The organism is Agarivorans sp. 1_MG-2023 (assembly GCF_030548385.1).
Taxonomy (GTDB): Bacteria; Pseudomonadota; Gammaproteobacteria; order Enterobacterales; family Celerinatantimonadaceae; genus Agarivorans.
Genome location: NZ_JAUOSJ010000009.1, coordinates 57,672 through 173,014, shown reverse-complemented (window position 1 = coordinate 173,014; position 115,343 = coordinate 57,672). Strand labels below are relative to the sequence as shown.

Annotated in this window: 101 protein-coding genes (2 of these 101 cut by a window edge); 25 read left to right on the top strand and 76 right to left on the bottom strand. The window is 43.7% G+C overall.

Features of this window, described 5'->3' with window-relative positions; translation table 11 throughout:
• The 58 genes from Q4592_RS14570 to gyrA all read right to left on the bottom strand — a co-directional run.
• A protein-coding gene (locus Q4592_RS14570; protein ID WP_303514369.1) for a phosphomannomutase crosses the window boundary here: on the bottom strand, positions 1 to 503 show its 5' end (the start). Its footprint begins 925 nt before the window's first position; only the first 503 of its 1,428 coding nucleotides appear in the window; it begins with the start codon at positions 501 to 503; its stop codon lies beyond the left edge, outside the window.
• A gap of 15 nt (positions 504 to 518) precedes the next feature.
• Positions 519 to 1,922 carry a mannose-1-phosphate guanylyltransferase/mannose-6-phosphate isomerase gene (locus Q4592_RS14565; RefSeq protein ID WP_303514366.1) on the bottom strand — a complete coding sequence of 468 codons (1,404 nt, stop codon included), beginning with the start codon at positions 1,920 to 1,922 and terminating at the stop codon, positions 519 to 521.
• Positions 1,923 to 1,979: 57 nt separating this feature from the next.
• Complete coding sequence (locus tag Q4592_RS14560; RefSeq protein WP_303514363.1) at positions 1,980 to 2,450, bottom strand: GDP-mannose mannosyl hydrolase; 471 nt, start codon at positions 2,448 to 2,450, stop codon at positions 1,980 to 1,982.
• 325 nt (positions 2,451 to 2,775) lie between these two features.
• On the bottom strand, positions 2,776 to 3,897 hold the full coding sequence (wecA, locus tag Q4592_RS14555) for a UDP-N-acetylglucosamine--undecaprenyl-phosphate N-acetylglucosaminephosphotransferase (protein ID WP_303514361.1): 1,122 nt from the start codon (positions 3,895 to 3,897) through the stop codon (positions 2,776 to 2,778).
• 39 nt (positions 3,898 to 3,936) lie between these two features.
• Positions 3,937 to 4,911, bottom strand: a complete 975-nt coding sequence (locus tag Q4592_RS14550; RefSeq protein ID WP_303514359.1) for a Wzz/FepE/Etk N-terminal domain-containing protein — start codon at positions 4,909 to 4,911, stop codon at positions 3,937 to 3,939.
• Positions 4,912 to 4,971: 60 nt separating this feature from the next.
• Positions 4,972 to 7,779, bottom strand: coding sequence for an SLBB domain-containing protein (locus Q4592_RS14545; RefSeq protein WP_303514356.1), 2,808 nt, complete (start codon positions 7,777 to 7,779; stop codon positions 4,972 to 4,974).
• A gap of 188 nt (positions 7,780 to 7,967) precedes the next feature.
• The gene (locus Q4592_RS14540; RefSeq protein ID WP_303514353.1) at positions 7,968 to 8,483 is read right to left on the bottom strand and encodes an outer membrane beta-barrel protein; all 516 of its coding nucleotides are present in this window, start codon (positions 8,481 to 8,483) and stop codon (positions 7,968 to 7,970) included.
• Between the two features lie 252 nt (positions 8,484 to 8,735).
• A complete protein-coding gene (locus Q4592_RS14535; protein ID WP_303514351.1) occupies positions 8,736 to 9,701 on the bottom strand; it encodes a DHH family phosphoesterase in 966 nt (321 codons plus the stop codon).
• 28 nt (positions 9,702 to 9,729) lie between these two features.
• Positions 9,730 to 10,338, bottom strand: a complete 609-nt coding sequence (gene cysC, locus Q4592_RS14530) for an adenylyl-sulfate kinase (protein ID WP_303514349.1) — start codon at positions 10,336 to 10,338, stop codon at positions 9,730 to 9,732.
• 33 nt (positions 10,339 to 10,371) lie between these two features.
• A complete protein-coding gene (locus tag Q4592_RS14525) occupies positions 10,372 to 12,099 on the bottom strand; it encodes an SLC13 family permease (RefSeq protein WP_303514347.1) in 1,728 nt (575 codons plus the stop codon).
• Positions 12,099 to 13,520: a sulfate adenylyltransferase subunit CysN gene (cysN, locus tag Q4592_RS14520; RefSeq protein ID WP_303514345.1), complete on the bottom strand. Its 1,422-nt coding sequence runs from the start codon at positions 13,518 to 13,520 to the stop codon at positions 12,099 to 12,101. The genes Q4592_RS14525 and cysN overlap by 1 nt, the downstream gene beginning before the upstream one ends.
• A gap of 109 nt (positions 13,521 to 13,629) precedes the next feature.
• Positions 13,630 to 14,535, bottom strand: coding sequence for a sulfate adenylyltransferase subunit CysD (gene cysD / locus Q4592_RS14515; protein WP_137671372.1), 906 nt, complete (start codon positions 14,533 to 14,535; stop codon positions 13,630 to 13,632).
• A gap of 236 nt (positions 14,536 to 14,771) precedes the next feature.
• Complete coding sequence (locus tag Q4592_RS14510; RefSeq protein ID WP_303514342.1) at positions 14,772 to 15,773, bottom strand: response regulator; 1,002 nt, start codon at positions 15,771 to 15,773, stop codon at positions 14,772 to 14,774.
• A 216-nt stretch (positions 15,774 to 15,989) separates the two neighbouring features.
• Positions 15,990 to 16,763, bottom strand: coding sequence for a VacJ family lipoprotein (locus tag Q4592_RS14505; RefSeq protein ID WP_303514339.1), 774 nt, complete (start codon positions 16,761 to 16,763; stop codon positions 15,990 to 15,992).
• Positions 16,764 to 16,925: 162 nt separating this feature from the next.
• Positions 16,926 to 18,182: a c-type cytochrome biogenesis protein CcmI gene (ccmI, locus tag Q4592_RS14500; protein ID WP_303514337.1), complete on the bottom strand. Its 1,257-nt coding sequence runs from the start codon at positions 18,180 to 18,182 to the stop codon at positions 16,926 to 16,928.
• The gene (locus Q4592_RS14495; RefSeq protein ID WP_303514334.1) at positions 18,182 to 18,652 is read right to left on the bottom strand and encodes a cytochrome c-type biogenesis protein; all 471 of its coding nucleotides are present in this window, start codon (positions 18,650 to 18,652) and stop codon (positions 18,182 to 18,184) included. The genes ccmI and Q4592_RS14495 overlap by 1 nt, the downstream gene beginning before the upstream one ends.
• Positions 18,653 to 18,654: 2 nt before the next feature.
• A complete protein-coding gene (locus Q4592_RS14490) occupies positions 18,655 to 19,185 on the bottom strand; it encodes a DsbE family thiol:disulfide interchange protein (protein WP_303514332.1) in 531 nt (176 codons plus the stop codon).
• Positions 19,186 to 21,192 carry a heme lyase CcmF/NrfE family subunit gene (locus Q4592_RS14485; protein ID WP_303514330.1) on the bottom strand — a complete coding sequence of 669 codons (2,007 nt, stop codon included), beginning with the start codon at positions 21,190 to 21,192 and terminating at the stop codon, positions 19,186 to 19,188.
• Positions 21,193 to 21,202: 10 nt separating this feature from the next.
• Positions 21,203 to 21,697, bottom strand: a complete 495-nt coding sequence (gene ccmE, locus Q4592_RS14480) for a cytochrome c maturation protein CcmE (protein ID WP_137671379.1) — start codon at positions 21,695 to 21,697, stop codon at positions 21,203 to 21,205.
• Complete coding sequence (gene ccmD / locus Q4592_RS14475) at positions 21,694 to 21,900, bottom strand: heme exporter protein CcmD (protein ID WP_303514323.1); 207 nt, start codon at positions 21,898 to 21,900, stop codon at positions 21,694 to 21,696. Before ccmD ends, ccmE begins: the two co-directional genes overlap by 4 nt.
• Before the next feature lie 5 nt (positions 21,901 to 21,905).
• The gene (locus Q4592_RS14470; RefSeq protein WP_303514321.1) at positions 21,906 to 22,658 is read right to left on the bottom strand and encodes a heme ABC transporter permease; all 753 of its coding nucleotides are present in this window, start codon (positions 22,656 to 22,658) and stop codon (positions 21,906 to 21,908) included.
• Between the two features lie 34 nt (positions 22,659 to 22,692).
• On the bottom strand, positions 22,693 to 23,358 hold the full coding sequence (ccmB, locus tag Q4592_RS14465; protein WP_303514318.1) for a heme exporter protein CcmB: 666 nt from the start codon (positions 23,356 to 23,358) through the stop codon (positions 22,693 to 22,695).
• Positions 23,358 to 23,993 (bottom strand): cytochrome c biogenesis heme-transporting ATPase CcmA, encoded by a 636-nt coding sequence (gene ccmA / locus Q4592_RS14460; protein WP_303514316.1) that lies wholly within the window; start codon positions 23,991 to 23,993, stop codon positions 23,358 to 23,360. Before ccmA ends, ccmB begins: the two co-directional genes overlap by 1 nt.
• Positions 23,994 to 24,403: 410 nt before the next feature.
• Positions 24,404 to 24,829: a DUF2802 domain-containing protein gene (locus Q4592_RS14455; RefSeq protein ID WP_303514314.1), complete on the bottom strand. Its 426-nt coding sequence runs from the start codon at positions 24,827 to 24,829 to the stop codon at positions 24,404 to 24,406.
• A complete protein-coding gene (locus Q4592_RS14450) occupies positions 24,830 to 25,318 on the bottom strand; it encodes a chemotaxis protein CheW (protein ID WP_016401689.1) in 489 nt (162 codons plus the stop codon).
• 137 nt (positions 25,319 to 25,455) lie between these two features.
• Positions 25,456 to 26,259 (bottom strand): chemotaxis protein CheW, encoded by an 804-nt coding sequence (locus Q4592_RS14445; protein ID WP_303514309.1) that lies wholly within the window; start codon positions 26,257 to 26,259, stop codon positions 25,456 to 25,458.
• A complete protein-coding gene (locus Q4592_RS14440; protein WP_137671386.1) occupies positions 26,256 to 27,041 on the bottom strand; it encodes a ParA family protein in 786 nt (261 codons plus the stop codon). Before Q4592_RS14440 ends, Q4592_RS14445 begins: the two co-directional genes overlap by 4 nt.
• Positions 27,042 to 27,965, bottom strand: coding sequence for a flagellar motor protein MotB (locus Q4592_RS14435; RefSeq protein ID WP_303514305.1), 924 nt, complete (start codon positions 27,963 to 27,965; stop codon positions 27,042 to 27,044). It lies immediately after the preceding gene.
• 1 nt (position 27,966) lies between these two features.
• Positions 27,967 to 28,710, bottom strand: coding sequence for a flagellar motor protein (locus Q4592_RS14430; protein WP_303514303.1), 744 nt, complete (start codon positions 28,708 to 28,710; stop codon positions 27,967 to 27,969).
• Positions 28,703 to 29,836, bottom strand: a complete 1,134-nt coding sequence (locus Q4592_RS14425) for a chemotaxis response regulator protein-glutamate methylesterase (protein ID WP_303514301.1) — start codon at positions 29,834 to 29,836, stop codon at positions 28,703 to 28,705. Before Q4592_RS14425 ends, Q4592_RS14430 begins: the two co-directional genes overlap by 8 nt.
• 25 nt (positions 29,837 to 29,861) lie before the next feature.
• On the bottom strand, positions 29,862 to 31,955 hold the full coding sequence (locus Q4592_RS14420; protein WP_303514299.1) for a chemotaxis protein CheA: 2,094 nt from the start codon (positions 31,953 to 31,955) through the stop codon (positions 29,862 to 29,864).
• Between the two features lie 11 nt (positions 31,956 to 31,966).
• Positions 31,967 to 32,707 (bottom strand): protein phosphatase CheZ, encoded by a 741-nt coding sequence (locus tag Q4592_RS14415; protein ID WP_137671391.1) that lies wholly within the window; start codon positions 32,705 to 32,707, stop codon positions 31,967 to 31,969.
• 13 nt (positions 32,708 to 32,720) lie between these two features.
• A complete protein-coding gene (cheY, locus tag Q4592_RS14410) occupies positions 32,721 to 33,104 on the bottom strand; it encodes a chemotaxis response regulator CheY (protein WP_084681816.1) in 384 nt (127 codons plus the stop codon).
• Positions 33,105 to 33,231: 127 nt separating this feature from the next.
• The gene (locus tag Q4592_RS14405) at positions 33,232 to 33,951 is read right to left on the bottom strand and encodes an RNA polymerase sigma factor FliA (RefSeq protein ID WP_303514292.1); all 720 of its coding nucleotides are present in this window, start codon (positions 33,949 to 33,951) and stop codon (positions 33,232 to 33,234) included.
• A complete protein-coding gene (locus Q4592_RS14400; protein WP_137671393.1) occupies positions 33,944 to 34,837 on the bottom strand; it encodes a MinD/ParA family protein in 894 nt (297 codons plus the stop codon). The genes Q4592_RS14405 and Q4592_RS14400 overlap by 8 nt, the downstream gene beginning before the upstream one ends.
• Entirely contained in the window at positions 34,827 to 36,251 is a 1,425-nt protein-coding gene (flhF, locus tag Q4592_RS14395) for a flagellar biosynthesis protein FlhF (protein ID WP_303514286.1), read from the bottom strand. Before flhF ends, Q4592_RS14400 begins: the two co-directional genes overlap by 11 nt.
• A gap of 37 nt (positions 36,252 to 36,288) precedes the next feature.
• Entirely contained in the window at positions 36,289 to 38,400 is a 2,112-nt protein-coding gene (flhA, locus tag Q4592_RS14390) for a flagellar biosynthesis protein FlhA (RefSeq protein WP_303514285.1), read from the bottom strand.
• Between the two features lie 98 nt (positions 38,401 to 38,498).
• Entirely contained in the window at positions 38,499 to 39,626 is a 1,128-nt protein-coding gene (gene flhB, locus Q4592_RS14385) for a flagellar biosynthesis protein FlhB (RefSeq protein ID WP_303514282.1), read from the bottom strand.
• A gap of 17 nt (positions 39,627 to 39,643) precedes the next feature.
• Entirely contained in the window at positions 39,644 to 40,399 is a 756-nt protein-coding gene (gene fliR, locus Q4592_RS14380) for a flagellar biosynthetic protein FliR (protein ID WP_303514473.1), read from the bottom strand.
• Positions 40,400 to 40,422: 23 nt separating this feature from the next.
• Entirely contained in the window at positions 40,423 to 40,692 is a 270-nt protein-coding gene (locus tag Q4592_RS14375) for a flagellar biosynthetic protein FliQ (RefSeq protein ID WP_303514280.1), read from the bottom strand.
• Positions 40,693 to 40,708: 16 nt separating this feature from the next.
• Positions 40,709 to 41,452, bottom strand: coding sequence for a flagellar type III secretion system pore protein FliP (gene fliP / locus Q4592_RS14370; protein WP_137671398.1), 744 nt, complete (start codon positions 41,450 to 41,452; stop codon positions 40,709 to 40,711).
• Complete coding sequence (gene fliO, locus Q4592_RS14365; protein ID WP_303514275.1) at positions 41,442 to 41,846, bottom strand: flagellar biosynthetic protein FliO; 405 nt, start codon at positions 41,844 to 41,846, stop codon at positions 41,442 to 41,444. Before fliO ends, fliP begins: the two co-directional genes overlap by 11 nt.
• Positions 41,846 to 42,217, bottom strand: a complete 372-nt coding sequence (gene fliN, locus Q4592_RS14360; protein ID WP_137671400.1) for a flagellar motor switch protein FliN — start codon at positions 42,215 to 42,217, stop codon at positions 41,846 to 41,848. The genes fliO and fliN overlap by 1 nt, the downstream gene beginning before the upstream one ends.
• A gap of 18 nt (positions 42,218 to 42,235) precedes the next feature.
• The gene (gene fliM / locus Q4592_RS14355; protein ID WP_137671401.1) at positions 42,236 to 43,264 is read right to left on the bottom strand and encodes a flagellar motor switch protein FliM; all 1,029 of its coding nucleotides are present in this window, start codon (positions 43,262 to 43,264) and stop codon (positions 42,236 to 42,238) included.
• A gap of 9 nt (positions 43,265 to 43,273) precedes the next feature.
• Complete coding sequence (fliL, locus tag Q4592_RS14350) at positions 43,274 to 43,780, bottom strand: flagellar basal body-associated protein FliL (protein WP_137671402.1); 507 nt, start codon at positions 43,778 to 43,780, stop codon at positions 43,274 to 43,276.
• 83 nt (positions 43,781 to 43,863) lie between these two features.
• Positions 43,864 to 45,888, bottom strand: a complete 2,025-nt coding sequence (locus Q4592_RS14345) for a flagellar hook-length control protein FliK (protein WP_303514271.1) — start codon at positions 45,886 to 45,888, stop codon at positions 43,864 to 43,866.
• Positions 45,889 to 46,001: 113 nt separating this feature from the next.
• Positions 46,002 to 46,442: a flagellar export protein FliJ gene (gene fliJ / locus Q4592_RS14340; protein ID WP_303514269.1), complete on the bottom strand. Its 441-nt coding sequence runs from the start codon at positions 46,440 to 46,442 to the stop codon at positions 46,002 to 46,004.
• A 33-nt stretch (positions 46,443 to 46,475) separates the two neighbouring features.
• A complete protein-coding gene (gene fliI, locus Q4592_RS14335; protein WP_137671405.1) occupies positions 46,476 to 47,822 on the bottom strand; it encodes a flagellar protein export ATPase FliI in 1,347 nt (448 codons plus the stop codon).
• On the bottom strand, positions 47,800 to 49,095 hold the full coding sequence (locus tag Q4592_RS14330) for a flagellar assembly protein FliH (RefSeq protein WP_303514266.1): 1,296 nt from the start codon (positions 49,093 to 49,095) through the stop codon (positions 47,800 to 47,802). The genes fliI and Q4592_RS14330 overlap by 23 nt, the downstream gene beginning before the upstream one ends.
• A gap of 2 nt (positions 49,096 to 49,097) precedes the next feature.
• Positions 49,098 to 50,132, bottom strand: a complete 1,035-nt coding sequence (gene fliG, locus Q4592_RS14325; RefSeq protein WP_137671407.1) for a flagellar motor switch protein FliG — start codon at positions 50,130 to 50,132, stop codon at positions 49,098 to 49,100.
• Positions 50,122 to 51,816 (bottom strand): flagellar basal-body MS-ring/collar protein FliF, encoded by a 1,695-nt coding sequence (fliF, locus tag Q4592_RS14320; RefSeq protein WP_303514263.1) that lies wholly within the window; start codon positions 51,814 to 51,816, stop codon positions 50,122 to 50,124. The genes fliG and fliF overlap by 11 nt, the downstream gene beginning before the upstream one ends.
• Before the next feature lie 42 nt (positions 51,817 to 51,858).
• Positions 51,859 to 52,203: a flagellar hook-basal body complex protein FliE gene (gene fliE / locus Q4592_RS14315; protein WP_303514260.1), complete on the bottom strand. Its 345-nt coding sequence runs from the start codon at positions 52,201 to 52,203 to the stop codon at positions 51,859 to 51,861.
• Between the two features lie 71 nt (positions 52,204 to 52,274).
• The gene (locus Q4592_RS14310; protein ID WP_303514257.1) at positions 52,275 to 54,473 is read right to left on the bottom strand and encodes a bifunctional diguanylate cyclase/phosphodiesterase; all 2,199 of its coding nucleotides are present in this window, start codon (positions 54,471 to 54,473) and stop codon (positions 52,275 to 52,277) included.
• A 253-nt stretch (positions 54,474 to 54,726) separates the two neighbouring features.
• The gene (locus Q4592_RS14305; protein WP_137671411.1) at positions 54,727 to 55,953 is read right to left on the bottom strand and encodes an EAL and HDOD domain-containing protein; all 1,227 of its coding nucleotides are present in this window, start codon (positions 55,951 to 55,953) and stop codon (positions 54,727 to 54,729) included.
• A 154-nt stretch (positions 55,954 to 56,107) separates the two neighbouring features.
• The gene (aroA, locus tag Q4592_RS14300) at positions 56,108 to 57,388 is read right to left on the bottom strand and encodes a 3-phosphoshikimate 1-carboxyvinyltransferase (protein WP_303514251.1); all 1,281 of its coding nucleotides are present in this window, start codon (positions 57,386 to 57,388) and stop codon (positions 56,108 to 56,110) included.
• A 16-nt stretch (positions 57,389 to 57,404) separates the two neighbouring features.
• Positions 57,405 to 58,514 carry a histidinol-phosphate transaminase gene (gene hisC, locus Q4592_RS14295; RefSeq protein WP_303514248.1) on the bottom strand — a complete coding sequence of 370 codons (1,110 nt, stop codon included), beginning with the start codon at positions 58,512 to 58,514 and terminating at the stop codon, positions 57,405 to 57,407.
• A gap of 9 nt (positions 58,515 to 58,523) precedes the next feature.
• Positions 58,524 to 59,612 carry a 3-phosphoserine/phosphohydroxythreonine transaminase gene (gene serC, locus Q4592_RS14290; RefSeq protein ID WP_303514245.1) on the bottom strand — a complete coding sequence of 363 codons (1,089 nt, stop codon included), beginning with the start codon at positions 59,610 to 59,612 and terminating at the stop codon, positions 58,524 to 58,526.
• A gap of 108 nt (positions 59,613 to 59,720) precedes the next feature.
• Positions 59,721 to 62,432: a DNA topoisomerase (ATP-hydrolyzing) subunit A gene (gene gyrA / locus Q4592_RS14285; protein WP_303514240.1), complete on the bottom strand. Its 2,712-nt coding sequence runs from the start codon at positions 62,430 to 62,432 to the stop codon at positions 59,721 to 59,723.
• A 205-nt stretch (positions 62,433 to 62,637) separates the two neighbouring features.
• On the opposite strand from gyrA, the gene ubiG reads away from it, so the two are divergent.
• The 7 genes from ubiG (at position 62,638) to Q4592_RS14250 (ending at position 69,524) form a co-directional block, all read left to right on the top strand.
• Positions 62,638 to 63,369, top strand: coding sequence for a bifunctional 2-polyprenyl-6-hydroxyphenol methylase/3-demethylubiquinol 3-O-methyltransferase UbiG (ubiG, locus tag Q4592_RS14280; protein ID WP_137671415.1), 732 nt, complete (start codon positions 62,638 to 62,640; stop codon positions 63,367 to 63,369).
• Positions 63,362 to 64,039, top strand: coding sequence for an HAD family hydrolase (locus Q4592_RS14275; protein ID WP_303514238.1), 678 nt, complete (start codon positions 63,362 to 63,364; stop codon positions 64,037 to 64,039). Before ubiG ends, Q4592_RS14275 begins: the two co-directional genes overlap by 8 nt.
• Positions 64,040 to 64,328: 289 nt before the next feature.
• Positions 64,329 to 66,614: a class 1a ribonucleoside-diphosphate reductase subunit alpha gene (nrdA, locus tag Q4592_RS14270; protein ID WP_303514237.1), complete on the top strand. Its 2,286-nt coding sequence runs from the start codon at positions 64,329 to 64,331 to the stop codon at positions 66,612 to 66,614.
• Positions 66,615 to 66,664: 50 nt separating this feature from the next.
• A complete protein-coding gene (nrdB, locus tag Q4592_RS14265) occupies positions 66,665 to 67,795 on the top strand; it encodes a class Ia ribonucleoside-diphosphate reductase subunit beta (RefSeq protein ID WP_137671418.1) in 1,131 nt (376 codons plus the stop codon).
• Positions 67,795 to 68,082: a class I ribonucleotide reductase maintenance protein YfaE gene (yfaE, locus tag Q4592_RS14260; RefSeq protein ID WP_303514235.1), complete on the top strand. Its 288-nt coding sequence runs from the start codon at positions 67,795 to 67,797 to the stop codon at positions 68,080 to 68,082. The genes nrdB and yfaE overlap by 1 nt, the downstream gene beginning before the upstream one ends.
• Before the next feature lie 127 nt (positions 68,083 to 68,209).
• Entirely contained in the window at positions 68,210 to 69,082 is an 873-nt protein-coding gene (locus Q4592_RS14255) for a hypothetical protein (RefSeq protein WP_303514232.1), read from the top strand.
• A gap of 91 nt (positions 69,083 to 69,173) precedes the next feature.
• The gene (locus Q4592_RS14250) at positions 69,174 to 69,524 is read left to right on the top strand and encodes a DUF3802 family protein (protein ID WP_137671426.1); all 351 of its coding nucleotides are present in this window, start codon (positions 69,174 to 69,176) and stop codon (positions 69,522 to 69,524) included.
• On the opposite strand, the gene Q4592_RS14245 is transcribed toward Q4592_RS14250, so the two are convergent.
• Complete coding sequence (locus Q4592_RS14245) at positions 69,525 to 70,448, bottom strand: LysR substrate-binding domain-containing protein (protein ID WP_303514230.1); 924 nt, start codon at positions 70,446 to 70,448, stop codon at positions 69,525 to 69,527.
• A gap of 169 nt (positions 70,449 to 70,617) precedes the next feature.
• Here Q4592_RS14245 and Q4592_RS14240 point away from each other — a divergent pair, with 169 nt between their 5' ends.
• The 5 genes from Q4592_RS14240 (at position 70,618) to Q4592_RS14220 (ending at position 75,958) form a co-directional block, all read left to right on the top strand.
• Positions 70,618 to 71,838: a pyridoxal phosphate-dependent aminotransferase gene (locus Q4592_RS14240; RefSeq protein ID WP_137671428.1), complete on the top strand. Its 1,221-nt coding sequence runs from the start codon at positions 70,618 to 70,620 to the stop codon at positions 71,836 to 71,838.
• A 135-nt stretch (positions 71,839 to 71,973) separates the two neighbouring features.
• Positions 71,974 to 73,275 carry an anti-phage deoxyguanosine triphosphatase gene (locus tag Q4592_RS14235; RefSeq protein ID WP_303514226.1) on the top strand — a complete coding sequence of 434 codons (1,302 nt, stop codon included), beginning with the start codon at positions 71,974 to 71,976 and terminating at the stop codon, positions 73,273 to 73,275.
• 275 nt (positions 73,276 to 73,550) lie between these two features.
• The gene (locus Q4592_RS14230) at positions 73,551 to 74,000 is read left to right on the top strand and encodes a CBS domain-containing protein (protein ID WP_303514223.1); all 450 of its coding nucleotides are present in this window, start codon (positions 73,551 to 73,553) and stop codon (positions 73,998 to 74,000) included.
• Positions 74,001 to 74,466: 466 nt separating this feature from the next.
• On the top strand, positions 74,467 to 75,306 hold the full coding sequence (locus Q4592_RS14225; RefSeq protein ID WP_303514220.1) for a S9 family peptidase: 840 nt from the start codon (positions 74,467 to 74,469) through the stop codon (positions 75,304 to 75,306).
• Between the two features lie 52 nt (positions 75,307 to 75,358).
• Positions 75,359 to 75,958, top strand: coding sequence for an ACP phosphodiesterase (locus Q4592_RS14220; protein ID WP_303514218.1), 600 nt, complete (start codon positions 75,359 to 75,361; stop codon positions 75,956 to 75,958).
• A gap of 38 nt (positions 75,959 to 75,996) precedes the next feature.
• Here Q4592_RS14220 and Q4592_RS14215 read toward each other — a convergent pair whose 3' ends face one another.
• The 6 genes from Q4592_RS14215 to Q4592_RS14190 form a co-directional block, all read right to left on the bottom strand.
• Entirely contained in the window at positions 75,997 to 76,827 is an 831-nt protein-coding gene (locus Q4592_RS14215) for a hypothetical protein (RefSeq protein WP_303514216.1), read from the bottom strand.
• Between the two features lie 220 nt (positions 76,828 to 77,047).
• Positions 77,048 to 78,358, bottom strand: a complete 1,311-nt coding sequence (aceA, locus tag Q4592_RS14210) for an isocitrate lyase (RefSeq protein ID WP_303514213.1) — start codon at positions 78,356 to 78,358, stop codon at positions 77,048 to 77,050.
• Between the two features lie 940 nt (positions 78,359 to 79,298).
• The gene (phoU, locus tag Q4592_RS14205; RefSeq protein ID WP_137671435.1) at positions 79,299 to 80,003 is read right to left on the bottom strand and encodes a phosphate signaling complex protein PhoU; all 705 of its coding nucleotides are present in this window, start codon (positions 80,001 to 80,003) and stop codon (positions 79,299 to 79,301) included.
• A gap of 24 nt (positions 80,004 to 80,027) precedes the next feature.
• Positions 80,028 to 80,846 (bottom strand): phosphate ABC transporter ATP-binding protein PstB, encoded by an 819-nt coding sequence (gene pstB, locus Q4592_RS14200; RefSeq protein WP_137671436.1) that lies wholly within the window; start codon positions 80,844 to 80,846, stop codon positions 80,028 to 80,030.
• 27 nt (positions 80,847 to 80,873) lie between these two features.
• Positions 80,874 to 82,529 (bottom strand): phosphate ABC transporter permease PstA, encoded by a 1,656-nt coding sequence (pstA, locus tag Q4592_RS14195; protein WP_303514207.1) that lies wholly within the window; start codon positions 82,527 to 82,529, stop codon positions 80,874 to 80,876.
• Between the two features lie 21 nt (positions 82,530 to 82,550).
• Positions 82,551 to 84,761 (bottom strand): ABC transporter permease subunit, encoded by a 2,211-nt coding sequence (locus tag Q4592_RS14190; RefSeq protein ID WP_161985059.1) that lies wholly within the window; start codon positions 84,759 to 84,761, stop codon positions 82,551 to 82,553.
• 322 nt (positions 84,762 to 85,083) lie between these two features.
• Here Q4592_RS14190 and Q4592_RS14185 point away from each other — a divergent pair, with 322 nt between their 5' ends.
• The 4 genes from Q4592_RS14185 to Q4592_RS14170 all read left to right on the top strand — a co-directional run bounded on the left by Q4592_RS14185 (position 85,084) and on the right by Q4592_RS14170 (position 89,785).
• Positions 85,084 to 85,587: a glycine cleavage system protein R gene (locus Q4592_RS14185; RefSeq protein WP_303514203.1), complete on the top strand. Its 504-nt coding sequence runs from the start codon at positions 85,084 to 85,086 to the stop codon at positions 85,585 to 85,587.
• 36 nt (positions 85,588 to 85,623) lie between these two features.
• The gene (ppk1, locus tag Q4592_RS14180; RefSeq protein WP_137671439.1) at positions 85,624 to 87,705 is read left to right on the top strand and encodes a polyphosphate kinase 1; all 2,082 of its coding nucleotides are present in this window, start codon (positions 85,624 to 85,626) and stop codon (positions 87,703 to 87,705) included.
• Between the two features lie 211 nt (positions 87,706 to 87,916).
• Positions 87,917 to 88,849 (top strand): LysR family transcriptional regulator, encoded by a 933-nt coding sequence (locus tag Q4592_RS14175; protein WP_303514199.1) that lies wholly within the window; start codon positions 87,917 to 87,919, stop codon positions 88,847 to 88,849.
• Positions 88,850 to 88,930: 81 nt separating this feature from the next.
• Positions 88,931 to 89,785, top strand: coding sequence for a hypothetical protein (locus tag Q4592_RS14170; protein ID WP_137671441.1), 855 nt, complete (start codon positions 88,931 to 88,933; stop codon positions 89,783 to 89,785).
• 94 nt (positions 89,786 to 89,879) lie between these two features.
• Here the strand turns inward: Q4592_RS14170 and Q4592_RS14165 are convergent, their stop codons facing one another.
• On the bottom strand, positions 89,880 to 90,512 hold the full coding sequence (locus Q4592_RS14165; protein ID WP_303514198.1) for an HD domain-containing protein: 633 nt from the start codon (positions 90,510 to 90,512) through the stop codon (positions 89,880 to 89,882).
• A gap of 229 nt (positions 90,513 to 90,741) precedes the next feature.
• On the opposite strand from Q4592_RS14165, the gene Q4592_RS14160 reads away from it, so the two are divergent.
• The 5 genes from Q4592_RS14160 (at position 90,742) to Q4592_RS14140 (ending at position 94,880) form a co-directional block, all read left to right on the top strand.
• Complete coding sequence (locus tag Q4592_RS14160; RefSeq protein WP_303514196.1) at positions 90,742 to 91,419, top strand: DUF2975 domain-containing protein; 678 nt, start codon at positions 90,742 to 90,744, stop codon at positions 91,417 to 91,419.
• Between the two features lie 12 nt (positions 91,420 to 91,431).
• Complete coding sequence (locus Q4592_RS14155; RefSeq protein WP_137671444.1) at positions 91,432 to 91,650, top strand: helix-turn-helix transcriptional regulator; 219 nt, start codon at positions 91,432 to 91,434, stop codon at positions 91,648 to 91,650.
• A 51-nt stretch (positions 91,651 to 91,701) separates the two neighbouring features.
• Positions 91,702 to 92,202, top strand: coding sequence for a hypothetical protein (locus tag Q4592_RS14150; RefSeq protein ID WP_303514193.1), 501 nt, complete (start codon positions 91,702 to 91,704; stop codon positions 92,200 to 92,202).
• A 754-nt stretch (positions 92,203 to 92,956) separates the two neighbouring features.
• Positions 92,957 to 93,766 (top strand): glycoside hydrolase family 11 protein, encoded by an 810-nt coding sequence (locus Q4592_RS14145; protein WP_303514190.1) that lies wholly within the window; start codon positions 92,957 to 92,959, stop codon positions 93,764 to 93,766.
• 115 nt (positions 93,767 to 93,881) lie between these two features.
• The gene (locus tag Q4592_RS14140) at positions 93,882 to 94,880 is read left to right on the top strand and encodes a hypothetical protein (RefSeq protein WP_303514188.1); all 999 of its coding nucleotides are present in this window, start codon (positions 93,882 to 93,884) and stop codon (positions 94,878 to 94,880) included.
• Between the two features lie 13 nt (positions 94,881 to 94,893).
• Here Q4592_RS14140 and Q4592_RS14135 read toward each other — a convergent pair whose 3' ends face one another.
• From Q4592_RS14135 to Q4592_RS14125, 3 genes are all read right to left on the bottom strand, one after another.
• Complete coding sequence (locus Q4592_RS14135; RefSeq protein WP_303514187.1) at positions 94,894 to 97,011, bottom strand: alpha-galactosidase; 2,118 nt, start codon at positions 97,009 to 97,011, stop codon at positions 94,894 to 94,896.
• Entirely contained in the window at positions 97,008 to 100,136 is a 3,129-nt protein-coding gene (locus tag Q4592_RS14130; RefSeq protein WP_303514185.1) for a beta-galactosidase, read from the bottom strand. The genes Q4592_RS14135 and Q4592_RS14130 overlap by 4 nt, the downstream gene beginning before the upstream one ends.
• Before the next feature lie 291 nt (positions 100,137 to 100,427).
• On the bottom strand, positions 100,428 to 101,354 hold the full coding sequence (locus tag Q4592_RS14125; RefSeq protein ID WP_303514183.1) for a hypothetical protein: 927 nt from the start codon (positions 101,352 to 101,354) through the stop codon (positions 100,428 to 100,430).
• A 295-nt stretch (positions 101,355 to 101,649) separates the two neighbouring features.
• On the opposite strand from Q4592_RS14125, the gene Q4592_RS14120 reads away from it, so the two are divergent.
• Complete coding sequence (locus Q4592_RS14120) at positions 101,650 to 102,138, top strand: GNAT family N-acetyltransferase (protein ID WP_303514180.1); 489 nt, start codon at positions 101,650 to 101,652, stop codon at positions 102,136 to 102,138.
• Here the strand turns inward: Q4592_RS14120 and Q4592_RS14115 are convergent.
• The 7 genes from Q4592_RS14115 to phoB all read right to left on the bottom strand — a co-directional run bounded on the left by Q4592_RS14115 (position 102,135) and on the right by phoB (position 111,016).
• Complete coding sequence (locus tag Q4592_RS14115; RefSeq protein ID WP_303514178.1) at positions 102,135 to 103,010, bottom strand: Dyp-type peroxidase; 876 nt, start codon at positions 103,008 to 103,010, stop codon at positions 102,135 to 102,137. The genes Q4592_RS14120 and Q4592_RS14115 overlap by 4 nt on opposite strands.
• Before the next feature lie 974 nt (positions 103,011 to 103,984).
• Positions 103,985 to 104,434: a tetratricopeptide repeat protein gene (locus Q4592_RS14110; RefSeq protein WP_303514177.1), complete on the bottom strand. Its 450-nt coding sequence runs from the start codon at positions 104,432 to 104,434 to the stop codon at positions 103,985 to 103,987.
• 123 nt (positions 104,435 to 104,557) lie between these two features.
• Entirely contained in the window at positions 104,558 to 105,532 is a 975-nt protein-coding gene (locus tag Q4592_RS14105) for a PstS family phosphate ABC transporter substrate-binding protein (protein ID WP_137671455.1), read from the bottom strand.
• Between the two features lie 243 nt (positions 105,533 to 105,775).
• A complete protein-coding gene (locus tag Q4592_RS14100; RefSeq protein ID WP_303514174.1) occupies positions 105,776 to 107,230 on the bottom strand; it encodes a polysaccharide lyase family 7 protein in 1,455 nt (484 codons plus the stop codon).
• Positions 107,231 to 107,432: 202 nt separating this feature from the next.
• Entirely contained in the window at positions 107,433 to 108,836 is a 1,404-nt protein-coding gene (locus Q4592_RS14095) for a transporter substrate-binding domain-containing protein (RefSeq protein WP_303514173.1), read from the bottom strand.
• A 179-nt stretch (positions 108,837 to 109,015) separates the two neighbouring features.
• Entirely contained in the window at positions 109,016 to 110,317 is a 1,302-nt protein-coding gene (gene phoR, locus Q4592_RS14090; protein WP_303514171.1) for a phosphate regulon sensor histidine kinase PhoR, read from the bottom strand.
• Positions 110,318 to 110,323: 6 nt separating this feature from the next.
• Entirely contained in the window at positions 110,324 to 111,016 is a 693-nt protein-coding gene (gene phoB / locus Q4592_RS14085) for a phosphate regulon transcriptional regulator PhoB (RefSeq protein ID WP_137671459.1), read from the bottom strand.
• Positions 111,017 to 111,335: 319 nt separating this feature from the next.
• Between phoB and Q4592_RS14080 the strand changes: the two genes are divergently transcribed.
• The 3 genes from Q4592_RS14080 to Q4592_RS14070 form a co-directional block, all read left to right on the top strand.
• The gene (locus tag Q4592_RS14080; protein ID WP_303514169.1) at positions 111,336 to 112,217 is read left to right on the top strand and encodes a mannosyl-3-phosphoglycerate phosphatase; all 882 of its coding nucleotides are present in this window, start codon (positions 111,336 to 111,338) and stop codon (positions 112,215 to 112,217) included.
• Positions 112,218 to 112,219: 2 nt separating this feature from the next.
• Positions 112,220 to 113,431 carry a glycosyl transferase gene (locus Q4592_RS14075; protein ID WP_137671461.1) on the top strand — a complete coding sequence of 404 codons (1,212 nt, stop codon included), beginning with the start codon at positions 112,220 to 112,222 and terminating at the stop codon, positions 113,429 to 113,431.
• Between the two features lie 237 nt (positions 113,432 to 113,668).
• Positions 113,669 to 115,343 carry the 5' portion of a bifunctional UDP-sugar hydrolase/5'-nucleotidase gene (locus Q4592_RS14070; RefSeq protein ID WP_303514165.1) on the top strand. 254 nt of this gene lie beyond the right edge of the window, so only the first 1,675 of its 1,929 coding nucleotides appear in the window; its start codon is at positions 113,669 to 113,671; its stop codon lies beyond the right edge, outside the window.

The window sequence follows — 115,343 nt, the reverse complement described above, 5'->3', positions numbered from 1 at the left end:
GTATAACGGTCGATGTATTCTTCTGCAGCGCGGTTATTTATTTCAAGCTTAGGCAGACTTTCAAGCGTTTTAAACCCAACGCTTGCGTTAATAATGGCCTGTTCATCACTTTTGGATATTTCACCGTCTGGCCGATAAAACTTAAGGCCATTTCTATCAAAAGGAATGTGACTGCCAGTAACCATAATTGCTGGCATTTGGTCTTCTTGGGCTACATAAGCCAAGGCAGGCGTAGGCACCACACCGTAGTAAACTACTTGGTAACCTTGTTGTTTAATCGCTGCGACGCAGGCTTGTGCCATTGCATAACTACTAGGACGGTTATCAATCGCAATTGCAACAGTATCAAAAGTAAAATTAACGAGCATACTTTCAATAAAGGCATGACTGAAGGCCGCACATACATCCGGCACAAACTGGGTTACCAACCCTCTGGCGCCACTGGTACCAAAGGCAACGCCGCTGTCTTTAATAACTTTACTCGTGGTTAGATTAACTACCATTGGCGTGTTTACTCCTTATACTCGGCCGTATTTATCTTCAAAGCGAACAATATCGTCTTCGCCAAGGTAACTACCGGTTTGTACTTCAATCATTTCTAAAGGAATTTTTCCGGGATTTTCTAAGGCGTGTACTGTACCTAGCGGAATATAAATAGATTGATTTTCAGTCACCAATTGGGTTTCTTCACCTCGCAACACACTCGCTGTACCAGATACAACAATCCAATGCTCGGCGCGATGATAATGCTTTTGAATCGACAACTTGCCACCGGGCTTTACAGTGATCCGTTTAACCTGATCGCGGGCACCAGTGCCTATGGAGTCATACTTACCCCAGGGACGATACACTTCACGATGATTTTCATATTCGCCGCGTTTATCCGCTTTAAGTTGTTCAACGATTTTTTTCACGTCTTGCACTCGAGCCTTATCAGCAACGAGCAAAGCATCTTTGGTATCGATTACCACTACATCACTGAGGCCAACCGTGGCGATCAGGCGCTCCCCGCCATGCACTAAGCAATTACTTGTATCATGGAGCATGGTGTCACCAACACTGACATTGCCATCTTCGTCTTTGGCGTTGACTTCCCATAAAGACGACCATGAGCCAATATCATTCCAACCAGCATCAAGCGGCACCACCACGGCGTCTTTGGTATGTTCCATTACGGCATAGTCAATGGACTCGTCGGGACACTGCGCAAACACCTCCGCATCCAAACGAATAAAATCTTGATCGATAGTGGTGTTGGCCATGGCTTGAGTGCACACCTGTGCGATGTCGCTCCGACACCGAGTCAACTCTTCTAGGTAGCGACTAGCCTTGAATAAAAACATGCCACTATTCCAGTAGAACTCTCCACTATTTACATATCCAGCGGCTGTGTCTGAATCAGGCTTTTCAACGAACTGCTCTACTACATAACCACTACCATCAGCCATGGGTTCACCGCGCTGAATATAGCCATAACCGGTGTGAGCTTTATCTGGCACAATGCCAAAAGTCACTAACTTACCTGCTTTGGCTAAGGGGATAGCGTTGTTTAGTGCTTCTTGGAAAACACTGGCGTCTTGAATAACATGATCAGCAGCTAATACTAATAATAAGGGATCGTCTTCGCCCTTCGCTGCCTCTGCAGCAATAGCTACTGCAGGCGCAGTATTGCGACCATCTGGCTCAAGAATAATGGATACTGTTTTGTCTATAGCCCGCAATTGTTCTGCTACGACAAAACGGTGCGCTTCATTACAAATAACCACTGGTGCGTTAGTCGCTACGCCTTCCAAACGATTAATGGTTTCTTGTAACATCGTATTTTTCGATGTTAATGCAAGAAACTGCTTGGGGTACAAAGAGCGACTTAGCGGCCACAAACGTGACCCTGTTCCGCCAGCCATAATCACAGGAGTAATCATTAAAATACCAACCTCAAATATGAGCAGTTAAAAAATAAACAATAAACACAGGGCGCCCTAAATAAACTTGGCGTCTACCTGCTTTCTTTCTAGGAAATACCATTTGCAGTGTTCATGAACATCACGGTCGAGAAGCAATGCCTCCTCGGTAAACCATTGATATTCGCAGTGCTGTTCTTCTGGCAGCGCGAGCAACGCCCGCTCAACACGTAATTCGTATGCAAGCACCACGTAATGCGTCGTAAAATCGTCTGCAGAAAAGTTGTCATCGTAGAAGTGCTGATAAATGCCTTTAAACTGCGCGGAGTTAGCCTCTAGCCCTAATTCTTGGTTCAATAACCTAGCAATAGCAACACTGAATGCCTCGTCTTTCAAAATCCGGCCACCCGGTACAAACCAGTAGCCCTTCGCTGGACGATTGTTACGTTTACCTAACAATATTTGACCGCTAGCGTTGCGCACAATAAAGTCAATCGACACCAAAGGTGTCGATTGTATAACGGTTTTAAAGGTGTCTAATTCAAGCATCGCTACACTTTTGTCTTACACTATTTTACGCAGTAGGCTCGTTGATATTACGACCAAACACACTGGGTTGTTTTAAGAAAAATAACTTCCATATACCTTTGCACAATCGCTTTGGTAATGAATAAATACAGCAACATGCACTCGCGCATTACTTACTTTTGGTTCATTTTTTCTATTCATTTAGCTCAGCATTTTATAAGGCTGAGACACTTTTCATTCGTTTTGAGACAACTAGTTTTAGCTATTTCATCGTAATTAACTGGTTAACCTTACTTTTGTAAACCCGTCCCAATAGGCTCTTATTAATATCTTCAACGGCCTTGTTCTAAATACTTTTTTGCTTAGAACTAGACAGTTTTAGCTGGTTAACCCGTCGCATTCGTCTAAAGGCTTTCACTCGTCGAAAGGCAATTAGCAAACGCCAAACATGCTTTAAAGCTATTAAATAACCTGCGAACACCACCAAAAACAAACCGAACGACAACCAATCAGGTGCACCCATACAATTTAGTAACACCCCCAACATAGATATGCTAAAGCTTAATAAGGTAATGCAAATAAGGGTTTGTCGAGAGGTAAATCCAGCACGCATAAAAATATGATGGAGATGGTCTCTATCAGGCTTAAAGGGTGATTGCCCTTTTCGCTTACGGCGAATCATAACTCCTGCCATATCCATTAGTGGGATAGCAATTACCCATAATGCAGTAACCGGTTTAAAGGCTGGTGCTTCACCTTGTGAGCCAATCGCCAACAACCAAACCACACTTAAGCCAACAAACATAGAGCCTGCGTCGCCCATAAAGATTTTGCTGCGTTTAGGGTTATCTGCTCTAGCCAGATTAAATATAAGGTAGGGAATTAGTGCAACAACAAGACAAAGTGCAATCCAAGACTCCAGCACAAAGCCTTCTAATATAAACAGCAGAGATAATGAAAGCATACTAGTGAAGGTGACGCCGCCAACTAAACCATCTATACCATCTACCATGTTGTAAGCATTAATCGCCCCCATAATAGCTAAATAAGTAAAGGGAACTGCAGCCCAACCAAGGTGTATATCCCCCATAACCAACAAGTTACCTAAGTTTTCTATACGGTCACCGCTGGCAAACATCATTACGCTAGCAGCTACAATTTGGCAAAACATACGAAAGCGTACGCTAAGGTCGTATTTATCATCTAGCATACCTACCAGAAGTATCCCACCAGAGGCTAGTAAAAAGTACTTGAATGAAATGTCATAGCCTTGAGCAATAACAAGCAAGGAAAGTACAAAGCCTACATATACAGCTAAACCGCCAATAAGAGGAATAGAGCCTACATGCAACTTTCTCTCGTTAGGTTTATCCACTAACTCATGTTTAATCGCGATTGGCTTTAGCACTTTAATCGCACTGTACGTGCCTAAAAAAGCAACTAATAAGGACAATATAAAGGTGCTCATAACGACTCACCAGTACTATTTAAGCGAATAAGACAACGACTAGGCATCGACATTTCCCTTAACAAAATGACGAACTAGTACCAACATTACACCCAGCATACCGCCTAACAAAGTACCTAATATACAAATAAGTGCGCGTTTAGGTTTTACTTTTTGTTCTGCTACTACCGCTGGATCAACTACCTTAAATACAAAATCTTCATTTGCCTCTGCCAGCATTAAAGTTTTAGTTTGCTCTTCAATCAGTTGATAAAACACCGTTTGCATTTGCGCTACCGAAGTTTTATCCAACTGCCCTTTTAAGTAGTTAATATTAGCTGAGGTTTCTTGTTGCGTCCGTTGCTTCATAACCTGATTGATATCTTGTATTAGCCAATTTACCCACTGCTGTGCCACTATAGGCGAGATGTGTTCTGCTGCTAAGGTGATTAAACCAGTTTCTTTATCGGTAGCTATACTTAATACTTGCTTAATAAACACCTGATGGCTTTCTAGCATTGAGGGTTCCGCTTGTTTAGAGGCTTTTACTTCTCTTAGCCATTGCTTTGTCCTGGCATCGTATACTTCGGGATGATAACTCAACTCTCCAGTTACAGGGTTCCATTCTTCCGCTGCCATTAAATCAGCTTTTATTTGGTATCTATCTGAAAATTCACTAAAAAACTGCCGTGACTTTAATACCTCGATAGCCAGCGTAGTTTGATCAGTTCCACCGCCACCGCCAAGATTAATCCCGGCCAGTGAGGCCAAACCACCAAATTGAGAAGCCATGCCGCTCAGTTTATTACTCTCTTGGTTAGACGCAGCTAATAATGCGTTAGCTTGGTAGATATTTGGTTGTTTTTTTGCGTATAAAACTGCAGCAATAGCGAACAAGACAGTACATGCAATAATTAGCCACTTACCACGCCAAATAACTAAAAATAGCTCACGTAGGTCTATTTCATCGTCTGCCGGGGCTTCAAAGTATGTAGGCGGATATGCGTGATGTTGCTTCTGTACTTGTTGAGTCATAAGTCTCTAAATAATTTGTTAGTTTAATACTGTATGTAAAGATAGCTCCACGCTAATACGCTATTTCTGGATAGCGTTATACGCAACACCAATTTGATACAAAATTTGAGTAGCTGCAGTCCAAGTACTTAAAGCATCTCTGTAGTCAGTATCAATAGGTACCACGATTGTGTCACCAGGCTCTAAAGGCTGTTTGTTATTTTTGAACCAAAACCCAGATTCAGGTTTATAGACAGAACCATTAGCTCTGACTACGAATACCCGATCTTCGTCAGCTTGCTTCTTAGCTCCGCCAGCAAAGTTTATATAATCTTTAAAGTTATAGTCATCGTTTAACAAGTACGAAGTAGAAATCTGTACTTCGCCCATTATAGTTACCGTGTTGCGGTACTGCGGTACGTAAAGCAAATCTTGGTCTTCTAACATGAAATCTTTAGAGGAGTCATTTAGAAGAATAGAAGGTAGGTCAACAACCATACGACCAAGAGCTTGTGTTCCGCTCATCTCTTGAATTAGCTCAAGCTGCTCAGTAGGACTAGACGATGAGGTAAAACTACCCGGCCCGCTTTGACGCAAACTTTTCTTAGCCACCTCTTGGCGAATACCTTCAGCGTAAGAGTCGAGTTGTTTTTGCTCTCGTACACGCAAGGCTTCGCGGGTAAATACAGCGCCATCTTGGTGAGCATACTCTGTTAAGCCACCAGCACGTTCGACCAAATCGCCAAGTGTTTCACCTCGTTTAATCACATACGTGCCAGGGAATCTAACCTCCCCTTGTAAGCTAATAGTACGCTGTTTTCTAAGGTTGGGAATAGCCAACACATTTAAACGGTCTCTCGCTTGCAGTACCAAATTTTGTTCTGGGTTATTTTGAAGAACATCGTTTAAGTCTAAACGAAGTAAGGTGACATCCGCATTTGCATCATGAACAATAGTTCGAGTTAGCTCACTATGCAGAGCATAAGCGCCATTTTTTAGTCCGCCAGCTGCTTCAATAAGATCTTTTAAGGTGTTTTTATTAGTGATGGGATAAATTCCTGGAAATTTAACTTCACCAAACACTTCTACAACATTTAACTCTCTATTCGCACTAGACTGTTCTTGCAACATGATTAGTACAGGAGCTAATAATTTCTCGCGAGTAGAATTAAGAACCTTTTCTATTTCTTCTACTGAAGTATCAGTAATTCTGGCAATTCGCTCTATTTCAGTTTCAACCTTTGGTTGGTTGCTTCTAGATTGCATACCTTGAACTGAACTTGGTTGCTCACCAGGCATCTGCTGAGTAGAACTTTGCTGTTGATTATTTTGTTGAAGTTGAACGTTTTGACTTTGAGCTAAAGATTGGTTTGGAGCGAAGCCGACTGGCTGTCCGCCGACCGTTTGATTAGCTACCTGTTCTGCATTTTCCATTTTTGCATTAAAGCTTGCAGCATCAGCACTCAGTAAATCCTTTTCTTTGGCACCTATTTGAAAGGCTTCACTAAACAGCTCCAAATCATATTTGGTAAATACCAATATCTCATCTTCTGGTTTTAACAAAATATTATCGATTGAATGCTTTTCGGTAATTGCTTGTTCTAGGTTTACCTGAAGTACAGAAATAGTTCGGTCATCAGCTTTACGGATCACCAAACTATAATTTAAATCACTACTGTTATTTAAGCTTCGGTGAATACTAGGAAACAAGTCAGCGATTCGCTGTCCTTTACGCCATTGGTAGCGACCATCGCGTGCTACATTACCTTTAATGGATACATAGTTTTGAGTGCGTTTTGCGACTTGCTCAATCGTTAAAAAGTCACCATTTTGTAGGTTTTTTGATAAATCAGCTTTAGCATTCAAATCAAGAGTTACTAAGTCAATTAAACCTTCGTGAGTAATACGCTCAAATCGCGCTGATTTTTTGTAAGCTTTAGTTGTATAACCACCGGCTAGCTTGATTAGCCCATCTACATTTTCAGAACCAGAAAGCTCGTAAATAGCAGGCCTTACCACTTCGCCTTCTACACTTACCGTATCACCAAGGGGGCCTACGAAAATCACATCGCCGTTACGCAACTGTAAATCGTTACTGGTATCACCTTTTATAAGGAGGTCGTAAACATCAAATCGACTGATCAGTTGCCCATCACGTAGCAGTCGAATGTCACGTAGGCTGCCTTGTTGATTAATACCGCCACTCGCATAAAGAGCATGGGTAATGGTAGACAAAGAACTCACTAAATACTTGCCAGGTTGGTAAGCATCACCTAATACAAATACTTCAACGGTACGTAGCTCACCCATAGTGATATTGCTACGAACGCCAATCTTCTTTTCTTTGACTTGCTGACTAAGTAATTCTTTTACTTCATCAAAAGTTAAACCCGCTACATAAACAGGTCCTAATTCTGGGAAACTGATGCTGCCATGGCGATTAACTCTAAACTCAAATGTACTGTTTTCTTTACCAAATAATTGAACATTAAGAGAGTCACCAGGGCCAAGCCGATAGTTGTCGGTAACCGGGATATTGTTTAGGGGAGCAAAGGTGGTAGGCTGGGTAGCAAATACGTCTAAACCAAAGCGTTGTAACTCTTTAGTTTCTCCAGCACTATTTTTATCTGCCAGAGCCTGTTGTTCTGCTTGCAAGTCTCGCTTTTGAGGAAGCTGAGGAGTAACCACTTGATTGGCTTGATTTTGCGTAGCGCCACCAGATGAAAACTGGGAAATATCTACGCCATACTGGCGAGCCAATGCAGCTTGTTGGTCCGCAGGTAGATTCTTCAACATTTGCATTTGATCTGGGCTAAGGTTCATAGCGACGACAATATTAGATAAGCCTAACAAGCAAACAACAATGAGACGTCTTAGTCCAAATTTCATTCCGAATTCTTCTCTTTCTTTTAGCAAAAATTTTAGATTATTGTATCGTTCTTAATGACAAGTGCGATAATACTTCAAATAGCATCTTTACGTAAACTTACATTTGGCATTCAACCTTCTAAAAGCCAATTAATAAACAAAATGTATGTTATCTGTTCACTTATGCTAGACACGTGCGCCCTTAGGGACTAAAAGCGATATTGAAAAGCCATATTCACTCCACCAATTTTTGCATTGTCACTGTTCAAACTACTCAGATACTCTAAAGTGATGGCGCTACTTTTACTCAAGGCATAATGACCACCTAAACCAAAACTCATCCCAGATTCTGTACTAGAGCCGACATTCTGTTGATCAAGTTTAGCGCTTGAGCCGCCCAGTAAGCCGTACATAGCTATTTGCTCTGTTAACGGAATGTTTCCCTTAACCAATAGTGAGGCCAGCCCGTCGATTGATATACCACCTGAACGCCCTGTAGATACACCGTAACGACCTTCTACAGCTAAGTAATCGTTGAAGTAATGGCCGACTTGAGCTTGCAAGACCCACGGCTTGCCTTCTTGACTAGAAGAGCCTTCAGCGGTGTATTCTGCGGAGGTATACGAGAAAATGGCTCCAGCATATGTATTAGCTTGAGCGCTAGTGCTAATAGATAGAAAAGCGAAGATTGAAAATAGAATTTTTATACGTTTCGACGTAAACACGAGCTTATCCCTACACTCAGCTAATAACCGGGCGAGAGTATAACACAGCAAAAATTACGTTAAACCGAAGAAGGCAGCTGTTACTTTAGATGGAATCTCAATCAAGCCTAATAATTCAACTATTATTCATTGTTAAAACAATAAATTACATAACGGTATAGTTTTACGAAGCGGTACGTTTAATTGATTTAAATTTGATACAAAGCAAGTATAAAGAGCATCAACAGGTTAAATATTAGTCTTTTGATCCAACTATTTAACGCAGTAGAAACCCTCTATATCAGACACAAGTGAATTGAGTGACGCTAATGGGAAGACATTTATACCCGCTGACGATTCGCGTCCCCCACCCGTATCGTACTTTGCGCAAATGTCACCAGCGCCATACTTTTTAGTAATTGGAGACCGCAGGCTAACCACTGAAGTGTCACTATTGCGTTTTGTTAATATTAAATGAGCTCTAGATGGGTCAGAGTTTGCTAGTTCATTGCCCAAAACACCGCTTACCCTTCTAGCCCAGCTTGAATTCGGTAAAATAACTACTTTTAAACTAGAAGACTGATAATGAGGAGAGACACGCTTAGCTAAAGACATGTCTTGTTCATAGGCTTTTTTAAGCTGACGAAAAGGCGAGTTTGGATCACTTATTACGTCAAATGGAGAGTGGTATGAACGTAATTGATTAAACAGCTCCGCCGGCGCAAAGTGAAGATCTTCAATACTTGAACCATAGCCATTATAGTTAACCAATACGCCAAGTTCTTTTAGTTGATTGCGCTGCTCTTTATTTAAGCCCTCTGCCTCGGCAAGCTCATTAGCTTTAGCAATCAAATTATCGCCGTAAGCTGCCGCAATAGCCCAATGGCGATACTTACCTTTTAGCTTTGCATCCACCAGCAATGCAGTACACATGTCGGCGCTGGTATCTATTTGAGCAAAAAGATTACCGTGCTGTGGAATATCTCCAGAACGGTGATGATCGAAATATTCAACCTGCGCGCCAAGGTCTAAAGCTTGCTTTAGGCCAGCTTGATTTTTCTCCATGGATATATCTAATACGGTCACTTGATCAGCTGTTTTAAACTCGAAGTCATTCATCAACTGATTATCTCGTTTAACTCCAGTGACCAAAATACTGTCTTTAGGCTGATTCAAGCGCAGTTGAATCAGAGAGATAATCCCGTCCGCATCACCATTAAATATATCGATATGTCTCAACAGAAGCTCCTTACAATCAGCCCGTAGCTTAGGCTTTAATAATGCCAGCGCTTACTAATGCGGCAACAACATACTCGGCGCACTGTTCTATAGACTTGCCATCTGTGTTTACATGCACATCCGCCTGCTCTGGTGCTTCGTAGGTAGAACTTATACCGGTGAAGTTTTTAATTTCGCCACTGCGCGCTTTTTTGTACAGACCTTTTGGATCTCTTTGCTCGCACACTTCTAAAGGCGTATCAATAAATACTTCGAAGAACTCACCGGCATCGAGCTGATTTCGAACTAAGCTACGATCAGCCTTAAAAGGGGAAATAAAGGCAGTAGAAACAACTAGGCCTGCATCAACAAAGAGCTTAGCCACTTCACCAATTCGGCGAATATTTTCAACCCTGTCCGTATCAGAGAAACCTAAGTCTCCATTTAGACCATGTCGAACGTTGTCACCATCAAGCACGTAGGTATGAACACCACGTTGATACAACAAATAATCTACGGCATTAGCAATGGTTGATTTGCCAGAGCCACTTAAGCCAGTAAACCAAAGCACACAAGGTTTATGGCCTTTTTTCATTACACGCAGCTCACGATTAACGCTATGGTTATGCCAAACTACATTTTCACTTTTGATGTCCATGTTCACCCTACTCAATTCTATATAACTAACGGCCTATAATGGAAAGACCATTGGAACCAATGTTAATACTACTGCGCCATATACAACAGCTACAGGAAAACCTAATTTTACAAAGTCTCGCAGGCTATAGCGCCCTGCGTTGTAAACCATCAAATTTGTTTGATAGCCGTAAGGACTCACGAAGCTGGCACTAGCCGCAAACGCGACTGTCATTACAAAGGTCATGGGGTTAGCGCCTAAGGCATTAGCTAAACCATAAGCTACAGGAAACATCAAAGCAGCCGCTGCGTTGTTAGTCACCAGTTCGGTGAATATCCACGTAAGCAGATATAACATAAACAAGCTAATAAAGATCCACTGGCCGTCTATACCACCATTAAAAGCGCTTTCTAAAAGCTGAACCAAACCTGCGTTATGCATCGCTTGTGATAACGCCAAGGCTGAGGCGACTATCAACCAAATTTCTTTAGGGAAACGCCTCACTAATTCGCTAGGCGTTAAACACCTGAAGAAAATCAAACCACCGAGCAACAGCACCATAGCTTTAAACAAACTAATTAAACCAAGAGCAGCACTGCCAACAGCAAGTATAAAACCACCAATGGCAATAATTTCAGAAAGCCCATTTAAGCGAGTATCAGGTTCAACACCACTCACTACAATAAAGTTCTTCGCTAAATTGGTTCTCGATTTAAAATCGCCACCCACCGCCAATACTAAAAAATCACCCGCTTGAAGCGTAGCTTCACCAAGCTTGCCGGATACCCGCTCTCCATCGCGTTTAATCGCCACTACAGCAGCATCAAACCGAGCTCGAAACCCTGCACCCTTTAAACTTTTGCCTACTAACATGCTTTCCGGTCGAATAACCACTTCAGTTAGATTCGACCCTAGTAAGCCGTTTGAATCAGCAAAAGTTTGTAAGCCTGAGAATTGATTTAACTGCATAACCTTAGTGACATCGCCACTAAAGATTAAACGATCGCTTTGTTGCATCACTTCGCTAGGAGCAACAGGGCTGATGAGTTTTCCATCGCGAACGATTTCGACTAAGAATAATGACTCTAAGTGGCGTAGGCCGTTTTCTTCAACACTTTTACCAATCAGTGTTGAATCGGCTTGAATTTTTGCGTCAATAAAATAACGATGGTAATTATTTTCTTCGCGTTTATGGTCAGGCAAATAACGCGAAAAAAAGGCTAAGGTGATGCCGCAAAAAACCACTGCTACTAAGCCAATTAAGGTAAAATCAAAAAAGCCTAAGCTTTCACCAGTACTCTCTATTAACAGACTATTTACGATGAGATTCGTCGAAGTACCAATTAGCGTTAGTGTGCCACCCAGGATAGCCGCGTAAGACAAAGGTAACAATAAGCGACTGGCGCTGTGATAAGGGTTGTTACGAATAGGGGCTAATAGCGTTGCTACAACGGCAGTATTATTAAGCGCTGCTGATGACAACACTGTGGTTGAGAACAGCCTTATCCAAGTAACACGTAGTGAAGGCTTAATAATGGATGCGGCCAATACCCTCAGCAAGCGGGTTTTTTCCAAGGCAATAGAACACAGCATCAATAGTACCAAGGTCATTAAGCCTTGGTTAGATACGCTATCAAGGAGCTGCTCGGTACTGACTAAGTCCAGTACAAACAGCAATAGCATTACCCCACCAAATATTTTAGCGGGGTACTGCTGATAGCGTATTAAAGACGCAATGGTGCCAACGAAAATCACCGCCACCATTATTGCCTGAATGCTCATTACTTAAGTAAATCGCTTAAGTCTTTAGCATCCCAATGTGGGAAGTGTTTGCGAACCAAGGCGTTAAGTTCTAGTTCAAAAGCAGAGAACTCATGCTGTTGGCTTGCTTCTTCTAAGTTACCTTTGGCTTTTATTACACCCGCACCCACAGTTACATTAGAAATACGGTCGATAATAATGAAAGAACCCGTCCCTTTAGCCACATCGTAAGCGTCAAAAGCGACCTGTTGGCTGAATTGGATTTGACATACACCAATCTCATTCAAACCTAAACGCACAGCTTCCTGTTCATCTAAGGTGTTTACGTCAATTTGGTGTTCAATTTTAGCCACAGAGCCAGACGTTGTTTTAGATGCCAGTTTAAAATCATACTGTTTGTTAGCGATAAGCGGCTCTTCAGCCATCCACACTATGGTAGCTTCTGCACTGCTCGCTACCCAAGGTTTATTATTGCTATGCACCAGCATGTTACCGCGGCTAGCATCAATTTCATCTTCTAGGGTAAGCGTTACCGCCATTGGCGCATATGCTTCTTCTAACTCACCGTCAAAAGTAACAATGCTTTTAATTTTCGAGGTTTTACCTGATGGCAAAGAAGTGACTTCATCACCCTTACGAACCACACCAGAACTAATGGTGCCGCAAAAGCCACGGAAATCTAAATTAGGGCGATTGACATATTGCACAGGGAAACGGAAATCATCGAAGTTTTGGCCCGCGCTAATAGGCGCCGACTCCAACATGCCCATTAAAGTTTCGCCATGATACCAAGCACTTTGCTCACTACGTTCAACAACGTTATCGCCATTAAGCGCAGAGATAGGCACGAACTTAATGTGTTCTATGTTTAGGTTCTCAGCAAACTTTTGATACTCGGCTTTAATTTCTTCAAAACGCGCTTCAGAAAACTCAACCAAGTCCATTTTGTTAATAGCTACAATGACTTGCTTAATGCCAAGAGTTGAAACAATAAAGCTATGACGACGAGTTTGAACCTGCACACCGTAACGAGCGTCAATCATCACAATCGCTAAGTCACAGTTAGAGGCACCTGTAGCCATGTTTCGAGTGTATTGCTCGTGCCCTGGGGTGTCGGCAATAATAAACTTGCGTTTATCGGTCGAGAAATAGCGATAAGCAACGTCGATAGTAATGCCCTGCTCTCGCTCAGATTGCAAGCCATCAACCAACAGCGCTAAATCAAACTCACCATCAGTGGTATTAAACCGCTTAGAGTCATTTTTAATGGTGGCGAGTTGGTCTTCAAAGATCATCTTTGAATCATGCAACAAGCGACCAATTAAGGTGCTTTTACCGTCGTCTACGCTACCGCAAGTTAATAAACGCAGTAGTTGCTTTTGTTCGTGCTGCTGTAAATACTCTTCAATATCTGAAGCAATCAGTGCTGATTGATGAGACATGTTTCCCTCACTTTCCTAGTTATTTACTAGGCTCATAAATTCTGTTCTAAATACGCCAAACATTTGCTTGGCAAAAATGCTACTTGGTACAGTTAACTAGACAATTACGTTAAAAGTAACCTTCCATCTTTTTCTTCTCCATTGAGCCGGCACTATCGTGATCAATCACACGGCCTTGTCGCTCAGAGGTTTTGGTCAGCAGCATTTCTTGAATAACTTCTTGCAAAGTGGTGGCTTCAGACTCAACCGCGCCGGTTAATGGGTAACAGCCTAAAGTACGGAAACGCACCATTTTGTGCTGTATTTCACCCTCTTCTACTGGCATACGGTCATCATCAACCATAATCAAGGTACCATCACGCTCTACAACGGGACGTTTTTGAGAAAGGTAAAGAGGCACAATATCGATGTTTTCTAAAAAGATGTATTGCCAGATATCCAGCTCAGTCCAGTTAGATAGCGGGAATACGCGAATACTCTCGCCCTTGTTCACCTTTGAGTTATAGGTGTTCCATAGCTCTGGTCGTTGTGACTTTGGATCCCAGCGATGGTTTTTATCACGGAATGAATAAACACGTTCTTTAGCGCGAGATTTCTCTTCATCGCGGCGTGCGCCACCAAAGGCTGCATCAAACTGGTATTTATTGAGGGCTTGCTTCAAACCTTGAGTTTTCATTACATCGGTATGCACAGCACTACCATGCGTAAATGGACCAATGCCCATTTCCATACCCTCAGGGTTTTTATGCACTAACAATTCAAAATCATATTTTTTTGCCATGTGGTCGCGAAACTGGATCATTTCTTTAAATTTCCAGTCGGTATCCACATGCAGCAATGGGAAAGGTATTTTTCCTGGGTAAAAAGCCTTGCGCGCTAAATGAAGCATTACCGCGGAGTCTTTACCCACAGAATAGAGCATTACCGGGTTGTCAAATTCAGCCGCTACTTCGCGAATGATATGGATACTCTCGGCTTCTAATGCTTTTAGATGAGTTAAATTATAATTTTCCATTTAGTCTTCAGCTCTTAGTTCGTTATATCGTAATCGAATATAAAACGAGCTCAGACTAACTGATAAAGCTAGCCACTACTAGTAACCGCTCTATAACATTATGCTACTTTTAATAACCTTGTATTCTAAGCGAATTCCTCAAACTGGCTAATCACGCTTAGGAAATATGCAAATGAGGTAGAATTGGTGAGTAACTTGGTCGTGTAGGAAACCAATAAACCTAAAACTTGTTGACCCTAGCTTACCGGAAACAATTTTAGGTTTATTCGATCATCTGCGAGGTTTTTGAAACGTAAGCTAAAGCCGATATCAGAAAGTTTACTAATCGACTCCAGATAGTGAGCCTCGGCATTCAAGCCCAAGGCTAAACCGGGGTGAGCAGTATCAAACGGCGCTGGTGCATCTAACAGCCCAGCGTTGGCAAACAATACTTGGTCATGTTCAATAATACCGTACAAACAAGCCACAGGAGCACGTAAATCTGCTGCTTTAATGATTCGATTTAGGTTACTTAAGGCTTCACTGGGTTGTAACGCTGTGGGGTCATTGACTAAAAAGCGATTCCACATGTCTTGGAAAAAGCCATTAATGATAACGGCAGCGACTACGCCCTCATCGCCCAATAAACAAATATCTACCACCAAAAAGCCTACGTGGTTTTCATCAATTTGTTTAATAATTGGGAATAAGGTTTGGCCTTTTAAGCGGTAATGGCAGAAAAAACCAATCACTTCCTGAGTTGCTTCCGGCAAAATCTCTCGTAACACTAAACTCGCTTGCGCATCATTGGTTTTGAAATGAACTTTATGTTCATCGAACTCAGCAAACTCCATTTGCAAACTATGGTCATCAGCCATTGAGAGGTTAGAGAGAATGGTATGAGTAAGTTCGTTAAAGTCAGTTAAGGGTTTAACTAGAAAATCACAGGCTCCCAATTGCAGTACCTTTCGCAAATCGGCCATGGAGCTTTTTCCAGAAATAACCACAACGCTACCGTTGTAATTATCTAAGCGCTGCAGTAACTCAACCCCATTCATACGGGGCATCATGAGATCCATCAAGATAATATCGTAGTGCTGCTGAGCAATTGCGTCTAAAGCTTGTAGACCATCTTCAACAACCCCAACCATTGCACCCTGCTGGGTTAAAAAGGCAAGCAGCTGCTGACGAAAAACAACTTCATCCTCAACAACCAAAATAGAAATCCCATACAGTGGATTATCGTCCCGCTGTTGCATTCCCCGTAAACTTCCCTTTATTAATTAATAAGTTAGTAAGAGACCAATGGTCTAATCAGTTGACTATATAAGTAAATTGTAAATAACGCTAGTTAGCGAGTTCAAAATTTATAACTTATCGAGAGAAACCATGAGCCATCAAATAAAAGTAAACACTAACACCCAGCATAGAACGCTTTCTCTGTAACTAAGCAACTGGTTGATACCATAGCTTAGTTAATATTCTTCGATCTCATCCAAATAATCTTCTAAAGCTGAATCTATGTCTTCTTTAGAACTGGTAGGCGGTTTACCGTTATAAAAACGATATAAACGATATTGCAGGTAGGCATCTTTTACGAAAGTATAGCTGTCGAGGGAGTTGTCTAGCAAAGGTTCTTGTTCAATGACTGATGCACGTTTATAGAGACCATCTAAGCCCCATTTAATCACTTGTTCTGCAAAAGTTAAGTTAGTCAGCGGTGAAGCAAATGCATCAACCCAATCACCCACTTCTTTACGTACAGTGGTGGGACCGAGTACTGGCAACATCACGTAGGGGCCTTCAGGCACACCATAAAAACCCATAACATCGCCAAATTCTTCGATGTCACGCTTTACACCTGAGCGTCCCATTAAATCAAAGACACCAAAAATACCAAAACTAGAATTAAACAAAAAACGAACTAAATTATTAGAGGCACGTTCAACTTTGCCTTGCAATAAATGGTTGGCAAAACTAGCGGGTTCTTCCAGGTTTCGAATAACGTTATTCATCGCTTCGCGTAATCCAAAAGGAATATACTCTGCGTAAACGTGAGTTACGGGTCGGTAAAGCGGTTTGTCTAAGTAGTTGTAATTGAAGTTCCACATGCTTCGATTGAAGCTTTCAAAGGGGTCGGAAAAATCTTGATAAGGCTCAGGAAGTTCTTCAACTTCACTTGCTGATGTTGAGAATGCAGTTGAAAAAATAGCGCTAAACATCGCAAAAGCTATAACAACACTACGCACCCAGTGCCCCTTCCTTGGTCTTGTACTACTCGCAAAACTAAACAGTGATAGCTAGTTGCGACACAAATAAAAAAAGGTTGCTAAGCAACCTAAGTTTATTATGGCACCGATAGCCTAATGTGAATAGTAAAAACTATTATTGCTTACAGTATTAATACAAAGTTATAGCTGGGTATCAATGACTAACTGTATTGGGCTATCACCACCTTGAGATATAGCAGAAGATTTTCCTTCCCAATCACCATCTGTAGTTTGTACATTATTGTCATACGACAAACGCGCGGTAATGTAGAAGTCCCCTTGCTGCGACAACTTCAACCCTTCCATCATGCTATCACTGTCAGATAAGTTCACCGTAACAGGGAAGCGAGGGTGAGCAACCTTCTTAGCCGCTAAAGGCATCGGCGGGCCATTTACCGATTTAGCAAATACAAACAAAAAGCTAGAGTCTGGAACCGCTAAACCATCTTTAACATCAACGGTAATACTGTAACTAGGTCCACTTGGTACTACTGGGTCAACACTTACAACTTCAGCTGGCTGAGATTGCTGCTGAGCGGCAATTTGTCCCTTAGCAAACTCGATGCTTTGTCCAAGCATTTGATAACGTTCAGAGTCTACATCAACCAAACCTTGCATTGTTTGCCAGCGATCTATCGCTAACTGAAACTGTTGCTGCTCTAAAGCCATGAATGCATATAACGACCATAACTCTAACTGGCTCGAGTCTTTTTGTAAGGCTAGCACCAAAATTCGCTCTGCTCTTGCTGCTTGATTTGGCTCGCCGCTGTAGAACAAAGACTGAACATACACCGCCACAATATTGGCGCTGTTAGAGTCACGCATATAAGCTTGTTCTGCTGCATCCATCATAATATCTAAACGATTAAGCGCTTGGCCAACTTTTGCTAACAAAAACCAACCACGAGTATCTGAAGGATCGTTATGCAATTTAGTTCGCAAGCCCAGTGCAAAGTTCGACAAATCTTGCTCGGTTACTTCCCCTCCCTCACCAAGTAACACTTTATTACTTAGTTCGGGCATTTGTTGAACAATGTCTTGCCAATCTTGAACTTGTTTTGAACCGCCCAGGCTTGCATACATGCCAATAGATAAAGCGATAATAAACACCACACCAGGAATTGCTACCCAAGCAGATACATGAGATTGCTCTTTGGCTGTTTCCTCGGGAATATCGTCTAACAAATTGTGCTGTAGTTCACTCACTAGCACGTCACTGTCTTCGGCTAAACCTTGTTGGTTTTCTTGTTCAATTTCAACTAAGCGGTCTTTATAGAGGGTTTTATTTAACTCAGTTTGGGTGACCGACTTCGATTGTCTTTGCTTCCAAAGCGGCAACACTATTATTGCTAAGGCTACAATAGTAAGAACGGTGGCAGCTAACCAGAATACTGTCATTATTTCTTTTGCTCCGTTTGTTTAAGCAACTCTGCTAGGCGTTGTTGTTCTTGTGAATCTAACTCTGGCTGAGCGCATTTTTTACGCCTGGCTAAGCGCCAAACCGTAAAGCCACCAATAAAAATAATGCCAATAGGAGCTAACCAAAGCGTTAGTACTGCAGGTGTTAGTGGTGGGTCGTAACGAACAAAATTGCCATAACGCGCCACCATATAATCTAATACTTGCTGTTTATCACTACCCGACTTCACCATTTGATAGGTCTTTTCCCGTAAGTCTTGGGCTAAACCAGCATTTGAATCAGAGATATTATTGTTCTGGCACTTAGGACAACGTAATTCACGGGTTAACTCCCTAAAAAGTTCTTCTTGCTCTGGAGAGTCAAACTCATGTGCCTCAATCGCAGCATTGGCCACTATTGGCGCACAAAAACATAAGGCGACCAGAATACTTCGTAGATGTTTATTCATCGTTACTCCAAGCCACTAAAAATAGGACCGAGGGTTTCTTGCCAATTACGAGCGTTCACGTCACCCACATGGCGATAACGAATAACACCTTCGCTATCAATAAAGTAAGTCTCAGGTGCACCGTATACCCCTAAGTCGAGAGCGAGTAAGCCCTTACCATCGTACAAGTTCACTTGATAAGGATTGCCTAATTGCTCTAACCACTTAATCGCTTTGCTTCGGTCGTCTTTGTAATTAAGGCCGACAATTTTCACGCCTTGTGCCGCTAACGAATTCAAGAAAGTATGCTCAGCTCGACAGGTTGGGCACCACGTTGCCCACACATTTAACAACAGAGGCTGCCCTTTAAAAATAGCAGCGTCATGTTGTTTTTCTTGCTGATAAATATCCTGCAAAGTGAATTGAGGCACTGGCTTACCAATAAGTACCGACTCAAGCTCTGTGGCATCGCTATATAAACCGCGATATAAAAACACCGCCATAAACAAAAATGCGATCAGTGGCAAAAGGAAATACATCGCGCGTTTGTTCACTTACGACTCCTCCGCTAATGCTTTAGCTTTAGCTTTAGCTTGAGCAGGAGTTTTGTCACTCAACTGCTCTTGTTTCACTTTAAAGCGGTAACGTTTATCCGCCATAGCAAAAATGCCGCCAATAGCCATAATGATTGAGCCTAACCAAATCCAACGAATAAATGGCTTATAGTACAAGCGTACAGCCCACGCACCTCCGGGCAATTGTTCACCCATTGCAGCATAAAGGTCTCGCCACAAGCCGGCGTCAATTGCCGCTTCGGTCATCATATTGCGCTGTACACGGTAGAAACGTTTTTCTGCGCGTAAGGTGGTAGCAAGCTGTTCGCCTTTGTATACGTCAATCACCCCCACGTGACCTTCATAGTTAGGGCCAACTAAAGGGTTAACTTCTTTAAAGTGGAAACGATAGGCAGCGAAGGTAACCGATTCACCCGCCTCCATACGCAAATCGCGTTCAATACTGTAATGGCTAGTCATGGAAACACCAATGACCGTTACAGCCAAACCCAGATGGCCTAATACCATTGCCCAATGAGAGCGGCTAAGTACTTTAACGCCTTTCATAAAGCTGTGGCGATGCGTTGCCCGTAAATACACTTCTAGGGCGGTACAAGCAATCACCCAAAAAGATAACACTAAGGCCATATAGGCTAAGGCATAAAATTTTGGCGCAAGCATTACCAGCAACAATGCAGGAACCGCTAAACTAAACACAGCGATAAGGCTTAAAGACTTTTTAAGTGGTCGTATATCTTGACGTTTCCATCGCAGCAGCGGGCCAATGCCTAAAGCCAAAGCAAATGGCACAATCATCCAGCTAAACATTCTGTTAAAGAATGCTTCACCAATAGAAATACTGCCCAAGCCTATCTCTTTATGCACTAGCGGCAACAAGGTGCCTAGCAACACCACCACTAACGCCGCGATCAGCAAGATATTGTTAATCAGCAAAAAGGTCTCTCGTGAAAACAAGCTATAACTACCACGGCTTTTAACTTGAGAGCCGCGAATAGCAAACAGCAGTAATGAACCACCAATCACTACCAACAAAAAGCCTAGAATAAACAAGCCACGAGCTGGGTCACTAGCAAATGCATGTACCGATACCAATACTCCTGAGCGAACCAAAAATGTCCCTAATAAACTGAGCGAGAAGGCTGAAATCGCCAGCAATACCGTCCAAGATTTAAACACCCCTCGCTTTTCGGTTACCGCTAAAGAATGCAATAAGGCTGTACCCACTAACCAAGGCATAAACGATGCATTTTCCACTGGATCCCAGAACCACCAACCACCCCAACCGAGTTCGTAGTATGCCCACCAGCTACCTAGCGCGATGCCTACAGTTAAGAATATCCATGCGGCCATTGTCCAAGGGCGAGACCAGCGTGCCCAAGTAGAATCTAAACGCCCCGCGAGCAGTGCAGCAATAGCAAAAGCAAAAGCTACGGAGAAACCTACATAACCCATGTATAGCAGCGGCGGATGGAATATTAAACCAACGTCTTGCAATAAGGGGTTTAAGTCTTGCCCATCAACCGGGAAGAACGGCAATGTTCTATCGAAGGGATTTGAAGTAAGCAGAATAAATAAATAGAAACCAACACAAATCATGCCCATAACTGCAACAACGCGCGCCACAGCATCTAAAGGCAAACCACGGCTAAACATAGCCACAGCAGCGCCCCAACCAGCTAAAATCAGTGCCCAAAGCAATAGTGAGCCTTCGTGTGCCCCCCAAACTGCAGATAGTCGGTAATACACGGGCAGCTGACTGTTTGAGTTATTAGCCACATAAGCGACGGAGAAATCATTAATGGCAAACGAGTAACTTAATACCACAAATGACAAGCCAACAAAGGCGAATTGCCCCAAGGCCAGTGGTCGCGCCAATTTCATTAAGGCCACGCTATTTTTACTGGCGCCCCATAAGGGATAAACGCTTTGTAAAATAGCCAGAGTAACCGCCAAAATTAAGGCGTAATGTCCAAGTTCCGGGATCATAGTTCCGTCTCTAGTGTCCAGAGCCCTGAAGTTGGGCCTCTGTATATTCAGGTTTAAAGTGTTCCATTCCTTCTAACGCTTCTGCCACTTCCTGTGGCATATATTCTTCGTCATGTTTTGCTAGTACTTCAAATGCCGACACGGTGTTTGCGTCTACTAACTCACCTTGTGCCACAATGCCTTGCCCTTCGCGGAATAAATCTGGAAGTATGCCTTCATAAAGTACCGTAACTATTCCTCCGCCAGCGTCACTAAGCTTAAAGCTAACTTGTAAACTCGTTTGTGAGCGTTCCACCGTGCCAGGCAGCACCAAGCCACCAATACGTAATCGTTGGCCGACCTCAGGTTTCACTTCTTGCTTGCCTTTGCCTTTCACAAGCTCCGTAGGTGTGTAAAACAAATCAATGTTCTGTTGCAAAGCAAATAGCAGTAAGCCGATTGACGCCCCCAATCCAAGTACAATGGCCAACACAATGGTTAAGCGTTTTTTACGTCTTGGGTTCATAAGCGTTCAGTTACCTCTTTTGCTGCTTGTACGCGTTGTTGGCGAGCCGATTGGCGTGCCACCGATTTAAAAATTGCATTACGTTTAACTATGCTGTCTACCACAATGGCAATCATGGCTGCAGCACTAACACCAAACGCTAGCCATACATAAAATGCATAGCCGCCCATGGCTAAAAAATCACTGACTGATTCAAATTGCATGGCGTTCAACCTCTAGCCTGAGAGTGGCGATTAATAAGTTGTTGTACCCACGGTCTACGTTGCTCACGGCGTAATAGTTCTGTTCTAAACCTCACTAAACTCACTGCGCCCAAGAAAAATGTAAAGGCAGCAATGTTCAGCAACAAAGGCCATAACATATCCGAATCTATTGAAGGTTTATCAAATTTAGTAATGGTTGCACCCTGATGCAGGGTATTCCACCACTCTACTGAATAGTGAATGATCGGCAGGTTAATAACGCCCACTAAGCTTAAAATGCCTGCCGCTCTGCCGGCCATGGTTTTGTCTGAGAACGCGTTATATAACGCAATGACACCCAAATACAAAAACAGCAAAATTAACTCAGAGGTTAAACGTGCATCCCATACCCACCAAGCACCCCACATGGGCTTACCCCAAGCGGCACCGGTGAACAAAGCAATAAATGTGAATACCGCCCCTACTGGCGCAACAGCGGCTACGTACATATCGGCTTGCTTAATCTGCCAAACTAATCCAATAAAAGCAGCCACGGCCATAGAGGAATATGCACCCATCGACAAAATGGCTGAAGGTACGTGAATATAGATGATACGAAAGCTATCGCCTTGTTGATAATCTGCTGGAGCGAAGGCTAATCCCCACACCAATCCAACAGCGAAACAAACAATAGCAAACACACTAAACCAAGGCACAAATTTACCGGCTAATTGGTAACTGGCTTCTGGTTTTGCGTAAGGATGTAACCATTTCCACATAATGGTATTTACTCTCTCACTTAATTAATTATATTTAGTTAATACTAACTTTTAGCGCGGCAGCGGTAGCAAAAGGAGCCAGTGTTAAAGCCAGTAAACTAATTGCCCCCATAATCGCTAAATGCCCTGCATAGGGCAAGCTTAAAGACGCTGCTTCAATCGCAGATGTCGCAAAAATAAGCACCGGTATGTAAAGTGGCAAGATAAGTAAGCTGAGCAATACTCCGCCTTTGCGTAAACCTACCGTTAACGCCACTCCAACCGAGCCAATCAAACTTAAGACTGGCGTACCTAAAACCAAGGTATAGAACGTCGCTTGAAAGCTTTGCCACTCTAGAGACAGCAATACTGCTAACAAAGGCGACAACAGTAAAATAGGTAAGCCGGTGATCAGCCAATGGGCGACAATTTTCGCTAAAGCAATCAAGGCCAACGGCGAGCCACCAATAATCATCTGCTCTAAAGAGCCATCAGCATAATCATCGCGAAACAAACGCTCTAACGATAATAGCGAAGATAACAAAGCAGCGACCCATAAAATTCCGGGCGCTATTCTTGCCAATAACAAAGGCTCAGGGCCTACAGCGATAGGAAACAAAGTAATAACAATTAGAATAAACCACAACGGATTTAGCACATCTGATTTTTGGCGAAAAGCAGCCAATAATTCGCGCTTAATGACTGTGATGAAAACCTGCATTATACCACCTCTTCAAAGGCGGGTTTAATCTCTAGTACTCGATAATGCTCAGGAGCAATATTTAGTTCTTGGTGCGTGGTAAGCAACACCATCCCACCAGATTTAGCATGTTCGAGTATCACTTGCTCAAGATACGCTACACCCTGTTTATCAATTGCAGTAAAGGGTTCATCTAAGATCCACAGTTTACGTTTTACTAACCATAAACGCGCTAACGCTACGCGCCTTTGCTGACCAGCAGAAAGGTGGGCAACGGGCTCTTCTTCTAAGCCTGCTAGCCCTACTCGAGTTAACAAAGCATAGAGTTGCTCTTGCGCCAAACTTTGCCCGGCTAAACCCAAATAAAACCTGAGGTTTTCTAAGGCGCTCAATTCTGCTTTCACCCCCGCATGATGACCTAAATAAAGGCAATCTCGATGATAGCTGTCAGCATCTTGAGTAATAGAATGATCTTGCCAGATAATTTCACCACTTTCAGGGCGAGAAAGCCCTGCGATAAGCCGCAGTAAACTAGTTTTACCAGCCCCATTTGGGCCAGCTATTTGCAGTATTTCTCCAGGGAGTAAGGTAAAAGACAGCCCGTCAAACAATACCCGTTCTTCCCTTACACAACACAGTTCACTAGCTTTAAGCATCGATCATCATTTTGACAAAATAATTGGCTTGGATGTTACCACAGCTAACCATTAAATCTAACTTAGCCAGCTAAATTAACCTCATGCTTACAGCGCTTTGCAAGCTAAGTAACAAATATTCAATGTTTATTTTAAGACCAACGAGTAAGTTAAAGCTCGCACCGAAAAATTAATAATCAGCTATGGATAAATTCGTTTAACACCGCACAATTAATAATAGGAGCTGACTAGGTAGCCACAAGGTGGAGTGTTGAAGGCTAATCAAACGGAAGTAAACACATTAGCTCCGTTTGAAATATTAGTTGATGGGAAATTGATTTTGGCTGAAAAAAGCTGGCTAGAATCTAAGCTAACAAGTGCCTCTAGAGTCGGCAATTGTCAAATCAGGCCAGAGCCACTAAAGATAAAGCTTAGCTTACTTGGCCTTTCATCTTGTTACGCAAGCTAAGCAATAATTCAGCCTCAGCTTTTGGTAACTCACATTCGCGCATTACTTCTTCTAGATCCGCCCCTAACTCCACTAATTTAACAGCGCGTGTATATAACTTACTGTCTGGGTCTTGCGATTGAATTTGAGAGGTTCGCAAAAATGCTTGTTCGACTTGATCACTCTGGCGCTCAAGCTCTTTTACTAAAGAAGCGTTGGCAACATGCAGCTCTTGCAATTGCTTTTCAATAACGCGATGAGTCTTAAGAAGGTTTTTAGTCACCGTTTCTAAGCTGAGCATTTTGTTTTCACTTGCTTCAGCTTGCTGCTTTGCCTTACTAAGGAGCCAGAAGGCCCCACTAAGGCAAAGCACTGTTACCACTAGGGCAATAAGATTAATCCAATCCATTTATAGTGAGCTTACTTCGTCCCACTCTTCATCTGAAAGCAACTTGTTTAAATCCACGAGGATTAACAATTGACCATCACGGTTACTTACGCCTTGAATAAATTTAGCACTTTCTTCAGTGCCTACATTTGGCGCAATATCAATTTCCGAAGAACGTAAATAAACCACTTCTGCTACGCTATCCACCAAAATACCAATCACTTGAGATTCAGCTTCAATAATAACAATACGTGAATTCTCAGTAATGTCTGATGACGGCAAACCAAAGCGCGAGCGAGTATCAATAACAGTAACCACGTTACCACGAAGATTTATAATACCGAGTACGTAGTTTGGTGCGCCAGGAACAGGAGCAATCTCGGTGTAACGCAGCACTTCTTGCACTTGCATTACGTTAATTCCATAGGTCTCACTTTCTAGTTGAAAAGTCACCCATTGTAGTACTTCATCTTCGGCAATATTTTCTGCGATATTACGCTGCTCGCTCATCTGCGTGTCCTTTTTGTTGTTCGTGAGTCCAATCGGATCTCGCAACTCATATATTCAGTATATATCATATGTTATAAAACTAAACGGCAGATTTTCCTACTCTTTCCACTTAAGAAACCTAGCCGTGTCTCACTATTTTATTGCCCTTCGATATTCACGCCTTCGCTCAGCATTTTCTGTAACTCTTCTACGTGAACCAAAGCGCACATTTTTTGCTTAACCATTCCCGCTAACCAACGTCTGGAACCGGGTTCAGAACGCCATTTAACATCGTCTCTGGTAAGACGCTCTGTGCCAAACAGCTTTTCACAACTTAAGCCCCAAGCAGTTTCACCCAGCATCACTAAATATTTGTAATCGGGCTCAAAAGGCTGATTTGGCATCACCCATTTTGCTGTATCAACCACCGACAGCTTTTGTTCTCGCTCAATCATTATGCCCGAAAACCAACTAGGCTTACCAAACAAGGGGCTCACCTCGGATATGCGGTGAATACCACCTAGCTCTGTTAGCGGAACACCAAAAGTCACTCCAGCTACTTCAAAGAATAGCACCTGAAAATCATTTTCAGTTTCAATATTTCGCCATTCAGGCGGAACTGCCTCAGACGCTGGTTCAAATTCAGTATCTACCAGAGTTTCAACATGCTGTTCGTCTTCAACAACTATTTGCTCTTTGGCTTCTTGTTGTTCTTCAACTTCTGGAGCTTGTTCGGGAATCTCCGCAATCGGCAATAAAACCGGTTTGGCTTCGGCAACAGCTGCAACTCGCTGCTCTGCTTCTTCGAATAATTTCGCTAAAGGTTTTACTTGCGGCTCTGGTGCATTGGCTACTTCAACAATAGGTTCAGCATCTGCTTTTTCAGGCGCTTGATTAGGCTCTGTTAACAAAGAGTCGAAATAACTGCCTAATGCTTCTTCCATCATCTTGTCGCTATTCATAGCAGCCCCTGCTCATCGGTCATTTGCTGCAAGTGCGCCAGCAAAGTTTGATAGGCAAATACTCCACGACAATTTTTTATATGGTATGAAGGCGGCGCGTGACGCAAGCTGGCATCTCTAAACTTGGTATCAATTGGAATCACTGAGTTCCAAATATTCTTAGGGTAAGTTTCTTGTAGCTCTTTTAACGCACTTAGCGAAGCGCGGGTTCGTTTATCGTACATAGTAGGCACTACCGTGTAACGCAAAGGCTCTGGACAAGAACGCTGCATAATGGCGAGGGTTTTCACCATACGTTCTAAACCTTTAATGGCTAAAAACTCTGTTTGCACTGGCACTAACACTCGGCTACTGGCGGCTAGCGCATTCACCATCATTACACCTAACACTGGCGGGCAGTCAATTAAAACGTAGTCATATTGATGTTCAATTCTAGCCAAAATACGCTTAAGAATTAGGCCCATACCTTCTCGCTGCCCTAGCACTTTATCCAAGGTTGCTAAGGCCATACTAGCGGGAATTAAATCAAGATTATCAAAAGAAGTGGCCTGAATGCTGTGGGTTACCATTGCATCGTCAAGCTGGGTATTTTGGTAAAGCTCGTATAGGGTTCCTTGTACGCTATCTACGTCAAAACCCAAATAGCTAGTTAACGATGCGTGGGGATCGGTATCAAGCAATAACACCCGCTTACCTTGCTGAGCTAATAAACCGGCAAGCGAAATCACCGTGGTAGTTTTACCTACACCGCCTTTTTGATTAGCAACCGTCCAAACTTTCACCTATTCTTCCTGCCTTGTCGTAAATCGAACGCCACCGCCCTCAATGGGCACGGCTAACATGGTATCACTATCGGGTTTTCTTAAGGGCTTTTCTAGCTCTTCTCCCGCTGGAACGTCTATTTGTTTAGCTATAATCGGCGGTTCCCATACCTTACTCGACAACGCGATAACAACACGTCTGTTTTGTCGGTGGCCTTGAGCCAAACCTTCTGGTGCGTACTCAGCAAATGCCTCTATCGCCATTCTAGCGGGAGTAACTCCGCGGCTTTGTAACTCACGTAATACTCGTGTAGCCCTTGCTGCCGAAAGCTCCCAATTGCTTGGATACAGTTCACTATCTATACCCGTTTCATCAGTATAACCACGCACTCGAATAAAATTATTGATATGTTTTAGCCGCTCAGCCAGTTGATCGATAACTTGCGCTGCTGGTTTTAATAAATAAGCACTACCGCTGGCAAAAAACAAACGACTGTCTAATTCGATAGTCAGCCACTGTTCATCATAACTTATTACTATATCGTCGCTTTTTAGAAAATCTTTAAATTCGTAGACTAATTGCTCAGCTAATTCTGAAAATTCGTCTAATGCGGGATTATGATCGCTCTCACTGAAATGAACGGGCGTTTTTTTAGCCGGAGAAATACCATCCAGTATGGATTGACCAGAGAACAATATACCTTCTTCATTATTAGCAGCACTGTTTGATTCAATAGGTAAAATCGCTGAATCTGACTCCTCGAATAAGGCAATGGCTTGCTGTAAGCGCTGTTGCAATTCGGGATATTCGTTTTCATTGGCAATAGCCATCGCATACAAGACTACAAACAATGCAAACATCAACGTCATATAATCGGCATAAGATACCAACCAACGCTCACTGCTGGCCTTGGGTTTAGCATGAACCGCATAGCGGCGTCGCATCTTAAGTCAACTCTTGAGTAAATGCGCTCAAACGGCGCTGGATTTCAATACTACTTGCCCCTTCGGCTATCGACACTAAACCGGCTAAAGTCATTTCGTGATAAATAGCGCGCTCGTTTGCGACTGCTCGCAATTTATTAGCGATAGGTAAAAAAACAAAGTTAGCAAAACCAACACCATAAATGGTGGCCACAAAGGCGACTGCGATGCCTTGACCAAGCTGTTCAGGGCTGGTTAAAAAGTCCATGGCCTGAATTAAGCCTAACACCGCCCCTAAAATACCAACAGTTGGGCAATATCCGCCCATGGCTTCAAATACTCCGGCTTGTTTTTCTAAACGGTTTTGTTCTAAGTCGATGATATCTTCTAGTGATTGTTTTAGCTGCCTTGGCTCTGCACCATCAACCAACATTTCTAAACCACATAAACTAAAAGCATCAGCTTGTTGGTGTTTTTCTAAAACAAGATAACCATCTTTCCTAACAATATGAGACCAATCTAAGATTTGCTTGAATTGGTCACTCAATGTCAATTCGCTTGATTGCCAGACTTTAGGAATAGACTTAATTGCTTGAGTAAATTGAGATGCCGGGGTTTGTAGCATAACGGCTCCAACAGTGCCGCCAATAACAATAATAAATGCATGCAGGTTAACTAAATCTGAAAGGTTTCCGCCCGCAAAAGTATGACCAAACCCAACAGCAGAGAACGCAATAAATACGCCTAAGATGCTAAGTTTATCCATTCCCTATTTCCGCTACGATCGCATCAGAAAATTGCTCTAGAGGCATTTGCTCAGAAGCAAGACCAGCGCTAGCCACCGCTTGAGGCATACCGTATACCACACAACTGGCTTCATCTTGCGCCCAAATAGTTGAGCCGTTTTCTTTTAACAAACGACAACCATCTCGGCCGTCGGCCCCCATTCCAGTGAGGATCATCGCCAATACATTGCTTTGATGACTTTTAGCTAAAGAGGCAAAAGTTATATCCACACAAGGTTTATAATTTACCTTATCGTTACCTTCAATGATGCGTAAGCGACCATATTGCCCGCGCCCTTCCACTAACATTTGTTTGCCACCCGGAGCTAAATAAGCCCAACCAGGTCTAAGTTCATCGCCGTCTTCAGCCTGTTTTACATTAATCCGCGACAAACTATTTAAGCGTTGAGCAAAGGCAGCGGTAAAGGTGGCAGGCATGTGCTGCACCAACAAAATCGGTTTGGAGAAACCAGCGGGAATCGAGGTTAGGATGGTTTGCAGTGCAACTGGCCCCCCTGTAGAGGTGCCAATAGCAACTAACTTATAACGTTTACCTGAAGGCTTAAACCTTGGGCTAACGCTTGCGCGTTCGGCGGCCTGCGGAGGGCTAGCATTGCTAGCTCCTGATGAAACAGGAGTTCTTCGCTTAGCCACTGCAGGACGAGTTGTTGCCGGCGCTGCCGGGCTAGCGGTTCTTCTTGCGACCACTCGGCGCCGTGCAATAGCTTTCACTCGCTGTTGCAATAAACTAACTGCTTCTTCTCTATCACGCGCGATGTCTTCAAACTTTTTAGGGATAAAGTCTAGCGCACCAGCTTCAAGCGCATCTAAGGTCGCTTTAGCGCCATCATGCGTTAAAGATGAAAACATTAAAACGGGCGTTGGGTTTTTAGCCATGATTTCGCGAACAGCGGTAATGCCGTCCATTACCGGCATTTCTATGTCCATGGTAATCACGTCGGGCTTTAGTCGAGCAACCATATCAATAGCTTCCCGGCCATTTTTAGCGGTATCAATAACTTCAAGCGTAGAGTCTGCGTTGATTATTTCGCTAACTCTACGTCTGAAAAAACTTGAATCATCAACGACTAATACTTTTATTGCCATTCTCGGTTCTTCTTAGAGGCAACGCTTACATTTTACGAGCGTAGCGTTTTAGTAAGCTAGGAATATCAAGTATCAATGCAATGCGGCCATCACTGGTGATTGTTGCACCAGCCATGCCAGGCGTGCCCTGCAATAATTGATCTAAGGCCTTAATGACCACTTCTTCTTGGCCAATAAGGTTATCAACCACAAAGCCAACTTGCTGAGGGCCGATCTGAACAATCACTACATGCCCTTGCGAGCTTCGTTCACCAGGTTGACCATTTCTAATCAGCCAATCTTGCAAATAGAAAAGCGGGATAGCTTTATCGCGAACAATAACCGTTTCTTGACCATCAACCACATTGGTTTTGGTCAAATCTAGGTGGAATATTTCGTTCACACTGGTTAATGGCAATGCAAAGGTTTGTTTACCTACATCAACCATCAAGGTAGGCAAAATAGCCAAGGTTAACGGGACTTTAATTTGTAAAGTGGTGCCTTGACCAAGATGAGAGTCAATATCTACTGAGCCGTTTAGCTGAGTAATACTGGTTTTCACCACGTCCATTCCTACACCACGACCAGAAATATCAGAAATTTCGGTTTTGGTTGAGAAACCTGGCGCAAAAATCAGGCTGTAAGCATCTTTATCTGGCATTCTTGCTGCCGCATCGGCATCTAACACGCCGCGCTCAACAGCAATTGATTTAAGCTTATCGGCATTCATTCCTGCGCCATCATCCTCAATCATCAATAGGATATGGTCGCCTTCTTGCGAGGCTGATAAACGAATAACACCGGTACGAGGTTTGCCTGAAGCCACTCGCTCATCTGGCATTTCTATACCATGGTCTACTGAGTTTCTGACTAAGTGGACCAATGGATCGGCCAAAGCTTCAACTAAGTTCTTATCTAAATCGGTTTCTTCGCCGACCAACTCAAGATTAATATCTTTTTTAAGGCTACGAGCTAGATCTCGTACTACTCGAGGAAAACGTCCAAACACCTTTTTAATAGGTTGCATGCGGGTTTTCATTACCGCGCCTTGCAAGTCAGCCGTCACTACATCTAGATTGGCAGTGGCTTTAGACATGTCTTCATCGTTACTATTTAGGCCAAGGCTTACTAAGCGATTTCGAACTAATACCAATTCACCGACCATATTCATGATGTCGTCAAGTGTACGTGTATCTACACGAACAGTCGTTTCACCTTGAGGCACAGCTTGCTTGGTAGGAGCTTTGGCGGGTTCTGCTTTGGCTGGCGCAGCTTTAGCAGCTGGCTTCGCAGGGGCAGCGGGCTTAACCGCAGCAGCAGGCTTCGCGACAGGTACTGCAGGCTTGGCTGGAGCGGCTGGCTTAACGTCTGGCGCTTTTCCTGCACCATGTAGCTGGTCCAATAGCTTTTCAAATTCGTCATCGCCAATCTCTTCCCCGCTAGTTGCGGGCGCGGGGTCGGCAGCTTTTGGAGCTGGCGCTGCTGCACTAGGAGCTTTAGAACCGTGTAACTCATCTAAAAGTTTTTCAAACTCGTCATCGGAAATATCACCGTCACTAGCCGGAGCGGCCGCGCTCGGCGCAGGAGCAGCAGGCTTAGGCGCATCGCTACCATGAAGCTCGTCAAGTAAACGTTCAAACTCATCATCACTGATTTCATCAATGTTCCCACTATCAGCTGCTGGAGCGACAGGTTCAGGAATGGCTACTGGCTCGGGCTCAGCGGCGGCAATTGGAGCTTCATCTGCGGATTCAGGTTGAGAAAGATGATGCAGGCGGTCAATAATATCAGGAGAAGCTGGTGTTAACGGTTCGCGAGCCTGCACTTGAGCAAACATATCATTAACAGCATCAAGAGCTTCAAGAATAACATCCATCAGCTCTGGCGAGACACCCCGCCCACCGTTACGCAAGGTGTCAAAAACGTTCTCTGCACCATGACAAACATCAACAAGCTCGGTAAGAGACAAAAAGCCTGCGCCACCTTTTACGGTATGGAAGCCGCGAAAGATAGCATTTAATAAGTCACTATCATCTGGACGTTTCTCTAAATCAACCAACTGTTCAGACAGCTGCTCAAGGATCTCCGCCGCTTCTACGAGAAAGTCTTGTAAGATGTCTTCATCTACATCAAACGACATGCGCTACTCCCTTAAAATCCTAAACTAGATAACAGGTCATCAACATCATCTTGATCGTTAACAACGTCATCCCTTTGCTCTTTATTTAATATTGGCCCTTCGGCTTCAATGGCCGATTTTGCAGGAGCTTTTTTCTCTATAACTTCAGCTTTATCATTGCCAAACAAGGTCAGCATTTCCACTAAACTTTCTTCAACTTCTTGAACTAAGGTGATTACTTTACGAATCATTTGCCCAGTTAAGTCTTGAAAATCTTGAGCCATCAATATTTCAGTTAACATACTTCGTAGTTTATCGGCATTTGCTGAAGAACTATTAAGGAAAATATCGATTTGGTGACATAGCGCTTTAAATTGGCCAATTTCAATTCTTCGTTCCATCAAACTTTGCCAAACAGGCATAATATCGTTGATTTCACTGGTTAATTGATCGGCAATAGGGAGGCCAGATTCAACCGCATCCATGGTCTTATTAGCGGCTTGGTCGGTCATCTCTATTACATAGTTTAACCGCTCTTTTGCATCAGGTATTTCCTGATTGGCTAATTCATTAATACGAATATCTAGCTTGAAATCATTTAATGAATCGTGAAGTTGACGTGTGAGCTGGCCAACTTTGTCAAACAACAGGTTGGCCTTAGGAGCGCACAGCTCACTGACAAATTGATTCGCCTCGGAGACGTTTCCTTCTTCAAGTAGCAACACCAAAGCTTTGGCATCGGCTAATGAGATGATCGGAGTATCAGTGCTCACACATCTTCCTTTATTATTGTAATCTTTCGAAAATCTTATCTAGCTTCTCTTTTAGTGTGGCAGCTGTGAAAGGTTTTACAATATAACCATTTACGCCGGCTTGCGCGGCTTCAATAATCTGTTCGCGTTTCGCTTCTGCTGTAACCATTAACACAGGTAAATGAGACAAGCTTTCGTCGGCACGAATATTCTTTAATAAATCAATGCCTTCCATACCCGGCATGTTCCAATCGGTCACTACAAATTCGAAGTCCCCACCTTTAAGCATTGGCAACGCAGTATTACCGTCATCAGCTTCGTGAGTATTGTTGAAACCTAAATCTCTAAGTAGGTTTTTAATAATCCTTCTCATTGTTGAAAAATCATCAACAACCAGAATTTTCATATTTTTATCCAAGGTACGTCCCCCAACAGGATGTTTTGCAAGCCTCAAAACGGGCTAAAAATTTATGTAATAAAGATATTATGCCTTAATAAACACAATTTTAGTCCATCTTTTATCATATTTGTAAGGATGAATTTCTCTATTGTGTCCAATCTCGCATTCGAGTTTTCACTCGAGCAAGCGCTTGGCTATGTATTTGACTGACTCTTGACTCGCTTACGGTTAATACTTCGCCAATTTCTTTAAGATTAAGTTCTTCGTCATAATATAGCGATAATACTAACGCTTCGCGCTCTGGTAAGCCTTTAATGCAGTCGGCTAGCGATTGTTGAAAGCGTTGATTAGCAAAGCCTTCAAATGGTCGATTTTGCTCGCGACTTTCATCACTAGAAATAACATCTTCGCTCACGCCAAGATCTTCAATACCAAGAATTCGGCCACAGTTTACGTCAGACAACATTGAATGATATTCGCTTAGGCTTACACCCAGCTTAGCAGCAACCTCAGCATCTTTGGCATCTCCATTCTTTTCTTTTTCAACTGCGTTAATAGCTTCACTGATAGCGCGGCTGTTTTTATGCACAGAACGTGGTACCCAGTCACCACGACGAATTTCGTCAAGCATTGAGCCACGAATACGGATCCCGGCATAGGTTTCGAAACTCGCACCTTTGGTACCATCAAAATTACGCGCAGCTTCGATAAGACCAATCATTCCAGACTGAATGAGATCATCAACAATTACGCTAGCCGGTAGGCGCGCCATTAAATGGTGCGCTATCCGTTTTACCAAATTTGCATGGCGTTCCACCAACACATTAGTGTCACTAGCGCTGGCATAAGCGGCAACTTTATTCACTAAGCTGTTCTCTATTTTTACGTTGTCCGAATTCGAGAAGATTCTCGATGAAGAATTCTAAATGGCCACCAGCTTGTTCCGGAATCGGCCAAGTAGCTCCTTTACTCGCTAAAGAGCGAAAGGCTAAAGAAGCGGGAGATTTAGGGTACGCTTCAACCACGACGCGCTGTTTACGCACAGCGAGTCGAACATTGTTATCGTATGGAATACACGATACGAGTTCTAAAGTGGCGTCTAAAAAGCGATCGGTAACACGAGTTAGTTTAGCAAACAGTTCTTGGCCTTCTCTCAGACTACGAACCATGTTTGCCACTACTTTAAATTTGTATACGCCGTGCTTGTTAGACAATAGTTTAATCAAAGCATACGCATCAGTAATCGATGTGGGTTCATCACAAACCACGACCAAGATATCTTGCGAGGCTTTAGCAAAGCTCAGCACCATATCGGAAATACCAGCAGCAGTATCTACCAGCAATATATCAATGGGAGTTTTCAAGCTACTAAATGCGCGAATCAATCCTGCATGCTCTGCCGGGCTCAATTCAACCATTGATTGGGTACCAGAAGTTGCTGGGGCGATTAATATACCGTTGGGCCCCTTTACGAGCACTTCATCCAATGTGCACTCGCCAGATAGTACATGCGATAAGTTTTTGGTAACGCGTAGGCCTAATAGTACATCTACATTTGCCAAGCCTAAGTCGGCATCCAGCACCATTACACGCTTACCTTGGGCTGCCATAGCAATGCCCATATTCAGGGTAACGTTAGTTTTACCAACACCACCTTTACCACCGGTTACAGCGATAACTTTCACATTATTTTTTTGTTGCATCATTCTTAAGCCGCTAGCTTGATCAAATTCGTTGTCTTTAGAATACATCTGAAACCTTCTGCTGTTCGGTTTCACTAAACCAGAAATGTTGCCGAGACTGAGTATCAATTACTGACAGCGCTTGCTCAATTAACTTGGTTGGCTCGGCAACTGCAATATCTTCTGGCACTTGCTGGCCATGCGTAACGTAACTGATTGGCAGAGCGTGGCGCAAGGTGACATTTAAAACCTCGCCTAAGGCCAAGCTCTCATCTAATTTGGTAAGTATGGTACCCGCAAGAGGAATTCGCTGGAATTGATTCACGGTTTCTTCAATAACTCGACGTTGAGCGTTAGCTGACATCACCAAATAGTTACGTATATTCACGCGGCTATTCTTAACTAACTTATCGAGTTGTTCGTGTAAACGTAAATCTCGTTGGCTCATACCGGCAGTATCAATTAGCACAAGTTTTTTATCTTTAAATTGATACAACAATTGAGACAACTCTTCTTCATCGTTAGCGACCCGCACTGCACAACCCATAATCTTCCCATAGGTAGCAAGTTGTTCATGCGCGCCAATTCGATAGGTATCGGTGGTAATCATCGCTACGCTATCTGCGCCATGACGCATAGAAAACTGAGCGGCTAATTTGGCAATGGTAGTGGTTTTGCCCACGCCCGTTGGCCCTAATAAAGCAATTGCACCGCCTTTAAGCAGAATTTCATCTTGGCCGACCGGAAGTTGGTTTGCGAGCAACTCACGTAAATGCTGCCAGCCTTCTTGCACACCAAGTTCTTCAGGAATATAACCGGCGATTTGGTCAGCCATGTCTTCATCAAAACCAACTAGCTGCAATTGCTTAATGAGCATCGCTCGAACCGGTTCTTGACGCTCAACTTCTTGCCACATCAAGCCAGAGACTTGGTGCTCGAGTAACTTGCGCATCGCTGCCATTTCTTTCTTCAATTCACCCACTTCATTTCCAGCAGAATCTTGCTTAGGCTGCTGAGCAGAACGGGATTGAGCAGGTTGACTTGATAAAGAACCTTGTTGTACCCAGCCCTGTTGCTGCGCTAAAGAACGCGGTGCTTGAACGGTACGAGGGCGCTGCGATTGTTGTTGCTGTTTTAAGGTAGATTGTTGCAAATTCTCTTGCTGGCGCTTTTGATGACGTTGCATGAAGTTGGTTAAGTTATCTTTCAAACTGGCATTTTCGTCAAAATCATGACCAGGATGCTGGTTTGTTGGCGCTTTCTTTGCCGCAGCGGGATTCCGGGACGATAATTTGACGCTGTCTTCCGCCAGCTCTCTGCTGCTCTCTGCAGCACTGTTTTTTAAATTGGAAGGTTCAACTGCAGCAACAATTTCAATGCCGCCAGTGACCTTTTTATTCGACATAATTACCGCATCACTGCCTAAGGTTTCTTTTACCTCGGCTAATGCAGTTCGCATGTCTTTCGCAAAAAAGCGTTTCATTTTCACTGTTCACCTTCCTTTTGTCAGACTCTTCAGGCTACTGCCCTACTGAGCTCACAATACGTATTTGTTTATCTTCTGGTACTTCTTGATAAGAAAGAACCCTCAGTGCTGGCATCGCTGTTTTAACAAATCGAGACATACTTGAGCGTAAAATTCCCGAGGTTAACAAAATAGCGGGTTGACCAGCCAACTCTTGATTTTGACAGGCTTCGTTAAGCGAAACTTGTAACTTCTCTGCCAAACCAGGTTCCATTCCAGCACCATCATTACCTGCTGCTTGCATAGATTGATGCAATATCTGCTCCAAGTCTGGAGACAAGGTAATAACCGGTAATTCAGCTTCACTGCCAATTAGCTCTTGCACAATTAAACGTTTCAAAGAAATACGACAAGCTGCAGTGAGAATATCGGGGTCTTGGCTTTTCGGCCCGTATTCCACCAAGGTTTGTACAATACTGCGTACATCGCGAATAGGCACACCTTCGTTGAGTAAGTTCTGCAGCACTTTAACCACTGTAGATAGCGTCATCGTATCTGGCACCAAACCTTCTACTAACTTAGGCAAGTTGTTACCCAACATATCTAGTAGATTCTGTACTTCCTCATGGCCGAGTAAGTTAGATGCATTATTGGTAAGGAGTTGGCTCAAGTGGGTGGCAACTACCGTAGCAGAGTCAACTACGGTGTAACCGAGAGTTTGAGCGTGCTCGCGTTGCTCTGTTGCTACCCACGCAGCTTCAAGACCAAATGCAGGATCGGTAGTAGGCTGGCCTTCAATTTTACCAAATACCTGACCTGGGTTAATCGCCATTTCTCTATCATGAAAAACTTCCGATTCACCGTAAGTGACACCCATTAAGGTAATACGATATTGATTCGGACCTAAATCTAAGTTGTCACGAATATGCACCGCTGGAACCAAAAAACCAAGATCTTGAGAAAGCTTTTTACGCACTCCTTTAATTCGAGCCAGCAACTCACCACCTTGGCTTTTATCCACCAAAGGAATTAGGCGGTACCCTACTTCCAAGCCTATAACATCAACTGGTTGGACATCATCCCAACCCAATTCTTTTGGTTCGCTACTGGCACTTGGGCTTGAGCTCGCTGGCTGCAGTGAGGTATCCGCCGCTTTTTTAGCATCTCCTTTATGACGCATCCAAGCCGCACCTAAACACACAGCTGCACAAGTAAGAAATGCCAAATGAGGCATACCAGGGACAATGCCCATAATGAACAAAATTGAACCACAGATTATCATTACTCGCGGGTCTCTAAACATCTGCAAGCTCACCTGCTCGCCCATGTCTGCTTCGGTATTTTGACGAGTAACTACCAACGCGGCGGCTATAGATAAAAGTAATGAGGGTATTTGTGCAACTAAGCCATCACCAATGGTAAGCAAAGTATAAACCTCTGCCGCTTCAGCAAAGGTTAAATCATGCTGAGCCACACCAATAATAAAGCCGCCAAGAATGTTAATAAACAAAATGAGAATACCCGCAATGGCATCCCCTTTAACAAACTTACTGGCACCATCCATAGAACCATAAAAGTCCGCTTCGTTGGTTACGTCTGCTCGGCGTGTTCGGGCTTGTTCTTGGTCAATGATGCCAGCGTTTAAATCGGCATCAATCGCCATTTGCTTACCGGGCATTGCATCTAAAGTAAAGCGGGCGCTTACTTCTGCAATACGGCCAGCACCTTTAGTCACCACCACAAAGTTGATGATCATCAAGATTAAAAACACCACCAAACCTACCGCATAGTTGCCACCAATTACCACCGAACCAAAGGCTTCAATAACATTACCAGCAGCGTTACCGCCATTGTGGCCTTCAAGCAATACAACGCGAGTGGAAGCAACGTTTAATGCAAGGCGCAGTAGCGTGGCAATCAACAACACCGTTGGGAAGACAGCAAAATCTAGCGGTCGTTTAGTATAAATAGCTACCAGTAATACCACTAAGGCGAGGGAGATGTTAAAGGCAAACAATATGTCCAACAGCCATGCCGCCATTGGTAATACAACCATGCCTAATGTGGCTAGCACCACAACTGGCGTACCAACACCTTTTATGACATTAACATCAACTTTTTTTAGATCTTGAAGCTTAAAGCTGGTGAGACGATTAATGAATTCCATAAATGACGAAATACTGACTTCCTAACAACTGATGAAACAAGAAAAGCAATAAGCGAGCCAATACGATTACTTAATAAGTTCGGTGATGAGAACTGAGACTAATATCGAAGTTCATTGGGAATAGGTAAGTCATTAACCACCGGTTTAGGTCGCTTACCTTTACCCTTACGGTATTGCTCCAATTGAAAAACAAAAGCCAATATTTGGGCAACTGCAACGTATAGACCTTCGGGGATATCGTGACCAATTTTAGTGGTGTGATACAACGAGCGAGTGAGTGCTGGTGCTTCCATAATCGGAACTTCATAATGGCGAGCAATTTCGCGGATTTTCATCGCTACCTCGTCAACCCCTTTTGCCACCACTTTGGGAGCGCCAGTACCTTCTTTATCATACTGAAGTGCGACAGAAAAGTGTGTTGGGTTGGTCACTACCACATCAGCTTGCGGCACATCAGCCATCATTCGGCGAGCAGCCATTTCCATTTGCAAGCGACGGATCCGCCCTTTCACTTCAGGGCTACCTTCCATGTTTTTATGTTCGTCTTTCACTTCTTGCTTAGACATTTTCAGCTGCTTGTTGTGATTCCAAATTTGATAAGGCACATCAATAATCACGATAACAATCAAGCTGCAAACTAGGGCTAGTAACATCCACTGCAGCATGTCTAACGCATTAACAATCGAGCCAGGTATCGACTGCATACTAAGAGTGAGGATTTCGGCGAACTTCCAACGCAGTACAAACCAAACTACACCTGCGATTACAACAACTTTGGCAATACTTTTTATAAGTTCAACAAAAGCTTGAAGTCCCATCATCCGTTTAAAGCCCTGAAGCGGCGACATCTTACTGGCTTTTGGCCTGGCAGCCTCCCAACTAAAAGACATTCCCCCTAACAAAGTATTGCCAATTAAGGCCGCTAGTGTAATAAAGCCCATAATCCACATTAGTGGCTTAACCAACAACATACCTATAATTCCGATGTTCTTAAGCATGAGATTAACGTCATACACCTGCTCCCGGGTCATCGTAAAAGCTAACTGGAAAACCTTCACCATAGATTCAGCCAACATGCTGCCAAACGCCATGATGGCGATAGCAGCAGTAATGAGTACCGCGGCAGTACCTAATTCTTTAGAACGAGCGACCTGTCCCTTTTTTCGAGCATCTTCAAGCTTTTTCCCCGTGGGGTCTTCCGTTTTTTCTTGATCGTCATCTGCCATAGTAATTTGACCTTAGGTTAACAACCTATGCGCAATAGAGCGCATGCTGTACTGCGACCAACCTCCCACTGACGTTCAAAGTGCGCTAAGAACCCACCAATAGTGAGCCAAAGAATAAATAAACCAAACAACATACTTACCGCAAAGCCAATACTAAAAATATTCAGTTGGGGTGCAGCTCGGGTCATAACACCAAAAGAAAAATTCACAAGTAACATGGCGACAACAGACGAAATAGACAAGGCAAGCGCGGCCAGAAAAAGCTGAGAGTACCAACCAGCAAGGTGTTGATAATCAATAGTGCCTAAACCGCTCATACCGATGGGAATCGTTTCGAAACTCATTGCGATTAAGGTAATGAGCTGCAGATGCCCGTCAATGGCCAAAAACAGTAATGTTGCCAACAACAAATAAAATTGACCAACAACAGGAGTACTTTGGCCATTATTCGGGTCTACCATAGAGGCAAAACCCAAGCTGGTTTGCATCGCAATAATTTGCCCGCCAACCACAAACGTTTGCATTAATAGCTGAGAAATAAATCCGATCGCTACACCAATTAATACTTGCTGAAGAATCACGATAATCGCTTGAAAGGAGAAAACTTCGATACCTTGAACGTCTGGTAACACCGGCACTAATGCAAAAGTAATCGCCAAAGCTAACATTAAGCGAACTCGAGTAGGAACCGATTTGCCACCAAAACTCGCCAATACCATTAACATTGCAGCTACGCGGGTTAAGGCCCAAAGATATTGGCCAATCCACGCCATAATTAGGTCGGAGGGAAACTCCACTAACCAACAACCTGAGGGATCATATCAACCATAGTGAAGAACAGCTCCATCAGTTTTCCGGTAAACCAATGGCCAGCAATCATTAGCGAAGCAAGTGTGACTAACAAACGTGGCAAAAAACTTAAGGTTTGTTCATTAATCGAAGTGGCGGCTTGGAAAATAGCTACAATGAGCCCCACCAGCAAACTTGGGATAATCGCAGCAGACACTAAGATAACCACTTGCCCTAATGCCAGGCGAAATACATCTACAAAGACTTCCGGTTCCATCTATGGCTCCTTTTGTCTATACGCCAAAACTGTTTGCAAGGGTGCCCATCACTAGGCTCCAGCCATCAACCAATACAAACAACATTAGTTTGAATGGCAGCGATACAATCATTGGGGACAGCATCATCATACCCATGGCCATTAGAATACTGGCCACCACTAAGTCAATCACCAAAAATGGTATGAATAACATAAAGCCAATTTGGAAGGCGGTTTTTAACTCGGATGTAATGAATGCAGGAATAAGCACATTAAACGGTACTTCTTCTGGTGAACCTACTTCGACCTTAGCAATCTTTACAAAGGTTTCTAGATCAGTAAGGCGCGTTTGCGCTAGCATGAATTCTTTAAGCGGTTCTTTTGCGCGCTCAAAAGCTTGCATAGAAGTAAGCTCTTCACTCAAATACGGCTGTACCGCTTGCTGGTTCACCTCTTCTATGACTGGCGACATAATAAAAAAAGTTAAAAACAAAGCAATACCAATAATGACTTGGTTAGACGGGCTTTGCTGTAAACCCATGGCCTGACGCAAAATTGACATCACCACCACGATTCGAGTGAACGACGTCATCATAATGACCATTGCTGGTAAAAAAGACAGCGCGGTCATCAAGGCTAAGACTTGTAGTGTAACCGAATACTCTTGACCACCATCGGGATTGGTGGTCATCGTTATGGCAGGTAAAATACCTTCTTGAGCAAAGCTAGGTGCAACAAACGCAAAGCACAATAATAAACCGTAAAACAGCTTACTTTTCATTTTTCGACAATATCCCTTGCAGCTGTTTAGCAAAATGGCCACTCATTTTATTCGGTTTCGCTTCCAGTGGTTGTTCCAACTTATCTAATAGATTTATTGACTGGGCGGTGACCCCCAGCAAATATTGTTGCTCACCTATTTCTACCACCATGATGCGTTCGCGAGTGCCCAGTGCCAAATTAGTGATAACTTTAGACTGGTCGCCAGCAAATTGATTTAGTCGGGTTTTTTTAAGCACCCAGGCACAAACCAAAATAGTCACCAACACTACAGCTAAAGACATTATCCAAGAGAGCAATTCAACTTGAGAGCTGGGCGCCGCGTTAATCTCTTGCTCTGCAGCCGCAGGCAAGGCAATAGATAGAATAAGCAGTAAACCGAATGAGCCGCGCATTATTTGAGTTTTTTAATGCGTTCTGTTTGACTGATTACATCAGTCAAACGAATACCAAACTTGTCATTCACTACCACTACTTCGCCATGGGCGATCAAGGTACCGTTTACCAGCACATCTAAAGGTTCACCAGCTACCCGATCTAGCTCAACTACCGAGCCTTGGTTAAGCTGTAGTAAGTTACGAATACTAATATTACTACGGCCAACTTCCATTGAAATGGTAACCGGGATATCCATTATTGAATCAAGCTTACGTTGCTGCTCTTCGCTAATAGGTTGCGATTCATCAACAAACTCTTCTAACGGTGCGGGCTCTACTTCAGCCATTGCTGCAGCCCACTCATCCGCCATATCGTCTTGATCACTCATATTTTTTCCTTATTCATCTTACTCGTCGTCTGCAGAAGATTGACGGCGGCTTACCACCATTTCTAGGTCAGTTTTGACCGTATCGGGACGCTCTAACACTGAATCAACTTTAAGCGCCATGTGTTCATTACGCTGGCCTAACTTAACACGGTAACTAGGCAAATCTTCTACGAACAACATCGCGGTTTCTGGCATTTCGACAGGGATAACATCACCGGTTTTCAGCTCCATCAGCTGCCTTAATGTCACATCAGTTTCTAATAACTTAGTATGTAAACCGACCGGGACATCCATTATTTCGTCGCTAAGTGCTGAGCTCCAACGTTGATCGGTATCTTGTTTATCGCTCTGAACCCCCGCATCTAGTAGTTCACGAATAGGCTCCAACATGGAATAAGGCATTGCAATGTGAAAATCACCACCGCCACCATCTAATTCAATATGGAAAGAGCTCACCACGATCACTTCAGTAGGGCTCACAATGTTAGCCATAGCGGGATTCACTTCTGAATCGAGGTAGTCAAACCCAACATCCATAACCGGTGCCCACGCTTCAACGTAATCTTCAAAGATGATTTTTAACAACATTTGAATGATACGGCGTTCGGTAGGGGTAAATTCTCGACCTTCAATTTTTGCATGGTAACGGCCATCGCCACCAAAAAAGTTCTCAACTAAAATGAAAACCAGTCGCGCTTCCATGGTCACCAAGGCGGTGCCTTTGAGTGGACGAAAACGAACCATGTTTAAACTAGTAGGTACAAACAAAGTATGCACGTACTCGCCAAACTTAATCATTTGTACGCCATTAATCGATACTTCAGCGGTACGGCGCATCATATTGAATAAACTAATGCGCATGTGCCGTGCGAAACGTTCATTAACCAACTCAAGGGTTGGCATGCGACCCCGAACAATTCGGTCTTGAGAAGAAAAGTCAAACTCCACCACACTGCCCGACATCTCGGGCTCAATGATGTCCTCTTCTATATCATCAACACCATGTAGCAGCGCATCAATTTCGTCTTGGCTTAATAAATCGCTCACATTGTTCCTTTATTGCATCACAAAGCCGGTAAACAATATTTTTTCTACCACAACTTTACCGGTAATTTCTTTTAATGCTTTTTGTGTTTCGATTAGCGAGTTCTCACGTAGGCTATCTTTGCCTTCTTGAGTAGACATGTCTTCAACGCTAGCGGAGCTAAATACGTTAAGTAAAGTACCTTCAATCAAGGGAATATGTAGCTTCGCATCAGCTTCATTGGCAGTACCACGCACCAATAATTGTACTTTGATTTGTACCAAACGATCTCTGTGGTCACCCACAATATTGAAGACAAATGGTCGCGGCATCCCCACGTATAGTGCTTCATGAGTAACACTAGCAGTCACTTCTTCAGTGGGGGTTGCAGCTGCAGGCGCTTCATCTTCGCCGCCCATCAACAAAAAGCCGACAACGCCGCCAATAACTAATACCGCGACACCGGCAATAATGATGATCAGCTTCTTCTTACTGCCACCTTCATCATCTTCTACTTTTAATTCTGATTCTTCAGCCATTTATGCTTCCATGAACTTTTCGCTAAACTGATTTCATTATTACACAGTTAAGAGGCGCTTCAACAGCGCCTTTAGCAAATAAACTAGGCGTAAAAGTCAATACCATCGCTGTTTGCTTGGTTTGCCACCAAGGCGCTCAAGTCTTGCTCACCAGCGTCCTCAATATTGTTAATATTTCCAGCAAGTCCACTTCCCGCGTTTTGACCTTGACCATGCTGCGAAGCATTGCCTTGATTTTGCTGATTCACCTGACTTTGTCCTAATTCTATACCCTGCTGCTCTAACATTTCACGTAAACGCGGCATGGTTTGTTCTAAGGCTTCACGGGCTTGAGGGTTTTGAACTTGAATTTGTACCGATACCTGTTGTTCTTGGTTCATCTGCAAGCGAATATGCATACTGCCCAACTCTGCAGGATCTAAACGAATTTCAGCTTTTTGCATACCTTGGCTTAACATATATTGAACCCGCTGATTCAGTTCGGCAGGTGCTTGATAATGAGCAGGGTTGAGTCGTTCGTTTTGTTGAACTTGTTTATCGTTTATCTGATTTGCTTGCTGCGCTTGTTTTAACGCAACATCGCTATTTGCCTGCTCCGCGCGAGCAACTACATCAGCGCCTGAGGCTGAGCGAAAAATACTGTGATGTTCTTGCGGTTTAGGCGCCTCTGTTTGATTTAGCGCTACATGCTGTTGAGTTTGACTATGTTGCTGCTCTTTTTGCTCACCGCTAGTATCTTTACTGGTGCTATCTGCGCTCGCTGCGATGGTCGCAGCAGCTAACTTATCAGTAGTTGGAGAAGCATCTGTACTGCTGGTTTTAGGGGTCAACAAATTTGACTGAGTAGAAGCAAGCGGAGGTTTAGTCTCGCCAGTTTTGGCATCGACATTAAGGTTTGTTTCAGCCATTTTTCCAGCGTCTGCATTTTGCGCTACTTTCGTATCGTTGGCCGTTTGCTGAATAACCACTTGCTCAGAAGATGAAACTTTAGCGGCTTGTTTAGCTCGCGCATCAACTTGAGTGTTTAGTGGCTCACCTCTATTAGTATCTGAGTTTATCTGCGCTGCTTTTTCTTGTTTACTGTCTACCCCAGCATTAGCCTGTTTTAGCGTATCAGCCTCTTTACCACTGGCAGATTTAAGCTGTTCGCTTTCAACTTTATTCTGTAGCGTTTTATCAGTATCTTTAACCACCGCACCGCTAACGAAAGCAGTGGTTTTGTTTAATTCTTTTTCGGTAGTTTTTTGTTGTTCGACTTGGTTAGCCGAAACGCCAAGTTTTGCAGATTTATCTAACTCGCCTTCAGTGCCTTTAATCGCTTTACTCCCACTAACTTCTGCAGCGCCTGTGTCTGCAATACTTTTCGCGTTAGCGGCTTCACTAAGCACTTTTGAGTCTGTTAGGTCTTTAGCACTTTGTGGGTTAGCTTTGTTGGCCTCTCCTTCTACACTGATTGTGCTGTCAGTTTTCGATGAAGAAACGCCAAGTTGATTGGAGCTTGTATTTGATGTTTTAGTTTCGCTACTCAGTATAGATGAGGCATCTGTATCGTCGGCATCAGACGCAGCAGAGTTAAGCGGCAATTCACTGCCGCTTTGTTTATTTGCTGCTTGGGCTAAATCAGGATCAGTTTCGCTTTTTCCAGCACTGTTAGTTTTAACTGCAGGCTCTGGCTCTGGTTCAGCCTTACTGTTTAATCTCTCTTTGGTTTCTGAGTCCTGCGTTAATGAAGAACTGTCTGAAGCTGTTTGTTCGGCAGAATCAGCTTCATCTTCACTAACAAGGTCAATGGGAATAGCATTTTTAGCGGACTCCGCATTACCCTTTTCAATATCGTCGGCCGCTTTTTTGGCCGTATCGAGTTGCTTAAGTAAGTCCCTAGGACTGGGCTCTGCGGGGCTATCCACAGCCTTTTTAGAATCAGACTCCGCACCTTTAGCATACTCTTTTTCTACAGCGGCTTTTACCGGGCTATCGGCTTTAGGAAGTTGCTCTAATTCTTTAACTAATTTAGCAAAATCGTCACCCTTTTCAGAAGGGCTAAGAGTTGCACTTCCTAGTGATGATAACTGCTTGGCATTGCCTGCATCGTTTAACAGAAATTCCATATTGTTACTTGCCCTTACAATTAGTCTTTTCCAGCTTTAGGCTTATTTGCCCTAGGCTAACTAGCCATTACTCTTTCATTTCGAAAAAATAAAGCATATTTTATGCCTAAGCGCTACACTTGGCCTCGAAGGTGAGAATATAATGCGTATTCATCGAGTAGCTTTTGTTCTTCGCGGTGTTGTTTTTGCTGCTGCTGTTTCACTTGTTTTTCAATCAGAAACTCCATAGCTTTTCGTTTAGCTTGCAGCTCTAACCACTGATTACGTTTAAGTAATACGTTTTTCTTTACTTGCTCAATACTTTTACCCTGCTGCACACTGGCTTGCTCAAGCTTTTGAATAAACAATTGGTATTGGTGAAAGCTGTCTGCGTAAAAGCCATCTACGCCCTTTGCCAAGGCTTGCTCAAGGTAAGAGCGGCGATACTGCTCTAGGTGAGCCAATTGTGCTTCAAACTCGCTAAGCTGCTGCTGCGCTTCGGCCATATCTTTTACTGCGGCTTGCTCTTGCTCTTGCAAGCGCTCAACCATTAAATATAACGCTCGCCGTGCCATGAGCATCTCCTAAGTAGAGAACATCAAGGTAGTTTAACCGAGCGGACCTTGAGCATTGATATTGGCCATTTGCATGGTGCGCTCCATCCGCGTCAGACTTTCGTCATAAGCTACCACTTCTTTCATCTCTTGTTGCAAGAACTGATCCATATGTGGCTTCATGCCTATGGCTAAATCAATACGTTTGTCAGCACCGCGTTGGTAGGCACCAATAGCAATCAAGTCTTGGTTTTGCTGGTAGGAGGCATTTAAGGATTTAAGCTGGCGAGCAAGTTGCTGATGGCCGTCGCTAGTTACCGCAGGCATCACTCGGCTAATGGATTTTTCAATATCTACCGCTGGGTAATGACCTGAGTCTGCCAACTCGCGAGATAATACGATATGTCCGTCTAGAATAGCGCGGGCGGCATCGGCAATGGGGTCTTGCAAATCATCCCCCTCGGTAAGAACCGTGAAAAAGGCGGTAATCGAACCCTGCCCTTCACCACCGTTTCCAGCACGTTCAACCAAGCGAGGCAATTTTGCAAACACTGAGGGCGGATAGCCCTTAGTGGCAGGCGGTTCGCCAATTGCTAAGGCAATCTCACGCTGTGCTTGAGCGTAACGCGTTAATGAATCCATAAGTAGCAGCACATTTAAGCCTTGGTCTCGAAAGTACTCGGCAATGGTTAAGGTGGTATCACACCCTTTCAATCGCATTAGTGGAGAAGCATCGGCGGGAGCAGCCACAACCACCGCTCGCTTGCGGCCTTCTTCACCTAAAATATCGTCAATAAATTCTTTTACTTCTCGGCCACGTTCACCAATCAACCCCACCACTACTACATCTGCTGTAGTGCCTCGAGTCATCATGCCCATTAATACACTTTTACCCACACCCGAGCCGGCAAATAAGCCCATGCGCTGCCCCTGGCCTACAGTTAATACCGCATTAATCGAGCGAACCCCAACATCTAAAGGCTGTTTAATTGGCTTTCTTGCCATGGGATTAAGGCGAACAGAGCTCAAATTAGTGGTCTGTTTACAATGAATATCGCCCAGTCCGTCTAGCGGCTTACCCACTCCGTCAATCACCCGTCCTAGCAGTTCCATACCTACCGGGATGCCGTGATTCTCATGCATTGGGATCACGCGAGCGCCAGGCAATACACCGGTTAACTGCTCACTTGGCATTAAAAACAGCTTGTCACCAGAAAAGCCCACAACTTCAGCTTCTAGAAATCCGTCGAGAGTTTCTACTGAACATAAAGAGCCCACAGGGGCACGACACCCTACTGCTTCGAGCGTTAAGCCCACTACTCGAGTTAGCTTACCCGCAACCGTTGGGTTATTCCGCACATGCTCGGTGTTATAAGAACTAAGTCGTTGGCTCAGCGTCATCGTCTTGACCATTTTGGCGAATAAAAGACTGTAGGCTTTGTTTAATAACTTCGTTCATCTCAACTGAAACAGATGATAAATCATTCTCGATTAAACAATCACCTTGGGTAAGGCTGCCATCGGCTAGCAACTGCCACTTTTTCTTTTCTTGGGTTTCGGGAGGAAATATCTGCTCGATAATAGCCAAATCTACCGGGTGTAAATGAATACGAATATGTTGTTTTTGCAATGGTAGGGCCGCTACAGCCTGCTTTACTGTTTTAGCAATAATATTGGGATTGCTAACCAATTCAACCTGAACAATTTCAGCCGCCAACTTCATAGCTAAATCAACGACCTGCTGTTCCACTTCAGCGTCAATTTGTCGATTAGGTTGGTGCAGTTGATCAATTAAACTTCCCCATTGCGCACCCAAGGCATCAATTTGCTGTTGGCCTTCGGTTAAGCCTTGGCTTAGGCCTTCTTGTTGGCCTTGAGTTTTCCCTAAGGCTAAGCCTTCTTCTTGACCACTAACCAAGCCTTCATTATGACCCGCATCTTTGCCTTCAGCAAAGCCTTCTTCATAAGCTGACTGGCGAAGTGCTTCTAGCTCTTCAATGGTCATTGGCTCAAATTGAATTTCTGGTTCTTCTTCTACCGGCTCTTCATTAAACCAAGCTGGTTTCATGTTTAATACATTGCTAACAGGCTCAGCGGTATCACGAGTCGTATCTTCAAATTCGGGCAATGGCCAGGCAATATCTTCCACTACAGGGCTGTCGATTGCTTTTTCAGGCTCACTGCTTTGATCAACACCAGCAAGCAAGGCATCAATTGCAGCTTGTTCATCATTCTGTTCCTGTTGTTCTGAAGACTGCTCAACGGCGTCATTACTCGGCAATGATTGAGCCTCGTCCAATAAAGCCGCGATATCATCATCGCCCATAATTGAGTCAGTGTTTGTATCTGTTTGTGTAGGAGTCTGCTCTGCTGCGTGTTGAGATGTTTCATCCTCGTCTCGTTGCTGAGGCATCCCTTGGGTTTCTTCCAATAATGCAGCTATGTCATCATCACCCATTACTGAGTCAGTGGTTGCATCTGCAGGTGCAGGTCTAGGTCTAGGAGCATGCTCTGCTGCGTGTTGAGCTGTGTCTTGTTGCTGAGACACCCCTTGGGTTTCTTCCAGTAAGGCTGCGATATCGTCATCACCCATCACCGAATCAGCGCTGTTTTCTTCTGCTGCAGCGTTAGCTTCTGTATCTTGTGGTTTAACGGGTTTATCTTGTTCGGTCATTTTTATAAGAACTCGTCGCCGCCGCCACCGCCAATCATAATTTCACCGGCCTCAGAAAGTCGACGAGCAATAGATAGGATTTCTTTCTGAGCAGTTTCTACTTCGCTCACTTTAATTGGGCCCATCGCTTCTAAATCATCACGTAGCATTTCTGCAGCCCGTTTAGACATATTATTGAAGATTTTCTCTTTAAGTGTTTCATCAGCGCCTTTAAGCGCTTTTTGCAGTAACTCGCCGGGTACATCACGCAGCAATGTTTGAATACCTCGGTCGTCGATATCCACCAAGTTTTCGAATACAAACATAAGGTCTTGAATTTGTTGTGCCATTTCTTCGTCGCTTTCGCGAATAGAGTCCATCAACATGCCTTCCATATTGGTATCTAGGAAGTTCATGATGTTGGCTGCCGCCTTCAAGCCGCCCATTTTGGCTGCTTGAGCACCGGCTTGACCAGCAAATTGTTTTTCCATAATTTCGTTCAATTCAGTTAATGCTGCAGGCTGCACTTCTTCTAAGTTAGCGATACGCATCATGAGATCTAAGCGCACTTTGTCTTGGAACTGCGACATAATCTCGGCAGATTGCTCGGCTTCTAGGTAAGACAACACAATAGTTTGAATTTGTGGGTGCTCGTTTTGAATGATGTTAGCCACCTGGCGGGCATCCATCCATTTCAAGGAATCGAGGCCTTTAGCTCCGCTGCCCATAATAATTTGGTCAACTAAGCTAGATGCTCTATCTTCACCCAGTGCTGCAGTTAGCGCTTTACGTACGAAGTCTTGACTACCAATACCAATATTGGTGTATTTTTGAATATCGTCGATAAACAAACGGTGAACCGCTACCACTCGCTCGTGAGAAAAGTCTTCTAACGAGGCCATCGCCATACCCAAACGCTGTACCTGTTTAGGCTCAAGATGACGGAATATGGTCGCGGCGTCATCTTCGTTGAGGCTCAGCATTAAAATCGCTGCGCGCTCAATGCCGTTCATATCTCCCAGAACTTCTTCTGGGTTGATTTCATCTTCATTTGGCATCGTTAATTACCCAATCTTTAATTACCATTGCTGCAAGGTCTGGTTCGTTGGCGACTAGTGCTCGAACCGCTTTCAGCATGTCTTCATCTTTGTGTAAGTCTGGCAGTTTTAGCTGTCCATCGCGAATACCGAAATCGACCTCAGTATTGTCTGCCGATATTAGCTGTAAGTCATCATCATTTTCATAAGCCGCCAATGCAGCATCTAAGTCGGTCTCAGCATGCTCGCTGTCTTCACCGCTAGATAGGATGCGATTTAGCATTGGTCTTACTACTGCCACAATCAGCACAATCAAGACCAGTACACTACCCGCCATGCGCATGGCGCGCCAGAACCAAGCTTGCTCCCAAACAGGTAAATCAGCTTCGGTAAATATTTCTGGGCGAGAAAATGGCACACTCACCACCTCTAGAGTATCGCCTCGGCTTAAATTAAAGCCCACACCACCTTGTAATAAACGTCGAATGCTGCCCATTTGCTCGGCAGAACGCGGTTCGCGGCTAGTTTCTCCGGAGTCAGAAACTTGACTGTTGTAATCTAAAGCAACCGATACGCTTAAACGCCTGACTACACCCACTTGTGAGCGAGTATGACTAATGGTGGTATCTAATTCGTAATTACGGGTTGATTCTTTATGGCTACTACCAGATTGAGCCTGAGTATTAGCCCCACCCGCTTGCTCTGGAATTTCAGCAGGTAGTGGCGGCTGATTAGTCAATGCGCCAGGAATACCAATAGCACCACCACCAACATTGTTATCTTCAATAGTGTATTCGCTACGAACTGCCGGTAAGTCTGGATTGAAACGCTTTTGCGTTTGCTCTACAGCAGTAAAATCTAAGGTTACGTCTACTTCAGCGGTGTAATTACCCACCCCAACAATTGGGATCATAATTGCGTCAATTTTGTCTTTGTATTCGCTCTCGCGTTTGCGCTCCATCTCAAACTCTTTACGAGTGCGAGAAGACAGCGGGTCTTGGCTACCGGAGTTAAGTAAGCGACCATTTTGATCGGTGACAGTAACCCGACTAGGAATTAAACCTTGAACAGCCGAGGCTACGATATCAACGATTGAGTCAATTTCTTCTTGTTGTAAGCCATTCATACCACGCAAATTCACCACAACAGTGGCTGAAGGTTTCTGCTCGCGACGGGCAAAGACGTTGCTTTTAGGAATAGCTAATAATACTTGGGCTTTGCTCACTGAGTTCATTTGCTCAATGGCGGTGGCTAATTGGCGCTCACGACTAAGCTTTAGTCGCTCACCTTCAAGGCGTTGGCTTACTCCAAATCCCATGTCGTTAAGCAAAATTTGTTCGCCATCAGGAACTGACTCAGTTAAACCAGAACGACGAAGTTTAAGTTTGATGCTTTGATATTGCTCGGCGTTAACTAATACCGTATTGCCTTCGATGGTGTAAGGGATTTTGGCTTGGTCAAGAAAGTCTAATGTTTCAACTAGCTCAGGCGTATTCATGGTGCCCAGTGGGCGCATCTCTGGCTCTTTGGCCCACATCAACAAAAATACGGCCATGGCCAAGCAGATAGCTAAAGCCAAAATCATAATGACTTGGCGTAGCACGTCGCTGTTGCTCAGAAATGAAAGTGCAGAGCTCTGTTGTTCTGTTGCTTCCAAACTATCGCCGTCGCTATCTGAACCTAGTAGTGCGGGTTCTTGACTCATTGCGTTGCTTCCTTCGCTCGCCACAATATTTCCCTAGCCATGTTAAACAGGCATAGAACTAATTTGTTTGTATGCATCAACTAATTTATTTCTTACTTGTACGGTGGCATCAAACGCGATGCTAGATTTTTGTGCGGCAATCATTACATCACCAATACCTACGTTACGGTCGCCTAAATCAAAGCGAGTGCGTAAATCATTGGCATTAGACTGCAAGCCATTTACGTTATTAATTGCATCTTTCAACAAGCTACCAAAATCACTGTTTACTTTAGAAACGCCTAGCTGACCATTAGGTTGAGCAATGTCTTGCCCAATGCCGCCGGTTTTCATTTCTCCAGCCATTGATTGCAGTTCGCTAAATAGGTTTGCTGAATCAACTCTCATGATTTCCCTCTACCGCCAGATAAATGGCATTTTTGTTAGTTATACAGGGAAAAGCAAAAGACGCGCCAAGATTAATTAACAACTAATCTTAAGTTCTCTTTTGATTGAGGTTTGGTTAGGTAGTTTTTAACAAAATCGTTTTGCGGAAGAGGTCTCGCAAAGAAGTAACCTTGTGCTTGTTCACAACCCATCACCGAGGCCAAATTGGCTTGTGCTTGGGTTTCGATACCTTCAATAAGCACTTGGTATTTCATGCTACGGGCAATCATCACCATTGCTTTTACAATATGTTGATCGGATAAATTTTCTTCTAAGCCGCTAACAAAGGCGCGGTCAATTTTAAGAATAGTCACAGGCAAGTGTTTCAAGTAGGCCATAGATGAGTATCCGGTACCAAAGTCATCAATTGCAATACCAAACCCTGCATCACGCATTCTTTGAATACTGGCTTTCGCCTCAGTGGGCTGTTCCATCATTGCCGACTCAGTAATCTCAATACAAATACGCTGCGGATTAACTTGCCATTGGCTCGCGTAATTAATCGCGATTTTCTCTGCATGACCTAAAGATACCGTAGTGGCAGAAAAGTTTACTGATAACTTGAAGCCTTCAGGTAGTTGGCTAGAAAAACGCGCCATAAAACGCATGGCATTTTGAAACACCCATTTATCAAGCTGCAATACTAAGCCAGTTTCCTCGGCAACAGGGACAAATTCATCTGGCGAAATAGCGCCTTCAGGAGTAAACCATCGCAGCAATACTTCTGCGCCAATCATTTTGTTGGTCTTTAAGCAAAATTGTGGCTGGAAGAATAAATCTAGTTCGTTGTTACCAATTGCTTTACGCAGCTTAGATTCAAGGGTTAGCTTAACTAAACCCGCTTGGCTTAAATCGGGCCGATAACGGCAAATGCTAACGCCGGTTTTCACTGCATGATTCAAAGCAGTAAAAGTATTGGCTAACAAGGTATCGCTGTGAAGCGCTTCTCGGCGAGGATGATAACTGCAGTACCCCACATGACAACGAGTTAACAATTGCAGTTGTTCTAGCCGCAACCAACCCCGACAGCTTTGCACGATTTGCTTGGCTATCTCGATCACTTCTTTGTCTTTATTCACATTTGGTACAACCACCACGAAATAGTGATGATACCAATAAGCAAGTTGGGCTTCTGGGTAGTGTTTACGCAGGCTTTTTTGTACCCGCTTTGCATAAGCTTCTTTTGTCACTTCACCTAGACGTTGACCAAAGTTTTCAAATACTTCATTTTGTCTTGGGAAGTCGAACATCAATACCGACAAAGGTACTGCATCATCTAACCAGCTGGTAAGCAAGCGAGTAACATGGCGACGATTTGGCAAACCGGTCACTTCATCGTGATTTTTCCAGTACTCTAGCTGTTCTCGTAATTGAGTGGATTTAAGATTAGCTTTAACAAATTTTTGTCTCAGTAATATAACGCTAATGCTGACTACAAATAGTGCCATCAGCAAACCGACAAACCACCAATAGGAGATACTCGTTGCATCACCACTTTGAGCCGAGTAAGCCTGCCAACGTTGATAACTTTGCGCCAATTGAGCCTCATCCATCGACAACAAGCCGCGATTGAGTAATGCGACCAGAGGTTTCCAGTCGTCTCGAATAGCAAATTGATGCTGTAGTGATTCATCCAATATAAACGATTGTTGTAGATGCCAACGCGGCATACCGCGTAAGTGAGCAGCCACTTCATCGCTACCTGCCAGTAACGCAATAGTTTGCTGCTCTACTACTGAGCGAATTGCGTCGGCGAGAGAGGCATAAATTAGCGGCTCTACTTCAGGGTAATTCTCCAATAAAACTTCCTGAGCGCTACTTCCTGCAACCACCGCAATAGACTTGCCGGTGAGCTGTTGCATATTCCTCAAGCGCGCTTGCTGTAGAGGATTAAACAGGGCTAAGGGCTGTTGCCAGCTTGGTACGGTGTAACTAACAAAAGGGCTGAGGCGACGGTGAGTACTAGCGCTACTTAACATGTCTACTTGACCATGCTGTAAGGCCAAGATGGCTTCAGAAACACTAGAGAAAATTTGGTATTCAAGTTTTAAACGGGTTTGAAAGGCTAAACTATTGAGAGTATCAATGGCATAACCAGCAGGGGTACCAGTAGGGGTACCAGTATGGTCCACATACTCCAAAGGCAGGCGATCAGCAACTACTGCCACCTTTATCTCTGGATTATCTTCGAGCCATTGATATTCACTCGCATTGACTATATAGGCATTCACGCCTAACGACCAACAACAACCTACCACTAGCAACGTTAAGTATCTAACGAGGCACAACCGCAAACTAATTAGCTCCTAAAACTCGCGCTATTGCCTTGGCATTCTTTGCGCCAAGTGCATTATTGCTAACAGCATACCAAAAACAACCAGAAAATATTTGATTCAAACGATACTAACTCGTTTAAAAGTCGCAGAAATGGGCAGTTAAGTCACAAATTCACATAAAGTTAATAAAACGCAGCATTGGCGCTATTTAACTAGGCTGAATAAGCGATTGATATTGCTCACTCCACAACATAGCTTGCAAATTAAGGTGCTCAATTTGCTTATAATCCATTCGTAATTGTGAGGCTAAGCGCTCAGTTTTATACCAGTGCCCTTCTTCATACGATTTAATAGTGAGCAACATGTAACGCAATAGCGACGGTTGCTCGCTACATAGTGCATCTCTAATGTCTTGTTCCAGGGGTAAACTGTAAAGCAATTCGCTTAATGGTTTGTCTAAAAGCGCATCAAGCAAGGAAAACAAACCGCATAAAAATGCAGCTTCTTGCATAGCTGGCGATTTATGCATCGCCACCAGTTCACAAAAGCGTGCTCGGTGTACCGACATACGCACTAGTTCACGCGGTTTATGGCTTACTGCCATCGCGCTAGCAAGCAAGGCGACTAGCTTTCTGAGTTGAGTATTACCAATGTAAACAACGGCTTGCTTAATCGATGCCATTTCTTCCACTATGGGTAAACTACCAGAGTTAACAAAGCGCAATAATTTGTAGCTAAGCCCTGTGTCTCGCTCAAAATAACGTACCACTTCATTGATATTTACATCTTCGCGAGTGGCCGCATAAAACAAGCGAGAAATCATTAAATAGCTGGCATCGATGTCTTTTGACACATGCATTTCAGGACGACAAAAATAATAACCTTGGAAAAAATTAAAGCCTAAATCTCGCGCTTGTTGGTATTCCTCTTGAGTCTCCACTTTCTCCGCTAACAGTTTAATTTTTTTGCGCGTTTTTAAGGCCTCAAATAATGTACTTAGTTGTTCCAAAGGCGTACGTTGAATATCCACCTTTATCAAGCGGACAAACTTAAGATAAGGTTCCCATTCAGCCTTATAAACAAAGTCATCAAAGGCTAAGCGATAGCCTCGATGAAACAGCGATTGGCAACGCTTGTACAGTTTTTCACTGGGTTTGGCGGTTTCAAGAATTTCAATTACTACCTGCTTGCTAGGCAGTAACTTCACCATTTCTGAATGCAGACTTTCTTCAGGAAAGTTGATTAAAGCAGGTTTACCTTGAGTAATCGCATGCAAGCCATCATTAAGCTGAGTGCGAATAATTAGCTTAGACGTAGCCTCATGTGGATCGATATCAGGGTACACATTGTCGGGACCATCGCGAAACAATAGCTCATAAGCGACGACTCGCTGCTTGCGATCGAGGATCGCCTGCCGCGCAGTGTAAACATTCATAGTTTTAGTTACCGTTTTAGCCGCGTTTTAGTATTGGCTTTTCGCCTATTTATTTTTAGTCTCAGCAGTGCTTGAGATAAAACGCGGATGTAAAAAAAGAGTCACCTAAGTGACTCTTCAAGACTAACTAAGTTATGAAAAATTTTCGACCACTTTATTCGCTAAGTTGTTGCAAGCGCTCAAAATAATCAGGGAAAGTTTTAGAAGTGCACTTCGGGTCATTAATGGTTACAGCAGTATCGCTTAACGCCACCAATGAAAAACACATCGCCATGCGATGATCATCATAAGTATCAATGGCCGCATGGTTTAATTTAGCTGGAGGAGTCACTTCAATAAAATCGTGCCCTTCCACTACGGTAGCGCCCACTTTTTTAAGTTCAGTAGCCATTGCCGCTAAGCGGTCAGTCTCTTTTACTCGCCAGTTATATACGTTACGTATTGCAGTCGTGCCTTTAGCAAACAAAGCCGCGGTGGCAATGGTCATAGCCGCATCTGGAATATGGTTCATGTCCAAATCAACAGCACTTAACTCACCACTACGGGCAATAATGTAATCATCGCCCCACTCTATATCGGCGCCCATTGCAGCTAACACGTCGGCAAACAATACGTCGCCTTGCATGGATTTTTTACCCACGCCAGTCACTTTCACTTCGCCACCTTTAATTGCGCCAGCGGCTAAGAAGTAAGAAGCCGAAGAGGCGTCACCTTCAACCAGAAATTCGCCTGCACTCGTGTATGTTTGTTGGCCTTTAACCACAAAGCGCTGGTAGTTATCGTTTTCCACTTCAATGCCAAATGCAGACATCATCTTTAAGGTGATATCGATATAAGGTTTAGACACTAACTCTCCAACTATAGAGATCTCAATGTCTTGCTCGGCATAAGGTGCAGCCATTAAAAATGCTGTTAAAAATTGGCTAGATACTGAGCCATCAATATCTACCTTGCCACCTTTAAGGCCTGTGCCTTTAATGTTTAGCGGCGGGTAGCCTTCGGTTTTTAAGTAAGTTACATCGGCGCCTACTTGGCGTAAAGCGTCAACCAGTGCGCCAATTGGGCGCTCTTCCATACGCGGCTCACCAGTTAAGGTAAATTCGCCTTGGCTCAAACATAAAGCCGCACATAAAGGGCGCATTGCAGTACCGGCATTACCCAAAAACAACTCTTCGGCCTGCTCTACTTTAAATGCTCGGCCTAAACCCGTTACGCTGCATCGGCTTCGATCGTCTGACAATTGGTAGCTCACACCCAATGTTTTGAGCGCGTTGAGCATATGGCGAATATCATCACTATCAAGCAAATTGCTTAATACGGTTTCACCTTCAGCTAAGGCTGCGAGCAATAAAGCACGGTTAGATACGCTTTTTGAGCCTGGTAAGTTAATTTCACCATTAATGCGAGAGATAGGCTGTAGGGTTAATTGTTCCATGTTTCAAATTCTCTACTTATTTAGTGCCAATAAGCTGGCTTAATGCTTGGATAAAAGTGTGATTTTCTTGCTCTGTACCAATACTTACCCGTAAATAACCAGGCATTTGATAAGGACCTACTGGGCGCACAATAACACCTTTGTGTAACAACTGCTGGTATAGAACCTCGGCATCGCCGCCCGGCGCTAAAAAGCTAATGAAGTTGCCTTTTGAGGGAATAAAACTTATTTCAGCCTCCTCAAAAAAAGCCTCTAGTGTTGCTAGGCCTTGTTGATTAAGCGCTACGCTGTGTTGCAAATACTGTTGATCTTGCAATGCTGCCGCAGCCGCCACCAAACTTAAACTGTTTACGTTAAAAGGCTGGCGTAAGCGATTGAGTAAATCGGCGATGTCGGGATTTGAAATTGCGTAACCTACGCGCAAACCTGCTAAGCCGTATGCTTTAGAGAAGGTGCGAGTAATCACTAAGTTAGCAAACTCACTTAACCATTGTGTTGAAGGTGCTTGCTGGTCTTCGCTTAAGTACTCGTAATAAGCTTCATCCAACACCACCACTACATGCTCTGGTACTTTTTGCATAAAGTCATATAAGGCTTCACTACTCAAGTAGGTACCCGTAGGGTTATTAGGGTTGGCGATAAATACTAAGCGAGTGTTATCCGTAACCGCCTCAGCCATAGCATCTAGGTCATGCCCCCAATTTTTAGCTGGTACCACCACCGCTTTAGCGCCAATAGCCTGCGTGACAATGGGATACACCACAAAGGCATGTTGTGAAAAAACCACTTCATGCTCAGGGCTAACAAATACTCTAGCGATAAGATCTAATACGTCGTTAGAGCCATTGCCCAAGGTAAATTGCTCTGGCGCTAGTTGGTACTTACTCGCCAAGGCTTGCTTAAGGTAAAAACCATTTGAGTCAGGATAACGGGTTAACTCAGCAATCGCTTGCTCAATTGCTGCGCTAGCTTTGGGGCTCATACCCGTTGGGTTTTCATTAGACGCTAGTTTAACAATATTGCTAATACCTAACTCGCGTTCAAGTTCATCGGTAGGTTTGCCTGCTTGGTAAGGTCGTAGGCCTTGAACGCCCAGATTAGCTAAGGCATGAAAATCACAGCTCATATTACTTCCTTAACCGTTACGCTTAGCAAATTCGCGCATAAAGCTCACTAGTGCTTGTACGCCTTCAATCGGCATAGCATTATAAATGCTAGCGCGCATGCCGCCAACAATACGGTGACCTTTTAGCGTCACTAGACCCGCTGCTGCAGACTCAGATAAGAAAGCCGCATCCAAATCACTATTGGCTAACTGAAAAGGAATATTCATTTTAGAGCGGTTTTCTGGCGCTACATTGTTTTGGTAAAAGTCACTACTATCAATAAATGAATAGAGTAACTCCGCTTTCGCCGCATTCTTTTCAGCCATGGCGCTTAAGCCGCCTTGAGATTTTAGCCACTTAAAGACTAAACCTGCTAGATACCAAGAATAGGTTGGCGGCGTATTAAACATTGAATCACTACCCGCTAATAAGCTGTAGTTAAAAATGTTGGGGGTAAGCTGATGAGCTTTATCGAGTAAATCATCACGAATGATAGCAATGGCTAAGCCTGATGGGCCGATATTTTTCTGCGCGCCCGCGTAGATAAGGCCAAACTTACTTACATCGATAGGTTGCGATAAAATAGTAGATGAGAAGTCACCCACTAGCACCATATCACCTACCTCTGGAATCTCATCAATAGCAATGCCTTCAATGGTTTCATTTGGGCAATAATGCACATAAGCTGATTGCTCGTCGTATTGCCACTCTTTGCTTGGTTTAACTGCTACCTGACCTTGAGCATTTGTGCTTATCGCATCAAATACTTTAGCTTCGGCGTGCTTTTCACCTTCTGCTACCGCGCCTTTCGACCACTGACCAGTACTAATAAAGCTAATTGATGTTTTGTCACCGAGTAAGTTTAACGGTGCGGCTGCAAACTGCCCTCGACCGCCGCCTTGGCAAAACAATACTTTATAGTTATCAGGAATATTTAATAGGTCTCGAAGGTCTTGTTCAGCTTGTGCAGCCATAGCAATGTATTCTTTGCCACGGTGACTCACTTCCATGACAGACACACCTAGTCCCTGCCAATTGCAAAATTCTGCCTGTGCTTGTTGCATTACTGCTTCAGGTAACATGGCTGGACCGGCACAAAAATTATAAATTTTATCCATGCTAAATCTCTTACTAATATGTTGTGTGCGACCACTCAAGTGGTTCATATGCTGTTTTTAAACAAAAACGAGCGGCTAAAAGCCGCCCGTTATTTTTATTATTTATGGCTATTCTGGTTCGGGGTCACTGCTGGCAGTTTCATCACTGCTCGCGGCGGGCTCTTCACCAGTAGCTGGAGCTGCTACCTCGCCTTCTGGTATTTCACCTTCAGCGCTTTCATCGAACTCCGGTTCTTCTATCTCATCAATACGCTGTAAACCGACTACTTTCTCATCTTCAGTAGTACGGATTAAGGTAACACCTTGCGTATTACGGCCCACCAGTGATACTTCATTAACGCGAGTACGAACTAGCGTACCGCCGTCGGTGATTAGCATCATTTCTTGGGCTTCAGTGACTTGTACCGCACCAACCACAAGGCCGTTTCGGTCACTCACTTTAATAGACACTACGCCTTTTGTTGCGCGGCTCTTAGCTGGATATTCTTCAAGTTTAGTACGTTTACCGTAACCATTTTCGGTGGCGGTAAGAATATCACCGTCGCCGTTTGGCACAATTAACGACACCACTTTTTGGCCCGCATCTAAGGAAATACCACGAACACCCGCAGCAGTACGGCCCATTGGACGTAACGCTAGTAGCTCTTCGCCGGTTTCTGGGTCTAACTTAACCGCGCCAGTTTCACTGTCACGTTGCTTCTCGTTGAAGCGAACAACTTTACCCGCATCAGAGAACAACATGATTTCGTTATCACCACAGGTAATATCAACACCAATTAGCTTGTCATCGTCGTTCAAGTTAATCGCGCGAATACCGCTAGATAACGGACGTTTAAACGCAGTTAACGGCGTTTTCTTAACCGTACCGTTTGCTGTAGCAAACAAGATGAACTTGTCTTCTTCATACTCACGTACTGGCAGAATAGCGGTGATACGCTCATCCTCTGTTAACGGAAGTAGGTTAACAATTGGCTTACCACGTGCTTGACGACTGGCTAAAGGTAATTGATATACCTTCATCCAGTAAACTTTACCCACCGTAGAGAAACACAGAACAGTATCGTGAGTGTTTGCTACTAATAGTTTTTCGATGAAGTCTTCATTCTTCATCTTAGTCGCAGCTTTACCTTTACCACCACGGCGCTGAGATTCGTACTCAGTCAATGGTTGGTACTTAACGTAACCTTCGTGAGATAGCGTTACTACCACGTCTTCTTCGTTAATTAAGTCTTCAATCGACAAATCGGAGCTATTGGCTGAAATTTCAGTACGACGCTCATCACCAAATTGCTCACGCACTTCAATAAGTTCGTCGCGAATCACTTCCATCAAACGATCAGGGCTATTTAAGATGTGCAGTAATTCAGCAATAAGATCCAATAAGTCTTTGTATTCGCCAATAATTTTTTCATGTTCTAGACCAGTTAACTTATGTAAACGTAAATCTAGAATAGCTTGAGCTTGAATTGGCGTGATGAAGTATTGACCATCACGAATACCAAACTCAGCTTCTAACCAGTCTGGGCGAGCAGCGTCGTCACCCGAGCGCTCTAACATAGCCGCTACCGCGCCTAAGTCCCAACCTTTGGCGACTAAAGCCGCTTTAGCTTCTGCTGGCGTAGGAGACGTTTTGATTAGCTCAATAATTTCGTCGATGTTGGCTAGCGCAATAGCTAGGCCTTCAAGGATGTGAGCACGGTCACGCGCTTTACGTAATTCAAATACGGTACGACGTGTTACTACTTCACGGCGGTGACGAATGAAACACTCAATCATTTCTTGCAGGTTGAATATCTTAGGCTGGCCGTTATCTAGGGCCACCATATTCATACCAAAAGACACCTGCATTTGAGTTTGTGAATATAGGTTGTTAAGAACAACTTCACCCACAGCGTCACGCTTAAGCTCTACAACAATACGCATCCCGTCTTTATCAGACTCATCACGCAGTGCAGAAATACCCTCAAGCTTCTTATCTTTTACTAGCTCAGCCATCTTCTCGATAAGGCGAGCTTTGTTCACTTGATATGGGATCTCATGAACAATAATGGTCTCTTTACCATTTTTATCGATAACCACTTCGGCTTTAGAGCGAATAGACACTTTACCGCGACCAGTACGGTAAGCCTGAATGATTCCGGCACGGCCATTAATAATACCGGCGGTTGGGAAATCAGGTGCAGGAATAAACTCCATCAGCTCATCAATAGTGATGTCTGGATTTTCGATCATTGCCAAACAACCATTAACCACTTCGGTTAGGTTGTGAGGCGGAATATTGGTTGCCATACCTACCGCAATACCAGAAGAACCGTTCACCAATAAGTTAGGTACACGGGTAGGTAAAACTGCAGGGATTTGCTCGGTACCATCGTAGTTAGGTACAAAATCAACGGTTTCTTTTTCTAAATCAGCCAACAAAGAGTGGGCTAATTTATCCATACGAATTTCGGTATAACGCATGGCCGCCGCAGAATCGCCGTCCACCGAACCAAAGTTACCTTGACCGTCTACCAACATATAACGTAGCGAAAACGGCTGCGCCATGCGAACAATCGTATCGTAAACAGCACTGTCACCATGCGGGTGATATTTACCAATTACATCACCTACCACACGGGCAGATTTTTTATAAGGTTTATTCCAATCGTTGCCCAATACGTTCATTGCGAATAGCACTCGGCGATGCACTGGTTTCAAACCATCACGTACATCTGGCAAGGCTCGGCCCACAATAACGCTCATGGCATAATCAAGGTAAGAGCTCTTTAACTCATCCTCAATATTGACCGGCGAAATCTGATTTACTAGATCGCTCATAGACGACAAAATCCTTCGTTTTTATTGCTTTTTACAATTACTAAGCGTAATCGCAAACTTTACCATAAAATAGCGGCCTTAACAGGCTTGATGTCGCTCTTTTCAGTTAGAAAAATGAAAAAACTCAAGAATTGAACAAAAGCTAGTGACTGCATTGAACAAGTTCTTATAATGCCTACAAATACTGATGTGGATTGAACCTTAAATGGAACACGGTAAAAATAACCAAAACGTTGATCATCAAGAGATTGCTCATTTTGCAGGCTTAGCCTCGCGATGGTGGGATAAACAAGGTGAGTTCAAAACCTTGCACCAAATCAATCCACTGCGTCTTGACTATATTGAACGGGGTGCAGCCGGCTTATTTGGCAAGAACGTATTAGATGTAGGTTGTGGCGGCGGCATTTTGGCCGAAAGCATGGCTGTTCGAGGTGCTAAGGTTACAGCCATTGATATGGGCAAAGAGCAAATAGAAGTGGCTAAACTGCATGCTTTAGAAACGGGCAGCCAGTTAAGCTATTTACAAACCACAGCCGAAGCCCATGCCGAAGAACATCCAGCAGCTTATGATGTAGTTACTTGCATGGAAATGATTGAACACGTGCCCGACCCTGGTTCGGTGATTGCTGCTTGTGCTCAATTAGTGAAACCTGGCGGCAAGATTTTTGTGTCCACCATTAATCGTACCCCTAAAGCTTACCTGTACATGATTTTAGCCGCAGAGAAACTACTCAAAATTGTTCCTAACGGCACTCATCAGCATGATAAGTTCATTCGCCCCTCAGAATTGTTAGCATGGGCTGACGACAATGCGCTACGCAGTGAGGCCATTAGCGGCGTACAGTTCTTCCCGGTGATTGAAAGCTTCCGCTTAAGTAACAATGTTGATGTTAACTATATGGTGCAACTGGCAAAGCCGGAGCTAAACAATGACTAAACAAGCGGCGGTGTTATTCGACTTAGACGGTACCTTATTAGATACCGCTCCCGACTTAGGCGCAGCAGCTAACTATGTATTAGCCAAACACCAACGAGCTCCGCTTAGTATGGCGCAAGCACGCCAGTTAAGCTCTCACGGCGCTATAGGTTTGCTCAAAGCAGGTTTTGGTGAGGCAGACTGGGCAAACCAAGCCCAAACAGAGTTACGCCAACAGCTGCTTGATTACTACCAACAGCACATTTGTGAAGGCACTGATTTCTTCTCAGGGATTAGGCAAGCTTTACAATGGCTGAATCAGCACTCGATTGCTTGGGGTGTGATTACCAATAAGCCTGAAGGGCTAAGCAAACAGCTACTTGCTCACTTCCCTGAGTTTGAACAATGCGCAGTATTAGTTGGTGGCGATACGATTGCCCAGCGTAAACCCGATCCTGAGCCAATGCTGCTCGCCTGCGACACCATCAAGGTAGATCCTCAACACTGTCTATATGTGGGTGATGCCGAGCGCGATATCGCCGCAGGCAACAACACAAACATGACCACTTTACTCGCATTATGGGGTTACATTTCAGAGCAAGATAATACAGAGCTTTGGGCTGCAGATTTACACTGTGAAAAAAGTGAGCAACTCGAACAAACTATAAGCGACTGGCTGAGCGAATTGTAGGCAGCTTCAAGTTTTATAAAAATAAATTTTTTGAGTAAAATTTTACGAAAAAAAACTTGCATTAATGCCAGCTAGCCAGCTTATATAGATAGCTAGTTAGTGAGCACTAACATATGTGAGTTATCTGCAAGTTATACACAATTTCTTCTTTTCTGCTAGAGCTTGCGAAAAAGCCAAAACCTCATTATCTTGTACCCATAGATTTTAAAAACACTATATCTAGTGGCTAACAGCAAATAGCAGTACTAGATAAGCAGCAGCAAAAATTAGGATACAGGGCCTCCCCTTCATGAATAAAGATCTTCTGATAACCAAACGAAGCGGTAAACAAGAAGCGATCAACTTAGATAAGATCCACCGAGTGATTACTTGGGCCGCTAAAGGCCTAAAAAACGTATCGGTATCGCAAGTAGAACTTAAATCTCACATCCAGTTCTATGACGGAATGGCGACCAAAGATATTCATGAAACCATTATTAAATCTGCTGCGGATTTAATCTCTCAAGAAACCCCAGATTATCAATTTTTGGCTGCACGTTTAGCCGTGTTCCATCTTCGTAAGAAAGCTTATGGCCAGTTTGAACCGCCAGCGCTTTACGACCACGTTGTAAAGCAATGCGAAGCAGGTCGTTACGACATCCATTTGCTAAAAGATTACACACCTGAAGAGTTCGCCCAAATGGACGATTTTATCGACCACTGGCGTGATATGGACTTTTCATACGGAGCGGTTAAGCAGTTAGAAGGTAAGTACCTTGTTCAGAACCGAGTCAGCGGCGAGATTTTTGAAAGCGCACAATTCTTGTATATTTTGGTAGCGGCGTGTTTATTTGCTCACTACGATAAATCGGTTCGATTAACCTACATCCGTCGCTTTTATGATGCGACCTCTAAGTTCAAAATCTCTTTGCCAACGCCGATTATGTCGGGCGTTCGTACTCCTACTCGCCAGTTCAGCTCTTGTGTATTAATTGAGTGTGGCGATAGCTTAGAGTCTATTAACGCAACAGCGTCTTCTATTGTTACCTACGTGTCGCAACGTGCAGGTATTGGTATCAACGCTGGTCGCATTCGTGCCCTAGGCAGTGAAATTCGCGGTGGCGAAGCCTTCCACACCGGTTGTATTCCATTCTATAAATACTTCCAAACTGCGGTTAAATGTTGTTCACAAGGCGGTGTTCGTGGTGGAGCAGCAACCATTTTCTACCCATTCTGGCACTTAGAAGTAGAGTCACTATTAGTACTTAAGAACAACCGTGGTGTAGACGACAACCGTGTTCGCCATATGGATTACGGTGTTCAGTTAAACAAATTGATGTACCAACGTTTGGTAAAAGGCGAAAACATCACCCTGTTCTCGCCAAGTGATACTCCAGGTTTATACGACGCCTTCTTTGAAGACCAAGACAAATTTGAACGTTTGTATGAGCAATACGAGCAAGACCCGAGTATTCGTAAAGAACAAATTAAGGCAGTCGATTTATTCTCTTTGTTAATGCAAGAGCGCGCGTCAACAGGTCGGATCTACATTCAAAACGTTGATCACTGTAATACGCACAGCCCATTTGACCCAGCTCAAGCCCCGGTACGTCAATCTAACCTGTGTTTAGAAATTGCCTTACCCACTAAGCCGCTGCAGCATGTACATGATGAAAACGGCGAAATTGCCCTTTGTACTTTATCGGCCTTTAACCTAGGTGCGATTGAAAACCTAGACGAGCTAGAAGAGTTATCAGACTTAGCGGTACGCGCTTTAGATAGCTTACTCGACTACCAAGATTACCCAATCAAAGCCGCGAAAAAAGGCTCTGACGGTCGCCGTACCTTAGGCATAGGCGTGATTAACTACGCCTATTACTTGGCCAAAAACGGTACTAAATACAGTGACGGCAGTGCTAACAACTTAACTCACCGTACCTTTGAAGCTATTCAGTACTGGCTATTAAAAGCCTCTATGCGTTTGGCCAAAGAGCAAGGTGCTTGTCCAATGTTTAACGAGACTACGTACTCGCAAGGCGTATTGCCTATCGATACCTACAAAAAGTCTCTCGATAAACTCAGTGACGAACCGCTGCATTATGATTGGGAAGAGCTACGCGAAGAGATCACTACGCATGGTTTGCGTAACTCTACCCTGTCGGCATTAATGCCATCAGAGACCTCAAGCCAAATCTCTAACGCGACCAATGGTATTGAACCACCACGTGGCTTTATTAGCGTTAAAGCCAGCAAAGACGGTATTCTTAAGCAAGTAGTGCCAGACTTCGAAAACCTTAAGCAAAATTACGAGCTGCTATGGGACATACCAAATAACGAAGGTTACTTGCAGTTAGTTGGCTTGATGCAGAAGTTTGTCGACCAAAGTATTTCAGCTAATACCAACTACGACCCAACCCGTTATGAAGGCAACCGCGTACCAATGAAAGCGCTGATTGCCGACCTATTAACCGCCTATAAATACGGGGTTAAGACGTTGTATTATCATAACACCCGTGATGGCGCTAGCGACCAACATGACGATATGAAGCCAGAGCCAGAAGACGATGATTGCGCTGGCGGTGCATGTAAGATTTAAGCCAAGTTTACGCGTGTAAGCGCAACAAGAATTTTTAGGAAAAAATGTAGATGAGCTACTCAATTTTTACTCAAAATGCCAACGACGCCACCAAAGAGCCAATGTTCTTTGGTCAGCCGGTAAACGTGGCCCGTTATGACCAACAACGTCATGAGATATTTGAAAAACTAATCGAAAAGCAGCTGTCCTTTTTCTGGCGCCCAGAAGAAGTAGACGTAAGCCGTGACCGGATTGATTACAACAAATTGCCCGCTCACGAGCAGCATATCTTTATTAGTAATCTAAAGTACCAAACGCTGTTAGATAGCATTCAAGGCCGTTCGCCAAATGTTGCATTACTGCCGCTAGTCAGCTTGCCTGAGCTAGAAACCTGGATTGAAACGTGGGCCTTTAGTGAAACGATTCACTCACGCTCATATACTCACATTATTCGTAACATAATGGGCAATCCTGGTGAAGTGTTTGACGACATTATGGAAAACGAAGAGATCATCAAACGTGCCAATGACATTGCTGGTTACTACGATGATTTAATTCAAGCCACCTCTATTTACCATTTACACGGTGAAGGTCAACACGAAGTGGCAGGCGTGGTTCACAACATTACCGTGCGTGAACTCAAGAAAAAACTCTACTTGTGTTTAATGTCGGTAAACGTACTGGAAGCAATCCGCTTCTACGTAAGTTTTGCTTGTTCGTTTGCTTTTGCCGAGCGCGAGTTAATGGAAGGTAATGCCAAAATCATCAAACTGATTGCCCGCGATGAAGCATTGCACCTTACCGGCACACAGCACATGATTAACCTAATGCGCGAAGGCAAAGACGACCCAGAAATGGCCGAAATTGCCGCCGAGTGTGAAGTTGATGCATGGCGCATGTTTACTGATGCAGCTGAGCAAGAAAAAGAGTGGGCACAATACCTATTCAAAGACGGCTCGATGATCGGTTTAAACGAAGAAATCTTAAGCCAGTACGTAGAGTACATTACCAATACACGTATGCAGGCCGTTGGTTTACTACCTTGCTTTGAAGACCGCAGTAATCCTATCCCATGGATTAACTCATGGTTAGTCTCAGACAATGTACAAGTTGCTCCACAAGAAGCGGAAATCAGTTCTTACCTTGTGGGTCAGATTGATTCAAGTATAGACATTGATGACTTCGAGGATTTCGAACTGTAATGTCTCAGCAAGAAGGTCGCGTTATAGCAGGCGGTGTTGAGGTGGTCGTAGACGGCCACCACAAGAGCATTCTCGAAGCCTATGAACAAGCGGGATTTACCCCAGAGTTTCATTGTCGCGAGGGCGTGTGTGGCGCCTGCCGTACCACCTTAGTAAAAGGTGAAGTGGAATATACCCAATCACCTTTAGCTAACATCCCTAAAGGTCAAATCCTTAGCTGCTGCAGCAAACCTAAAGGGACTATTGAAGTAGCCGAACTCCCTCCAATTAAGCAAAAGATAGCCTAATTCAAGCACCTTAAAACCCTAATAATTAACCAAGCTTGAACTATACTTCTAATAAGCACTTTAGTTTTTCTGTGAATGACAGATAACAAAGATACGTCTGTTTAATTGAGTTTCCAGAGAGGCCGCGATGATCATTCGACGCCAACCGTTGATAGTAATTAGCAGCTCGCTATTACTGCTTACCGTTGTGCTTATCGGTTGGAAAGTGATGAGCACACCGCCCATTAGTGAAACCGCCATTTGCCGGGCGGCTATTGCCACTCATTTTATGCAACGCCAACTTGGTCAAATTCAAGCCCTGCCGGATTATCCTCATCAGTATGTTAGTGCTAGCCATGTGGGCGATATCCCTAAATCCATCGATTGCCAAATCAGTGGCCAACTAATCAGTATTAGCCAACAAAGCCAAGCAATAGCCAACCTTTATGTTGAACAAAAGCGCAACCAAATCGCCATTATTGTACCGCGGCAAGCCGCACCAAACCGAGTCAGGTTATTCACCCGCGAACAACTTACCTTCCCTAAAGTGCGTTTATCGAAACACGATTTAGCTACTGGCATTCATGAGATGTATGGCGAGGGGTTTGATACCAACCAAGTGATTCAGCAAACCGTTGCCTTGGTTAAAGCGAACCACATTTGTGGCCAGTTAGAACGTCAAAAAAATTTAAAGCTGTCCCCCGTGCCAATGAGCGATAGCTATATGAAGCAAGCGCATAAACTCACTCCCTACCTCATTAACATGGTACAGCGTTCGCCACTCAAGGTTGAGGAAATACAAAGAACTAAGCAGCAAATCGCCCAGTTAGAAAGCGGTTTTCAAGAGAATACCAAGAGCTTGGTAAATTGGCTTCAGCAAACCCAAAGTAACACGCCAATAGATAAGCGATTATTGGAGTATCATTTGCGTGATTTGAAGCGTGCTAATCCAAGGCTCTACCTGCCTAGCTCTTGTAACCAAGCTTATGTTCACTCAGCAGAACTCACTCAAACCCTATAACTGTGAACAAATGTGTCTCAGCGCATGTTGTTTTCGCGCTTATTCGTTATACACTACCCCTACTAAGTGATTAAGAGAGGAAGATGACACAATGGTAACTGATAGCGAAGGTTACATTCAGCTAATTGGCTTTTTAACAGATAACCTGGCTTTGTTTGAACACACTCAAGCCCAGAAAAATCCGTTAACCATTTGCGATTATGTATCTGAACAGTTATCCGAAAGTGTTATGTTGGTCTGTCGCCAACATGAGCATCTTGAGAGCGAACACCGTTTCATTGTTATTCGGGAAATTGATGCCATCGTAAATGACTTAGAGCAGGTATTGTCTGGAGTGTGGATGTCTAGCCCTACTCAGCAGCAGCAACAGTTCATTGATGAATTTGTTGGGCTCATTAAGAATATGTTCGACAACCAACTGATTGCCGTCGATCCCATTTAGTTAGTTGCTACCAAAAGCTTTAATGCCCTGTAAATGACTAAAGCAATGCTCCCTCGCAATATCTAAAAAGGCTTCAATGTAGGCGCTGTCTTGATGACTCTCATGGCGCGCCGCATACAAGTTCTGCCACAAATGCCCGTCACCCAATTCGCGCGTAACGATATAACCTTTGTTTACATACTCGGTTAAAGCCCAATTTGGTAATACCGCTACTCCGCGACCACTGGCCACTAACTGCATCATCATTATGGTCATATCAACTTTACGCACCGCTAACGGTTCTACGCCTGCGGGATCGAGAAACAGATTAAATAAATCTAAGCGGTGGGTATCAACCGGGTAAGAAATAAGCACTTGATTGGCAAAATCCTCGGGCTCAATCACGGCTTTCTTTGCTAAGGGATGATTTGGGCTTAACGCTAAGGTAGGTTGATATGAGAATAAAGGCTGAAACACAATGCCCTCGCAAGGCTGAGGATCAGAGGTTATCACCAAATCAAGCTGGCCTTGGGCAAGTTCAGGCAAGGGTTCAAAGCTAAAACCACTGCTAAAATCTAATTCTACATCTGGCCAAAGGCCGCGGTAATTATCAATAGCTGGCATTAACCAATTAAAACAGCTGTGGCACTCAATGGCTAAATGCAGTCGCCCGGCTTGTCCGCCCACCAACCTAGCAAGCTCTCGCTCGGTATGTTGAACTTGCTCTAGTACATTGTCGGCCAGTTCCAACACTCGTAATCCCGCCATGGTGAATCGTAACGGCTTGGTTTTACGCACAAACAACTTTGCCCCAATGCGTGATTCTAACTCTTTTAACTGATGAGAAAGCGCCGATTGGGTTAAACATAAGCGCTGAGCAGCGACCACTAATGAGCCAGTTTCTCTAAGCGCTTGTAAGGTTTTTAAGTGTTTGAGTTCTAACATAGTCTCGCAATGGTTTGAGGTTTTGCTCGGCCAGTTTATCACCAACTATTGGTGGTTCAGCCCTTTACTAATAAAAAATCCTGAAAAAGCTCAAATACCTTCGGCAAACACTTGCATGCAACCAAAAAAAGTAAGTTAATACGTCTATTCTAAAGGGACAGAAATAATCATGTATCAAATAGAGAAGTCACATAAGCTAGATAACGTATGCTACGACATTCGTGGTCCGGTATTAAAACAAGCTAAACGCCTCGAAGAAGATGGCCACCGAGTAATCAAATTAAATATTGGCAACACTGCCGAATTTAATTTTGAAGCCCCGGAAGAAATTCTAGTAGACGTAATTCATAACCTACCTACTGCCCAAGGTTACTGTGACTCCAAAGGTTTGTTCTCTGCCCGTAAAGCGGTGATGCATCATTATCAGTTACAAGGTTTACGTACCACCACGCTAGAAGATATTTATCTCGGTAATGGGGTAAGCGAACTTATCGTTATGGCCATGCAAGCGCTATTAAATAATGGCGATGAAATGCTAGTGCCCTCACCCGACTACCCGTTATGGACCGCAGCGGTAACACTCTCTGGTGGTAACCCAGTTCATTATGAATGCGATGAAGAAGCCGGCTGGTTCCCTGACATTGAAGATATTCGCAGTAAAATCACACCGCGTACTAAAGGTTTAGTGGTTATAAACCCTAATAACCCAACCGGTGCGGTATACAGCAAAGAATTGCTGCTTGAATTGGTAGAGCTTGCCCGCCAACACAATCTTATTTTGTTTGCCGACGAAATTTACTCAAAAGTGATTTACGATGAAGCGCTACACGTGCCTTTATCCACCTTGTCAGACGATGTATTAACGCTCACCTTTAACGGTTTGTCTAAAGCTTATCGCGTATGTGGTTTCCGCTCTGGTTGGTTGTTAGTAAGCGGGCCGAAACATCGCGCTAAAGATTATATAGACGGTTTAGATATGCTGGCGTCTATGCGCCTTTGTGCCAATGTACCGGTACAACATGCCATTCAAACAGCCCTAGGTGGCTACCAAAGTATTAACGAGCTTATTGTCCCTGGTGGTCGATTATACGAACAGCGAAACCTGGCTTGGGAATTATTAAATGATATTCCAGGAGTAAGCTGCGTTAAGCCACAAGGGGCTATGTACTTGTTCCCTAAACTGGACGTTAAGAAATTTAATATTAAAGACGACCAGCAGTTTGCATTAGATTTATTGCAACAAGAGAAGATTTTAGTAGTACAAGGCACCGGCTTTAACTGGAGCAAACCCGATCACTTCCGCATTGTATTTCTTCCTCGAGAAGAAGAGCTACGCGAAGCTATTGGCCGTATCGCTACCTTCCTTGATGGTTATCGCCAAGCAGACTAAACCAAGTAAAGTAAAGTGAAGTAGAGGGCGCTAACTGCGCCCTTTTTTATTGCTTTTTGCCTTAGCATAAGGTCATGTTATTTTTAGAAAATGTGTTGTACTGTAAACAACATCATTTTTTAAAGAGCCACTTGAATGAATGCACTGAGTGAACAAGCCGGTACAGCACGCTACGCAGAAGATCAAAGCCAACGTCGTAACGACCACCGTAACTCTTGGCAACGGGATCGCGCCCGCATCCTCCACTCAGCCGCGTTTCGTCGCTTACAAAATAAAACTCAGGTGCTGAGCATTGGTAATAACGACTTTTACCGCACGCGCCTCACTCACTCTCTCGAGGTTGCTCAAATTGGCACCGGCATTGTTGGCCACTTACACACCGTTAAGCATGCTCAAAACCATTGTCTTCCAGAGCTAAACTTAATAGAAAGCTTGTGCTTGGCTCATGATATTGGCCACCCTCCTTTCGGCCATGGAGGTGAAGTGGCGCTTAACTACATGATGCGCGACGATGGTGGCTTTGAAGGCAACGCGCAAACCTTTCGCATTCTTACCAAGCTAGAACCCTACACAAAAAATAACGGGATGAATCTCACTCGCCGCACTTTGCTAGGCATAATGAAGTACCCCTGTTTGCTCAGTCAGCTCCAACGCCAGCCCTTGCCGCCTGTAGCTAAAAGCTTTCGCCAGCTAAAGGTTGCAGATTGGGCGCCAGCTAAAGGTGTTTACGATGACGACAAACATTTATACGACTGGGTATTAGCCAGCGTATCAGAACAAGACCGAGAACAGTTTGTTCACTCCAGAGACATGGGCGAGCAACAACACCGTAAATCAAGCTTTAAGTCTCTAGACTGTTCAATTATGGAGTTAGCTGATGACATTGCTTATGGAGTGCATGACTTAGAAGATGCCATTGTAATGGGCATTGTGAATCGTCATGATTGGCAAGAACAAGTGGCCTCTGCCATCGCCGATATTAAACAATGCTGGTTAGCGGATGAAATAGGCCCTCTATCGGTCAAACTGTTTAGCCGCCACCATTACGACCAAAAAGACGCCATAGGAAGTTTAGTTAACGCCTTTATCACCTCTATTAGTTTGCAAGAGCAACAGCGCTTTGGCGAGCCCTTATTAGATTTACAAGCCAGAATGGACCCACCAATGGCGCAAGCGTTAGAAGTACTCAAGCGCTTTGTATTGCATTATGTTATTCAAACACCAGAAATTGAAATGGTACGCTTTAAAGGCCAGCAAGTAGTAATGGAGTTATTCCAAGCATTTGCTAGTGACCCAATGCGCCTCTTACCCCTTAATACCCGTAGACGCTGGCAGCAAGCCGGAGAAGACGGAGATAGCCAAGCGCGTGTTATTGCCGACTACATAGCCGGTATGACTGATGATTACGCCAACCGACTGTTCCAAACCTTATTTTAAACCGTGAGCCAGCTTGTTAACCCACCATTAAAACCACCCTTAGCGTCCTACCTCACTAAGGGTGTAAACCTCAAACACAGCTAAGTTTTTGACGTATTTTGCAGCAGAACATTACCCATTTTGCAAAGTATTCAATTGTATTTTTAGCGCTTTTTCTAGCGATACGACAAGTCTTAACCAGCGCCTAAAAAAGCGTTAAATTCGTTGATTTTTATCAAGTCGCTTTCCCCCTAAACCACTAGATTTAAGGGAGATAAACAACAAGAGGTATCGTTATGATTAAAATTGCAGACATCATGACAACTAACCCCCATACCGCCTCAGAGCAAACTACGCTAGAGCAAGCGATTAGCCTGTGCAATGAACATAAGATCCGCCACATTCCCATCGTCGATAACCAGCAAAACCTCATTGGCCTAGTAAGCGAGCGCACTTTGTTAGCGGCACAAGAGTCTTCACTTAGTAACACAAGCAAAGAACAGCGCACCGCTCACGAACAACAAATTATGCTTTGCCATATTATGGTGACCAAGTTACATACTGTAGATCCAGAGGCTGGTGTGGGCGAAGCAGCAAGGCATATAGAGCGTTACAGAATTGGATGCTTACCCGTGGTAGACGGTAAAAAGCTGATAGGTATTATTACCGATACTGATTTTGTTGGTGTGGCAATTTCTTTGTTAGAAATGTTAGCAGAACAAGAGCCTTTACACTCAGACAGTTAGGTAATATTACAACAATATTACAAATTTTAGTGACACACCACTAACTAATACACGAACATAAATTAAATTTTAGTAAAAAAATTACAAATAGAGGTTGTTTTGTGAGCTGCGTCACGATAGGATTGCACCATAAATTGTTTGGCGCTTTCATCCTATGGCGCTGTATTCAGCCGATACTGAATTTGTCGATTTATGGGGCCACTAATCGCCCCTGCTATTTTGCGCTTTAGCTGTAGCACGTATTAGTCATTCCTTATGTTTTTTTAGTCCAGCCTAGCGCTGGATTTTTTTTGTCTGCTTCTCCACCCCGTACGCCAATTAATCGTTAACCGATAAACAATACCCCCCAGAAATGCTAGTATTTTCCGTTCTTTAGTTTGCCTTGCTCGGCATGACAATGCTTATCGACAGCAATATGTTCTGACCACTTAAGCTCGGTTAATAGCCACTGTTACGGATAATAAAAATGCACGCTCGAATACTCACGTTGGGGTTAGTTCTTTTAAGCAGTTGCTGCATCGCCGAGGATAACGGCGAAACCCTATGGATCCCAATGACGGATCCAGGGCTATTGTGGGACAGCGAGATAAGGCTTGAGGCAACTCTTTACAAACCTATTGGCGAAGGCCCATTTCCCTTAGTCGTGTTTAATCATGGGTCTACCGGTCCTGGCATTATTGATAAAGACTTGAGCATTAAACCTTGGGGTTTAGGCGCTTACTTTACTAAGCACAATATCGCGTTGTTAGTGCCTATGCGCCGTGGCCGCGGTAACTCTGAAGGCGAGTATAAAGAATCTTACAATTGTAGTGTCAACAGCGTGGAAGCAGGCCTACGTTATGCGCAACAAAGTTTAGACGCCACTTTCGCTTTTATTAAACAGCAAACTTGGGTCGACCAAGACAAAATCTTAATCAGTGGTAATTCTCGTGGTGGCTTACTCTCTGTGGTTTATGCAGCCAAACATCCAACCTTGTTCAAAGGTGTGGTTAATTTTTCTGGTGGCTGGATGGGTGAGCAATGCCAAATAAACGCCGAGAGTGCCAGCAACCTCGGTTTGTTCGCACAAGCAGCACAAAATAATCCGCTGCCACATTTGTTTATCTACGGACGTAACGACGCCTATTACTCTGACAGCACCATACAAAGTTACGTAAACGCATTTGCTGAACATTCCTCCCAAGTAGAATTTCAGTTCTATCAATTAGGTGGCGACATCAATGGCCATGAAGTGTTTTATAACTATGGTGATTTATGGCTCTATGGATACAATCAGTTCTTGAAGCAAACGGGCATGCTAAAGTAATTTACCTGCTATTTTACTGCCTTAGGGCGTTACACTGATATAAGCTCATTGAATGAATTACCTTGCGCATTTCCATATCGCCCAATACACCAATACCTCTATACCCGGGGCATTACTTGGCGACTTTGTGAAAGGTAACCAGTGGCAATATTATCCTGAGCCTGAACAACTAGGGATATTATTGCATCGGCATATAGACAGCTTTACCGATCAACAGGTTGCTCAACTAAAGCTTAATCTCTGCTTTCATCCAACAATGCGTCGCTATGCAGGCATCGCCTTAGATGTATATTTTGATTATTTGTTGAGCCAACATTGGCCTCACTATCACTCTGGCTCCAGGGATGAATTTATTACGCATTGCTACCAACAGTTGCACAATTACCCGCTCAAAGAACGCGCGTTGGTCACCGCCACGCATATGCGCGAATACGATTGGCTTACCCACTACAATGACCATCAGCAAATAACAGGAACTTTAAAAGCAATAAGTCGTCGACTCCGTCGCCCAACTAAGCTTGAATTGATGTTAGGTGACATAGATAAACATAGCCAAACCATAGATCAGGCCTTTTCTGAGTTTTACCCACTGGTGTTAAAAAGGGTGATTAAATTTGTACACCAATATAATCTAGAAAGTTCAAGTCATTAAAAAGAGGGTAAGCCCTCTCTTTAATCAAATCGAAAAAATTAAAGCAAAGAGTCGATGGGAGCGTATGAGAAATGGCATAAACTCTGTGGGTCAGAGCCCAATTCAGCATCTTTAATTAACGCAACTGAAGCTAACTCGTAATCAGTTGCACCATTACGCATATCTAATCGAAGAATCTCATCTACCTGGGCAATATCAAAATCACCTCGAGCATCAGTATTATTAACCAAACAAGATACAGGAATTAGTACCGCATTCCATTCACCATTGGCTTGTATCTCTTGCATTTTAGTTTGGTGAAAAAACATATTGGCGCGATTAACATAGTCAATCACATTACCTTCGCCATCGCTTGTTCCCAAATTAGTTTGCATTGAAAATAGGTTGAACTGGCCAACAATGTCGTTCCAATCTACCGTGTTATCCACGTAAGTTGCTAATCCAACTTTCATCAGTAACACAAAGGCACCTGATGATTCAAACTCACTCAAATCCATAGATTTGTTTGCAACTAGTTTTAGGTAAGCTTCTGATTCAGATGCAGTTGTAGAAATAGCTAACGACTCAATCAGCTCCCCTTCAACCTCTACAGTGCTGCCCGTTTCAACTGTGATACCAGAATCACTGTAACGTTGGTTCATTGTATACTCATGATCGGAAAACCCATCAGCGCTTCCAACCAATAAACGTAAACCTGGGTAAACCTCGCTTCCCTCGAGTAAAATATTAATATCTTTCAAAGGTTCAGGAGTAATTAATGGCGTAGAAGGCGAATCACCGCCAGCACTACCACCGTCACTACCTCCACCACAACCACTCAATAATAAGGCGATACATGAAATTCCCGATACCAATAACTTGTACTTCAAAATAGATCCCTCTATAAATTTCGTTAAAATAAATTCACGGTCGGGTTATAACCTAAGCCATATTAGAATGAAACAATAAATATCAAACATCTAAAATAAAAGCATAAATATTAATGGTTATGACAGATAAATTAATAAAAGAAAAAGAGCAACCCTTGGGCTGCTCAAAAAAGTGTGTTACTTAGCTTGTTATTATTATTTTACTTAGGGACCTAAGCGTTTAGCTAAATTGCTCTTCTTCTGTAGAACCTGTTAAAGCGGTAACAGATGATTGGCCACCTTGAATAACATTAGTCACTTGATCAAAGTAACCGGTGCCCACTTCTTGTTGATGCGCTACAAAGGTGTAACCACGATCTGCAGCCTGGAATTCTTTCTCTTGCACCATATTTACGTAATGCTTCATGCCTTCGCCCTGCGCGTAGTTATGCGCTAAGTCGAACATGTTGTACCACATGTTATGAATACCGGCTAAAGTAATGAATTGGTATTTATAGCCCATGTCGCTAAGCTCTTGTTGGAACTTCGCAATAGTTTCATCATCCAAATTTTTGCGCCAGTTGAATGATGGAGAACAGTTGTAAGCCAACAGTTGGTCAGGGTGTTTAGCATGAATAGCTTCAGCGAATTTACGCGCTTCTTCTAAACACGGCGTAGCTGTTTCACACCAAATCAAATCTGCGTATTCGGCATAAGCTAAGCCACGACTAATCGCCTGATCGATACCCGCGTTTACTTTGTAGAATCCTTCTGCTGTGCGTTCACCTTGCACAAATTCAGCGTCATAAGGGTCAACGTCTGAAGTCAATAGGTCAGCAGCATTGGCATCAGTACGGGCAATAACCAGTGTTGGTACACCTGCTACATCAGCTGCAAATCGTGCAGCGACTAGCTTCTGAACCGCTTCTTGGGTTGGAACCAATACTTTACCGCCCATGTGACCACATTTTTTCACTGACGCTAATTGATCTTCAAAGTGAACACCTGCCGCACCTGCTTTGATCATGTTTTTCATCAGTTCAAAGGCGTTTAGTACGCCGCCAAACCCTGCTTCAGCGTCTGCAACAATCGGCAAGAAATAATCTAAGCCACCGTTCGCTGGCGATAGGCCGTTTGCCCACTGAATTTGGTCAGCGCGCTGGAAAGAGTTATTAATGCGCTCAACCACTTTTGGCACAGAATCGACTGGATACAAGGATTGGTCTGGGTACATGCTTGATGCAGAATTGTTATCGGCAGCAACCTGCCAACCAGATAGGTAAATGGCTTCAATGCCCGCTTTAGCTTGCTGAACGGCTTGGCCACCGGTTAGTGCACCCAAACAGTTAACATAGCCTTTTTTGGCTTGGCCATTGACGAGAGACCATAATTTTTCTGCGCCGCGACGCGCTACTGTATTTTCTGGAATGAATGAACCGCGCAATTTAACAACTTCTTCCGCGCTATAAGGGCGCTTAACCCCCTTCCAACGAGGATTCTCTGCCCAGTCTTTTTCTAATGCTTGAATTTGCTGTTCTCTTGTTAATGTCATGTTCAATCCCTCTTAGACCCTATTCCTAGATACAATTTACTTGTACCGCATATTCACGTAGTTCTTTCTATACCCGCTATAACTGCGGATTGTTTTAGTGCACACCAAGCCAACAGGGCTTGGAAAATTTAACTCAGTACTTTTACCTTTTTCTGGTTTTATCTAAAAGTACTGAGCCAATGTGTGAGGCGCCATGGTCAGCATTATTATTGCTATTGGCTGTGGCTACTGCCTCACTCTAGCTGGGTTAAATAGGCCTGAGCCTGTTTAACATGGTCGGCTAATGCGTTCAGTGTTTACCTATTGCTTATATGTCATATGAATCACCCGTAAATCACGACCCAAAATGTAATAATCACGTAGTTGTAACTCAGGTTACGATAAGCAACAGCCTCAATGTTAAACACTAAAACTAAAGTCTCACCAGCAGATAAATTTAAAACAACCGTTTCAAAACCACCTCAAGACCCTGTTTTTTATATCATCGTAAAAAACAAAAGCAAAGCTTTATTTAAAGTAATAACTCTAAATACGCAACATTTCAGCAACATGCTTGTTACTACAAAAGTCTAGAAAAGGAATTTAATTACGTAATTAAATAACCTAATGACGTTATCGTAATGACTAGCGCCAGAATTAATTAACCTTTACGTAAACGTAAGGATTATTAGAAATGAATGAAAAGAAACAAGAGAAGGCGATATTATCCATTAAAAATAGTAGCTTAAGGAAAAATTAAAACAGTAGTTTAAATCTTATTTTGCAATTTTCACTGAGAGATTGATCGTTGACTCGACCGAAGCTGAAAGTGAGTCGTTATAAAACAAAACTCTAATCCCTGACTGTTCAGACCAGAAAAACAAAATTTTTTTGAAAAAAATATTCGGAAAAATAAAAAAGCCGACAATATGCCGGCTTTTAACTGGGTAATACCTATTAACTACAGCAGTTTTTCTACTTCATCACCGGCTAAATGGCGAATATCCTTACCTCTTACGAAGTAGATAATGTACTCAGCAATGTTTTGGCAACGGTCGCCAACACGCTCGATCGCTCTCGCAGCAGCTAAAGCATCTAGTACCTGGGGAATAGAACGTGGATCTTCCATCATGTAAGTCATTAACTCACGAATCAAACGTTCGTATTCTTTATCTACTTTTTTATCTTCTTGGTGTACTTGCCACGCAGTTTCTACATCCATACGTGCAAACCCATCTAACACGTCGTGCAGCATTTTTGCCGTATGTTGGCCTAAATGCTCCAAACTGGTTAACGATGCTTTAAAAGGTTTGTCCATATTGCGCTCAACCATACGTGCAATGCTTTCTGCAGCATCACCAATACGTTCTAAATCTGCAATGGTTTTAATAATGGCCATGACTATACGTAAGTCACTTGCTGCTGGCTGGCGCTTCGCAATAATGCGCGTACACTCTTCATCAATTGCCACTTCAAAAGAGTTAACTTTGCTATCGGTAGTGATAACTTTATTCACCAATTCAGCATCGGGCCGGCTTAACAAGCTAAGAGCGTCTTTTAGTTGTTGTTCAACTAATCCACCCATCGCCATAATCTGATTACGCACATGATCAAGTTCAGCATTAAACTGACCAGATATGTGTTTATTCATATTTAACTTATCCATATCTCTTCCTCAGCCACGGTATGGTTAACCGTAGCGGCCTGTAATGTAATCTTCGGTTTGTTTCTTCGCCGGTGTGGTAAACAAGGTATTGGTATCAGCGTATTCCACCATGTCGCCCATATACATAAAGGCTGTTTGGTCGGATACACGCGCCGCTTGTTGCATATTGTGAGTCACAATCACCACGGTGTAACGACTCTTGAGGTCGTTAATCAGTTCTTCAATCGTCAATGTTGAAATTGGGTCGAGAGCCGATGTAGGTTCATCCAATAATAGCACTTCTGGCTCAATAGCAATGGCGCGAGCAATAACTAAACGTTGTTGCTGACCACCTGATAAACCAAAGGCATTTTCGTGCAAACGATCTTTTACTTCTTCCCAAAGTGCTGCGCCACGTAATGAGCGCTCTACTGCTTCATCTAATACTCGGCGGTCTTTTATACCTTGTAGGCGTAAACCGTAAACCACATTCTCATAAATTGATTTAGGGAATGGGTTTGGGCGCTGGAATACCATGCCCACATTACGACGTAGCGCCGCAACATCTACGCTTTTGTCATAAATGTTTTGGCCATGCAGCATAATTTCGCCGCTAATTTTACAAATATCAACCAAGTCGTTCATGCGGTTAATACAACGCAACAAGGTAGATTTACCACAACCCGACGGGCCAATAAATGCGGTAACCTGCCCTTTAGGGATCTTCATCGATACGTCGAACAAGGCTTGTTTACTACCGTAGTAAAGATCGAGATTCTTTACTTCCAAAGCGGTTTGTTCTGCCGTTAAGTTAGCCAAATCTAATTTAGTATCTCGACTATTTTCTGTATTCAAAGAAATCATTTTTTTTCCTACAAATTTGCCGTTAGCTTATTGGTCTAACGTTTTAAACTTTTCACGTAAACGGTTACGGATTTGAATGGCTGCCAAGTTCAAGCCAATAATAACCGTTACCAATAAAAATGCAGTGGCATATACCAGAGGGCGTGCCGCTTCTACATTCGGGCTTTGGAAACCTACATCATAAATGTGGAATCCTAAGTGCATGAACTTACGCTCAAGGTGAATAAACGGGAAGTTACCATCTAAAGGTAAGGTTGGCGCTAGCTTCACCACACCTACTAACATTAATGGTGCTACTTCACCTGCTGCACGAGCTACCGCTAAAATTAATCCCGTCATAATGGCTGGGCTAGCCATAGGAATAACGATACGCCACAAGGTTTCTGCTTTGGTCGCACCTAACGCTAACGAACCTTGACGAACCGCACTTGGAATACGCGACAAGCCTTCTTCAGTGGAGACAATAACCACCGGTAAGGTAAGAATGGCTAAGGTTAAGGCTGCCCAAATAACCCCTGGCGAACCAAAGGTAGGTGTAGGTAAAGACTCTTGATAGAACAAGGAATCAATACTGCCACCTAGCATGTACACAAAGAAACCTAAGCCAAATACGCCGTATACAATAGATGGCACACCCGCTAAGTTAATCACCGCGATACGAATCAAGCGAGTCAAGCTGTTATTACCTGCATATTCGTGCAAGTAAATAGCGGCAACCACACCTAAGGGCGTAACAATAACCGCCATCAGCATTACCATGAATACCGTACCAAAGATGGCTGGAAATACCCCGCCCTCGGTATTCGCTTCACGCGGTTCAGATACAATAAACTTGGTTGCTTGATGTACCCAATGGCCTACTTTATCGAACCAGTTCATCTCGTTAGGGAAGAACACATCCAATACATTGTCCATTGGAATGGTCACCAACTCGCCACGCATATCGCGAATAACAAGTTGGTCACGACGCGCATCGTCTCGGTAAGCGAACAACTGTTTCTCTAATACCAAGTAATCTTGATGAAGCTGTTCTTCTTCAGCCTCAATACCCGCTAGGCGCTCAGCGGTTAACTCTTCAGCCATTTCGTATTTACGCTGTTTAAGGCGTAAACGCTCTAGGCTGTAGTTAATGCTACCAATATCGCTGCGTTGCAACGAGTCAGCTTGTTCAATAATGTCGTTTGAACGCTCTAACAGCTCATACAATGTTGTGTGGTCAGTATCTAAAGAAGCGTCAATTGTTTCGCCGCCTTTAACAATACCTTCAACGTAACCATAAAAGTTACCGTTGGTTCTACGCTCTACCACCGCAATATTTTCTGGGCGTGTCTTCGACAAGATTTCGTTTTCAGTTAGCCAGCGAAAATCTAGATCAACATATTCGCGGTTACCGGTTTTTATTAGAAAACGTTCTACAAAGTCGCCGTCTAAGCCTTCTAAGTTAGCGCCAGAGGCTTGTAAGCGCTCAATTGGCACTAACTCTGTTTCGTACAGTTCACCAATAACCGTTTGGTTTTTGCCAAACTGATGAACTTCCATTTCAAGCACTGGGCTTGGCCAGAAGTAAACTAAGCCTCGTGCGGCAATCAGTAGCAGTAATCCAATTACTGCTACTAAGCTTATGCTTACCGCACCGGCTGTCATCCAAATCCACGGGTTACCTGATTTAAACCACTTATTCATCGGTTAGTTCCCATATCCCTATTACAGCGAGCTGTATTTGTCGCGCAGACGTTGGCGCACAAATTCAGCAATGGTGTTAAATGCGAAGGTAAATACAAACAATACAAAGGCCGCTAAGAACAGCACTCGGTAATGTGAGCTTCCCACTTCAGACTCTGGCATTTCTACCGCGATGTTAGCTGACAAAGTACGCATACCCTGGAAAATACTCCAATCCATTACCGGAGTATTACCTGTAGCCATCAGTACAATCATGGTCTCGCCAACTGCGCGACCTAGGCCCATCATTACGGCCGAGAAAATACCTGGGCTGGCGGTAAGAATGACCACCTTAGTCAAGGTTTGCCAAGGCGTAGCACCTAACGCTAACGAGCCATTGCTCAAGTGCTTAGGCACCGAGAAAATCGCATCTTCGGCAATTGAGAAAATAGTCGGAATAACCGCAAAACCCATGGCTAAACCCACCACCATTGAGTTACGTTGGTCAAAACTAATCCCTAACTCGTTGGTCAGGTACAAACGTGCATCGCCGTCAAACATCCATTGCTCAAGCGCAGGACTAATTTGAATACAGCCCCAACCAATAAACAGTACTACTGGGATAAGCACGATGGCGTCCCAACCGTCTGGTAATAGTTGACGCACTTTCTTCGGCATTTTTGACCAAGCAAAAGCAGTTGCTAGGAAGCCGACCGGCAGTAACACCATAATGGCGATAACACCGGGTAAGTTGTCTTCAATAAGAGGGGCTAACCATAAGCCGGCTAAGAAGCCCAAGATTACCGTAGGTAAAGCTTCCATAATTTCAACGGTAGGCTTAACCACTTTACGTAGCGGCGCAGACATAAAGTAAGCGGTGTAAATAGCACCCGCTAAGGCAATGGGTGCAGCAAATAACATCGCATAAAAAGCAGCTTTAATGGTACCGAAGGAAATCGGCACTAAGCTCAATTTAGGCTCAAAGTCATCACTGGCCGAGGTTGATTGCCAAACATATTGCGGTTCTGGGTAACCTTCGTACCAAATTTTGCTCCACAATGCGCGCCAAGTTACTTCTGGGTGCTCATTATCTACGTGGTAAAATTCTAGGCCCTTCTCAGATTCTGTTAATAGGCCGCTGGCACGTGGTGAGAAGGCTAAACCAAAGGCTTTAGAGTCGGTCATCTCGCGCACTAAACGCCCACCGCCAGTAGTGTGAAATAGGGTAATAGACCCATCTTCGCCACTTACTGCAAACCCTTTGCGGAAATACTCAACACCAATCTCATTAATTTTAGTGCCAGCGTTAAATTCGCGAATTTGAGTGAGTTTACGTACGCCATCTTTAGCCACATCAAACCACTGAGTAATACTGCCGTTATCGTTTGCAACGATCAGCGAGCTAGCGCCAGTAAGTAAGGCAAGGTCTGTAACATTAGCGTCTTTACTGTTGATGAAATCAACCGAGTTTAAACGCACATCATCAATGTTTGAAATGTTGTAGTTTGCTAGTTGGTTACCGCTGCGAATATACAAACGACGCAAGTCAGGTGTGACCAACATTTGATCAACACTTTTTGGCAGACTCGGAATTTCAGCGAGTTCAGGCAACCATTCTAAAGACTCGCTAAACATGTCTTCTTCGGCTTCTAAACGTACCAACATGCCTCGACCATCTTCGGTAATGGCGGCCACTACTGCAGACTCTTCTTCGCGTTCAAACGCCAACTGAACAATAGGCTGCCCTTGGGCATCAATGCTCAATGCTTGCTCACCCATTGGGTAGTCTAAGCTCGGCGTAATTAAGCGTTTGTCGTTGGGGTAACTAACGCCAAACTTCGGCGCAACCACGTAAGCTGTACCTTCACGAGTACCGTAGGCCACTAAGCCTTGGTTTGGCACTGTGCGGTCTGCCGCAGTTATTTCTGCGTCAACTTGATAATCTGTAAACTCACGCGGCGTATCGGTTAGGTTGAAGAAACGTAAGCGACCATCACTGTTAAAGCGATAGGCAATTTCGTTTTGTTCTTCAACACCAATGGCCACGGTAGTATGACTATCGTTTAGCGGAATGGTTTTTGACTTTTCTAAGCTAGCCCCATAAAAAATAGGTGCTACCACGTACAATAAATAGAAGAAAATTAAGATCAACGCCAAAAGAACCACAATTCCGCCAGCACTTACGCTGTAGCGGGTTAGTCGGTCCTTAATTTGCCGCTGAGCACTACTATTAAATGACACTGACTGCGTCATATATCCCTCACAATTTAATAGATCTGGCGAAAGTATATGGCAGTTTTATGACAGTATTGTTACAGAGTGAAATACTAAAAAAAATGTCACAATTTTGAGGGCTTTAAGGGGCTTACTGTTCTATCATTAGCAAGCCAGTGTTACATTTGTATGTAGCTAATATTACAGTGAAATTATATTGCGTAGGTGGATGATTTTTCTTCAAGTGCGCGGGCTTACATCTTCCTAAATCAATAAAAGCTATGCATACTTTAATCCCTCGGTAATTACGCTTAGTTTTCTGCACTTAGCGCGATAACCTCCCCTACTAAGGAGCAACAAGATGAAACAACTCGTAGTCAGCGTAATTGGTAAAGACCGCCCAGGTATTGTAGACCAATTATCTTCTTTAGTAGTGCAACATAAAGGCAACTGGCTAGCCAGCAGTTTAACCGAGCTTGCCGGGCAGTTTGCCGGCATTCTGCATATAGAGGTAGACGAACAGCACTTAGCTAGCCTAAGCCATGCCTTACAAGATCAAGATGGCTTATTGGTTAACATCGCAGAAGGCGATAAAAGTGGCGATGCAGAGCAAGCTCAAGTGGCTATTACCGTTACTGCCAACGATCGAGTAGGCATTGTTAAAGAAGTCACTCAAGCGCTAAATGCACTAGGTGTTAGCATCACTGAAATAAACACCCTTGTTGCCAGCGCGCCTAACTGGGGCGGCCTTATCTTTACCGCGCATCTATTAGTACCTTGCGCTAATGAAGAGCAACTAGGCAATATTCAAGATTCTTTGGAATCACTAGCTGATGATTTGATGGTAGATTTTGACCAAGACTAGATGAGTAACTTAAGCAGTATTTTATATAGGTGACCAATGAGCGACAGTCTTTATATTGAGAAAGAGTTAAGTTGGCTTTCGTTTAACCAACGTGTTTTGCAAGAAGCCCAAGATCACTCCGTGCCTATCATCGAGCGAGTGCGCTTTTTAGGGATTTTTTCTAATAACCAAGATGAGTTTTATAAAGTACGCGTGGCAGCACTAAAACGCAGAATCATCTTAAATGAGTTAAAACAGAAAGACGACGGCTCGATCAAGTTACTTAGTGACGTGCAAGCCAAGCTTGCCGAACTACAGCAAGACTTTGATGAGACCTACCGGGAAATTATTCTCACATTAGCGCGCCGTAATATCTTCCTAATTAATGAAGATCAGTTAAGTGATAATCATCAAAACTGGGTGCGTAAATACTTTAAAGACAAAGTGCTTCGTCACATCACACCAATTGTTATTACCAAACGTACAGACTTGGTTCGCTTCTTAAAAGATGAGTACACCTACTTAGCGGTTGAAGTTAAAAAAGGGGATAAAGAAAGTCACTTGTTGATTGAGATCCCCACCGATACCCTACCGCGCTTTGTAGTATTGCCGCCAGATGGTTCTAAAACCCGCAAAACAATGATCATCTTAGATAATATTATCCGTTTTTGTTTGGATGATTTACTGCGTGGATTTTACGAGTACGACACCATATCGGCATACTCAATTAAAATGACCCGCGATGCAGACTACGATCTCACCGATGAGGTAGACCAAGGTTTATTAGAAAAAATGTCTGGAGGCATTAAACAGCGTTTAACAGCAGAACCGGTGCGTTTTGTTTACGACAGAGAAATGCCCAACAGTATGATCAAACGCTTGAGTAAAATGCTGCACATATCAAAACTAGACCACAGTGTAAGCGGCAGTCGTTATCATAACTTTAAAGACTTCATTGGCTTTCCAAATGTGGGCAGAAAGTACCTAGAAAACAACAAAATCCCGGCATTAAATTGCCGAGACTTTGATAGCTTTGATACTGTATTTGACGCTATCAGCGCGCGTGATATTTTGCTGTATTACCCTTACCACAAATTCCGTTATATCTCGGAGTTTGTTCGCCAAGCCTCGTTTGACCCTAAAGTCAGCAGCATCAAAATCAACATTTATCGGGTGGCCAAAAAATCTCACCTAATGAACTCGTTAATTGACGCTGCCAATAATGGCAAACGCGTCACCGTAGTGATTGAATTACGCGCACGTTTTGATGAAGGTGCAAACATTGGCTGGGCACAAATGCTCACCGATGCCGGCGTAAAAGTAGTCTTTGGCGTGCCCTCGCTAAAAGTGCACTCTAAGTTGTTGCTTGTTACACGTAAAGAAGGCGACCAACGGGTATTTTATAGCCATATTGGTACTGGTAACTTCCATGAAAAAACCGCCAAAATTTACACCGATTTTGCACTGTTTACTAAAAACCAAGAGATTGGCCAGGAAGTAGAAAACGTATTTCGTTTTATTCAGCAGCCTTATCGACGCTTTAAGTTCCAGCACTTAATTGTTTCGCCTAACGATACTCGTCGCCGCTTGTTCAGCTTAATTGATTACGAGATAAACCAAGCCAACTTAGGCCACCCTGCAGCCATTACTATTAAGGTAAACAACTTAGTTGATAAAGGCTTAGTGACCCGTTTGTATGCAGCAAGCAAAGCTGGGGTAAAAATTCGCATGGTGATCCGCGGCATGTGTTCATTAGTGCCAGGTTTAGAGGGGGTGAGCGACAATATCCGTATTATTAGTATTGTTGACCGCTTCTTAGAACACCCTCGAGTATTTCATTTCCACCACAGTGGAGAAGATCAAGTCTACATTGCCTCGTTCGACTGGATGACTCGAAACATTGAAGAGCGAGTTGAAGTGGGTGTACCGATTTACGATGAAGAATTAAAACAGCGGGTTATCGACTTACTAGAACTACAGTTTGCTGATACCACCAAGGCGCGAGTATTAGATGGCAAACAACAAAACTTGTATGTAAGCCGCGGTAATCGCCGTAAAATTCGCTCGCAAATTTGGACCCATGATTACCTAAAAGCCATTGAATCTAAGCCACGCCGAGTAATAACAAGTGATGAGTAATGTAAAATAAGCGAAGCGCTAACATTAAGCCGACACATCTTAACGTCGGCTTTTTTGTTACCGACACATCCATGTTAATACTCTTTCTTAGCCCTCCACGCAGTGTTCAGGTTTAGCTATAATCTCGCATAAATATCGACCAAATCAATATTAAATCTCAACATTAAATTACAATGCAGACATAAACACCAAATAATAAAAGATATTAAGAATGCGGCTCGATGAAATAGAGTTAGGCACACTAAAAGTACTGCTTGATTTACATCAAACCCAAAACACCTATAAAACAGCTGAACGTTTACAACTCTCTCAATCAAAAGTGGTTCGCCATTTAGCCAAAGCGCGAGAGATTTTAAATGATCGCCTGCTCATACGTTCTGGCAATCGTTTGGCGCCCACCAGCTATTTAGAAAAAATTGTAGAGCATATCCCTGGGCTATTACATGCTGCGCAGCAGGCCTTACAGAACGATAAACAAATTGACCCTTCACAACTAGAAGGTGAGCGAGTGATTATTTTAAATCGCCCTCTCATGTCTGTTTATGGTTCTCGTTTATACAAGGCGCTGTCAGACGCCGCTCCCAATGTTACTTGGTGCTTAGAGGAATGGGGTGAATCAAGTACAGAGAAGTTGCTGCAAGGTAGAGCTTGCTTAGGTGTGAACTTTTTTAACCGCTTTTTACCTAAATCAATCAGTCAAAAAGTCATCGCTAAAGATGAGTTTATCTTGCTCGTCAATCCGCAACACCCTTTAGCCACGTCTCCTCCAGAGACTTTAGACAGTATTTTTCATTGGCCTTTAATTATTTGGAATGCCAGTAACTGGAACGACTTACGTGCTCACTTCGACATGCTAGTTAATAACCTAAAAGTGGAGCCGCAAATCAGCCTAAAAACCGATAACTTTCTGTTAGCGATGAATGCATGTGAACAAAGCGAAGGGATATTGGCGGCAAGTCGCTCAATGCTGCCAGAAAAAACCAGCTTAGTCAGCGTGTCGTTGCCGCAAAGTCTAGAAGATTTTGCCGAAGGAGTCTCAGATATTGTAGTTTGCCTACGCCAGCAAAATAAAGACAATCCACTAAACGAATGGATTATATCGATAATAAACTCTATATCCAGCTCAAGTCAGAAATCGAATTAGTTAAAGTCACTACTGGGTATTTTACAAAAAACAGCTTATTTGTAAGATGCCGCCACTCAAACAGCTAACCCAGTAGTTACTATGACAAACCTAAATAACACGCTAATCGCATCGGCGATTTTAACCGCCCTGTTCTCACCGTTAAGCTTCGCTGAAGAAGTAGCAGCACCAACTGCTGATGAAGAGTTTCACGATGCCGATCCTCGTAACAGCAATTGGCGTGGAGGCATCGCAGCCGACCATAATGGCCAAATTAAACTCGCTGCTGGCGGTGGTAGCGGAACAGAAACAACCCAAACCACTTTATTAGGCGAGTACTACACCGAAAGTGACAACTTCCGCTTTCGTCTTGCTCACTTTGATGCGCGCTTTGGTGGCGTGTATACCGATTTATATCGTGTGACCGACCTTACTAACATGTATACCGCTGGTTACATGCTGCCGCTAAAAACTGCCGAAGGTACAATGTTCTTCCCATCTATCAACTACACCTATGTTGACTGGGATGTAGATGGTATTGGTAACAGCATTGATTCTAATTGCCGCAATTATGGTGACCTAGAAAATGGTTTATGCAAAGGCATTGCAGACTTTGGCGGCGCAAACGGAACCAACGTTGCAAAATTCTTAGGCTCAGACAACTCTCATATGAGCTCACTGAACCTCTACGTGTTACAGCCTTGGAACAATACCCACTACACAGTGCTTAATGCCAATATGGGTAAATCTTTTGATGGCGTAGAAATGAATGTGGTAAACCTAATGTGGTTACAAGGTATCCGTACTCATCTAGGTGATAACATCTTAAACATCTACTTAGAAGTGAAGTACGACGTGCTTGAAGTAGACAGTGCTTACTACAACCCGATTAGTAACAAAGGCAGTGTAAAGTCTGAGGAAACAATTGGAACGATAGGTTTCGATTTCCGTTTCTAAGTACTCAGTAATAATAGCGCTGACCAAGGATGGTTAGTACTCCACGTATTTAAACAACAGTCTAAGTACCTCAACATCAAAGTGAATGGCTGAACTAAAACGATAACTCACTTTTTAGCTGAGTTAAAAAACTCCGCATAAACTGACTGCGTATTTTGGCCTCTTTCTTAGCGGCGTCGGTATGCACCGTATCCTGAATTAACAATAATTTAGTAAAGAAATGATCGATGGTATACAGCGTGTCATTGGGAGTACGTTGCTCACATAAGGGATCATTGGTGTGATACAAATCTCTTCCTAATCCACTACCCACCTGAATACAGCGACTAATACCAATAGCACCTAAAGCATCTAAGCGATCGGCATCTTGAACAATTTTCGCTTCCAAGGTTTTCGGCTTAACTTGCCCACTATAACTATGCGCCACAATGGCATGATGAATGTCGGCCAAATAATCGGCGGAATAATCTATATCAGTCAAGAACGCTACTGCTTTATCTGCAGCAAGCATTGAGGCATTAGCACGCTGCGGATGGTTTTTAGCCAGCGTCACGCAGTCATGCAAGTAGGCCGCGGGTAAAACCACCGCTAACTTTGCGCCTTCTTGCTGACAAAACAACGTCGCTAAGCCAACAACTCGCAAAATATGATCAAGTTTATGGGCAGCATCAGCACAGACTTGCTGCTGTAAAAAGGCAAGGCATTTCGCTTCTAATTGATGGGTCATATTTGAGTTCATTTAGATGGGGCTACCGAAGGATGTAAGAAGTGCTAACGCTAACTAAATGAGACCTGCCTGTCAAAAGCAAAGCTCGCTATCAGCAAAGCTTAAGTTTATCTAAGAAACCTCTCTTATAAGTGTTTACTTTGAGAATTTTATCATTCATTATTTAATGATAAACGATAAATAAACATTGTTTATCGTAGAGGTTCGTCTAGCAGGGAGAACATAGACAATGCAGTCCATTGAGGCTATTAGTGCCGTAGGTAAAAGAATGCGGATCTTCTTATGGAGCTTAGTTGCACTAATATTAGTTTGTATGGTTGGTTTTCCTAGTGAGCTAGGTTTAGATATAGAACCAATGAAAAACAGCCCTTGGGTATATAGCTTTTACACTATTTTAGATATGTTGTTTGGCCCTCCCGAGTTACCCATTGACGAACTTTCATTATTACCACCCGAAGCGTTTTTCCCTCCAGAGCCTTTACCTATCTCAATGAGAGTGAGTTCGGTGGCAATTTTCTTTATCACCTCATTATTGATGGCTTCACTGGTATGGGAAATAGACCGGTTATTTAAGGCTTACAGTTTAGGTAAAGTATTCACCTTAGAAACCACTAACCATTTTCGTTGCATCGGCTGGACTTTAGTCGCCTTATTTATCGTGAATAGTGTGGCTAATTACCTTATCGAACACATCATGATTCCCTTTGATATTGAATTGAATCCGCCCTTTGCTCCCCCGCCAATGGAAGACTTATTTGGCCCGGTTCCACCGCCTCATGAGTGGGCAAGCATGGAATATATCTCTCTCGACTTTCCACTGTTATTAGCCGGCTTGTTTATGATTGTGATTGCTCACGTAATGCACTTGGGCGTGCAAATTCAAGCTGATGTAGATGCAACTATTTAGTGGGAGCGGTTCATGACAATAGTAATCAACTTAGATGTGATGCTAGCTAAAAGAAAAATGCGCTTAAATGAACTGTCTGAAGCAGTAGGAATATCAATACAGAATTTATCTATTTTGAAAACTGGCCGCGCTAAAGCGATCCGCTTTTCAACCCTAAATGCGATTTGTCAGGTTTTAGAATGCCAGCCTGGTGATTTGCTAGAGTACCAACCGGATCAGGATGCACCCTAAACCGGTTGGTTTGACATAAGCATGAAATACTAAGTCATTAAGGAATTTAGCATGAAATACCGACTTAAACAAAACTTGAGGTTACTCGCGCCATTGCTCGCTTTAGCGCTATACCTCGGTGGCGCGCAAGCCGAGGCCATCAAAGACTTCGAGCCATTTAATGACCCCTTTATAGTGGTTGATTACGACGCTTCTATCTCACGTTTACCGCTAGACAAACAACCTCAAGCGCTAGAATGGCGTGAGCAGATGCTAGCGTTAGAGTACCAACTAGATAGCAGCGAACTGGACGATAATGTGAAAGCTGAAATCAGCTTCAGTGTTCTTTATCAGCGCCTAGACCAACTGTTCTACGAGACTAAAACCGACCTTGTTAAAGTGAATGTACTGGAAAGTTTAACCCGCGAAGAACAGTTACAAGCCTTGAAGCTATGGCGAGACATTCAGCATAGTGAAATAGCCTTATTGAGTAATACTTATAATGAAGCGGAGGAACAAAAAATCTTTGAGAAGTACGCCAAGCTTGATGCTATTTTAGCCTCAATTAACTAATTTTATTCCGAATACCACTTTCTTTTTTGGTGCGCTATGGCGCACCCTTTTTTTACTCACTAAATACTTAATCTTTTGTGTAACACTCCTTCGCTTTAAGGTTTAGTTTCTAGGCCTCCTATGCTGGTTACTGCAGTCTCTAAATCACGAATATCATTTTCAGTCTTAACAATGAGTAGCAACGTTATGAGCTTTACTCTGAAAAAAGAAGTGGAGGCCTAAGGCAATAAGGAAGCAACATTTCTTATTGCAGCTGTTACAACAATAAACCCGCTAATAATAGAAAGATGCGGCGCTTCAAATGTTCATGAAAGCAGCAACTAACTATAAAGGGAATAAATGGGGCGAACTTGCCCCCTGCCTATCAAGCTTATTGCTTTAGTCTTGGTCGGTAAAGCTCATGGTAAGGCATACTTTGTTGCTACCTCACTGTAGCTAGCTGGCTTACAGGCTGGGTGATTCCCCCCTCTGCGATTAAATAGTACGATAAAACAATAGATTATTTCGTTCATTTTTTATCACTAGTCAATTTCGTTTTTTTGTAAACGGTAAAATTTCATCGCTTAGTATGATGCGCCCTTGTCTTTTAAATTTTGGGTTTGACCTAGAAATCTTACCAAGCCAATACTATACCCGTACAAAAAACGTACACAAATTCAAATAATTAAACATAGCATTTAACGAGTTGTATGGTCTTACGAAACGCATTCTCTGACTAGTTCGTTGGTAACCTAAACGGAATAGGAACACCCAAATGAAAACTCCACTTCTAGCCTTATCATTAGCATTTGGCTCATTACTTTCACTCACCCCGACTACAGCCTTAGCAGCCAGTATTGGTAAAACAATTTGTGACCCCGCAGCGGACTCTGATAATGGTTACGGCTCAGGCACCTACCGAGGCCACTTTTATTCGTGGTTTGAACTTAGCCAAAACAACATTAAAAGCTGTGATGTGAAAATCGGTTTTTATAATGATGCGGGACGCCATTATCGAGCCGAATGGAACATGGCCAAATCTTGGGGCGAAGACGCCATTGGTGGCCTAGGTTGGGAAAACGGTGCACGTTACAGAAAAATTGGTTACAACGTTGGCGAGCTCACCAGCAACTCAAATATTCAAAAAGCCTTAGTCGCACTTTATGGTTGGTCTTGCAGCGGCAGTAACTCCCAAGAGTACTATGTAGTAGACAGCTGGAAGGGCCCAGGTAAGTTTGTGCCTTGGGACGAAAATGAAGGAGCACCTGCGGAAAGTAAAGGCACCGTGAATGCCAACGGAGCCACCTACGACGTATATTTAGTTGACCGTAACGGCGCTCAATATTGTGGCAACGGTGATAGCCGACAATTCAAACAATATTGGAGTGTTCGTCGCTCCCCTACTTCCACAGGAAGTAACCAAGAACTGGATTTTGGCCCACATGCAAACCGCTGGGACAACTCAGATTTAGGCTTTAAAACCAACGGAATCGCCAATGGCTACCAGATCCTAGCCATTGAGGTTTTTGGCGATGCTAATCTTAATCACAAAGGCGCGGTAGATTTATCGCTTTGGTTACGCTAAAGCTCATTTGTGCAGAGACTAAGTAGCTTATTCCAGCTTAGTCTCTTCCATTTGAATGACTGTAAGATACTGGCGATTAAGCAAGCGCTGCAGCTTGGTCTGTTTGGAGAACACAATGAAAAACCTACGTTTGGCACTGTCTTTTGGTGCATGCTTTATTGCTGGCTACCTGGTTGCAGTTGTTTATCATCCAACAGGTGTCGATAGTCGCCATCAAACTGGCGCCATGCAAAGTGTCTCAGCACAACAAACGACAAATTCCAGATACGATACAAGCAGCACTCTTCATCCATCGAATAATGGCATCTCCTTAAATATGCAAACGGGCCATACCAACAATCCTATTGTTGCTACACCTACCAACAAACAAGCGCTTGAAAAGAGTCATCAAGAACAAACAGAGAATAAGTCAGCCCAGCGATTTGATGCACTTAAGCACTCGCTACGCAACGACCCCAACAGTTTAAATGATACGATTAGTCAACTTGAAAACCTAAGTATTGAAGACCCTGAATTCAACCTGCTGATATCCGCCATCAAAGGCGCATCAAACCCGCAAAGCGATGCCGCCTTATTTGAATTGGCCGAACAATATGCGATGCAAGCTGATCCGCAAACTCAACAGAAATTCATTGCGATATTGGCCAGCACCACAACAGATATTCAATCGGAGCAGTTAGTTAATAGCTTGGTAGATATGGCGGTGATAAATCACTCTGATAACTACAGCAGTGTTGAAGCACTTAACTTAATTAAACCTTATCAACTCAGCCAGGCTGACCGGGACATACTTACCCACGAGCTTGAAAGTAAGGTGTTTGAAACTGAAGGGGATGAGGCCGAGATGCTACTCTCACAGCTGATGCGCTTTAGTGCTAGTGAACAACGAAGTAAAATTGCCAGTAACATGCTAGAGGGTGACTCAAACATGCTGAAAGAAGCCGTATTTGACAACATTAACAGTGGCAGTATTCCTGCAGCAGAATCTTTAAAAAACCTGCTACTCGATATTGCATTTAATCAACAAAATCCACTAAGCGGCGAAGCGCAATACACCTTATTAAACAATTTTGCGCTTAGCCAGCAAGAATACACTCAACTGCAAAACCATTAAGCCAAGCACTAACTCAAGCTTGCTGGCTGAGTTTAAGCAGCATGGCGCTTTCAGGATCCATAATCGGCAGTTGAATGCCTAGCTTCATCAAGGTATCGCCACGGTAAGCGGCGTTGCTCTCCATCCAAGTGGGAAACTGTTTCATAATGTGTTTAAAATCAGGTTTATCTAGAACCTCAAGTGAATACATCGCTTGCGGATCAAGCCCAGTAAACCTCAACGCTCCCGGCAAGGTGTAATCCGGCATAGTGAGTTGCACAACCCAATAAACGCCCTCTCCTTGCTGCTGATCTTGCACCCCATAGGCTTGCCAAGAGCTATCGCTTGCAGCCAGCTGTAAAAAAGTTCCCCTGTGTAACAAAGGCCGTAGCGACTTATGTAAAGCGATATAGTGAGCGAACTGCTCACGTTGCTCAGCATCTACAGCTACAGGGTCAAGCTCCACTCCCATGTGGCCAACTAGCGCAGTCAATCCTCTAAAACCAATGCTGTGCTGTCGGTATGTAGTATGGCTATGCGCTGGACCAATATGGGAACCCATTACTTCAGGAGGGAAAAAGTACAACATCGCCGGCTGCATAATCTGTCGCTCTAAAGCATCGTTACTGTCCGATAACCAAAAACGGTGACTGCGTTTAAGCACTTCATAATCTATGCGCCCTCCTCCCGAAGAACAGCTTTCAATTTCTAACTGAGGATGGCGTTTAGCTAACTCATCCACCAAGGCGTAAAAAGCCTTAGTTTGGCGGTGTACCGCCGCTTCTCCTAAATGGCTAGGCTGCACCAGTTCTCGGTTCATGTCCCATTTTATGTATGAAATAGCATATTGGCTAAGTAAGCTATCGAGTCGCTCCAGCAAGTAGTCGAATACCTCGGTATTCTGTAAATCTAATACGTATTGGTAGCGCCCGGTTTTTTGTTCGTAGCCTGTTTGGCCCAGCACCCATTCAGGATGATTGCGATATAACGCTGAGTCTGGGTTGACCATTTCTGGCTCAAACCATAATCCAAACTCCATATCCAGTTGCTGAACATGGTCGATGACTTCTTCTAGGCCATTGGGGTATTTTTGAGTATCTAAGTACCAATCGCCCAAGCCAGCTTTATCGTGGTCTCGCCCCTGAAACCAGCCATCGTCGATAATAAAACGTTCTACGCCGATATCGGCGGCTAAGCTGGCCATCTTTTTGATGTAGCTTGGGTCGTGGTCAAAATAAATCCCTTCCCAAGTATTAAGGTGCACCGGGCGCGGTTTATCGGCTTGTGGGAAGCGTAAGATATGCGTACGCACAAACTTGTGAAAATTAGCACTCATTTGATTAAGGCCATTGGCCGAATAACACGCATACAAACTGGGCGTTTGATAACGCTGCCCTTTGGCTAACGATATTTCACCACTTAACAGCAGTTCTTCTGCTTGCAGCCAGCGCCGACCATCGGTTTTAACCCCACTTTGAATTTTGTGGTTACCGCTCCAAGCTAAATGAAATCCGTACACTTCGCCTCGCTGCTGGTTAAAGCCTTTCTCGCCAATCACCGCGCCAGGGAAATACTGATGTGAGGTGCGGCCACGACGATTCTCTTGTGCAATAATGCCGCGCTCTAGCGGCTGCCGATGCTGCTGAAACTCTTTGGTCCAACGTCCGTGTAAAGACAACAGTTCATTACTTTGCGCCGTTAGCGGCAAGGTTAAGGCTAAGCGCTGCAGGCTGTAATCAAGTTCTCCTAAATTTGTCACGCTTGATTGCATACTGAGTACATCGCTACTCTCATCTAAGTGCAGCGTAATTTCCAAGGCCAGCTGAGCCTGTTTATCTTGCGCAGTTATCAATAACGAAGAATGTTCCGACAACACACATTTAGCGCTAAAACGAGGACACCAGTCTTTGCCAGCTCTGTTGCCTTCTAAACCAGGGCTAGAGAACCACCCGTCACTCGCTTCTGGGCATACTGTAAGTGCTACATCCTCATCTAAACTGGCTTCACCTAAAGGTCTTGATATTGCGCCAAGTAAGTTGCTATCTATAGGCAAACTTAACTTACGCCCCCAATAAACGATTTCAGGCAAAGAATCAGTTTCTTTTAACAACACACTGCTGGTTTGACCGTACAAATGATAAATATTCATCATTTTAATCCTTGCAGCGAAAACTCTATTTGATAACGATAATGGCTATCGCTGACTTGATGCTTAGGGTGCACAGACGGGCTCCAAGAATCGTCTCCTCCTACGCCTTGATGGGCAATATCGAGCTGCACAAACACCGTTCCACTATCTGTTAGCTGGTAGTTATGAGTCGCCTGGCTAAGCTGCTGCTGGCTGTAACGCCTAGCAGCAAACTGTAAATGTGGTTGGCAGTTAATCGCTAGCGCCAAACCATCATCACGTTCAATTTCTAGCTGGCGAATCGCGCCGCGCCCGCCATTTTCGCTAGGAAAAATATACGGCGTATGTAAGTCGTCAATGCTCGATTGGTAACGGCTCACTATCGCGCTGGCCAAACGATCACGGTAGTTCTCATGTGGGCCTAAACCAAACCAACTTACTTGGCTAAACTGTTTGTCTAAGCTCAACTCCAAGCCCACACGCGGTAAAGGAGGAAGATAAGGCGCTGCATCTACCGCAGTACTCAACTCCACTTTATCAGCGCTAATCAAAAAGCGTTGTTCCACAGAAAAAGCCAAGCGATTCTCAAAGCTAAAATCGCTATCGCACTCAAGTTGCCAACAACCATTACTTAACTGTGAGAACTCAAACTTACTAACCGCACGCTCTAAATGATTCAGACCTGCGTTTTGCCAACGCGCTATCCAAGAATGAGGATCCATTTGGCTAGCTTCACTAACACCAATATCGTTGTCTAAAGGGGCACGATAGAAGTTATTAGCTAAAGGAGCAGTAAACAGCTCTTTGCCGTGTTTAACCCACGACACCCACTGTGCAGAAACACAATCAAAAACCACTGTTTGCTCCGAACTAACAAAGCTAATTAGGCGGTCTTTTTGCTGGCACGTCACCGCTGCTTTACTTAAGACAGGTTTAGCCAATAACCCCCCAACTGGCAGTTTAAATTGTTGCTGAGCCATTATATGCCCTGCTTCTGCCCATAGTGTCTTGCTGCTTAGGCTAACTTCTAACGTCAGCCAGAACTCTCCGTGGCGCTGTTTAGCCAGCGCACTGATTGCCTTAGCTGGAAGATGAAAGAGCAGGCTTTCACCTGCCGCTACATCAATTTCTAAGGAGCCTTGGTCAAACAGCTCGCCTTGCTGCTCTATGCGCCAATCTAAAGAAACATTTTGGCTATCGCTAAACAAGTACTCGTTGGTTATCCGAAAGGTTCCACTATCTAAGTCTTCTGCATGGATTTGCCAATACTGCTGCAAATACTTAATTTCAGCCAAACTTGGGTGCACCGTTCTATCGGGGAAAATTAATCCATTAATGCAAAACTGTCGGTCGTTGGGTTTGTCTCCAAAATCCCCGCCGTAAGCCCAGTATGCTTCGCCCGCATCTGTATACTTTGTTATTCCTTGATCAACCCAATCCCAAATAAAGCCGCCTTGTAAACGAGGGTGTAAACGAAAGGCTCGCCAATACTCATCGAGACTGCCTAAGCTATTCCCCATGGCATGGGCATATTCACAAAGGATTAGTGGCCGCCGCTCGTTAGGGTCGCCAATATGCGCAGTAATAGCGCGCTTAGGAATCCCCTCCCCACTGGTATCCCAATCAACTCGCGCATACATTGGGCAAAGAATATCGGTAGCTGGAGTATCTGCGCCGCCTCCTTCATATTGAATAGGTCGACTTGCATCCGCGTGTTTTAACCAGCCATACATTGCGTCGTGATTGCTGCCATAACCCGACTCATTACCAAGAGACCAAATAATAATTGAAGGATGATTTTTATCTCGAGCAACCATGCGTGTTACTCGCTGCATATATGCATGCATCCACTCAGGATCGTCTGACAAACGACACATAGGAAACATACCGTGGGTTTCTAAGTTGCTTTCATCCACCAGCAATAGGCCGTATTCATCACATAACTCGTACCAGCGAGGGTGGTTAGGGTAATGCGCGGTACGCACTGCATTAAAGTTGTTTTGCTTGAGTAGCTTAATGTCTTGCAACATACGCTGCTCTGTCATTACATGCCCCAACTCAGGATCATGTTCATGGCGATTAACGCCGCGAATCAGCAGGGCTTTGCCATTGAGCTTAAGCAAGCCATCAGATATTTCAATACAACGGAATCCTAGCGCACTTCGTTCAACGTCTAGCAATTCGCCTTTGGCGTTAAACAAGCTAATCACCGCTTGATACAAATGTGGCTGCTCGTCACTCCACAGTTTTGGGGAATGCACTGTTTGATCTATAAAAATGCGGTCGGCAAAACCACCTTTTTCGTCAATGGCCTTGTTATGGGTTTCGGCTTTAATCGGTGAATCGAATAAAGCACTCTGGCCATCAAATACCTGTAACTCGACATAACACTTCTCCATGTCGGCTAAACCAACACCCGCCAAGTGTATCTCTAGCATCAATTGAGCATCGCGGTAACAGGCATCTAAATCGGTGTTAATGCTAAAGTCGGCGATATGTAATTTAGGCTTGGCGTAAATACTTACGTCGCGGAAAATACCACTCAGCCACCACATATCTTGATCTTCTAAATAGCTACCATCGCTCCAACGGTAAACCACCACACACAGCTCATTGTCTCCTTGCCGCAGGTAGTGGCTAATATCAAACTCGCTGGCCAAACGGCTATCTTGGCCATACCCCACTAACTGACCATTAACTAAGACATGAAAGGCCGAATTTACGCCGTCAAAGCGCAAACGTACTTGCTGATGTTGCCAATCATCTTGATAACTAAAAGTACGTCGATAAACCCCGGTTGGGTTATCACTGGGTACCTGCGGCGGATTTACCGCAAAAGGATAAATGACATTGGTATAAATGGCCTTATCAAAGCCCTTTAATTGCCAGTTGCTAGGTACATCTATTGAGTGCCATTGCCCGGCCTTCCCCAATAACAACTCATCGCTAAGCTGCTCTGGCTGTGCCAACAAACAAAAACGCCACTCACCGTTTAAGCTAAGGCTGTGCTGTGGGCAAGTGTTGGCTAAAGCATCTTGAACGCTTGAAAAAGACTGAAGGGGAACGTGAGACAGTAAGCGATTTCGCTCTGTTACTGCGGGGTTTTCCCAGTCTCGCTGGGCTAGCAAATTGGCGCTTACAGGCGTCATTCTATTCTCCAATTCAGGCCAGAGGGCCAAATAATCAATGCTATTTTAAAAGTGCTGGCTTGATTTCAGTATCAAGCTGAAGCTTAGCCGCTTTATAAAAATAGCAGTCCCTAATTTACAGATGATTCTAGTAGGCCTAACGAGGCAATAATGCGAAGACCATCACGAAAGAAGGAAAACGTTTACATGAGAATAATCAATATGCAACAGTTACGCTTCTAACCTCAACAATTGGCGGCTTTAAATAAAAAAACACCCCAGTGAGAGGTGTTTATAGTGGAAAGGCAGCGACTAATACTTACGTGAGTATTGTGCAATAACAACACCAAATATCGCTAAGATGATAATGCCAAAGGTGCTCGGCTCTGTTACCAATACACGTGGTTCAGGGTCTGAAGGATCTCGGGCCCAAACGTTCAAATGCGAAATGCCTTGAGCGTTATTCCCTTGAGGGTTAAGAAAATCATTTGTATTTAGGGTACCAGACAGTTTGTAAGGGGTAGTAAAGTTAAGCGTTGAATTAGGGAAATCACTCAACTCTTGGGCAAAGATATCGATAAAATCGAAATCGTACAGAATGAAGCCATTAGAGGCTTTTACCGAGAACGCTAAATGATCGAAGGTAGCGCCTCCCAGAATCTGGGAGACTTGGTCAATAATGCTTGGATCTGTCTCTATCTGCCACGTTAGCGATTTACATTCACCGGTAACCCCTTCCACACAAGTAAAACTCATACTGAGCAAAGCACCAATGTCTAAGGAAAGCCCACCATTAACCACCGGACCAACTTGGTTGTAATCGACATCTAGGTTTTCATTGACACTGGCTAAGTGGATCCAACCAGGATCATCAGCCACATCGACAGGATTGTTATCGAGGTTTTGTAACTCATCAGGCTCAATAAAAAATAAGGAGTTACCAGGCCCGTAAGTAGTATTTAGCAGTCCATCATTCTTTTGGCCAATATTCACATTGGGTTTATTCTCAGCATTATCATCGTTGCCATCAAACACCAAACAAGAACCTGCTGAATAAGATGGATTTGCGCCACCAAGCAGCTCGTTCGCCTGACCGGATTCCATAATGGAAGTCAGGGTTACTCGAGATGGATCGCACACGCCTCCGGGGACAAAAGATGTAACAGGTACCGCCCAAGCGATGGTGGTAAATAATGAGGCCAAGCTAAAACCCAAAATCGACAATAATCGTTTACTCATAAAACCCTCATTAGTATTTACTGGCTCTAGTGATAGCACTGCACTAACCGAGAAATATCCAACAAAAACTAAACGCATAAACCACGCCAAAAATTTATTCACATTCCTTATCAACAAGTTGACTTATTGCTCAAAAGTCAAAGTTAACAACTTGTAAAATATACTGACGTTTGTACATATCTTTTTACATTGACAAAAGCAATTACAAATCAATAGCTTATTAAGGCTAACAATCATCTAGAGGAGACGCTTTCAAGTTGTTAAACTCAGGGAAAATACGTAATACGAGTAAACCATGAGCACCACCATTTATTACTTAGAGCAAACTGATCCCACGCAAATAAAGGGCAAGACCCTTCCCTCAGAAATCACTGTGAGCGAAGTGACGAAGCATCAAGCTGAGAGTAGCTTGGCCTTTTACACCGAAGTAGGTAAACATTGGCAATGGACAGATAAGCTGGGTTGGAGCCAACAACAATGGCGAAATTACACGTCGGGTGAGCAGCTAAAAACCTATGCCGCCTATCTAGGATCTGAGTTTGTAGGATACTTTGAACTAGAAAAACACCCTGATAACAGCATAGAAATTGCTTACTATGGTTTAAGTAAAGCATTTTTAGGCAAAGGCTTAGGCGGGGGCTTATTAACCCGCTGTATAGAAACAGCCTGGCAATGGCCAACCCATAGAGTGTGGGTACATACTTGTGATTTAGACCACCCCAGCGCGCTGGCTAATTATAAAGCGCGAGGGATGAGCTTATATAAAACAGAGCAGGAAGACTAAAACTGCAAGTAACTAAGATCGAGTTTATCTCCGGCTACTGGTGGGCACCAGTAATAGGCAGTGCTTAATGGGCGACTAAACTCAAACAAGCCGTCTTCTATGCCATCTTCGCAGCCTAACATACGTTTTAACTGCGCTTCAAAAGGGTAAAAGCTGTTAGCAAAACAGACAAAGTTTAATCCGCAGTCTTGCTGCTTAACCCATGGCAAGCTTCGGCGTAACATAAAGGCCTCAGGGCTAAAGCTTTCTTGCGCGGTACGACGAGTATGTGCAGACGGCGGAGACTCTGCAAACTCTACGTTATCGCTTTTTCTACGGCCTATTAAGTCATCTTGTTGCTTACTCGGTAGGCTATTGAAGTGTTTCATTTGATGTTGCCACTTTTGAACCGCTAACATCGACGATCCCTCAACACCAGGCTCACCCGTTAACGCAACAACCGCTGCGGCATTATCTTCAGGATTTTCAGTGCCATCTTCATAACCGGTTAAGTCTTTACCACCACGATGACAAAAGCCCTCTACTTGCTCGTTCACACTAAATGTTGGGCATAACACTGCTAGCCACTCTTGTACTCTTAGCATCACTTCACCGGGATCACTGCCACTTACCCTAAGCCATAAATCATCTTGATTGGCTGGGCTGGTGCGTTTTACGCCTTCAATGCTAATCGCACTTTTTAAACCCGGGATTTTGCTGCTGTTTAAGGCAAGTAAAGGTGCGCCAAAACCAATAACACTGTCGTCAGCATTATAAGTATCAACTAAAGATGCCAAGCACGCAGCTAAAGATTGCTGCTCAACTAAGCTGAAACGTAAGAAGCTTGCATGGCTTTGTTCAGCCTTAAGAATAAGCGGTTGGATCAACGACATAAATAACTCTCATTTAGCTTTCATTGCTAAGCAGTATAAGTAATTTTTGGCCGAAGTAATTTGATAAGAAGTAAATAAAACGATGAAATGAAAAATGCCTGATGCTTTTCGCTATCAGGCATTCTAATGCATTTGACTCATAGTGTTTCTCGCTCAGGTTACTATCACTCTTTCGCTACAGCGAAAGGCTAAGTGCTAAGCCCACATGTTCAAATGTGAGGATTAACGGTGTAGGTTGTTAGAATCAGTAGCTTTGTTGTAACCCGCAGCTTTAGTAAAATAGTAAGTGGTATATAAAGAACCGAAGTAATCAAACATAGTGTTTCTCCCAATAAAAATAAAAGTGTGAACCAAGTCACGAAACGAATAATAATGTGACACATGTCACATTGCAAGTTTATTTTAGAGTTTTTACTGAAATACCTAACAGAAAGGAGAAGAACAGCGAGAGCTGGGAACCCACATAAAAAATGCCTGAAAGAGCGAACTCATTCAGGCACTGGGTTTATCGTGATTCATTACATTTATCTCTGTTGTCGTTTACCTTGCTCTAAGCATCCAAAACGAACATAAGCTAACAATGCTGAACCAATGATCGGATGAAGAACCATATACTCACCTATAAGTTAGTGGCTTAGCGGTGAATATCTTTGCGAGTTTCGCAATAAAAGTTGTAATCATCAGCTTTCGTAAAATAATACGACGAGTAAAGTGCACCAAAGTAATCAAACATAATCGTTCTCCTAAGTATTTAATATTGTTAATGACTTGAACTAAGTGTGAACCAAGTCACACCTATAATTTAATGTGACATGAATCACATTTCAAGTGACAATTTAGTTAAATACAAAACTCACTTAGATCTGCTGTTGAAAAGAGTTTCATGGCAAACAGTAAGCGATTTATTGCTAGTTATCTTTACCAGGCCATATAAATAACTATTCATCGACTGTCTCAAGCTAACGACAAAAACCTTAATTTTCAGCAATATAGCGATTTATTGCTGATGTAAGCTGCATTTTTTCTTCACAGTCACCGCAATATTGCTCTAAACGTTGTAGATTTTGCTGAGCGCGCTGCGGCTGCCGCATACTCAAATACAGTTCACCCGAGTATTCCAGCGCCCCTAGGTGTGAAGGTTTGATCGACAAAGCCTGCTGGTAGGCATACAAGGCTTGTGAATATTGGCCTAACTTACGCTGACTAAACCCCAGTAAATTCCAGGCATCTGCTGAGCGTCTGCCCTTAGAGCTTTGAAGATAACTTTGTAGCCAGGTACTTGCCGCACTGTAGTCTTCCTGCGCAACAAGCTTCTCTACTTTTGCCAACGGTGATTTATCACTACTGGATTCATAGCGCCCACTACCCGCTGCTAGCACTTGGGTGCTGATCAATAAACTCACGAACACTAATTGCCTAATCATACCGCTCTCCCTCTGTTATTAAGATTAAGTACGATACGCACTAGCAAATGGATTGGTTTGTTGTTCCCTAAAACGCAAAAACCCCCGCCAAGGCGAGGGTTTGTATATTAAGCGAGTCTCAAATTATAGAGAGATGCCTAATTTTTCTAAGTCAGCCATAACCACTTTTGAAGGTAGTGGTACGTAGCCGTCTTTAGCAACAATAGTTTGACCTGTTTTAGACAGAATCATTTTTAGGAACTCACGGTCCATAGGTGCTAAAGGCTTGTTAGGGTGCTTGTTAACGTAAACGTATAAGAAGCGAGAAAGTGGGTATTTACCCGTAGCAGCGTTATCTAGGCTAGCTTCAATGTAGTCGTTACCTTTCTTAGCAAGAGCAACGGCTTTAACACCAGAGGTTTTGTAACCGATACCTGAGTAACCGATTGCGTTCAACGAAGAAGACACTGATTGAACCACTGAAGCAGAACCAGGTTGCTCGTTTACAGTGTTCTTAAAGTCACCTTTACACAATGCTTTCTTCTTGAAGTAACCGTAAGTACCAGATACTGAGTTACGACCGAACAATTGAATGTCTTTATCAGCCCACGAACCGTCTAGGCCAATTTGACCCCAGCGGTCGGCAACGCCATTCTCGCCACACTTAAGTGTAGAAGAGAAGATGGCGTCAACTTGAGCCAGGTTTAAACCTTCAATTGGGTTATCTTTATGTACAAATACTGCCAATGCGTCAATTGCTACGCGAACTGGAGTAGGCTTGTAGCCAAAACGTTTTTCGAAGGCTTCAACTTCTTTGCTCTTCATCTGACGGCTCATTGGGCCGAACTGAGAAGTACCTTCAGTGAGTGCTGGAGGAGCAGTAGAAGAACCAGCAGCTTGAATTTGAACGTTTACGTTAGGGTATTCACGTTTGAATTCTTCAGCCCACAAAGTCATCATGTTAGCTAAAGTATCAGAACCTACAGAAGAAAGGTTACCAGAAATACCGGTGGTCTTTTTGTATTCCGGTAGAGTGGCATCCAGGCCAGCTGCAAGTACGGTAGTTGTTACCAATGAAGCAGAAATAGCTACTGCACTAAGCAATTTTTTAAATGTCATCTTTATCTCCATAAATGACGCGTTGAGTTATTTTCGTCATGTAGTATTGGTGAATTCGATGACAATTATATTTCTAATGTGTGACAGTTATATGTCAGCCTCTTTTTTTCGTAAAAAAACTGTCTTTCTTTAAAAGCTTTTGATTTAACCCGTTGATTTATAATCACTATTCAATAGAAAATAATGGCACTTTTTTGGTATTTAGCGAATCAAGCCCGGTAGTTAGGCTACCGGGCTTAATTATTAAGGGTTGTAACCGTCGTGACTATTGTTCAATACGTAAAATGTAGCTTGAACATAATCATCATCATCACCCGATTTATTTTGATTATATACACCAGCTTTAAAGTACATGTATTGGTCGGCATCATCATAGCTGCTGCTACTCATGTTGTAGCTCGCCGTTACTTGATCTTTGCCCTCACGATAAATTGTTACATAAAGCATATTTGCAACTACTTTAATTCGGTAACTGAACTTCTCATCTAGTGCGATACCGTCTGCAGGGTTACTGGCACTGTCACTGCGGCTTCCTATCATCTCTACCCAATCGTCACTCGATGCATTACGTGATTCATGTGCAAAGTAAATCGCACCATTTTGGTTATTAGGTAATTTTCGGTAATAAAGTCTAATGGGTTCGTCGTCATTGGCGTGGATCTGTCCAATAATCACTCGACCGATCTGATAAGCATCACCAGTGGTGGTAACGTGGTTCACCGCCAAAGTGGCAAACAGTTCACCATTTACCCCACCCGCGGCAGTTTGCGCACTGGACGGCGCGCTAGAAAACACCCAGTTGTTTTTATTTACGCCTTGGGTCTTAATGCTGGTATTGCCACGTCGCAACATTTCACGCAATTCAGTACGTACATAGGTAGTATTGGCCGAGGTTTTATAACCGTAAATCGGGCTTTTAAATACCATGCCTCCATCTGCGCCAGTATAAAAGTACTCGTTGTTTTCATAGCCGTTGTTGAGCTCTGATTCTTTAATCGAATCAGCAGTACCCGAGTTATCCGTATCTGTAGGAATACTTAGGTACCAATCTTGGAGATCAAAGTTAGCCGATGGTGGCAACGAAGGGTTAAGGTCTTCAACTGGCTCTGTCACCTCTTCGTCATTACAGCCCAAAGCGGTAATTTCAATCAAACTGTTCCAATTGCTTTCTGAGTTTCCATTACCAGTAACTCGCAAGTATTGAATATCTTGATGCAAGGTATCACTGGTGTCTATAAACTCTGGAGTGCCTGTAGCGTTGTCAGAGTTGCCACCAGTAACCACATCTTGCCAGGTGACATTATCAGTTGAGATAGCCACATCGTAATACGTTGAACGCTCTGTATTGTTTAGCCAATAAAGGCTCAGGCTATTAAGAATAGAAGGGCTGCTCAGGCTAAAAGTAATCTGTTTACCGATACCTTCTGAAGACCAACGTGAGTCACTGTCGATACTGCCGTCTATCGCATTCTCAGGTCCAAAGCCCACTTTATGGGCGCCATCGTCACTGGCAAGCTTAAAGATCAAATCTTTAGGCGCACTGCAACTAGGATCTACCGGCTCGCCCGGCTCTTCTGGTACAGTCGGTTCATCAGGAACACTTGGTGTGGTGTTGCCTCCTCCCACTTCTGAAGAGCCTCCACAGCCGACAAGAGGTAAACAGATGGCTAGCGCTAAGGGGGTTACGTAAAGCTTCATGCTTGAGGGTTATCCTAAAAACTCACTATTGTATTACAATACTAACTTTAGATATTTAGTTTAGCAATTAGCACACTTATTGAATTATCTATGTTGTGAGCTAAGCAAAAAAAAACGAGCCTTTAAGCTCGTTTATTATCGCCCTATCTTTGGGCCTTTTGTGGGATTGGGTTATTTAGTAAAGCAGATTGGAGAATTCTCTCTACTCATCTTCGCGCTGGTTCTCTAGCTCCAAGGCTAAGGTATACGCAATGTAGTATTTGTATACATTAGAGACATACCGCACCGTTTCCTTGCCAATAATACGCCCAGCTGCAATTTCTACATTTCCAAACCAAGCATTGGGGTCTAAATTCATTTCCTTAGCTAAGCGGCGCATTTGGTTCATTTTGGTTGGGCCGGCATTATAGGCAGCCCAAATCAGCGCCATTCGCTCACTCTCTTCTATATCGTCTTCATTAATATAATGCTCTCGAAGCCACGCTAGGTATTTAATACCGGCGGCTATATTTTGTTCTGGATCAGCTAAATCGTTGTAGCCCATTTCTTTAGCGGTTGACGGTAGCAGCTGCATAATTCCGCGCGCGCCACGGTGGCTCACCTTACTATTATCTAAACCCGACTCTTGATAGCCCTGCGCGACCACCGCCAAATAATCAAATTCGTATTCATTAGCGTATTTTTTAAAGAAAGGCACATAACGATTAAAGCGATTTCGGTCTTCCGAATTGGCAAGCCGGCTAATCCAAGCGGTGTGGTCAAAATAGCGATTAAGCAAAGTATTTCCCAGTAAACTGCCCTGCTTCACTTGAGTATTCACAAACTCTTGTAAGTTTGCTTGTAGCTTAGGGTTAGAATTTCGTACCGCCCAACCTAAGCTTTGTCCTTGACTGGTTTTTAAATGGTTGTCTATGCGGATATCTTTAAATACTTTTTCCCACAAACGTGCTTTGTAATCATCAATTACCGTATACCGCATAACCCCTGCGTTAACCATTTCCAGCACATCTTCAGACAGCAGGTTGCCATCAGCTTCAATCACTTTAATCGGTTTAACACCCCGCAGCTTCAAGGTGAAATTAAGCGCTTCAAGGTGTTCGGCATAACTACTGCCATGCATTACATAGATTTTCTTGCCAGATAAGTCTTGCCAACTGTTTACCTCGGGAGCGTCTTTATGGCTGACCAGTACTTCGCTAATGTTATCTGCATTGCCCAAGGCAAAGCTCAACTGTTTTTTCCGCTCTGGCGTTGCAGTTAAAAATGCCGCCACGATATCACCACGGCCAGCTTCCAAGGCAGGGATTAACTGATCAAAGTGAACGGGCACTATTTTAACTTTGGTTTTGTTTACGTCTCGGCGAATGCCTTGATTTAGAAATTTCTCGTAAAGATTAAGCAGTTCGATTTGTATGCCTAAGGGGCGGCCGTTTGCTAAATGAAAATCAGATTTACCATAGGTCACCAGCGCGCGAACAATTTTGCGCTCTTTTATTTCGGGCAAGTCGCCAACAAAAGGCTCTTGGATATAGAAAGGAAATTGCAGTAGGTCACTACTTTCAGTCAACGCCACCTCATCATCTGCGGCATTCGCGGTAAAAGGCATCAACCCAAGACAGAAAAGGCTCAATAGCAACATGAAGTAAGGTCGAAAAAGCGAGAATAACGTCAAGATAATAACCATAAAAATCAAACTTATATTTTAGTATAAGCTCAATTGCCTAAAAAAAATGGTCATCACTTAAAGCTGTGAAGCTACGCATTGCGTCCAAGAAAGAAGAGTATTTAATCCTCTGAAATAAACAATTTTCGCGGGATAATAAAGCTAAACGTGCTGCCTTTTGTCACACTACTTTTTATTTTTAGTTCACTGTCGTGATGCTGAAGCGCGTGTTTAACAATCGATAAACCCAAGCCTGCACCGCCAGTATCGCGCGAACGCGCTTTATCTACACGATAGAAACGTTCGGTTAATCTTTGCAGGTGTTTGGGGGCTATGCCGGGGCCTGAATCTTTTACAGCAAACAAAGCACCAAGTGGAATCAACGTAAGGCTAACTTCAATCTTCCCAGGCTCACCACAGTACTTAATTGCATTCCCCAACAAATTGCCACAAGCACTGCGTAGCTGCTCGCGGTCGCCTTTAATATGAATATCAGAATCAATATTAAAGCTAAAGCTATGCTGCTTGTCTTTGGCAAGACCTGTCACTTCGGCTTCGAGATTACCAACCATCGCTGAAAAATCGATAGTCTCTTGATTGTCTTCAACCGACGCCGATTCAATTCGAGCCAAGGTAAGTAGTTGGTTAACCAGATTTTCCATGCGACTACTTTGATCAAGCATGGTATTGCGCGCTTTGCCCCAAATCATTGGGTCAACGTCATCTTGATCTAGCATTTCCAAATAGCCGCGCATCACCGTGAGTGGTGTACGTAATTCGTGGCTTACGTTAGATACAAAACGTTTGCGCATTTTTTCTAATTTACGTAGCTGGCTAACATCGCGAATGACCAATAGCAATTGTTGTTGGCTGTAAGGCATGGCGCGAAACTCTAACCATACATTGCTTTGTACTGGGCTAATAATTTCTAAGGGTTGGTCGAAACGACCTTTTCGTAAGTAGTTAACAAAACTAGGGGTTCGAACGAGGTTGGTTAAGTGTTGTCCGGCATCGGCTGGCCACTTTAGGCCCAACATGCCTTGCGCTAATTGGTTACACCACAAAATTGCGCCGTCTTGATTAATCACCACAATGGCATCGGGCAAGGCCTCGGCACCTAAGCGGAAGTACTTCATTAACTGGGCAAGTTCACGCTCTCGGCCAAGCCGGCGCTTAAGCATATTATATATGCCATGAAATACTGGTTCCCAACTGCCAGAACCATGAGGTGGAGATAACTTACGCTGGTTATATAGCCAATCTAGCAACTTATGTTGTTGGTTATACATCCAAACAATATGGATGACCGCCGCCAACAAACACATTTCTAAGGTATAGCCGGTAAACATACCTAAAACGAATAAAGGCGAATAAACTAACGCTACTCGCCATATTACGCGTTGCCATGAGAAAGGCACAAACATTCGTCGTTACTTCACCCTAGTTGAAAAACGGTAACCAGAACCACGTACAGTTTGAATTAAACGATCATATCCCTGTAGGCCAATTGCTTTGCGCAAGCGGCGAATATGTACGTCTACTGTCCGATCTTCTACATACACGTTAGTACCCCAAACATTGTTTAGCAGTTGCTCACGGCTATATACACGCTCAGGATGCGTCATAAAGAAGTGCAGTAGCTTAAACTCTGTTGGCCCCATATCCAAGGGTTCATTTTCAACACTCACTCGGTGCGATACCGGATCAAGGCGCAAACCCTGAACTTCAATGGTTTCTTCTAAAGAGGTTGGCGAAATACGGCGAATAACCGCTTTTACACGCGCCATTAATTCTTTAGGTGAAAATGGTTTAGTTAGGTAGTCGTCTGCACCCGCTTCAAGGCCTTGAACTTTGTCTTCTTCTTCGCCTTTAGCGGTAAGCATAATCACCGGGATTTGACGCGTTAGGTCGTGGCGACGCATGTGCTTAATAATTGAAATACCACTGCCACCTGGCAACATCCAATCTAACAATGCCAATTCTGGGTAGGGTTCTGTAAGTTTTGCTATGGCTTGATCATAGTCAGCAGCTTCAATCGGCTCGTATCCATGCTGCTCTAATACAAAACACAGCATTTCACGGATTGGCGCTTCATCTTCTACAACAAGTATCTTCCTGGGCATCACATTCATCTCAATCTAAGAAACTGTGGCAATTATGCGACGTATTAATGACAGATTTATGACAGCAATAAGTGTAAATCAAAGACTTAAGTAAATACAGCCAGACCCAATTTGGTGCAAGGAAACTATTAAATGTTAGCGCTGCACCAATCAAGTTCAACGCAAGTCTTATCACTGGTTCGACAGCATAGCTTAAATCAATAGTTAACAATATGAATAATAAGGTTTTTTATACAGGTTAGTGAAAATAAATTACGGTTATGGCATTGCTCGTGCTTTGTTAACCACAAACGCAATTAGGCTAACATTTAGGGGCAGCATGCAGTATTTCGCTAAGCAACTATCGTCAACAGAGCTATACACTAACGCCAGCAGCATTTTGGTATTTACCGATTTAGACGGCACCTTGTTAGATCATGATAGTTATAGCTATGAGGCCGCCCTACCTAGCTTAAACCAATTAAAACTGCTTAAAGTGCCCGTCATTTTCAATACCAGTAAAACCTTTATGGAAGTATTGGAACTGCAAAAGAAAATGTCCTTACAGCAGCCATTTGCCATTGAGAATGGCTCAGCGGTTTGCATTCCAGCAGACAGTCCAATCCATCACGAAGAGCTAAGTCCACTCAACGTAGGTAAGCAACACTGGAAAATAAAAACCTTTGGCCCAAGTTACCCTGACATTTGCCAGTACTTGAGTGTATTGCGCCAAAAGTACCATTTTCGTTTTCAAGGTTTTAACGATATGAATGTTGCAGAAGTGCAACTTAACACTGGCCTACCTAAGTATGATGCACAATTAGCCAAACAAAGGATGGCCTCTGAGCCTTTGTTATGGAACGACAGCGACGAACAACTCGACTTATTTATTAAAAAGCTCGAAGCCCACAACTTAGCGGTGATTAAAGGTGGCCGCTTTTACCACGTAAAAGCCAAGTTTGATAAAGCCGACGCCATGTTATGGCTAACCAGCACCTACCAGCAACATTACCAACGCAAATTTACCAGCATTGCGCTTGGCGACAGTGACAACGACCGCAGCATGTTAGAGCAAGCCGACGTGCCGGTGGTTATCCCTAAAAAGCACTCATCTGCGTTAATGATCAATCACCCAAATTCAAGCCTAGCGCCCTACCCGGGCCCTTATGGCTGGCATCAATCGATGCAACAGATTTTACATTCCATGATAAACGGAGCATAACCATGGCTGATTTCTATCAAAACGGTATTGTGACAACCTTACATAACTTAACTGATCGCCCACTCGAAGAGTTAGAGCAGGAGCTTATAGCGTTCTCAAAAGTTAGACCGATGAGTTTGGTACTTCCCTCCTTATTCTCAGAGTTGGAGCGCCCAGCGCTAGCCACTATTGTGGAAGAGCTGGCTAAAGTACCTTATCTCAATGAAATCATCATTGGTTTAGATTGCGCCACCGAAGAACAATTTGCCTACGCCAAAGAGTACTTCTCAGGGCTGCCACAACATGTTCGTATTTTATGGAATGACGGCCCACGCTTACGCGCCCTTGATGCCCAATTGGCCGAGCATAACCTTGCCCCCAAAGAAGCCGGTAAAGGCCGCAACGTGTGGTACTGTTTTGGGTATGCGCTTGCCTCAGGCAAAAGTAAAGCCATTGGCCTACATGATTGCGACATTACAACCTACGACCGCAGCATGCTAGCGCGCTTAATGTACCCCGTTGCTAATCCCTTGTTTAACTACGAATTCTGTAAAGGCTTTTATGCCCGCCATGCCGATGGCAAGTTAAACGGCCGAGTAGCTCGCCTGTTAGTGACTCCACTGCTTAAAGCCTTGAAGAAAATTGAAGGCTACGACGATTACCTAGAGTATTTAGATAGCTTCCGTTACTCCTTAGCAGGCGAGTTTTCGATGCAGTCAGACGTACTTAATGACTTGCGGATCCCGTCAGATTGGGGCTTAGAAATTGGTGTGTTATCAGAGATTTACCGCAACCATTCTACTAACCGTATTTGTCAGGTAGATATTGCCGATGTTTACGACCATAAACATCAAGACTTAAGTTTAGATAACCTTGATGCTGGTTTGGCTAAAATGGCCACCGATATCAGTAAAGCTGTCATTCGTAAACTGGCCACCCAGGGCCATACTTTTAGCCCCGGTAAATTGCGTTCACTAAAAGCCACCTACTATAGAATGGCCTTGGACTTTATCGATAACTACCACAGCGACGCCTTAATTAACGGCTTAACCTTAGACCGCCACGCCGAAGAAGACGCTGTTGAACTGTTTGCCAAAGCCATTACTGTAGCCGGTGAAACCTTCTTGGAGAATCCGTCGGCGACACCGTTTATTCCAAGCTGGAACCGTGTACAAAGCGCCGCACCAGACTTTTTAGAACGTTTATACGAAGCCGTAGAGGCAGATAACTGCTAACTCCCCCGTAATACGCTCGGTAGGTCACTACCGAGCTGCTTTACTCACCCTTTATCTTCGCTTGTTATTTCCTTCACTCAATTTAGAAAACAACAATCTTGGTAAGTATGTGACATTTTTATTATATAGAGTTTACTTGGCATGATGCTGCTCACACTATCCTAAGGTCATACCAGCCTAAATAGGTTTCCCAATAAACGTTTATTAACATTTCGACGGAAATCTAAAAGGAATTTTATGCTGATTAAAACCAAACTGTCTTTAGCCGCTGCGGCTATTTTGGCACTTAGTGCATGTGATAATGACAACAATATCCAGGCTGAGCCATTTCAACTCACCATTGCTCATATCAACGATACCCACTCTAATTTTGATCCCCGTTCCCTCGATTTTGTAAATGCAGACTTATCGACAGAGAGTAGCAATTTTGATGTTAGAACCAGCGTTGGGGGTTACCCACGTTTAGCCACTCAGTTAAAGGCAGCGCGAGCGGCTGCCGCTGAATCGGGGATGCCGTTCTTGGCTCTGCATGGCGGCGATGCTTTTCAAGGTTCTTTGTATTTCAACCTGTTAAAAGGCGAAGGTAATGCCCGCTTGCTGAGTCAAATGGGGCTTGACGCAATGGCGGTAGGTAACCATGAGTTTGACTTAGGAAACGACGCCTTAATCGCATTTTTAGAGGATGTTAATTTTCCAGTGCTTGCTGCCAACATGGATGTTAGTGCCGACCCAAGCTTGGCCAACCAAACTAATCTGCAACCTTATGTAGTTAAAGAATTTAACGGCGTACGAGTAGGCATATTTGGCTTAGTATTAGAAGACATGCCCACCATATCTTCGCCGGGAGAGCTCCTTACATTTGAGTCTGAAGTAAGCTCTGCTCAAGCCACTGTTGACGCCCTGCACGCAGACGGAGTTAATAACATTATCATGGTCAGTCACATCGGCTTAGATCGTGACTTGCGTGTGGCTAATAACGTTAATGGCGTAGATCTCATCGTTGGCGGCCACTCTCATACTTTACTGGGCGATTTTTCTAACCTTGGTTTAGGTAATGGTGATGCCAATACTGATTACGCCGAGCTCATTACCAACCCTGACGGACAAAGCAAAACCTGTGTGGTTCAAGCTGGTGAATATGCACAAGCCGTTGGACAAGTCACAGTATCGTTTAGCGCCAATGGCGAAGTGATAAACTGTGAAGGCCGCAATACTCTGCTTATTGGCAGTGATTTCTTACATGAATATGTTGAAGACGCCGGTCGAATTGCTTTAAGCAGTGAAGACCAAACCGCAACCGAAAACTTCGTGAGCAAACAAAACAACATTGCGGTGACAACTGAAGATTTAACAATGCGAGCCATCATCGATACTGATTATTTGCCCCAAGTTGCTGCCTTCCAAGGACAAGTAATTGGCACAATTAACGATGCTAACGACCCCGTAGATACTCAGCAACTCGACCACGTACGTATACCGGGTAAAAACCGTGGTGGAGCCTCTTTGGCTGGAACCGGCTCAGAAGCAGGCGTTCACGTTGCTACATCAATGGTTTGGAAACTTAATAACGCGGGTTATAAGGTAGATATGGCAATTACCAATACCGGTGGAGTACGTGATCATATCATTGTGGAACAAGGCAACAGCGGCGTTACTGCAGGATACATAATGGGTAGCTTACTGTATTTTAGCAACCAACTCGCGGTGGTTGAACTTAAAGGCCTCGATGTAAAAGATTTACTCGAAACGGCTATTGATTACGCCAGAACCACCTCATCGGGAGCCTTTCCTACCTTCGCCAATCTGCAGTTTACGTATAACGGTACCGCTGCTGAAGGCAAGCGCTTGGAATCATTACAAGTGTGCCCTGGTGGTGTTGAGGCAGGCAACTGCGCTAACATAGAAGATGAAA

What these genes read in the sequence shown, in the direction of transcription:
- Q4592_RS14565 (WP_303514366.1), bottom strand. Translation starts at nt 1,922, where the DNA reads ATGATTACTCCTGTGATTATGGCTGGCGGAACAGGGTCACGTTTGTGG.
- Q4592_RS14560 (WP_303514363.1), bottom strand. Translation starts at nt 2,450, where the DNA reads ATGCTTGAATTAGACACCTTTAAAACCGTTATACAATCGACACCTTTG.
- wecA (WP_303514361.1), bottom strand. Translation starts at nt 3,897, where the DNA reads ATGAGCACCTTTATATTGTCCTTATTAGTTGCTTTTTTAGGCACGTAC.
- Q4592_RS14550 (WP_303514359.1), bottom strand. Translation starts at nt 4,911, where the DNA reads ATGACTCAACAAGTACAGAAGCAACATCACGCATATCCGCCTACATAC.
- Q4592_RS14545 (WP_303514356.1), bottom strand. Translation starts at nt 7,779, where the DNA reads ATGAAATTTGGACTAAGACGTCTCATTGTTGTTTGCTTGTTAGGCTTA.
- cysC (WP_303514349.1), bottom strand. Translation starts at nt 10,338, where the DNA reads ATGGACATCAAAAGTGAAAATGTAGTTTGGCATAACCATAGCGTTAAT.
- Q4592_RS14525 (WP_303514347.1), bottom strand. Translation starts at nt 12,099, where the DNA reads ATGAGCATTCAGGCAATAATGGTGGCGGTGATTTTCGTTGGCACCATT.
- cysN (WP_303514345.1), bottom strand. Translation starts at nt 13,520, where the DNA reads ATGTCTCATCAATCAGCACTGATTGCTTCAGATATTGAAGAGTATTTA.
- cysD (WP_137671372.1), bottom strand. Translation starts at nt 14,535, where the DNA reads ATGGAAAATTATAATTTAACTCATCTAAAAGCATTAGAAGCCGAGAGT.
- Q4592_RS14510 (WP_303514342.1), bottom strand. Translation starts at nt 15,773, where the DNA reads ATGCAACAGCGGGACGATAATCCACTGTATGGGATTTCTATTTTGGTT.
- ccmI (WP_303514337.1), bottom strand. Translation starts at nt 18,182, where the DNA reads ATGACAGTATTCTGGTTAGCTGCCACCGTTCTTACTATTGTAGCCTTA.
- Q4592_RS14495 (WP_303514334.1), bottom strand. Translation starts at nt 18,652, where the DNA reads ATGAATAAACATCTACGAAGTATTCTGGTCGCCTTATGTTTTTGTGCG.
- Q4592_RS14485 (WP_303514330.1), bottom strand. Translation starts at nt 21,192, where the DNA reads ATGATCCCGGAACTTGGACATTACGCCTTAATTTTGGCGGTTACTCTG.
- ccmE (WP_137671379.1), bottom strand. Translation starts at nt 21,697, where the DNA reads ATGAACCCAAGACGTAAAAAACGCTTAACCATTGTGTTGGCCATTGTA.
- ccmD (WP_303514323.1), bottom strand. Translation starts at nt 21,900, where the DNA reads ATGCAATTTGAATCAGTCAGTGATTTTTTAGCCATGGGCGGCTATGCA.
- Q4592_RS14470 (WP_303514321.1), bottom strand. Translation starts at nt 22,658, where the DNA reads ATGTGGAAATGGTTACATCCTTACGCAAAACCAGAAGCCAGTTACCAA.
- ccmB (WP_303514318.1), bottom strand. Translation starts at nt 23,358, where the DNA reads ATGCAGGTTTTCATCACAGTCATTAAGCGCGAATTATTGGCTGCTTTT.
- ccmA (WP_303514316.1), bottom strand. Translation starts at nt 23,993, where the DNA reads ATGCTTAAAGCTAGTGAACTGTGTTGTGTAAGGGAAGAACGGGTATTG.
- Q4592_RS14455 (WP_303514314.1), bottom strand. Translation starts at nt 24,829, where the DNA reads ATGGATTGGATTAATCTTATTGCCCTAGTGGTAACAGTGCTTTGCCTT.
- Q4592_RS14450 (WP_016401689.1), bottom strand. Translation starts at nt 25,318, where the DNA reads ATGAGCGAGCAGCGTAATATCGCAGAAAATATTGCCGAAGATGAAGTA.
- Q4592_RS14445 (WP_303514309.1), bottom strand. Translation starts at nt 26,259, where the DNA reads ATGAATAGCGACAAGATGATGGAAGAAGCATTAGGCAGTTATTTCGAC.
- Q4592_RS14435 (WP_303514305.1), bottom strand. Translation starts at nt 27,965, where the DNA reads ATGCGACGCCGCTATGCGGTTCATGCTAAACCCAAGGCCAGCAGTGAG.
- Q4592_RS14430 (WP_303514303.1), bottom strand. Translation starts at nt 28,710, where the DNA reads ATGGATAAACTTAGCATCTTAGGCGTATTTATTGCGTTCTCTGCTGTT.
- Q4592_RS14425 (WP_303514301.1), bottom strand. Translation starts at nt 29,836, where the DNA reads ATGGCAATAAAAGTATTAGTCGTTGATGATTCAAGTTTTTTCAGACGT.
- Q4592_RS14420 (WP_303514299.1), bottom strand. Translation starts at nt 31,955, where the DNA reads ATGTCGTTTGATGTAGATGAAGACATCTTACAAGACTTTCTCGTAGAA.
- Q4592_RS14400 (WP_137671393.1), bottom strand. Translation starts at nt 34,837, where the DNA reads ATGTATTCTAAAGACAACGAATTTGATCAAGCTAGCGGCTTAAGAATG.
- flhF (WP_303514286.1), bottom strand. Translation starts at nt 36,251, where the DNA reads ATGAAACGCTTTTTTGCGAAAGACATGCGAACTGCATTAGCCGAGGTA.
- flhA (WP_303514285.1), bottom strand. Translation starts at nt 38,400, where the DNA reads ATGGAATTCATTAATCGTCTCACCAGCTTTAAGCTTCAAGATCTAAAA.
- flhB (WP_303514282.1), bottom strand. Translation starts at nt 39,626, where the DNA reads ATGGCAGATGACGATCAAGAAAAAACGGAAGACCCCACGGGGAAAAAG.
- fliR (WP_303514473.1), bottom strand. Translation starts at nt 40,399, where the DNA reads ATGGCGTGGATTGGCCAATATCTTTGGGCCTTAACCCGCGTAGCTGCA.
- Q4592_RS14375 (WP_303514280.1), bottom strand. Translation starts at nt 40,692, where the DNA reads ATGGAACCGGAAGTCTTTGTAGATGTATTTCGCCTGGCATTAGGGCAA.
- fliP (WP_137671398.1), bottom strand. Translation starts at nt 41,452, where the DNA reads ATGAAAAGTAAGCTGTTTTACGGTTTATTATTGTGCTTTGCGTTTGTT.
- fliO (WP_303514275.1), bottom strand. Translation starts at nt 41,846, where the DNA reads ATGCGCGGCTCATTCGGTTTACTGCTTATTCTATCTATTGCCTTGCCT.
- fliN (WP_137671400.1), bottom strand. Translation starts at nt 42,217, where the DNA reads ATGAGTGATCAAGACGATATGGCGGATGAGTGGGCTGCAGCAATGGCT.
- fliL (WP_137671402.1), bottom strand. Translation starts at nt 43,780, where the DNA reads ATGGCTGAAGAATCAGAATTAAAAGTAGAAGATGATGAAGGTGGCAGT.
- Q4592_RS14345 (WP_303514271.1), bottom strand. Translation starts at nt 45,888, where the DNA reads ATGGAATTTCTGTTAAACGATGCAGGCAATGCCAAGCAGTTATCATCA.
- fliJ (WP_303514269.1), bottom strand. Translation starts at nt 46,442, where the DNA reads ATGGCACGGCGAGCGTTATATTTAATGGTTGAGCGCTTGCAAGAGCAA.
- fliI (WP_137671405.1), bottom strand. Translation starts at nt 47,822, where the DNA reads ATGACGCTGAGCCAACGACTTAGTTCTTATAACACCGAGCATGTGCGG.
- Q4592_RS14330 (WP_303514266.1), bottom strand. Translation starts at nt 49,095, where the DNA reads ATGACCGAACAAGATAAACCCGTTAAACCACAAGATACAGAAGCTAAC.
- fliG (WP_137671407.1), bottom strand. Translation starts at nt 50,132, where the DNA reads ATGCCAAATGAAGATGAAATCAACCCAGAAGAAGTTCTGGGAGATATG.
- fliF (WP_303514263.1), bottom strand. Translation starts at nt 51,816, where the DNA reads ATGAGTCAAGAACCCGCACTACTAGGTTCAGATAGCGACGGCGATAGT.
- fliE (WP_303514260.1), bottom strand. Translation starts at nt 52,203, where the DNA reads ATGAGAGTTGATTCAGCAAACCTATTTAGCGAACTGCAATCAATGGCT.
- Q4592_RS14305 (WP_137671411.1), bottom strand. Translation starts at nt 55,953, where the DNA reads ATGAATGTTTACACTGCGCGGCAGGCGATCCTCGATCGCAAGCAGCGA.
- aroA (WP_303514251.1), bottom strand. Translation starts at nt 57,388, where the DNA reads ATGGAACAATTAACCCTACAGCCTATCTCTCGCATTAATGGTGAAATT.
- hisC (WP_303514248.1), bottom strand. Translation starts at nt 58,514, where the DNA reads ATGAGCTGTGATTTTCATGCCTTAGCTAATCTGGGCGTTCAAGGCCTA.
- serC (WP_303514245.1), bottom strand. Translation starts at nt 59,612, where the DNA reads ATGGATAAAATTTATAATTTTTGTGCCGGTCCAGCCATGTTACCTGAA.
- gyrA (WP_303514240.1), bottom strand. Translation starts at nt 62,432, where the DNA reads ATGAGCGATCTAGTAAATCAGATTTCGCCGGTCAATATTGAGGATGAG.
- ubiG (WP_137671415.1), top strand. Translation starts at nt 62,638, where the DNA reads ATGGAACACGGTAAAAATAACCAAAACGTTGATCATCAAGAGATTGCT.
- Q4592_RS14275 (WP_303514238.1), top strand. Translation starts at nt 63,362, where the DNA reads ATGACTAAACAAGCGGCGGTGTTATTCGACTTAGACGGTACCTTATTA.
- nrdA (WP_303514237.1), top strand. Translation starts at nt 64,329, where the DNA reads ATGAATAAAGATCTTCTGATAACCAAACGAAGCGGTAAACAAGAAGCG.
- nrdB (WP_137671418.1), top strand. Translation starts at nt 66,665, where the DNA reads ATGAGCTACTCAATTTTTACTCAAAATGCCAACGACGCCACCAAAGAG.
- yfaE (WP_303514235.1), top strand. Translation starts at nt 67,795, where the DNA reads ATGTCTCAGCAAGAAGGTCGCGTTATAGCAGGCGGTGTTGAGGTGGTC.
- Q4592_RS14255 (WP_303514232.1), top strand. Translation starts at nt 68,210, where the DNA reads ATGATCATTCGACGCCAACCGTTGATAGTAATTAGCAGCTCGCTATTA.
- Q4592_RS14250 (WP_137671426.1), top strand. Translation starts at nt 69,174, where the DNA reads ATGGTAACTGATAGCGAAGGTTACATTCAGCTAATTGGCTTTTTAACA.
- Q4592_RS14245 (WP_303514230.1), bottom strand. Translation starts at nt 70,448, where the DNA reads ATGTTAGAACTCAAACACTTAAAAACCTTACAAGCGCTTAGAGAAACT.
- Q4592_RS14240 (WP_137671428.1), top strand. Translation starts at nt 70,618, where the DNA reads ATGTATCAAATAGAGAAGTCACATAAGCTAGATAACGTATGCTACGAC.
- Q4592_RS14235 (WP_303514226.1), top strand. Translation starts at nt 71,974, where the DNA reads ATGAATGCACTGAGTGAACAAGCCGGTACAGCACGCTACGCAGAAGAT.
- Q4592_RS14230 (WP_303514223.1), top strand. Translation starts at nt 73,551, where the DNA reads ATGATTAAAATTGCAGACATCATGACAACTAACCCCCATACCGCCTCA.
- Q4592_RS14225 (WP_303514220.1), top strand. Translation starts at nt 74,467, where the DNA reads ATGCACGCTCGAATACTCACGTTGGGGTTAGTTCTTTTAAGCAGTTGC.
- Q4592_RS14220 (WP_303514218.1), top strand. Translation starts at nt 75,359, where the DNA reads ATGAATTACCTTGCGCATTTCCATATCGCCCAATACACCAATACCTCT.
- aceA (WP_303514213.1), bottom strand. Translation starts at nt 78,358, where the DNA reads ATGACATTAACAAGAGAACAGCAAATTCAAGCATTAGAAAAAGACTGG.
- phoU (WP_137671435.1), bottom strand. Translation starts at nt 80,003, where the DNA reads ATGGATAAGTTAAATATGAATAAACACATATCTGGTCAGTTTAATGCT.
- pstB (WP_137671436.1), bottom strand. Translation starts at nt 80,846, where the DNA reads ATGATTTCTTTGAATACAGAAAATAGTCGAGATACTAAATTAGATTTG.
- pstA (WP_303514207.1), bottom strand. Translation starts at nt 82,529, where the DNA reads ATGAATAAGTGGTTTAAATCAGGTAACCCGTGGATTTGGATGACAGCC.
- Q4592_RS14190 (WP_161985059.1), bottom strand. Translation starts at nt 84,761, where the DNA reads ATGACGCAGTCAGTGTCATTTAATAGTAGTGCTCAGCGGCAAATTAAG.
- Q4592_RS14185 (WP_303514203.1), top strand. Translation starts at nt 85,084, where the DNA reads ATGAAACAACTCGTAGTCAGCGTAATTGGTAAAGACCGCCCAGGTATT.
- ppk1 (WP_137671439.1), top strand. Translation starts at nt 85,624, where the DNA reads ATGAGCGACAGTCTTTATATTGAGAAAGAGTTAAGTTGGCTTTCGTTT.
- Q4592_RS14175 (WP_303514199.1), top strand. Translation starts at nt 87,917, where the DNA reads ATGCGGCTCGATGAAATAGAGTTAGGCACACTAAAAGTACTGCTTGAT.
- Q4592_RS14170 (WP_137671441.1), top strand. Translation starts at nt 88,931, where the DNA reads ATGACAAACCTAAATAACACGCTAATCGCATCGGCGATTTTAACCGCC.
- Q4592_RS14165 (WP_303514198.1), bottom strand. Translation starts at nt 90,512, where the DNA reads ATGACCCATCAATTAGAAGCGAAATGCCTTGCCTTTTTACAGCAGCAA.
- Q4592_RS14160 (WP_303514196.1), top strand. Translation starts at nt 90,742, where the DNA reads ATGCAGTCCATTGAGGCTATTAGTGCCGTAGGTAAAAGAATGCGGATC.
- Q4592_RS14155 (WP_137671444.1), top strand. Translation starts at nt 91,432, where the DNA reads ATGACAATAGTAATCAACTTAGATGTGATGCTAGCTAAAAGAAAAATG.
- Q4592_RS14150 (WP_303514193.1), top strand. Translation starts at nt 91,702, where the DNA reads ATGAAATACCGACTTAAACAAAACTTGAGGTTACTCGCGCCATTGCTC.
- Q4592_RS14145 (WP_303514190.1), top strand. Translation starts at nt 92,957, where the DNA reads ATGAAAACTCCACTTCTAGCCTTATCATTAGCATTTGGCTCATTACTT.
- Q4592_RS14140 (WP_303514188.1), top strand. Translation starts at nt 93,882, where the DNA reads ATGAAAAACCTACGTTTGGCACTGTCTTTTGGTGCATGCTTTATTGCT.
- Q4592_RS14135 (WP_303514187.1), bottom strand. Translation starts at nt 97,011, where the DNA reads ATGATGAATATTTATCATTTGTACGGTCAAACCAGCAGTGTGTTGTTA.
- Q4592_RS14130 (WP_303514185.1), bottom strand. Translation starts at nt 100,136, where the DNA reads ATGACGCCTGTAAGCGCCAATTTGCTAGCCCAGCGAGACTGGGAAAAC.
- Q4592_RS14125 (WP_303514183.1), bottom strand. Translation starts at nt 101,354, where the DNA reads ATGAGTAAACGATTATTGTCGATTTTGGGTTTTAGCTTGGCCTCATTA.
- Q4592_RS14120 (WP_303514180.1), top strand. Translation starts at nt 101,650, where the DNA reads ATGAGCACCACCATTTATTACTTAGAGCAAACTGATCCCACGCAAATA.
- Q4592_RS14115 (WP_303514178.1), bottom strand. Translation starts at nt 103,010, where the DNA reads ATGTCGTTGATCCAACCGCTTATTCTTAAGGCTGAACAAAGCCATGCA.
- Q4592_RS14110 (WP_303514177.1), bottom strand. Translation starts at nt 104,434, where the DNA reads ATGATTAGGCAATTAGTGTTCGTGAGTTTATTGATCAGCACCCAAGTG.
- Q4592_RS14105 (WP_137671455.1), bottom strand. Translation starts at nt 105,532, where the DNA reads ATGACATTTAAAAAATTGCTTAGTGCAGTAGCTATTTCTGCTTCATTG.
- Q4592_RS14100 (WP_303514174.1), bottom strand. Translation starts at nt 107,230, where the DNA reads ATGAAGCTTTACGTAACCCCCTTAGCGCTAGCCATCTGTTTACCTCTT.
- Q4592_RS14095 (WP_303514173.1), bottom strand. Translation starts at nt 108,836, where the DNA reads ATGCCTTTTACCGCGAATGCCGCAGATGATGAGGTGGCGTTGACTGAA.
- phoR (WP_303514171.1), bottom strand. Translation starts at nt 110,317, where the DNA reads ATGTTTGTGCCTTTCTCATGGCAACGCGTAATATGGCGAGTAGCGTTA.
- phoB (WP_137671459.1), bottom strand. Translation starts at nt 111,016, where the DNA reads ATGCCCAGGAAGATACTTGTTGTAGAAGATGAAGCGCCAATCCGTGAA.
- Q4592_RS14080 (WP_303514169.1), top strand. Translation starts at nt 111,336, where the DNA reads ATGCAGTATTTCGCTAAGCAACTATCGTCAACAGAGCTATACACTAAC.
- Q4592_RS14075 (WP_137671461.1), top strand. Translation starts at nt 112,220, where the DNA reads ATGGCTGATTTCTATCAAAACGGTATTGTGACAACCTTACATAACTTA.